Genomic DNA, 115,343 nt, shown 5'->3' with positions numbered 1-115,343 from the left:
TGGACCAACCCCGAGATCGGCGCCGGCTGCGGCACGATCCACCAGTGGGACCCGGTCACCAAGAAGCCGAAGCTGCTCACCACGCTGAAGGTGATGGGCAACCGCGGCAGTGGCGACGAGCTGGTCAAGAACGAGGAAGGCCTCCTCGGTCTCGTGCTGGACCCGAAGTTCAGCGAGAACGGCTGGATGTACGCCTACTGGATGCCGCACTCGTCGGTCGACATCGACAAGCGGATCGGCAAGCGCACGGTCTCGCGGTTCACCTACGACCTGAAGAACCAGACGCTGGACCAGGCGACCCGCAAGGACCTGCTGTCGTGGGACGTCCAGGTCCACAGCTGCTGCCACGCCGGCGGCGGGATGGACTTCGACAAGGACGGGAACCTCTACATCGGTTCCGGTGACAGCAACTCGTCGCAGGGCTCCAACGGGTACTCCGGCAACAACTGGACCCAGGACTACAAGGGCGTCTCGTTCCAGGACGCGCGCCGCACCGCCGGTAACACCAACGACCTCAACGGCAAGATCCTGCGGATCCACCCGGAGCCGGACGGTACCTACACCAACCCGGCGGGCAACCTGTTCCCCGAGGCGAACGACCCCGGGAACAAGACCAGGCCCGAGATCTACGTGATGGGCGTGCGGAACATCTCGCGTCTGCAAGTCGACAAGAAGACCAACTGGCTGACCGCCGCGTGGGTCGGCCCGGACGCGTCCTCGCCGAGCCCGGAACTCGGCCCGGCCAAATACGAGACCGCCACGGTCATCACCGAGGCCGGCAACCACGGCTGGCCGTACTGCATGGGCAACAAGCAGCCGTACCGCGACCGCAGCAGCACCGACGCCGCGGTGCTCACCGGCTGGTACGACTGCGACAACCCGGTCAACACCTCGCCGCGCAACACCGGCCTGGTGAACCTGCCGCCGATCAAGAAGAACATGATCTGGTACTCGCCCGACGGCGGCGGGCCGGTGTTCCCCAACCGTCCCAACAGCTCCGTCCCGACGTACAACGCGGCCGAGGCCACCTACACGCAGCCCTACCTCAAGGGCGGCGGCCAGGCGGTCATGACCGGGCCGACGTACCACCGCGAACTGGTCAACACCAACAGCGGTGTCGCGTGGCCCGCCTACTGGAACGACAAGTGGTTCATCGGTGACCAGAGCAACGGGCAGAACCGGATCGCGGTCACCCTCGACCCGAACGGTGTCGCGAAGCAGGATCCGCCGGTGTTCGCCGAGACGGTGCGGCAGATCATCCCGACCGGTGGTGGCGACACGAAGCTGAACCAGTGGATGGACGCCAAGTTCGGGCCGGACGGCGCGCTGTACGTGCTCGACTACGGCGGCGGCTTCTTCACCTTGACCAACAACCAGAAGCTGCTGAAGATCAGCTACATCGGCGGCGAAGCCACGCCGTCCGCGGCGGCGTCGTCGACCATGGTGCAGAACAAGCCGCTCACCGCGGCCTTCACCGGTTCGAAGTCCGGCGGCGTCTCCTACAAGTGGGAGTTCGGCGACGGCACGATCTCGACCCAGCCCGACCCGCGGCACACCTACCCGCGCACCGGGTTCTACACCGCCAAGCTGACCGTGACCTACGCGAACGGCGAGACGGTGACCACGCGGAACTCGGTGAACGTCGGCTGTCTCGTGGCGGATCCCAGCGCCACGGTGACCATCGGCGACACCGACACCGGGGTGACCAACCGGAACGCCGGTGGCGGCTGCACGGTCGACGACATGATCGACGACGAGAGCACGTGGACCTCCCACGCCGGTTTCGTCAACCACGTCACGCAGGCCGTGGACCGGCTCGGTGACCTCGGTGTGCTGAACGCGGCCGAGGCGGACAAGATCAACGCCGCGGCCGCCGCGTCGCCCATCGGCAACAAGGGCGTCACCGGCTACGACGCGATCTACGACGGCACGGCCGAATCGTTCCGCAACTGGTCGCAGGCGCCGTCCGGGCAGTTCGCCATCCAGCCGGACGGGTCACTCCGGCCGTCGGGCGGGCTCGGCATGCTGTGGTACTCGGCACGGCAGTTCGGCAACTTCTCGGTGAAGCTGCAGTTCAAGGACATCGCGCCGAACGGCAGCGCCAACAGCGGTGTGTTCGTCCGGTTCCCGGATCCGCGCACTCCGCTGGAGCAGCGTCCGCCGGGCAGCTGCGGCACGGTCGGTTCGGCGAGGACGTCGCAGGCCTGGGTCGCGATCTTCTGCGGCCACGAGGTGCAGTTGTACGACGGGGCCACCGGTGAGCCGCAGAAGACCGGGTCGATCTACAACTTCGACCCGCGGCCGCTGGACCAGGCCGGTGTGAAGCCGAAGGGGACCTGGAACGAGTACGAGATCAAGGTCGTCGGGCAGAAGTACACGATCATCCGCAACGGTGTGGTGATCAACGAGTTCGAGAACGCGCCGGGTATCCAGTCGTCGCGGGCGGGCGATCCGTCCACCGACTTCCGGCAGTTCGTCAGCGGGTTCATCGGTCTGCAGAACCACGGTGACAACGACCTGATGGAGTTCCGCAACATCCGGGTGCGGCAGCTGTAGCGCGAAAACCGGCCGGGCGCGCGGGTTTCGCGTGCCCGGCCGGGCTCCCTTGTACGGAAGGTTTCCCTGCGATGTCCCCAAGAACCCTCGTCGTGGCACTGGTGGCCGCGACACTCGCACTGGCGGGCCTGGTGTTACCCGGCTCGTCCGCTCCCGCCTCCGCCGCACCGGTCCAGACCCTGGAATGGACCGCGGGTGACAGCACCGACCACTACCTCAGCGCGCCGTCCACCGCGGTGGCCGGTGAGACCACGATCGTCTTCAAGAACACCGAAGAGCTCGGCTCGACGATGTCGCACACGCTGACGTTCGACACCTCGACCCCGGGCTACAACCACGACGTCAACCTCAACATCCTCGCCAACCCCTACGACGACAAGAGCGGCGTGCACCAGGCCACGGTGACGCTGCCCCCTGGCAAGTACCGGTACTACTGCACGATCCAGGGCCACACCAAGATGATGGGCGAGTTCGTCGTCACCGACGGCGGCGGCGCCGACACCACCCCACCGACCGTGACCGCGAACGTGACCGGCACCAAGGACACCGCCGGGAACTACGTCGGTTCCGCGACGGTGAACCTGTCCGCTTCGGACAGTCAGTCCGGGGTGGACAAGGTCGAGTATCAGCTCGACGGCGGCGCGTGGACCGCGTACACCGCACCCGTGGTCGTCTCCGCGGCCGGTTCGCACATGGTCCACTACCGCGCATCGGACAAGGCGGGCAACGTTTCGCCGGAAGGGATGTCGTCGTTCACCGTCGTCACCGGCCAGCCCGGCGACACGACACCGCCGACGGTGACCGCCGAGGTGACGGGAACCAAGGACGGTGCGGGCAACTATCTCGACACCGCGACGGTGAAGCTCACCGCCACCGACGCGGATTCGGGCGTCGACAAGGTCGAGTACAAAGTGGACGAAGGCGCGTGGACCGCGTACACCGCTCCGGTCGCGGTCACCGCGCCCGGGATGCACATGGTCTCGTACCGCGCTTCGGACAAGGCGGGCAACGTTTCGCCGGAGGGCATGGCGCATTTCACCATCGTCAGTGGTGACACCACCGCGCCGACGGTGACGTCCGAGGTGACCGGCACCAAGGACACCGCCGGGAACTACGTCGGCAAGGCGACCGTGACCCTCACGGCCACCGACGCAGGCTCCGGTGTCGGCAAGGTCGAGTACAGCCTGAACGGTGGCCCGTGGCTGACGTACTCGGCGCCGCTCGCGCTGACCGTCGTCGGCGCGCACACGGTGAAGTACCGCGCCACCGACAAGGCGGGCAACGTCTCGGCCGAAGGCACGGCGACGTTCACCATCGTCGAAGGCGACGACAGCACCGCGCCGACCGTTTCGGTGGTGGTGAGCGGTGATCTGGACGGGAACTGGTCGTACATCGAAGACGCGACCATCAACCTGACCGCCACCGACGCCGGGTCCGGCGTGGACAAGATCGAGTACAAATTGGACGGTGGGGCCTGGACGGTCTACACCGCGCCGGTGAAGGTGACCGAACTCGGCACGCACACACTGGTCTACCGCGCGTCGGACAAGGCGGGCAACGTCTCGGCGGAACAGGGCGGCGCGTTCACCATCGTCGCCGCGCCGCCGGGCCCGGACGCCTGCCCGGACTCCGACGTCCGGGACACCGTGATCCTCGGCACGGCGGACAGCCAGGTCGAGAACCGCGACACCGGTGACGGCTGCACGATCAACGACGTGATCGACGACGAGTCGGACTACTCGTCGAACGACCAGTTCGTGACCTACGTGCGGGCCGTGACGCAGGAACTCCTCGACGGCGGGATCATCTCGTCCTACGAGCGTGAACTGATCGTCACGGCGGCGATCGACTCCGGTATCGGCGGCTCGACCGCCGAGCCCGAGCCGGAACCCGGAAAGAAGAAGCCGGAGACGAAGAACCCCGGCATGAAGAAGACCGTGAAGACACCCATCCGGGACGTCTAGGGCCTCGTGAGTGGCAAGGACGGTTAGAACCGTCCTTGCCACTCACGAGCTCTTGTTACCTTTCTCGCGTCGCGTTCGTCATGTCCATGACGGGTTCGGCGCGAGAAAGGCAACGACATGACCGGTGAGGCGCTGGCCAGCGCGTTCGAGGAGCAGCGCGGCCGTCTGGTGGCCGTGGCCCAGCGCATGCTCGGCTCCCGCACGGACGCCGAGGACGCGGTCCAGGAGGCTTGGCTGCGGCTCGCCCGCCAGGACGCCGACACGATCGACAACCTGTCCGGCTGGCTGACCACCGTCGTCGGCCGCGTCTGCATCGACGTCCTGCGCTCCCGCAAGACCCGCCCCGAGGATTCCTACGACGAGCCGCCCGAGCTGCTGATGCTCGAAGACTCGCCGGAGGAAGACGCGCTGCTCGCCGAAACGGTCGGGGTGGCCCTGGTCGTGGTGCTCGACACCCTCGGCCCGGCCGAGCGGCTGGCGTTCGTGCTGCACGACCTGTTCGCGGTCTCGTTCGCCGAGATCGGCGAGATCCTCGGAAAGTCCGCGGACGCGGCCAAGATGCTCGCCAGCCGGGCCCGCCGGAAGGTGCGGGGACAGCGTCCGGCCGACGAGCCGCGGCAACGCGCCGTCGTCGACGCGTTCCTCGCGGCCGCGCGCGAAGGGGACTTCGAGGGGCTGCTGGAGATGCTCGACCCCGACGTGACCTGGCGCTCGCAGACCCGTCACGGCGAGGTCGTGCGGCTGGGCGCGGCCGAGGTCGCCACCCGGGTCCAGCGCGGCGCCCGTGCCGTGGGCACCATGCGTCCCGCGCTGATCGGCGGCAAGCCCGGCGTCGTGACCTGGGACAAGCGCGGCAGGCTTGGCGGCGTGATGAGCTGCACCGTCGTCGACGGCCGCATCGTCGCGATCGACTCCGTCAGTGACCCACGTCGCCTCGCGGCCATGGGTGTTACCTCCAGGGAGTCCTCCTCGTCGAAGTAAGTGAACACCGACGAGAAGGAGAAATCCCATGCAGGCAAGGCTCGAATTCCTCAAGACCGCTCTCGCGCCGAAGCTGGTGAAGCACTTCGTCTCGGCCGCGAAGGTGCTCGACAGCAGCGAACTTCCTTTGGCGACAAGGGAACTGGTGAACATCCGGGCCAGCCAGATCAACGGCTGCTCGGGCTGCCTCGACATGCACACCAAGGACGCGGCGCACGCGGGGGAGACCACGACCCGGCTGAACCTGGTCGCGTGCTGGCGCGAGGCGACGGTCTTCACCGAGGCCGAACGCGCCGCGCTGGAACTCACCGAGCAGGGCTGCCGTCTCGCCGACGGCAGCGGTGTCACCGACGAGGCGTGGCAAGCCGCCGCCAAGCACTACGACGAGGATCAGCTCGTCGCGCTGGTGGCCCAGATCTCGCTCATCAACGCCTTCAACCGGCTGAACGTCATCACCCGGCAGCCCGCCGGTGACTACACGCCCGGCCAGTTCGCGGCGCACTGATGGAGACCGCGCTGTGGATCGTCGCCGGTCTGCTCGCCGTCATGTACCTCGTGTCCGGCGTCGGGAAACTGTTCCTGCGCAGGGAGACGATCGCCGGAGTGGCTTCGGGTGCGGGATGGGTGCTGGATTTCGGCCCCGGCACCGTGAAGTTCATCGGGGTGGTCGAGATCCTGGGCGCGGTCGGCCTGGTCGTTCCCGCCCTGCTCGGCATCGCCCCGGCCCTGGTGCCGCTGGCGGCCCTCGGACTGGCGCTGGTCATGGCGGGGGCGCTGGTCGTGCGGCTGCGCCGCCGCGAACCCCTGATCGCGTTGCTGGACCTGGGGTACCTCGCGTTGTGCGCTTTCGTCGCCATCGGACGCGCCTGAAATACGTGAAGGCCCCCTTCACTCGAAGGGGGCCTTCACGTACTCATCGACTCAGGTGCGCTGTTTCGACCGGCCGAGGATGCGACGGCGGCCGTGGCCACCGTTGGTGCGTTCCTCGTGCAGTTCCTTCAGCGACAACATCATCGCGTCTTCCTGCTTCATCAGCGGGTCGTTGCGCAGATCCTTCCAGACCGACACGCACAACCCGACCATCACGAACACGAACGGCACCGCGATCAGGATGGTGAGGTTCTGCAACCCGGTCAGCGCCTTGTCCCCGCCGACGAGCAGCATCACCGCCGCGACGGCGCCCATCAGCACGCCCCAGAAGATGACGACACCCTTCTTCGGGTGCACGCTCCCGCGCTGGGACAAGGTGCCCATCACCACCGACGCCGCGTCCGCACCGGAGACGAAGAAGATGGACACCAGGATCATCACCAGGATCGCGATCGGGACGAACCACGGCAGGGTCTCGAGCAGTTCGAACGTCGCCGACTGGGCACTGCCCGCGCCCGCGATATCCGTCCCGGCCCGCTGCCTGCTGATCGCCGCGCCGCCGAAGATCGCGAACCAGATCAGGCTCACGATGCTCGGGATCGCGATGACACCGAAGATGAACTGCCGGATGGTGCGGCCGCGCGAGATCCGCGCGATGAACATGCCGACGAAGGGCGTCCACGAGATCCACCACGCCCAGTAGAAGACCGTCCAGCCGCCGAGCCATGTCTGCATCTCTTCGCCACCGGTCATCCCGGTGCGGCCGGACATCTCCGCCAGCTCGCGGAAGTAGTCGCCGATCGCGCCGGGCACGATGTTGAGGATGAGCACGGTCGGCCCGACCACCAGCACGAACACCGCGAGCACCGCGGCGAGCACCATGTTGATGTTGGACAGCCACTGGATTCCCTTTGCCACCCCGGACACCGCCGACGCGATGAACGCGATGGTGAGGATCGCGATGATCGCGACCAGCAGTCCCTTGCCGGGATCGTCGATCCAGCCGACGGCGCCCATCCCGCCACCGACCTGGAGCGCGCCGAGGCCGAGCGAAGCGGCCGAACCGAACAGGGTCGCGAAGATCGCCATGATGTCGATCGCCTTACCCAGCGGGCCTTCGGTGCGCCGCTTGCCGATCAGCGGCGCGAACACCGAACTGATCAGCTGGCTGCGGCCCTTCCGGAAGGTGCTGTAGGCGATCGCGAGGCCGACGACGGCGTAGATCGCCCACGGGTGCACGGTCCAGTGGAACAACGTCGTCGCCATCGCGGTGTGGACGGCTTCGTCGGAGTTCGGGGCCGCGGTGCCCGGGGGCGGGCTCGCGAGGTGGGAAACCGGTTCGTACACACCGAAGAACATCAGGCCGATGCCCATACCGGCGCTGAACATCATCGCGATCCACGACGACGTCCGGAATTCGGGGAGTTCCTTGTCACCGCCCAGCGGGATCCGGCCGTAGCGGCTTATGGCCAGACAGACCGCGAAGAGCACGAAACCGCTCGCGGTCAACACGAACGCCCAGCCGCCGTAAGGGATCACGGCGTCGTTGAGAAGGGTCGACGCGACACTCGCGAGACTCTCCGGGGAGAGGACACCCCAGACGATGATCGCGAGCGCGAGCACCGCCGCCACACCGAAAACGGTCTTGTCGGTCTCGGCGGGGCGTTCGGCGGCGAGGTCGAGCGGGACGTGCTCATCGGGCGGGTGCCCCGGACCTGTCGTGTCCGGCGCGTGGGCGAGGTCCGACGCGGTCTCCGCGACGACCTCTTCTTCCGCTTGTTTACCGTCCTGCGAACTCATGTTCAGACACGCGCCGACTACGGCGCGATCTCCTTCCGCCCGAGTTAACCCGTTTGCACCACTGCACCCTAACCAGAAAACTGGTAACCGGCAGAAAATGCGGGCGAAGAGGTTTAAACCGCTGATTGTGGGCTTGACCTCGGCGGATGCGATCTTCGTCGTCGTTCTCGGCAAGGAACGTGTCGCTCGTGACACCGGTGGTCACGAGATCTGACCGGGTTCTCTCGCGGACAACCCTGCTGAACTGGGGTTCTTGGCGAGATTTCCTCGCATTCCTCGGTTTTGCCGCTCGTCACCGCCTGCCATGGCTCGGGTACCCAGCGGTGAAGAACGCGCGGTGACGGGCTTTGGGGGAAGTTCGCGCGGGATTCAGACCGCGGCGCCTCCTCGCCAGAAGGGCCGGCCGAGCGGATCGCCGCCGGCGGCGTCCGGGCGGCCCTGCCGCGCGTGATTGCGCTCCAGCAGGTAGGTGACGAGGGCGATCAGGGCGAGGGTGACGATGATTGCGGTCATGGCGGTAAGTTTGCGCCGCTCGACATCCTGCCAGAAGTGGCAGTTCTGTCGTTGTGCGGCAAAATCCTGCCAGCTATGCTCCGGGCATGCTGAAAAGCGTCGCCGTGGTGCTGCTGGACGACTTCGCCGCCTTCGAGTTCGGCGTCGTCTGCGAGGTGTTCGGCTGCGACCGCACCGATGACGGAGTGCCACTGCTCGACTTCCGCGTGTGCGGGGAGCGGGCCGGAGAGCCGCTCAGCCTCGGCCACGGCCTCAAGATCACCCCGGAACACGGTCTCGAAGCGACCGAGGACGCGGACCTCGTCGTCGTCCCCGCCTGCGACGTGCGCGACGAATACCCGCCCGCGGTGCTCGAAGCTCTCCGTGCGGTTTCGGCGCGGGGAGCCACGCTCCTTTCGGTCTGCACCGGCGCGTTCGTGCTGGGCGCCGCGGGTCTGCTCGACGGGCGGCGGTGCACGAACCATTGGCGGCAGAGCGCGAAGTTCCGGAAGCGTTTCCCCGAGGCGCGGCTGGATCCGGACGTCCTCTTCGTCGACGACGGCGACATCATCACCAGCGCCGGAACGGCCGCCGGTATCGACGCGTGCCTGCATCTGGTCCGGCGCGAGCTCGGCTCCGCCGCGGCCACCGTGATCGCCCGGCGCATGGTGGTGCCGCCGCAACGGGAAGGTGGGCAACGCCAGTTCGTCGAGGTGCCGATCCCGGAGTGCACCGGGGACAGTCTCCAGCCGGTGCTCACCTGGATGCTCGACACCATCGACCACGAACACGCCGTCGCCGATCTGGCCCGCCGGGCCCGGATGTCCGAGCGCACCTTCGCCCGCAAGTTCGTCGCGGAGACGGGCACCACACCGCACCGATGGCTTTCGACACAACGGGTTCTGCACGCGAGGTCCCTGCTCGAGGAGACGACGATGAGCATCGACGAGGTCGCGCGCCGCTGTGGCTTCGGCTCAGGAGCCTTGCTGCGTCACCATTTCCACAAGGTCGTCGGCGTTTCCCCGCAGGACTACCGGCGCACCTTCGCGCCGCAACGCGTTTGACGCACGCCTAGTCCTTCGGCGTCTTGTTGAACAGGCCGAGGGACTGCGCGAACGCCGCACCGCCAGCCAGGAAGACGAGCGGCAGCGTCTTGGCCCAGAACGCGCCGACGTCGAGCGCGATGAGCAACGCGAGCAATCCGCCGGCCAAGGCGGCCAAGACGAGCATTCCGAGGGCGAGGCGGGGTTTCGAGACCATGTGTCCTCCGGGAAACGGGTTCGGAAGAGCAAGCTTCGCGAAGGCTCCGGCGGGGAAAGAGGTCATTTTTGCCGCATCCGGCGCTTTCAGAGTGAGCCCCAGGCTCGGGCGCGTTCCAGCAGCCTGTCGCGGATGACGGTCACGACCGGCCGCACCGTGCCGGACCGGTGCGCGAGATGGATGGTGTTCAGCGGCGGCACTTCCGGGGTGTGCACGATCGAGACCGAGCCCGCTTCGAGCGCGGCCGCGGCGATGTAGCGCGGCAGCACGCTCGCGCCGGCGCCCGCGACGACGACGGCCAGGATCGCGCGAAGATCGGGCACGACCATCGCGACACGGTTCGGCGGCCGCCGCCCGAATTCGCTGCGCCAGTAGCGGCGGATGATCGGCAGATCGGCGGCGTAGGCGATCAGCGGCAGATGGGCCAGTGCCGGTACCGGATCGGCGGCGAGCAGCGCGGGATCGACGCTCCGGGCGAGCGCGGGGGCGGCGACGAGCACGAACTCCTCGTCGATCAGCGGAATCGAGGTGATGCCGCGTTGCCGAGGCCGGACCGACGAGATGACGAGGTCGAGACGCGCGGCTTCGAGGGCGGACAGGAGCTCGTCGGCGAGCCCGAGGGTGACGTTGAGCCGCAGCCCGCGTTCGGTCAACGGGGCGAGCGCGGGCAGGAACCGCGTCGCCATGCCGTCGCTCGCGCCGCCCAGCGCCACCTGCTCGCGGTACTGGACCTCGTCGTCGCCCGCTGTCAGAGCGCCTCGCAGTTCGTCGATCCGGGTGCCGATCCTGGCGGCGAGTTCGGCGGCGCGGGCGGTCGGCGCCGCACCGAGCCGCGACCGGACGAAGAGCTGCTCACCGAGTTCCTCCTCGAGCTTGAGCAGCTGCCCGGTGACGGCGGGCTGGGTCAGGCCGAGCTCCGCGGCGGCCGCGGAGAGCGAACCGAGGCGGTAGATCGACAGAAAGGTCGCCAGCCGGTCCAAGTTGGGCATGCAAACCGCCTTCCATAAGAAATCTTATGGATCGTAGCCGTCGTCGCGGAGTACTCGCGGCAACGACCCGGTTGAAGCGGGCAGTGGGGCACAACGCTCCCGGACAACGAAAGGAACAGCCATGGCGCGCATTCTCATGATCGTCTCCGCCGCGGACCACGTGCGGCTCACGGACGGCGCCGACCACCCGACGGGCTTCTGGGCCGAAGAGGTCGCCGAGTCTCACCGGGTGCTCGCCGCGGCGGGCCACCGGGTGGAGATCGCGACCCCGTCCGGGCTCCGGCCGACCGTCGACCCGATCAGCCTCGACGAACGCGGCGGCGTCGACCCGGCCGCGGGCGCGAAGTTCGCCGAGTACCTCAAGGGACTCGAACTTTCGGCGCCGCTCAAGCTCTCCGACGTTTCGGCCGACGCCTACGACGCCTTCTACCTGCCCGGCGGACACGGCCCGATGACCGACCTGGTGGACGACGCCGACCTCGGCGTCCTGCTGAACGACGCCGATGCGCAGGGCAAGACCATCGCCGCGCTCTGCCACGGACTCGCCGCCTTGCTCAGCGCGCGCCGCGAGGACGGCTCGTTCACCTTCGCCGGCCGCTCGATGACGTCGTTCAGTGACGAGGAGGAGCGGCAGGGCGGACTGGGTGAGAAGACTCCCTTCTTCGTCGAGGCACGGCTTCGGGAACAGGGCGCGATCGTCACTCCGGCGGCCGCCTGGTCGAGCGCGGTCGTTGCCGACGGAAACCTGATCACCGGCCAGAACCCGCAGTCCAGTGTCGCGACCGCGGAACGCGTGGTGGCGCGGCTGAAAACGGCGTGAGTTTGCGTCGCGGCCGGATCCGGGCATACGATCAGGGCAGTCGTACAGGACGAACGCCCTAGGAGATGACGGTGGCAGGATCCCCGGCCGCGGCTCGCGGCAGGCTCGTTCGGCAACGGTTGCTCGAAGCGGCTGTCGCGCTCGTGCCCGAACTCGGGTGGTCCGCGGTCAGTACCCGGATCCTGGCCGAGCGCGCCGGTGTCACGCCGAGCGTCGTGCACTACCACTTCCCGTCGCTGCAGGCCTTGATGACCGAGGCCGTGCTCGGCGCGATGCGCGAAGTCGCGCTCGCTTTCGAGCCGGCGCTGGAGGCCGTCGAGACGCCCGCGGACGCGGTGGACGCGTTGCTGGCGTCGGTCGGCGAATACTCCGGCACCGACCCGATGTCGTTGCTGTTCGCGGAGGCCTACCTCGCCGCGACCCGCGACGACACCTTGCGCCAAGGCATCCGCGAGCTGCTCGCCGACCTGCGCACCAGGCTCGGCGGGTGGCTGGCTCAGCGGGGCGTGGCCGACGCCGAGGACACGGCGGCGGTGCTCTTCGCCGTGGTGGACGGGCTTCTGTTGCATCGGGCGCTCGGACCGGAGTCCGGCCGGATCGTCTCCCCGGCCGTCCTGCGCAGGCTGGTCGGCTGAACGAAAGGGAGGGACCCCATGAAGGTGGCGATCTGCGGTGCCGGGATCACCGGTCTGGCACTGGCGCACCGGCTCGCGACGCTGGACGTCGAGGTCGTGGTGCTGGAACGGGCCGCGGGACCGAGGGAACAGGGCTACATGATCGACTTCTTCGGCCCCGGCTTCGACGCCGTCGAGGAGATGGGGCTGCTGCCCCAGGTCGAAGAAACGGCGTATCAGGTGGACGAGGCGAGCTTGCTGGACGAACACGGCCGCCGCCGGGCCGCGATCGACTACGTCCAGTTCGCCAAGTCGGTGCGGGGACGGCTCCGCAGCATCATGCGGCCGGATCTGGAACGCGTGCTGCGTACCGGGCTTCCGTCCACAGTGGACGTCAGGTTCGGTGCCGGGGTCACCGGCGTCGAGGACCTCGGAGACCGGGTGCGGGTCACCCTGGCGGACGGCGAGACCCTCGAAGCCGACCTTCTGGTCGGGGCCGACGGGATCCATTCGACCGTGCGGCGGCTGGTCTTCGGTGAAGAGAGCCGGTTCTTGCGTCATCTCGGTTTCCATACGGCGGCCTTCGTTTTCGAGGACGAGGGGATTCGGGCACAGGTGGGGGAGCGGTTCTGCCTGACCGACACCGTCGGGATGCAGATGGGTTTCTACGGTCTCCGCGGCGGCAAACTCGCGGCGTTCGCCGTGCACCGGACGACGGATCCGGCCCTGCCGGCCGACGCGCGAGCGGCGCTGCGCGCGACCTACGGTTCGCTCGGCTGGGCGGTGCCGAAGGCGCTCGAACTGTGCCCGCCTCCCGGCGAGGTGTACTACGACCAGGTCGCGCAGATCGAGATGCCTTCCTGGAGCCGCGGGCGGGTCGTGCTCGTCGGCGATTCTTGTTATGCCGTCTCCCTTCTCGCCGGTCAGGGCGCTTCACTGGGTATCGCGGGCGCGTTCGTACTGGCCGAGCAGATCACCCGGGCATCCACGATCGAGACCGCGCTCGCGGAGTACGAGAGCCTGGTCCGCCCGGTGGTGACCGAAAAGCAGCAGGTCGCCCGTCGAGGCGCGCGATGGTTCCTGCCCGCCAACCGATTCCTGCTCCTGGCGCGCCGGGCGTTCCTTCACGTGGCCCGGCTTCCGGGGCTCGAACGACCACTCGCGGCCGCCGTGACGGGCAAGTCGACGGCGCTGGTCACGAACCTGAAGCACGGGGCCGAGATCCGGAGCCGGTGACTTTTGCGGCCTCGGAGCTCCGGTGGGGTCGGCGGGTTTCGCTAGGCGATCCGGACTCGCCGTCCGGCGGCGCCGGTGATCACGGCCGGGAGTTTTCTTGCGGCCGGTCGCGAGTTCGGTTTCGGTGGAGCGACGGGGTCGGCCTATGTCCGTAGGTGCATGGTGTTGCGCCTCGGTGTCCCGGTCGGGTCGAGGTAAGCGGGCGGAGTGAATTCTGGCAGGCCGTCTTGGGCGATGTGGACTGTCCATTCGCTGCGGTGGATCAACCGGTGGTGCTTCGTGCAGAGGAGTACGAGGTTGTCGATTTTGGTTTCGCCGTGGTGTCGCCAGAAAACAATGTGGTGGGCGGTGCAGCGGGGTACGGGCATGTCGCAGCCGGGGAAGGCGCAGCCGCCGTCGCGGAGGGTGAGCGCGTATTTCTGGGCGAGGGAGACGGTGCGTTTGGAGCGGCCGATGTCCAGCGGTTCGCCCGCGGTGCCGAGGACGCCGGGTCGGACGCGGGCGTCGCAGGCGAGGATCCTCGCGTCGGTGGCGCTGATCGGGCCGACGAGGTCGAGGTGGGCTTCGCCGAGATCGTTCATCAGGTCCTCGTAGGACATGGTGATGAGGATGTGGGTGGCCTCGCCCGCCTGGCCGGGCAGGTTCCGGCTGGTGGTCTTCAACCGGACGTAGTCGGTGAAGGCGTCCCCGTAGCGTTCGTCCTGGGTGCGGGAGTCCCGGACCCCGTCGATGGCTTTGTGCGGCTTCGCGAGGGGGTCGAGGTCGGATTTGAGGCGGGCGTAGGTTTCCAGGTCCAATCGTGCTTTCAGGCCGAGGGTGCCGTCGCGGTGCTTCACGAACCGCAACTCCGGGCGGGTCTCTTTCGGATCCTCGTTGCGGGGTTCCTTCCCATCAGGGTCGAGTTCGTCGAGCAGGCGGCGTCCGGCACGGGCGATCTGCCGTGGCCCCGCGTGCCGGGCCAGCTCGACCAGGATCTTCTCCCCGGCCCGCACATCCTCCTCAGGCACAGTGGACGGGATGCGGGCGAGGGTCTTGATGATCGCGTCGATCTGGCCACCGCCGATCGCACCCTCCGCGGCGGCTTCGGCGGTCAACGGCGCCAAGGGTGGTTCGGGGTCGCCGCCCAGGGACGGGCCGGGATGCAGGGCGAGGACCCGGTCGGCGCGGGCGCTGGCTTCCTTGTCCGACACCAGGAAATCCTCGTAAATCAACCCCGCCAGCGTCGAATGACCGCTGCAGCCCCGCACTCCGCGGGCGTTGATTTCGGCGAGGATCGCGTTCTGCTCCGCGTCCAGCCGGCGCTTCAATACTTCGAGTTCTTGTTTGCGGGCGTGCAGCGTCGCGGTGTCGACGCGCCACCACTGGGTGGGCGTCTTCGGGGAGGCATCGTCGCTGGACACAAGATCAACGCTACGCCGGATCGAACACCTGTGCTATAGCATATTCAGGCTATATCGAACGATGTAGGACGTTTGAAGAAAAGGGTGAGGTGGTCGCAATCAGCCGGCTAACCGTGACCACCCCACTGAAGCCGGATCACGCGGCGCGGTGAATGACGATGTCGTCCAGCCGGGCGCGGTGGCCACGCACACGGCAGCCTCCGCCTTATCCCTGGCGGATTCAGGCGGTCAGTGCATCACCCCTATTCTGGCAAGACTTCCGTGAAGGCCTCTCGGGGATTGTGCCAGCCGAGTGTCTGCCGCGGTCGACCGTTCAACTCGTTCGCGATGTTGTCCAGGCCGTCCTGACCGAAGGTCGACAGGTCGGTTCCCTTGGGGAGGTACTGACGAAGAAGGCCATTGGTATTTTCATGCTTCCGCGCTGCCGGGGAGAGCGAGGATCGCAGAGATTTACCGGCATTCCTGTGGCCATGGTGAAGGTCGGATGATGGCTCATTTCTTTGCCCGCCACGCCGAACTCGACGCTATCGCTGACGAACTGAACGACCGCCCGCGCGACAAACCCGCCGAAGTCTTCAAGAAGCACCTGTTGGGCGCTTCAGGAGCAGCTTCGGGTGAATGTCGCGATGACACCGGTGTAGTCGTACGAAACCGCGACCACTCCATCGTCGGTGAGCACCGGCCTCCCGAAGGCCCCGTCGGGGTCGGTGAGCAGCGTGTGCGTGAGTGCGCCGTTCTCCCAGACGCCGACGGCGTACTGCTTGTCGGCGGTCCGGTAGGTGCCCGAGGTGAGCGTTCCCGAATCGACCACGGACTCCTGGGCCCGTACGTCCAGCCGCCGCACGATCTGCCCGGCGGTATCCCATTCGACCGTCACGAACTTGCCGTTCTCGTAGATCGCACCGGAGATCCGTCCGCCGCGAAAGGCGTCCACGCGGTCGGTCTTCAACGACAGCTCGGTCAGCGATCCGCCGGTTTCGCGGACGAAGTAGGCGAGCCGTTGCCCTTCGGCGCGGATGAGGATCCGGCCCTGCTCGTCGATGTCGACCGGGCTCACATACGAGTAGACGGCCGGGTCGGGATTGATCACCTGCACCGAGCCGGGGGCGGAAGCGGGCCACAGCATCAGGTCGAAGGTGTCCGCGAATCTCGAAGCCATGCCGACGATGTCGCCGGCGTCGTTGATCGCCTTGGCCCGTCCGGCCCGATAACCCTGCGGCAGGGGCAGCTGTTCGTATCGCCCGTTCCGGTGGACGACGGCGCCGTTTTCGAACGAGTCGACGATCGTGGTGCCGACCGACTCTCCCGAGTCGTTGATGTCCCTCAGCATCGTCTGGTGGCCGAACGCCTGGCCAAGGATTTCGGCGGTCCCGTCGTGCCAGCGGACGCCGTCGGTGGTCGAGCCGCTGCCGACGAACCAGCCGCCGTTCGCGGCGCCGCTGACGTGGCCCGTGGTGCTCCCGGCGGGCAGTGGCAGGGTGCCCGGTGTCCACGTGCAGCCGGTGTCCGCGCTCGCGGTGCCGGCGCTCAGGCCGGTGAACACCAGGGTCACGGCCAGCAGGATCTTCGTCGTCCGCATCATGTGCGCAACGCTAGGCGCGAAGAACGCCGGCGTTCCACGTCAGATGACACAGACGCCGTGATCACCAAGTGGGATGAGCGGAGACACCGCCGTCCACGGTGAGGTTGTGCCCGGTGATCCACGACGCGAGCGGCGAGGCGAGGAACAGGCAGGCGTTCGCGATGTCGCCGGGGGTGCCGAGCCTGCCCAACGGAGCGGCCTGTCGCCAGCGGCGGACGCCCTCCGGCCAGGCGTCACCGAGGCCGGGCCGGTCGATCAGGCCGGGGGAGACGGCGTTGACGCGCAGTCCCCGTGCCCCGTATTCGAGCGCGGCGGCGCGGGCGTGCATGACCAGGGCGGCCTTCGCGCTGCTGTAATGCGCGTGTCCCGGCGCGGGCTGGGCCGCTTCGATCGAGGCGATGTGGATGACGCTGCCACCGTTCATCGCTTCGGCGGCGGCTTGGGTGCACGAGAACGCGCTGGTGAGGTTCGTGTCGAGGACGGCGCGCCAGCTTTCCGCCGACATCTCCGGCAGTGGCTCGACCGGCTGCACGCCGGCGTTGTTGACCAGGGTGTCCAGCCGCCCGTTCCAAGCCGCGGCGGCGGCCACCAGCCGCCGGCATTCGCCGTCGTCGGTGAGGTCGGCGGCGAACGTCTTCGCGGTGCCGCCCGCGTCCTGGATCCGTTCGACGACGGCGAGCGCCGAGGCCTCGTCACGGTGAAAGTGCACGGCGACGGCGCTGCCCGCCTCGGCGAAGCGCAGAGCGATCCCCCGGCCGATCCCGCCGCTGGCCCCGGTGACGAGGGTGGTGCTACCGGTCAGGTCGAGCATCGAGGTCCTTTCAGGCGAGACGGCGTTTCCGCAGGGAGAGCGCACCCGCGACGGCGAGGAAGACCAGACCCGCGAGGACGTAGCAGTTTCCCAGCCATTGCTGGGTGGTCGTCCAGGTCTGGCCCGGCCGGTCGAAGGCGGGGAAGTACCGGAAGGGTGCCGCGACGAAGATCGTGGCGACGACGCCGGTGACCGCGATCCAGGCCGCGGCCCTGCGCCGGTCCTGGCGACGCAGGACCGCGTAGGCGCCGGTGGTGAACAGCGCCGGGGCGATCCACACCCAGTGATGCGACCACGAGGTCGGCGAGATGAGCAGGGCGAACGTCGCGTTCAGCAGGAGCGCTCGCACCGGCGCCGAGCGGTACATGGTCACCGTCACCAGCACCAGCAGCAGGCCGGTGAGGACCATCCAGAGCGGCTTCGCGGCGGACTCGACGCCGAACCGGGCCAGCACGGCCTGCAGGGTCTGGTTGGTGTGGAACGAAGTCCCGCTGATCCCGGACGCTCCGGCGAGCCCGCCGAACCAGTAGCGCGCGGACGCCTCCGGCGCGACCGCGAACGCGACCGCCGAGGCGGCCACGAACGTGCCCAACGCGGTCATCGCGCCGCGGAAGTCCTTGCGTACCAAGAAGAACAGCAGGAACGCCATCGGTGTCAGCTTGATGGCCGCGGCGAGACCGACCCCGATGCCCCGGTAACGGCCCCGCGCCAGCAGGCAGTCGGCCGCGACGAGGCCCATCAGCAGCAGGTTGATCTGGCCGAAGCCGAGCGTCTGGCGGACCGGTTCGAGGAAGAGCGCCGGGGTGACCGCCAGCGACGCGACGAGCAGCGCCTTCCGCCGGTCCCCAGACGGCCACAGTGTGCGGGTGATCGCGTAGAAGGTGACGCCGAGCGCGGCCAGGCTGAGCGCGAACAGCAAGAGCACCGCGCCCGTCCACGGCACCAGCGCCAGCGGGGTGAGCACCAACGCGGCGAACGGCGGATAGATGAACAGCAGGGGGATACCGGCGTCGGAAAGCGGCAAGGCGCCGTAGAGATCACCGCCGCTCCACAGGGTGTCGACGCCGAAACGGTAGATCTCGAGGTCGCTGTGGGAGTTGCCCGCTGTCGCCAAGGCCACGGCGCACGCCAGGGCCAAGGCGGCGAACGCGCCGAGCGACCACCGGGCCCGACCGCGCGACTTGATGGGAGACATCGCGTGGTGACCCTTCGGACGTGCGTCGATGATCCCGACTGTACCGGGAGACGGAGAAGCGACTTCCGTCGGCAGTCACCGCCCCCGGTATTGGTCTAGACTTTTCATTCCCCAGTGTGGTGAAAGGGACCGGTCCATGCGCGGAACGACGGTGTTGCCGAGGACGCCTTGCCTGAAACCGAAGGCGGGGGAATTGCCACTGCATCGGCTGGAGGTCCGCGCGCCGGACGCCCTGCCGTTCACGGTCGGCACGTTCGACGCGGTCGGGCCGATGTCACGGGCGGCGTTCCCGCATCGGCACACCTTCTACGAAATCGTCCATGTCACCGGTGGCACCGGCGACCACGTCATCGATTTCACCCGCTGGGAATTGGGGCCGCCGCAACTCGCGGTCATCACACCGGGGCAGGTGCATCATTGGGATGCCCGCGATCTCAGCGGATTCGTCGTGTTGTTCACCGACGATTTCCTGCTCGAACATCCGGCGGATCGCGAAACCCTGCGAAGGCTCAGCCAGCAGCCGTGGCGGCTCGACGAACGCGCGGCCGAGGAGACGGCGCGGCTCGTCGCCGAACTCGACGAGGAATTCCGTTGTGGTGGGCAGGGTACGGATTCGGTGCTGCGGGCGCTGACGCATGTGCTGATCGTGCGGGCGGGACGGCTTCCCGGGCTGGCGGATCCGCGTCCGCCCGCGAGGGCGCAGGCGGTGGGCACGGAATTCGCGCGCTTGCTGGGACGGCCCGATCTCGGGCTCTGGTCGGTCGGCGCGCTCGCGGAACGGATCGGGGTCACACCGGGCTATCTCACCGACGCGGTGAAAACGGCGACCGGCCGGACGGCGGCACAACTGATGCGCGAGGCAAGGACAAGGGAGGCGAAACGGTTCCTGCTCGGCACAGATCTCACCGTGCGGCAGGTCGCCAGCCGGGTCGGTTTCGCGGATCCCGCCTATTTCTGCCGGTTCTTCCGGCGGGAAACGGGGTTGAGTCCCGGTGATTACCGCCGGACCGGTGACGCGCCCCCGGAGATTCACCACGACTGACCAACCCAGTCCATCGTCCACAGCTGATCTTCTCCATACCGTCGAGGGTGATTCCCGAAGCCCCCACGAGGAGCAGGTATGGACGAAGAGAACAAGCTCAGCCGAAAGACTGTGCTGAAGGCCGCGATCGCCGCGGGTGTGGCGGCTCCGGTCGCGCTGATCGGCGGACCCGCACTCGCGCGCACCACCGTCGCGAGCGGCAAGGCACCCGAGCTGACCCCGGCCTGTGACGACGGTGACGACCCGACCCCGCCGCAGACCGAAGGTCCTTATTTCAAGCCGAATTCCCCGCAGCGCACCTCGCTCGTCACGCCGGGGACGCCGGGTACGAGGCTCACCGTGTCCGGCTACGTGTTCGGGCTCGGCTGCCTGCCGATCGCGCGGGCGCTGCTGGACTTCTGGCAGGCGGACGTCAACGGCGCCTACGACAACGTGGGGTACACCTTCCGCGGTCACCAGTTCACGAACGACCAGGGCGCGTTCTCGCTGAGCACCGTCGTGCCCGGTCTGTACCCCGGTCGTACGCGGCATATCCACGTCAAGGTCCAGGCCCCCGGCAGGCCGGTGCTGACCACGCAGCTCTACTTCCCCAACGAGCCGCGCAATAACACCGACTCGATCTTCGACCCGCGGCTGCTGATGACCGTGCGGGACGTGGGAGCGGCCAAGGAGGCCGCGTTCGACTTCGTGTTGAACGTGCCGCAGACGCCGACGTCGACTTCGCGGCCGACCAGTACGACGCCGACTTCGACCTCCAACCCGCCCGGCGGGACGACCTGGGCGGCGGGAACCGGCTATTCCGCGGGCGCCCGGGTCACCTACAGCGGCCGCGGTTACGTGTGCTTGCAGGCGCACACCGCCCAGCCCGGCTGGGAGCCGCCGTCCACACCCGCGTTGTGGCGCGCGGAGTGACGGACAGCCGCTGCGGAGGGAGATAAACGCGGGTGGATTCCCGCCGCCGGGTCCCACACCCCGGCGGCGGGGTCCACCCGCTCCTGTTCGAGGTGAGGAAAACCCCACCCCAAATAGGAGCTTTACTTCAGCGCGCCGACCCCCGTCCTCGGACGATGATCGATTTCGACATCGGACGAAGGGGTGAACGGTATGACGAACGGCCGGAAGCGGTGGGCGAGACAGGCGGTGGTGGCCGCCGCCGTGGTGGTGACGGGAGCGGTGCTCGCTCCCATGGCGAGTCCCGCTCTCGCGGCGGAGACGGCAGCGGCCTGGCGGGATCCGGTGCGGTCGCTGGACCGGGTGGCGCATCCGCTGCGCTCCACCGAGCCCGGCCGGAACACCGCCGATCTACGGGCGCTGGGCGGGATGATCGGTGGTGCGAAGGTGGTCGGCCTCGGCGAGGCGACCCATGGCTCCCACGAGTTCTTCACCATGAAGGAGCGGGTGTTCCGCTACCTCGTGGAGGAAAAGGGGTTCCGGGCCTTCGCGCTGGAGCTCAGCTGGTCCGCCGGGCTGGAGATCGACGAGTACGTCCAGACCGGGCGCGGAGACGCCCGTGAGATCGCGAAGCGCACGCTGGCCGGGTCTCCGTGGGATCGCGAGGAGTTCGTCAGCCTGATCCGGTGGATGCGCGATCACAACCGCGCCCATCCCGAGCGCACGGTGCACTTCGTCGGAGACGACCTCGGCGCGCCTTCGGTGAACGACGCGTTCTTCGCGCGGATCACCGACCACATGGGCCGCCATCACCCGGAGGCGCTGCCCCGGCTCGACGAGCTGTACACGGGGCTGCGTCCGATCGACGACGCGTTCGCCTACCTGCGCAAACCCCTCGACGAACGACGGCGGCTCGCCACGCAGGCGGAGCAGGCCTTCGAGCTGGTCAAGGGCCTGACCGGGGCGGACGCCTACGGCTGGGCCGAGCAGCACGCCCGGTTCGTCGCGCAGACCGCCCGCTTCCTCGCCGTCGACCTCACGGATCCGAAGGAGCTGCCCGCGGCGCAGATCCTGCGCGACCAGGCGATGGCGCAGAACGTCGCCTGGTGGCAGCGGCGGACCGGCCACAAGATCCTGCTCTCCGCGCACAACGCCCACGTCGCGTACATCCCCGACATGCCGGCGGTCTACCCGAAGACCCAAGGCGCGTTCCTGCGCGAGACGCTTGGCCGCGATTACCTGCCGATCGGGTTCAGCTTCGACCGGGGTTCCTTCCTGTCCAAGGACACGGCGGTCGGCGGGGAGTGGAAGCCGTTCTCCGTCCCGGCCGCGCCGCCCGGGACGAACGAGGACACCCTCGATCGGGTCCGGTTCGACGACTACTACCTGGACCTTCGTACCGCGCCGCCCGCCGCCCGCGCCTGGCTGGACACCGCCCGGCCCACCCGCACCATCGGCACGCTGTTCCCCGTCGACCCGGCGGACATCTCGCTCGGGCGTTCCTACGACGTCGTCATCCACCTGCACGACGTCCGGCAGGCCGAGCTGAGAAGGTAGTGATGTCGCGCCCGTTTAGGGGTTTTCGACCCGGTTTGCCTGGCGTGCCGCGACGGATCTCGGTAGTAGTCGAACTGTTCCGGTACCCCCTGTTCCAGTACCCAGCGGAGGAAATCCCTGATGTTCAAACGGATGCTCAGCGCCTTCGGCGTCGGCGGCCCGTCCGTCGACACCGTGCTCGACTCGCCGCACGCCGTTCCCGGCGAGGTGATCACCGGCCAGGTCCGCATCCAGGGCGGTTCGAGCGACGCCCAGATCGAGGAGATCCTGCTTTCGCTGGTCACCAGGGTCGAGGTGGAGCACGGCGACCACGAGCGGGCCGGGACCGCGGAGTTCCTGCGGGTCAGCGCGGGCCGCAAGGTGAAAGTGACGGCCGGGCAGCTGACGACGATCCCGTTCCGGATCGCCCTGCCGTGGGAGACGCCGATCAGCGCGGTGGGCGGGCGTGAGCTGCCGGGCGTGGTCGTCGGCGTGCGCACCGAACTCGTCATCGCCGGCGCGCCGGACAAGGGCGACCTCGACCCGGTGCTCGTCGGGCCGCTGGAATCGCAGGACCGGGTGCTGGAGGCGTTCGGCGAGCTGGGCTTCTCCTTCCGCAGCGCGGACGTCGAGGCGGGGCGGTTGCACGGTGTCCGGCAGGAGCTCGGGTTCTTCCAGGAGATCGAGTTCTTCCCGCCGTCGCGCTACGCCGGCCGGGTCAGCCAGGTGGAGCTGACCTTCGTCGCGAGCCCGGACGACCTCGTGGTGGTGCTGGAGGCGGACAGGCGCGGCGGGATGTTCCGTTCCGGCGGTGACTCGTTCGGCCGCTTCCACGTTTCGCACGAGGAGGCGCTGCGCACCGACTGGGCGGCCGCCATCGACGGCTGGCTGGCCAAGGTCGCGGAATCCGGCGGCGGGCACGCCATGTTCGGCGGGCACCAGGAGCACTACGGCCACGAATACGACCACCACGGTCACCACGGCAGGCGTGGTCCGGGGATGGGCGGCGTGGTCGCCGGTGCCGCGGCCGGTGTGGTCGGCGGCATGATCCTCGGCGAGGTCATGGAGGACGTCTTCGACGGCGGTGACGAGGGCTTCGAGGAGTGATCCGGCTTCTGGGCACACCGGCTCCGGTGTGCCCAGGGGTCACTTCGCGGTCAAGGGCGCCAATGCGGCGTCGACCGCGTCGGTGAGCCGGCGGGGATCGGCCTCCGCCCTGGCCACCACGTGCAGGCCCTGCATGACGACGAGCAGGAGCCGCGCCTGTGCCCCGCAGTCGACGTCGGCGCGGACCTCTCTGGAGCGTTGGGCGGCTTCGAGTCCTTGCGCGATACCGGTTTCGAGGGCTTCGAATCCACTGTGGACCAGCTTCTCGGCGGCTTCGTCGGCGGGCAGCAGTTCGGTGGCGGTGTTGCCCAGCAGGCAGCCGCGTCCCGGGTGCTCCCGCGCCGCTTCCAAAACGCTGAGCAGAAGTTCGCGCAGATGCGCGAGAACGGGACCTTCGGCGAGCACGGCCCCCTGGCTTCGGGCGCCGCTCGCGTAGAGTTCCAGCGCTCGCAGGAAAAGCGCGTGCTTGTCGCCGTACGCGGCGTAGAGGCTTCCCGGCAGGATGCCGAGCTCGTCTTTCAGATCCCGCATCGACGTGGCCGCGTAGCCCCGCCGCCAGAAGACGTCGAGCGCTCCTCCGATCACTTGATCGTCGTCGAAGGATCGCGGCCTTCCCGTGCGTGGCATGGTCGCATCGTATGACTTCTTGACAGTGCGTTCAAGAAGTGTACGTTGACTTCTTGTTCGAGTGTTCAAGAAGTCGAGGAGTTCACATGGGGCGTCTCTTCCTGCACATCAACGTTTCACTGGACGGCTACATCGCCGATGCCGCGGGCGATATCGACTGGCAGTTCGCCGACGGCGAGTTCCAAGCGCACCTCGACGAACTGCTTGACTCGATCGACGGGATGGTCTTCGGCCGCAAGGCCTATGAGGAGCTCGCCGGCTATTGGCCGACCGCCGGTGACGAGGTCTCGGTCACCCAGCGGCGGCGGATGCACGAGCTGCCGAAGTACGTCCTGTCGCGCACGCTCCGGACCACCGCCTGGCACAACTCGCATCTGGTCGAAGACGCCTCCAGGCTCGCCGATCTCGAAGGCGACATCGCCCTCTTCGCCGGGGGAGAGGCCGCGACTTCCGCCGTCCGGCTCGGGTTGCTCGACGAAGTGCGGCTCGTGGTGAACCCGGTGCTCCTCGGCGGCGGGACGCGGCTCTTCGATGGCGAGTACGCGAAGACGGCGTTCACGCTCGTCGGCGACCGCCGGTTCGCTTCGGGTGCCCTGCTGCTCACCTATGCCGTGGCGGCCTAGCGGGCTCAGGGGGCCGGGGTAACCTCCGGTCGTGCCGGATCACGTTGATCACATCCTTCGCCAGTGGGCCGAAGCCCGTCCCGACCTGGACGTCTCCCCGATGGGCGTCATCGGGCGGCTGACCAGGCTGACCCGGGTGCTGGAGGGTGAGCTGCGCAAGACGTTCGCGCGCCACGACCTCGACCGGTCGTCGTTCGACGTCCTGGCGACCCTTCGCCGGGCGGGCACGCTGACCCCCGCCGACCTGATGCGCTCGGCGATGATCACCTCCGGCGCGGTCACCCAGCGGCTCGACCGCCTCGAACAACGTGGCCTCGTCGTCCGCTTGCCCGACGAGACGAACGGCCGCCGTGTGCTGGTCGACCTCACCGGGGCGGGGCGCGAACTCATCGACCGCGCCCTGCCCGATCACGTCGACACCGAGCATCGGCTCCTGAGCGCGGTCAGTGCCGAGGAACGGGACGAGCTGGCCGCCTTGCTGCGAAACCTGTTGCGGTCACTGGGAGATGTCGCCCTCGACGACTGACGTACCGGCTCTCTCGAGTACTCGTTTGACTTAGCGCTAAGCATCGAATAGCTTAGCGCTAAGACGTTCGCGGGATGGTCCCGCGCGCCGTCGATCCTCGCTGGAACGAAGCACCCCAGGGTCGGAATCGCCGTGCCCGCAGGGGTTTCTTCGTCATGCTCGTGAATCGAGAGAGAAGAAATGGTCACCCGAACCGAAAACGCGCACTCGACCCGGAAGGGCTGGGCGGGGGTCGCCGCCATCACCGCCAGCCTGTTCGTCTTCCTCACCACCGAACTGATGCCCGTCGGCCTGCTCACCCCGGTGAGTTCCAGCCTGGACATCTCGGTGGGCGCCGCCGGTCTGATGGTCACGCTCTACGGCGTCTCGGCCGGGCTCGGCGTGCCGTTCGTGGTCGCGTGGACGCGGCGGATCAACCGGCGCGTCCTGCTCTCCACGCTGCTCGCGATCCTGACCGCCGGCAACCTGATCACCGCTCTCGCGCCCGGATATCCGCTGGTACTGGCGACCCGGCTCGTCATGGGCTTCGCCAACGGCGCGTTCTGGGCGATCGGCGTGGGGATGGCGATGCGGATCGTCCCCGGCCACCACGCGAACCGGGCGGCGGCGGTCGTGATGTCCGGTATCTCCGTCGCCACCGTGCTGGGGATGCCGCTGGGCACCGTCCTGGAACGCCTCGTCGGCTGGCAGGGCACGTTCCTGATCTGGAGCGGGCTCAGCGTCCTGGTCTTCCTCGCCGTGCTCGTCCTGGTCCCGTCCCTGCCGTCGGCGAACGCGGTCCCGGTCCGCGAGGTGTTCGGCCTGCCACGGGTGAACGCGCGCCTGCGGTCGGTCCTGATCACCGTCGTCCTCTTCGTGCTCGGGCACTTCGGCGTGTACACCTTCATCCGTCCCTTCCTGGAAGGCACTTCGTCGGCGTCGCCCGCCTTCGTCACGGTGTGCCTGATCGTCTTCGGCGCCGGTGGAGCGGTGGGGAACTTCGTCGCGGGGCATTTCGTGGCGAAGAACGTGCTCGTCAGCTTCGCGGTCGGAGCGGCCGGACTCGTGACGTCCCTGTTGCTGCTGCTCGTGATCGGCCACGGGCAGGCGGGAGCGTTGATCGCGCTCGTGCTCTGGGGACTGTCCTACGGCGTGGTGCAGCTGAGCCAGCTCACCATGACGCAGCGGTCCGCGCCCGACACGTTCGAGGCCGCCATGTCGCTCAACACCTTGGCGTACAACACTTCCATCGCGCTGGGCGCGTTGTTCGCGGGATTGCTCGCGGACCACGCCGGGATCACCAGCGTGGTGTGGTTCGGCGTGGTGCTGACCGCGGCGTCGCTGCTGTTCACGGTCGGCACCCGCCGGACCTGATCAGAACCAGTGCAGGCAGTGCGGCGAACGCTCGGTACCGAAGAGCGCGTCGGCGAGCGCGGCCGCTTCCGGGCGATGGGCTCGGACGCGCCCGGCCCGGACGAGCAGGCTCGGCGCGGTGCCGCCGAGGTAGATCGAGCCCAGGTCGCTCACGTCCAGGGAGAGGTCGGGTTCGTCGCCGGTCGGGACGCAGTCCGCTTCGCCGCCCTGGACGGCCAGCCGGTACCGGCCGCGTTCGCCGAGCGCCGGGTCGTCGACGTCGAGGACGAGCTCGCCGTCGGTGGACCAGCCACGGGCGGTGAGCGCGCGGGGCACGTCCAGCAGCCGGACCCAGAGCCAGTCCGTGTCGCCGCCGACCTCGCCGGCCCGGAAGTCTTCGAGCTGCCACCGCAGCGGATGGTCGGGCGCGCAATGCTTGAACACGACTTCGGTGACGAGGTCGTGCCCGAGCAGGAACCTGGCCAACGCGGTGGCCACCTCGTCGTCGGCGGCGATGGTTTCGTCGACGGTCAAGGTGCTCGGTTCGGTGAGGGAGTAGGAGGCGTATCCGTCCGGGACGCCGTCGGCGTCGCGGTGAACGGCGATATGGCGCGCTGCCTGGGAGATCGGCGGCTGCCCCGCGCCTGAGGCCCACCAGTGGTGCGGTCGCGACAGCGCGCCGGGCCGGGTGCGGCGGTACCGGTCGTAGATCTCCTCCAGGAGTTCGCCGCACTCGGCGCGGCGCAGCACCTCGATCGAGCCACCGGCCACCCCGGCGGCGAAGGCGGCCCGGTGGCGTTGCACCGTCAGGCGCCGGGTGTAGGTCGCCGGTCCGTAGCCGAACCGGCGGTAGATCAGCGCCTCCGACGCCAGCAGGACGGAGAGGAATTCGCCCCTGGCCCGGAAATCGGCGAGCTGGTGCCGCATCATCGCGCTGAGCACGCCTTGCCGACGGTGCGAGGGCAGGACGCCGACGGCGGTCACCCCGGCGGCCGGGACGACGACCTCACCGGGCAGGGTCAGCTCGAAGGAGTACGCGGCGGCCGTGCCGACGGGCCGCCCGTCTTCGGACACCGCGAGCAGGCCGCGGTCCATTTCCAGCGCGGACCAGGTCTCGCCCGCGGTGTCCGGGAACCGGGCGAACGCGGTGAACATGGTGTCGACGAAGACGGCGCGGTCGTCGGCGGTCGTGGAACGGATCTTCATGGGCTCAGTGCATTGCCGTTCCCCGGCGGCGTCAAGCGATTTGCGGTTCGAGGAATCCCGCGTACCGGCCGCCGAGCCGGGCAAGTTCGCCGTGGCTCCCTTCTTCCGCGATCCGGCCGCCGTCCAGGAAGACCACGTGGTCCGCGCGTTCGACGGTGCGCAGCCGGTGCGCCACCATCACCACGGTCCGGCCTGCCATGAGCCGTTCGATCCCCTCGTGGACGGCCGCTTCGTTGACCGGATCCAGCGCGGAGGTCACCTCGTCGAGCAGCACGATGGGCGCGTCCTTCAGCAGTGCGCGCGCGATCGACACCCGCTGGCGTTCCCCGCCGGACAGCAGCGCGCCGCCCTCGCCGACGTTCGCGGACCAGCCGCCGGGCAGCCGTTCGATCACCTCGTCGAGGCGGGCCGCCGTCGCGGCGGCCCGCACTTCGGCGTCGACGGCGTCCGGACGGCCCAGCCGGATGTTCTCCTCGATGGTGCCGTCGAAGAGGTAGACGTCCTGGAACACGATCGCGATCCGGGACATCAGGTCGTCGGTGCTCATCGCGCGGACGTCCACCCCGCCGACGCGCACCGCGCCCGAATCCACGTCGTGGAACCGGGCGAGCAACTGCAGCACCGTGCTCTTCCCGGCGCCCGAAGGCCCGACGAGGGCGAGCTTCTGTCCTTCGCGGACGGTCAGGGAAAGGCCGTCGAGCACCGCGCGGCCGCCGCGAGCGAAGGCCGCCGAGTCGAACTCCAGATCGTGCCGCTCCGGCCGGACCGGTTCCGGCGGTTCCGGCAGCGGTTCGGTGCGCAGCAACGCGTCGAGCCGCGCCAGCACCGACCGCGCGCCGCGGAGTTTGCCCGCGATGTCGGTCAGTGAGAGCAGCGGATCGGCGCAGCGCGCGGCCAGGACGAGGATCGCCACGACCTCGGCCGCCCCGATTTCCCCGCCGAGCGCGAGGAAGGCGCCCAGCGTCAGCAGGACGGTGAACATCGCCTGCACGGTGAACGTCAGCCCCACGACACCGGGCAGCGCCGACAGGGTGGACCGGCGGTTCGCCCGCTGGAGGTCTTGCAGCGAGTCGTCGAGCAGCCGGAATCGTTCCGCGGCCCGCCCTCCGGCCCGCAGCACCGGCTGGGCCTGCAGATACTCGATGACCCGGCCGGTCGCCTCGGTGCCGCGTGCGGCGGCCTCCTCGTCGGCCGCGGCCATCGAACGGCCCGTCCGGAGCTGGATCGCCGCCACGACCGGGACGGCGATCAGCGCGGCCAGTCCCAGCCGCCAGTCGAAGGCGAAGATCACGAACACGATCGTCAGCGGGGTGACGCAAGCGGCGACGAACGGGGCCAGCAGATGCGCGATCACCCCCATCGCCTGCAGGACACCGGGTCCGGCCAGTGCCGACACCTCACCGACGCGGTTCCCGCCGTACCAGCCCATCGGCAGCCGGGCGAGATGGTCGCCGAGCCGGTGGTACATCCCGCGCAGCAACGTCGTCCCGGCGCGGAAGCCGGAGAGATCGGCGCGGTAGCGCAAAATCGCGAACACCGAGAAGGCCGCGCCGAACGCGATCAGCCACGGGACGGCGTCGCCGGGAGTGCTCCCGAGCAGCGCCCGCAGCAAGGGGACGAGCAACGCGTAGGACAGCCCTTCGACGACCCCGGTCACCGTCATCAGTGCCACGGTCCGCCGCACCGGCGGGGCGTGTTCGGGGCCGAGGACGCTCAGCAACATCCGGATCATCGAGGTTCCCCCTGTGGTTCGGCGGCGTGCTGGGAACGCCAGAAGGCGGCGAATTTCCCGTTCCGGGTAAGCAGATCCGCGGGCTTGCCGCGTTCGGCGATGGTGCCGTTCTCCAGCAGTACGACGGTGTCGGCGTCGACGACCGTTTCCAGGCGATGCGCGATGACCAGGATCGTCCGGTCGGCCCTTGACGTCGCCAGCGCCCGGCGAACGGCGAGTTCGGTCTGCGGGTCGGCGAACGCGGTGGCCTCGTCGAGCACCAGCACGGGCGTGTCGGAGAGCAACGCGCGGGCGAGTGAGATCCGCTGGGCTTCCCCGCCCGACAGGCCGGTTTCCTCGTGCAGCACCGTTTCGTAGCCGCGCGGCAGTTCGAGGATCCGGTCGTGGATGTTCGCCAGCCGGGCGGCGCGCACGATGTCGTCGAGGTCGGCGTGTGGCACCGCCAGCGCGATGTTGTCCGCGACCGACGCGCGCAGCAGGCGGACGTCCTGGAACACGAAGGAGACCTTGCGGTACAGCTCCTGGCTGCCGATTTCGCGCAGATCGACGCCGCCCAGCAGGATCTTCCCCTCCGCCGGGTCGAAGAACCGCGGCAGCAAAGTGACCAAAGTGGACTTACCACTGCCGGAGGGGCCGACGAGGGCGGTGACGGTGCCGGGTTCGAGTACCAGGTCGATTCCGTGCAGGACTTCACGGTCGGCCTCGTAGCCGAACCGGACGTCGCGCAGCTCCACCCGATGTCCCCGCGGCACAAGGGGTTTCTCCGGTTCCGGCAGCGGCGGCACGCCGAGCACGTCGCGGATCCGCCCGGTCGCGCGCCGGGCGGCCTGCAGTTCGTCGAAGCCGTGGCCGAGTGCGGCGACGGGTGCGGTCAAACCCAGGCCCAGCACCAGGAACGGCAGGAGATCGACCGGGGCGAGGCCGCCGCCGATGATCAGGAACGTGCCCCCGATCAGGACCACCAGCAGGACGAACGGCGGCGACAGCGCCAGCTGCATCCCCGCCGCCGGCCCGGCCATCCCTCGCACCCATCGGACGAAGGTGGCGACGAACTCGTCCGCGGCCGTGCGGAACCGGCGATGGGCGCGGCCCGCTCCGCCGAACGCCTTGACCACGGCGATGCCCTGGACGAATTCGACGACCGAATCCGAGATCCCCGCCATACCCCGGTCGAACTCCTCCTGCTCGCGCAGCCGGGCGGGCGTCATCATCAACGGGACCACCGCCACCGCCAGTACGACCGGGATCAGCGTGATCAGGGTGAGCCGCCAGTCGATGGTGAGCAGATAGCCGAGCGACACCAGCGGGACGACGAAGGCGGAGACGAGTTCGCCGGGAGTGTGGGCGATGAACGGGTGCACGGCACCGACGTCTTCGCCGACGACCTTGGCCAGCTCACCGGTGCGACGCCCGGAGAACCAGCCGATCGGCACGCGGCCGAGGCGTTCGGCGAGCAGGCGGCGGAAGGTGAGCTGGACCCGGCCGTCGAGCAGATGCCCGATCCCCGACGACGCGGCCGTGAACACCAGCCGGACGAACAGCCCGGCCGCGCCAACGATCACCGCGGTCCAGACCCGGCCTTCGTCGGCCGGGCCGGGCGCGAGCAGCGCCCGGCCCAGCTCGACGACCGCGAGCAGCGGCGCCAACCCCGAGACGGCGCCGACGATCTGCAGGACGACGACGGCGGCGAAACCACCGGCGAACGGGCGCAGCAGCCCGGTTGTCGTGGGTGCGGTCATGACTCGGCCAGCGCGCGGCGCAGGACGCCGCCCAGTTCGTCGATCTGACGGCGGGACACTTCGGCGGACAGGATCGCCTGCGACCCGTGGAAGGTGCCCGGCCACTGGTGCAGCTCGACCGAAACCCCCGCCTGCAGCAGCCGGAGCGCGTACTCGATGTTCTCGTCGCGGTTGGGGCAGAACTCGGCGGAGGCCACGTACGCGGGCGGCAGCCCCGAAAGATCGGTGGCCCGCGAAGGGGCCGCATACGGCGAAGCCGCGGGCTTTCCGGCCAGGTAGTGCCCCCACGCGGCGGTGATCTTGGCGCGGTTCATCCACGGCGTGTCGGTGAAGTTCCGCGCCGACCACGACTCCTGCCGGTCGTCGAGCCCGGGCTGGTTGAGCAGCTGGAAGCAGATCCGCGGGCCGCCTTCGTCGCGCACCCGCAGCGCCGTCGCCGCCGCGAGCCCGCCGCCCGCGCTGTGCCCGCCGACCGCGATCCGGTCGGGGGAGACGCCGAGTTCGGCCGCGTGGTCCGCGGTCCAGTTCAGCACGGCGTAGACGTCGTCGAACGCGGCGGGGAAGGGGTTCTCCGGTGCCAGCCGGTATTCGACCGAGACGACCACCGCGCCGGAGGCCTCGGCGAGCCGCGCCGCCCAAGGATGTTCGGTCTCCAGGTTGCCCATGACCCAGCCGCCGCCGTGCAGCCAGATGATCGCGCCCTGTGCCTCCCGTGGCCGGTAGATCCGGATCGGGACGCCGGGGTCGCCGGGTACCGTCCGGTCTTCGACCTCCATCGCCGAGGTGTCGGGGCGCGGCACCGACGTGGCCAGTTTCGCGAGCTTCTCGCGGTCCGCGATCGGGTCTTCGAGGTTCGCCGCGGGGAACAGGGCGACGAAGGCTTCGAGTTCGGGGTCCATGACGACGATCCTTCCGGCTTCCGGCCCGGAGGGCGGCCGCCATCCGTCGCGTGTGATCGCCCCTTCGCGCGACGATCGCCGCGTAGGCTCGCGGACATGGAGGCATTGGCCGCGCGGTTGTCGCATCTGGATCCCGACGTCGAGGGCGTGATCCGGGTCGTGATGTTCTACGACACCTTGATGCGGCGCCGGGTCGACCTCCCCGCGCTCGCCCGCGCCACCGCGGGGCTGTCGGAATGCGCGGCGGGTATCCGGCTCCACAGCACGGGCCGCACCATCCGCATGGCACCCGACGGCCGCGAAGCCGCTCCGACCTCCGTGCCGGCGTCCATCACGACGGCGGTCACCCTCGACGACGAAGAGATCGGCACGGTCTGGCTGGAACGCGAGGGCGAGCGCGGTGCCCTCGACGAAGCGGTGCTGGACCGGCTCGCGATCGCCGTGGCGACGGTCGTCGAGCGATACGGGCCTGCCCGCACCACCATGGCCGATCCGGCACTGGTGGAACTCGTGATCAGCTCCGCCAGTGACGACGCCGCCAGGAACCGGGCGTTGCGGCTGCTGGGGTTCCCCGGCGACGCGCCGATCCGTGTGGTCGCGGTCCGGTCCGAACTCCCGCTCGAGAAGATCGGCGGCCGGATCTGCCACGGGCGCCCGGTCAAGGCCGCGTCACTCGGCGACGTCGGCATCATCCTGGCCGCGACCGTGGATCCGGCCCGGTTCCCCGAAGACGTCCGGGCGGGGATCGGCGACGCCGAATGCCCGCACCGGTCCTGGCAGGACGCGAGGACAGCGCTGCGGTTCACGACCGCGCGCCGTCCGGTGATCCACTATCGCGACCTCGGCGCGCTGGCGCTGCTCGCGCGGATCCCGGAGGAGGACACGCGGGCCAACGCCGACGTCGTCGCGATCACGAAGCTGGCCGCGGATCCGGAAGACCTCCGGACGCTGGACGCCTACTGCGCCACGGGTTCCGTGCGGCAGGCCGCCGATTCCCTGCACCTGCACCACAGCAGCGTGGCGCGACGGCTGACCCAGATCGGCAAAGGCCTGGACATCGACCTGACCGACCCGCTAGGCCTGACCCGGGTGAGGCTCGCCCTCACCGCTTGGCGCCTGCTCGGCGAGTGAGTGGTAGCACCGATCCGCCGCACCCTATTTGTCAATTGACACTCAACTCCGGGCCGATCGACGCGATAATGTGGCGGTCGGCGCCGGAGGGCCGGCGCCGTGGACCTTGGGAGGGGGCCAGTGGCGCGACCGACGCGGGCTCTCGACCGCACGATCGTCGTTGTGGACGTCGTGGGGTTCACCGCGCCGGACCGCAATCGTCTCGACCGGCTCGCCGTGCATCAGGGCATGTACGAGGTTTTGAAGATCGCGTTCGCCGAAAGCGGCGTCGATTTCGATTCGTGCGCGCATGAGGACCGCGGCGACGGCGCCTTGATCCTGCTTCCGCCGGGAACGACCAAAAGCCTGGTCGCCGACCTGCTGCCGGAACGGCTCGCGGTCGCCCTCCGCCGGTACAACCACACGCGGACACCGCAGGCGCAGATGCGGCTGAGGGTGAGCCTCAACTCCGGCGAGGTGATCGGCGACGACAACGGCTGGGTCGGGGACGCGGTCGATATCGCTTTCCGCATTCTCGACGCGCAACCGGTGAAGGAGGCCTTCGCCGAATCCGATCGGACGATCGCGTTCATCTCTTCGGAGCGTTTTTTCGCGGACGTCATCGAGAAGGATCCGGGCCTGTTGCCCGAGCTGTACCATCCGCTACCTGTTTCGGTGAAGACCTTCACCGGAACGGCTTATCTGCGACTGCACGGGGATGTCATCCCGGACGCGGTGGTGGTGCGCGCCGAGGATCTCTTCCCGGCCGATCTGGAAGGTCCCGTCCTGGAGTTGATCCCCCGCAAGGATCTGGTGGGCCTGCGTCGTCACCTGACCGGAATGAGAGTCCCGAATCAGGCGGTCATGGTGAGCCGCGCGCTCGGCCCCGCGGTCCCGCCGCCCCGGCTGGACGGCGTCACCGACGCGTGGGAGGTCTTTCAGCTGCTCACCGATTTCAACGCGGGACCGGATGGGATCCCGCCCGCGTTGACCTTTCTCTGCCTGCTGGCCGAAAACGCGGGCGGAGGCAAACCGGACGCGATGATCGAGGGCTGGCTGGCGAACCAGGCCCGGTCGCTGCGGCTGACCCCGGCGTTCGGGCATCAGCGGCTGACCAGGACGCCGATTCCGGACCGTCCCCATCTGCATTTGCTGATCATGCTCGAACCGGTTTCCGCGGATCCGACGCGGTGCACGCTCGCGTTCTGGCGACAGGACGATCCGGAGATCTGGCCGCCGCCGCTCGGCGACGTGCGGGAAATCGGGATCGAAGAGGTCGAGCTCAGGGTCGACGACGTCATACTGGAGACCGAGGGGATCTGGTCCGGCCAGAGCATGTCCGCGTCGGTGGAATTCCTCCTGCCGAGAACGTTGATCAATTTGCCGGTGCAGCGGTGGGCGAAGGAGCATGAGACCGGTCAGCCCCAGCCGTTGCGCTACGGGTACCGTCTCGGAATACGGTCATTGGAGAGGATGCGGGCGAGGCATTGGCATCGCGCATGGCATGTTCGCTGGGATTCGATGGTGAAGGACCCCGCGCCCGACCGGTTGCACTATTCCGGTTGCCCGGAGGTCGGGGATCACCCGATCGACGCCATACTGAGCGACGAGCACTGGGTCGGCCTGGTATTGGCGAAACCCCCTTCGCCCCAGGCGAAACCGGGTGGCGCGCCGGACGAACTGACGACCGCGCTCCGCAGTGGCCTCCCGGTCGTGCTGTGGCATCCGGACGCCGAGCCGGAGACCCTGCGCGAGTTGCTCGACTGGGTATTGGCCGCGGAGAGCGGTTTCAACGAACTTCCGGATCGCCGGAAACTGGCGAATTCCGGTATGGCGGTACCGTTCCGGAATTCTCTGGCACACGATCTGGTGGTAATGTGGGACGACCCCAAACGTGTGATCGTTCTGGACCAGCCGTTGATCCCGACTCGACTGTAAGGGGATGCCGCGGATGAGCGGGAACGATCAGGACGCGGCCGTGGACGGCCGGACTCCTCGGCTGGACGCACCCGATTGGTGGATTTACCGGGGCACCGGTATTCCCATGCACGACATCGACCTGGCGCAACTGCTGCCCGCGCCGCCGCCGTGGCGTTCATATCGCGGCGACCCGCCACCGGAGAACGACGTACCGCCGCCGGACGACGGCGAGGCGGAACGCCGTCTCGGCACCGCTTTCACGCTTTCGGAGCAGGACGCGGACGCCGGCGAACTGAACATGGTCAACGCCGCCCTGTATTTACGGCGCCCGTTGCTGGTCACGGGGAACCCGGGAACGGGGAAGTCGAGTCTCGCGTACCGGATCGCCAGGGAACTGGGGCTGGGCCGGGTGCTGCGCTGGGCGATCACCAGTCACACCGCGCTGAGTTCCGGGCTGTACGGCTACGACGCGATCGGCCGCGTCCAGGCGGCGGCGACCAGCCAGGCCCAGCGTGGCGGTGAGGCCGAAGAACCCCCGATCGGCGATTTCGTCCGGCTCGGCCCGCTGGGCACCGCCTTCCTCCCCAGCAGGCTGCCGCGTGTCCTGCTGATCGACGAACTCGACAAATCCGAGGCGGATCTGCCCAACGATCTGCTGTCGATCTTCGAGGACGGCGAATTCTCCATCGAGGAATTGACGCGTGTGCGCAACCGGCATCCCGAGGTCACCGTGCACACCGCGGATCCGGGGCGCACCGCCGTGGTCCGCGACGGCCGGATCGCCTGCCACGCCTTCCCGATCGTCGTCATGACCAGCAACGGGGAGCGGGAGTTCCCGCCCGCGTTCTTGCGCCGCTGTCTGCAGTTGCGGATCGAGAATCCGGACGAGGAGCAGCTCGCTGCTATCGTGGCCGGTCATCTGGTCGGCGAGAACGGTGAACATCGGGACAGGCTCGTCCGGGAATTCGCCGAACGGAGCAAGGCGGAAGGCGGGCTCCCCACCGACAGGCTGCTCGACGCCGTCTATCTCGCGACGTCGGGCGCGTACCAGCCGGATCAGGAGGCATGGCCGCGGCTGGTGGACGCTCTGTGGCAACGACTGACGGTGCGGTGACATGGCAGGGCCGGGCGGTGTGTCCGACTCGCGTTCCGCCCCGGCGGCGGACCGGCGGGACACCGGTTTTCCGCAAGCGGGCAAACGGTTCGGATTCGAGGACCTGAACTGGGTCGACGTCGCGGACATCGTGTGGCTGGCCGCGGCCATCTCGCCACGGCGGGCCGATGGAGAGCCGGCCCCGGACGAGCAGCCGGAGCCGCCGCCCGAGAAAGTACGGATCCGCAACGCGCTCGCCGAACGCGGAGAGATCCCGGAACTTCCCGAGCCGGGGCCCTCTCGGCTGGTGAACGCCCCGCCGGAGGCGGACGACGACGGCGAGGTCGTCGCGATCGAGGCCGTACCCGGTGAGCTGCCGGAACCCGCGGTGGACGGCGCCGGGCCCGGGGGAGCGGTACTCCTCGAATCGCTGGAGTACTTCCGCGCGCTGAGAACATTGAAACGGGAGATGGCTTCGCGGCGACACAACAATGTGGTCCTGGACGAAGTGGCGACCGCCGTCCGGGTCGCGGAGACCGGACGGTGGTGGCCGGTCACCCGATCGAGAAAAGAGCGCTGGCTGGACCTGACGCTCGTCCTCGACAACGGTCCGTCGATGGCCTTGTGGCGCCCCAGGGTGTCCGCGTTCGTCGAATTGCTCCGGCAAGTGGGTGCTTTCCGGACCATTCAGGTCCGCCTGCTGGAAACCGCGAAGGACACCGAAGAGGATCTCGTTCTCCGCGGTGGCACGCCCGGCGCGCCCGCCCGGAACCCGGACGAAATCGTGGATTCTTCGGGACGTCGCGTGGTCCTGCTGCTGACCGACGGTGTGGGTGACGCTTGGCAGAACAAGGACGCGCTGTACCCGATGCTGGCGCGGTGGGGCAGGAAGATGCCGGTGAGCATCGTGCACCTGCTCCCGCGATGGCTGTGGGGCCGGTGCGGTATGAGCCCGCACAAGGCCCGGTTGAGGGTGCCGAACGCGGTGGCGCCCAACGGCCGATGGAAATGCGATCTCGCGGACGCCTGGCTCGAACCCGGCTCGGAAGTGCCCGCCCATCTCGTCCCGGTTCCGGTCCTCGAACTGCGGCCGAGGTCGCTGGGCTGGTGGGCCGTACTGATGACCGGCGAAAACGACGAGGCCGTGGAAGGAACCGTCGTACTCGCCACGGAACGGATTTCCCAGTCCGATTTCGCCGACCCGCCGGTAACTTTGTCACCCGCCGAACGAGTGCAGCGATTCCGAAGTGTTGCGTCGCCGCCAGCGCTACGCTTGGCGCAGTTGCTCGCGGCGGTACCGGTCCGTCTCGACGTGGCGAAGCTGGTGGGACAGGAATTCGTACCGGAAGCGGGGCCGGAACACCTCCTCGAACTTTTGCTTTCGGGGATGATGTACGCTCCCGCACTCAGGGAGGGCGAGTCCACTTGGGACACAGACGGGGTCTTCGCTTTTCCCGAGGCAGTCCGGGAATTGCTGCTCAGCGGCGCGCGGCGGTCGGAAACGGCCAATGTCGTCCGAGTGGCCGCCACCCATTTCGGTGACCGGATCCGGTTGATCGGCCACCTCCGAGACGCCATCGCCGACCCGAACAACACACCGGACCCAGATCTCACCCGCGAGTCCCCGGCCGATGTGGAACTGGAAACCGCGCTCATGCGCGCCCTTTCCGGGCCGTACCTGTCCCGGGCGGACAGGTTGCGGAACGCGGCGGCGAACCAAGCCCTCCAAGTACACCTAGCTGAAACGAAGACTGAGAGCTCAATGATGCCTGAGACGGCCGAACGTCAACCTGCCTCGACACCTGCGACACAGGGACGCTCGTCTTATCTCAATGAGCCCGAAGCGAACGAGCCGACGACCCGGATCGCGCACCCTTCGGCGTCGGAAACCACCAGGCATTTCCCCACCCGCCAGCCCGACGACCCGCCACTGGTCTTCGGCAACGTCCCCCCGCGGAACCCCAACTTCACCGGCCGGGACGAATTGCTCGACCAGCTCACGAAACGGTTGAGCAGCGGTACCACCGCCGTGCTTCCTTCGGCGCTGCACGGTCTCGGCGGTATCGGCAAGACCCAGATGGCCGCCGAGTACATCTACCGGCATCTCCAGGACTACGACCTCGTCTGGTGGATCGACGCCGCGCACACCACCCAGATCCGCGCCGGGCTCACCGAACTCGCCGGTGTCCTCGGCCTGCAAGGCGCGTCCGAGGCCAGTGTCGCGGTCCCGGCGGTGATCGAGGCGCTCCGGACCGGGCGGCCGTTCCGCCGCTGGCTCCTGGTGTTCGACGCCGCGGAGAGCCCGGACACCGTGCTGCCGTTCTTCCCGCGCAACGGTCCCGGTGAAATCCTGATCACCTCGCGGAACTCCGACTGGGCGGGGATCGCGCGCCCGCTGGAACTCGCGGTGTTCAAACGCGAGGAAAGCGTCGAACTGCTCGGCAGACGGGGCCCGGAGATCGACCCGGCCGACGCCGACGAACTCGCCGAGAAACTCGGCGATCTCCCGTTGGCCGTGGAACAGGCGGCGGCCTGGCGCGCGGTGACCGGGATGCCGGTGCAGGAGTATCTGCGTCTGTTCGACGAGTCGGTCGAGGAAATCCTCGACACCGCTTCGGCGCCCGACAACGAGGTTTCCGTCGCCGCCGCGTGGAACGTTTCGTTCGAGGAACTGAAGACCCGGAACCCGGCGGCCCACCAGATCCTGCACATCTGTGCCTTCTTCTCCCCGGAACCGATTTCGCGTGACCTGCTCACGGGGGTCAACCGGGTGTCGATCTCACCGGAACTCGACGCCGCGCTCCGTGACCCGATCAAACTGGCGCGCGCCATCCGCGACATCAACCGCTACGGCCTGGCCAAGATCGACCACGGGAACAACACCCTCCAGCTGCACCGGCTGGTGCAGCTGGTGCTGCGCAACCGGGTGATGGCCAGGCAGGTGCACGCGCGGATGCAGCACGGTGCCCACCAGCTGCTCGCCGCTCTGGACCCCAACGACCCCGAGTCCAGCAGGCACTGGTCGCGCTACCGCGAACTGCTGCCGCACGCCTACGCGGCGAACGTCCTGGACTGTGACAACGACTGGCCGCGTCAGCTCTACATCAATCTGATGCGCTACCTGTTCGAGTACGGAGATCACGAAGAGGCGGCGCGGCTCGGCCTCGAAGCACGCAAGCGCTTCACCGAGGTCCTCGGCCCCACCCATCCGCAGACACTCGAAGTCTCGTCGCGGCTCGGGCTCTACCTGTGGGCGATCGGCCGGTACGCCGAAGCCGCGGAACTCAACCAGCGCACTCTCGCGCTGCGCCTGCAGATATCCAGTGAAGAGAACGAAGAGACCTTCGCGCTTCAGCGGAACATCACGATCGATCTGCGGGCTCAGGGCGATTTCGCGGGAGCGACCAAGCTGAGCGAAGAGATCTATCACAAGGCCAAGCGGATGTTCGGCGACGACGATCCGGAGACGCTCTACGCCGCGTATCAGCACGCGATCAGCCTGCGGTTGGCCGGTGCCTACCGGGAGGCCTTGGAACTGGATCAGGACACCCTCCGGCGGCGGATCGAGGTCCTCGGCCGCGATCACGTCCGCACCTTCAGTGTCAACAGCTCGCGGAACGTGGACCTGCGTGAGGCGGGCGAATACGGCCAGGCCCGGATTCAGCAGGAGAGGCTCACGGAGAACTTCATCGCCCGCTTCGGCGTGGACCAGCTGGACTCGGCGGGCAACTCGTTCCTGCTCGCGGTGGCCAGGAGGAAGGACGGTGACCACCCGGGGGCGCTCAGCTTGTCCATGGAGGTCCTCAAGAGGTTCCGGCTCGCTTACGGCGACGCCCATGGCACGACGATGGCCGCCGCGCTGGCTCATTCGATCGATCTTCGTCACTCGGGTGATCTGGCCGCGGCGAAGAAACTCGGTGAGGAGACCTTCGAGCGGTACCGGAGCGGTCTCGGCGAGCATCATCCGCATACCCTCGCGGCCAACGTCAACCTGGCGGTGACCTTGCGGCTGATGGGTGACCCCGCGGCCGCCCGCGTCCTCGACGAGCGCGCCCTCGAGCAGTTCCGTGCCACCATCGGCCCGGACCATCCTTATGCCATCATCGCCACGATCAACCTGGCGAGTGACCTGGCGGCGGTGGGTGAGCTCGACCGGGTGGTCGAGCTGGGGCGAGACGCGATCGAGCGTGGCATCCAGGTACTCGGCGAGGATCACCCCACGGTCCTGGCGGCGTCCTTCAATCTCGGACTGGATCTGGCCGCGCTCGGCCGGGCGGAGGAGGCCGCACCGTTCCGCGACCCGGTCCTGGCGCGGTACCGCCGGATCTTGGGCGAGGCGCACCCGGGAACGCAGGCGGCCGGCCGAGGCGCCCGTGCCAACTGCGACATCGACCCGATCCTGATGTGACTCAGTCCGGTACGAGTTGCCCGATCCAGGAGGCGATCTCCTCCACGGTCGGCGGCCGCGCGCCGGATCGCAAGGGCCGATGTACCGCGCGGACCAGTTCGGGACAGTGCAGCAGGGCGCGAGCGGCAGGGTGAAGGCCTCGGGCGGAGAGCGCGAGGCCCAGTCCGGCCAGGGAGTTCGGCCGGTCCGGATCCGCGGCGAGTTCCTGCCGGTAGCCCTCGACGGCTTCGAGGTGTTCGCCCGCGGTGTAGGCGAAATCAGCCGCGGTGGCGCCGGGTACCGCCGGCGGTCGCGCTGAACCGCCGAGGGTGAGCCGGATGAGGTCCGTTCTGGCCTGGGACCAGGCTCCGTCCGGTACCGGCGTCGGGGGAAGGCTTGTCGCGTCGAGATTCGCGGGGGGCCTCGGTCTTCCGCTGAGCCACGCCGCCGCCAGTTCGGCGACGACGGACGGGTCCGGACGCAGATGCCGGGCGCGCCATCCCGCCAGGTGATCGCGGCGGGCGGCCGTGGCCAGCTCGCTCGCCTCCGCCGATACGGGCTCGCTCCGCCACTGCCCGAGACGTTCGGCGATGCCGTCGAGAAAGCGTCGTCCGGCATCGGTCAGCATCGGGTCCGCGCGCAGCGCTTGCAGCGTGTGCCACGTCTGCTCGCGCCAATAGGCGAATTCGAAGGAGGAGCGCCGGGGACTCGTCCCGGCCCTGGCCAATGCGCGCCAGAAGGCGGTGACGCCGAAGAAGGCGTAGACGCCTTGGAAGGCGCCGCTGAGGGGGCGCGGATCGTCCCGCCAGGCCACGTAGATCCGTTCCCGTGGATCCGGCTCGTACAACTCGACGAGGTGCAGCAGGCCCCCGAGCACGATGTGCTGGAACTCGTGGATCAGCGTTTCGGCGAGCGACGCGCCGTCGGTGGGGAGCCCGACGACCGCGCTGCCGAAAGCTTCTCCGGTCGACGCGCTCGGATTGCGGAAGAGCACCCTGGGTTTCGGCACCAAGGACGCCAAGCCCACCGGCATGATGCGGGCCAGCCCGGGCAGATGGGTGGCGACCAGACGGCAGGCCTCGTCGATCAGCCGTTGCCAATCCGCCAGATCCTTGCCCGGCAGCCGTTCCGGCGGGATCGGTTCGTAGAGCCCCCGGTAGGGATCGAGATCGTCGAGCCACAACGAGAACCGGTGCGAGCCGACCTGGCTTCGCACCCGCCGGATTCCCCACCAGCCCGGGGCGTCGGAGTCGGGTGCCTCCGGCACGAAGACCGTCACACCGGCTTTCGACAGCGAGTACCGGCCGTCGGCACCTCGTACGACAACCGAGGAAAACGTTTCGGTGTCCGGAAATCCGGCCATCCCGAGGGAAGGGAGGATGGCGCTGCCATGCCACGCCGGGATGGCGGTCTCGAAGTCGAGCCCCGCCCGGATCGCCGCGGCCACCGCGATCGCGTGCGCGTGCCCCAGATGCATCCACAAAGGACCGACGCCGTCGATTCCGTTGCGGAGCAGGCGAGTCGTATAGCCTGCCCAGCTGCCGGTGTACGGATTGGTGAGCACCCTGTTCACCGAGCGGGGTGCTCGTGCCTCGGCACGTGCGAGGAGCTCCCAAGCGGAATCCAGTGGCGGCAATGGGCCCGAATGATCCGGTGCCTTCGCGGCTTCGGTCAGCAAGGCGTGGATCAACAGTTTGCGACGGCTTCGCTCGGCTCGTCGCAGCCTTCGAGCCATGTCCTCGTCGCCATCGAGGCGCGCGAGCGCGTCGAAGTCCCGCCACGACAACCGGTGGAACGTGGCGCGAGACCCGGCTGATGGCGGCATCAGTCGATGCGCTCACCGGCCGAGGTGGAGGAGCTTCTGTAGCGTGCGCGGACGAGGGTGGTGCGTTCGACGACATGGTGCGCCGACCGGCGGAAGGCTTCGCCGTCCAGCTCTCGTAACGCGGTGAAGGAGACCGCGTCGAGATCGAGCAACGCCGATTCGATGTCCGGTTCCGTGTCTGCCGAGAAAGAACTCATCGTGCCGATTCCCTCCACCCCGTGAAACGGTTGCGAGAGTTGAACCTCGACAAGGATAGCCGAGATTTCGCGCCGGATCAGGCCTCGACGGCCGGTGGTGGCCGTCCGGCGGCCAATTCCCGTAATGCGCGGGGGCTGGTGATGGTGACGCGCTGGCGTGCGGTGCGCACCACGCCCAGCCGCCGGAGTTCGTCGAGACCGCGGATCAGGGTGCTGCGCGAGACGCGCGCGAAGCCAGCCAACTCGCCTTGGTTGAAGCGGAGGTCGATCTGTTTCCCGGCCGTCCAGTCGACGGAGTGCTGCAAGGCCAGTTCCAGGAGAACGGCGGCGAGGCGTTGCGGGAAATCGGGTCCGCCGGATTCGAGACGCAGCCGGTCGGATTGCTGCAGCCGGATCGCCGCGGTACGGAAGATCTCCTCGGCGATACGCGGTTGGTCGCGTAATACACCGAGGAATTTCTCCCTCGGCACGACGAGGGTGTGCACCTCGTCGATCGCCGACATCGTGGCGGAACGGGGGAGTCCGCTGATCGGGGCCAGTTCGCCCACGATTTCCGCGGGACCGCGGGCGGCGAGCGGGGCGTCCTCGCCGCGATAGTTGGTGGCGCTGATCTTCACCCAGCCGTGCAGGACGACGAACATACTGGTGGGCGGACTGCCCTGGAGGGCGAGGATCTGGCCGGGCCGCCACACTTTCAGGTGGCCCGCGCGCCGGAGGGCGGACTGCTCCGCCGGTGTCAGCCGCCGCCAGGTCCCCAGGCTCCCGTTTTCAGCCGCGGGGGAACCGGTCATCGTGGCCCTCCGGTTCCCGGGGAACCGGATCGGTGCTGTGTTCCATTTGACGCATCAGCCACTCCCCCGACTCGTCAGCATGGTCAGTGGGCAGAACGACCCGGAAGTTTCGAACCGCGACCGGTAATTGTGCCAGGCACGGGGAGAGTTCACCAGGCCTCGGGCCGGCGACGGGGGAGGGTGTCATGCGCAGCGCGGAAAGTGTCATGGGACGGCCGAAGGATCACCGCCACGTGCCGGTGGAGCAGAACCCGCGGACGCCGAAGGCGTTCGGCCGAAGACCGGCGTTCTTCGCGCCGCATCCGCCGCTGATGTCCGGTGGGTGGTATCAGGGCGACGACCACGAGGTCGTCGGCCCTGGGCGGTATCCGGTTCCCCGTCCGCCGGCCAAATCGGCGAAGGCCGCGTTGTCGTGGGCTCTCTTCCTTGGTCCGTTGGGCCTTTGTTACGTGTCACCCGTCGGTGGGCTGATCGCGACGGCGGTCTCGGTCACGGCGATCACCTTCGGCGGCGCCGCGCTGGTGGCCGTGATCTGGCCGGTCGTCATGGTGCTTTCCCTGGCGGCCTTGTCCGGGCGGCCGGACGACGACCGGAGATGACATCCGGCCGGTTCCGGCCGGATGAACCGGGTGGGGGACGCTCAAGGGGGGCGGCCCCCACCACGGTTTGCGCCTCGTGAGTGGCGAGGACGGTTAGAACCGTCCTCGCCACTCACGAGGGCCGTGACCATCCGAAAGTCGCGTCATCTTGCTCCGATCATGCGGCTCCTGGGCGGAACCCTTGAACCGATCAGGCACCTATGTTTCTATCTGCTCGATAGTCGCATCAAAGGTGCAGTTTCGAACATGGATCGAACGGGTTCAACGCAATTCCTGGAGGGCTCCGTGCGCCGTCGTACCCTGCTGAAGGCCGCTGGTGCGGCTTCCGCCTTCACCTTGCTCCCGGCGAGCGTCCGGCAGGCGCTCGCCGCCGAAGCGCCGACGGGCGGACTCGACGTCATCGAGCACGTCGTGGTGTTCATGCAGGAGAACCGGTCGTTCGACCATTATCTCGGGACCTTGCGCGGGGTACGGGGTTTCAACGATCCGGCCGCGATCAAGCTACCGTCGGGGGCGTCGGTATTCCAGCAACCCGACGGCGCGGGCACTCTGCTCCCGTACGCGATCGACGACCAGTTCATGGCCGACGTCGACCACAGCTGGTCCGGCGGGCACCGGGCGTGGAACAAGGGGCGTCACGACGCCTGGCGCGCGGCCAAGGGCGTCCGGTCGCTGACCTATCACACCCGCTCGGCGCTGCGGTTCTACCACGAACTTGCCGACGCGTTCACCGTCTGCGATGCCTACCACTGCTCGGAAATGGGGCCAACCAACCCGAATCGGCTGTACCTGTTCACCGGGAAACTCGGCTACGAGCCGGACGGGACCACCCGGGCGATCGGCAACGACGCCTGGCAGAACCCCGGGCACACCGGCTACACGTGGAAGACCTACGCCGAACGCCTCCAGGCCGCGGGCCGCAGTTGGCGCGTCTATCAGGAATGGGACAATTACGGCGACAACTCGCTGGACTATTTCAGCAGTTTCCTCGCCGTCGGCAACAAGGCTCTGTCGAAAGTGAAGGACTCCTCGGGCAAAGCCTTCCCGAAGCTGGAGTACTTCTACTACGCCCTGGATTCGGCTTTGGCCGCCGAGCGCACCCGGCTGCTCGACGGGCTGGCGGCCGGCGTGGCGACCCTGACCGCGGCCGAACGCGCGTTGTACGACCGCGGGCTGGCCCGGGTCGCGCCGAAGCAATTGCTGAGCGCCTTCAAGGGCGACGTCGACGCGGGCAGGCTGCCGTCGGTGTCGTGGATCGTCGCGCCGGAATCCCAGACCGAACATCCCGCGTGGGGCCCGAACACCGGGGCCGATCTGGTGAAGTCGATCCTCGACACGATCGCGTCGAAACCCGAGGTGTGGAACAAGACGTTGTTCCTGCTGACCTACGACGAGGACGGCGGTTTCTTCGACCACATGCCGCCGCCCGCGCCGCCGGCTTCGGACAACGAGGGCAAGAGTTCCGTCGCCACGAACGACGAATTCGTCTCCGGTGAGCCGATCGGGCTGGGCATCCGGGTGCCCATGTTCGTGATCTCGCCGTGGAGCCGGGGCGGGAAGGTGTGTTCGGAGGTCTTCGACCACACTTCCGTTCTGCGCTTCCTCGAACGATGGAGTGGCGTCGCCGAGCCGAACATCTCGCCGTGGCGGCGCACCGTCTGCGGTGATCTGACTTCGGCGTTGGACACCACGTCGCCGAGCGCGACCTATCCGGTGCTGACCAAACCGGTGCCGACGAGCGGGCCGTGGAACACCCAGCCGCAGCCGCCGTCCGTGCAGAAGCTTCCCGTTTCGGAGACCGGCGTGCGGGCCGCGCGTCCCTTGCCCTATCAGCTGACGGTTTCAGGGCGGGTGACCGCCGAACGATTCTGGATCGACTTCGCCAATACCGGGACGGCGGGCGCTCATTTCTACGTGTACGCCAACGCGTATCGGACCGACGGGCCGTGGCGCTACACCCTCGGCGGGAACGCGACCCTTTCCGACTATTGGCAGGCCGGTTCCCCGGACGGCGCGTACGACCTCACCACCCACGGCCCCAACGGTTTCCTGCGCCGGTTCGCGGGCAACCGGATCACCGCGACCACCGGCGGCAAGCCGAATCCGGAAGTCGTGCTGCGGCCGGGTTCCGGCGTCGTGTACCTGAAGATGACCAACGCCGGCGCCGCTTGCGAGCTGACCGTGCGGACCGGCAACCGGGGCGGTGGGCCTTGGACGTACACGGTCGCGCAGGGCGCGACGGTCGAGGATTGGTTCAGCACCGAAGGCGGCATGGGCGGCTGGTACGACCTGACCGTTCAGGGGCCGGATGGTTTCCTGCGCCGCTTCGCGGGCCATGTCGAGACGGGCGCCGAGACCATCAGCGACCCGGTCATGGGCTCCGGGCCGCTCGCCGCGACCGTCCGCTCGGCCGACAGCCAGGAGACGGTGGGGGAGAACGGCGCGGCCGCGAACGCCGTCGACGGGAATCCCGCCACCCATTGGCACACCAAGTGGTCCGGCGGGGAAGACCCGCTGCCCCACGAACTGCAGCTCGATCTGGGTGCTGTCCGTACCGTCACCGGTCTGGCCTACTTGCCGCGGCAGGACGGTTCCGACCACGGGCGCGTCGGTGGCTACGAGGTCTACCTGAGCACGGACGGATCGGCATGGGGAAATCCCGTCGCCACAGGTACTTTCGCCGACGACGCCGCGCGGAAGACCCTGCGGTTCTGGCCTGCCCGGGCGCGCTATGTGCGGTTCCGCGCGCTTACCGAGGCGGGCGGACGCGGCCCGTGGACGTCGGCGGCGGAGGTCACCCCGCTCGGCTGGATCTGACCCGGACGGGCGGAAGCATCTTTCCCGCCCGGGGGTCACGCGCGAAGGCGGGGTTGCGACGGTCTTGTATCATGTGCTTGATACAAGACCGAGGAGGCTGATCGTGCCGTTCGACAACGTCGTGGCCGTGGCCCTGATCATGGGCCTGTTCGGCCTGGCGATCCTGGTTCTGCTGTGGCCGGGCGAAAAGCAGGGCAAGAAGGTGCTGCGACGCTGGGGCGTCGAAGACCCTTCGCCGTCCGACGTCGCCGAGGCCGTGCGCTACCTGCGCCGCCGCCGGTTCTGGTATCCGTGGCTGTTCCTCGGGTTGCCGCTGCTGGCCGATCTCGCCGGGATCGGCAACGACGGCGTCTCGCTCTTCCTGGCCACCCTGCTCATCGGCGCGCTGATCGCGGAGGTGCTGGCCCAGCGGCCGCCGAAAGGCGCTCGCCGCGAGGCCGGGCTGGAGCGGCGGGCGGTGCGCGGGCTCGTCCCGGACTGGGGCCTGATCCTCTACGCGGTGATCGTCGCGGCCGCGGCGGTCTGGCTCGTGGTCCATCGCTGGTGGGCCTTGCTGGGGGTGGCCGCGGCCGTTTCGGCGGTCACGTGGCTGGTCATCCTGCTCGCCGTGCGCCGACCGTCCACAGGGGACAGTGCGGCCGACGGCGCGTTGCGCGTCCGCAGCGCGCGGGTCGCCGCGGGGCTGGGGCTCGCCGCCACCGTGACGCTGGCGATCCCGGAGGTCACGAACCCGGGCTCGTGGCTGGTGGTCGTCGCCGGGCTCGCCGCCTGGTACCACCTCGCCCACCGCTCGCGCGTCGAAGCCGCCTGATGCCGGTGAAAGTCGTCGTCGACACGGATCTCGGGATCGCGCCGTGGCGGCAGGTGCGGGATCAGCTGATCCGGTTGATCACCACCGGCGCGCTGGCACCGGGCACCCGGTTGCCGCCCATCCGGCAGCTCGCCAGGGATCTGGCGCTGGCTTCGGGCACGGTGGCCCGGGTCTACCGGGAGCTGGAAGAGAACGGCTGGGTGTACACCGCTCGCGCCAAGGGCACGGTCGTCGCCGACATCGCCGACCGGCCGGGCAAGGCGGCACTCCTGCGGGCGGCGGCGGACGAATACGCCCGTGCCGCCAGGGAGCTCGGCGTCGATCCCGGTGCCGCGCTGGACGCCGCGGCCGCCGCGCTGGAGTCACTCCAGTGACGTGTCGCCGAAGTGTTCGAGCAGCAGCCGCAGGCCGCCGATCAGTTCGGCCCACTGAGCCGGTTTCAGGTCGGGCAGGAGGCCGGCCTCGTTCTCCAGGTGGAGGACGAAGACCTCGTCCACGACCTGGCGTCCCTTGCCGGTCAGCCGGATCTTGACCGAGCGGCGGTCGTCGCTGTCGCGCACCCGCTCGACCAGGCCCTTGGTCTCCATGCGGTCGATGCGGTTCGTGATCGCCCCGGACGTGACCATCGCGGCCTTGAGCAGCGCGCCGGGCGTCAGGCCGTCGGCCTGACCGGAGCGGCGGAGCGTGGTGAGCACGTCGAACTCCCACGATTCCAGGTCGTGCTTGGCGTTGAACTCCTTGAGCTTCCGGTCGAGGATCCGGGAGAGCCGCTGAACGCGCCCGATCACCTCGGCCGGCCAGAGCTTGTCTTCGAGGTCCGGCCGCTCGTGCCGCCAAAGCGCGATCACCGCGTCCACCGCGTCGGCCATGACGCCCTCCAATCATCTCAACATTAAGAGACTTGACATTGACAGAAGTCGCTGGTGTTATCTCAACGTTGAGATTATCAGTGAGGAGACATCATGGCGATCATCGCCGAGCGGCCCGTCGTCCCGGCGGGACCGGCGGCCGCGAAACCGACGCTCCGTGACGCCGGGCTCGCCGCGCTGGCCCCGGCCAGCTGGGGCACCGTGTACGTAGTCACCGCGACCCTGTTGCCCCCGGACCGGCCGTTCCTCGCCGCCGCGCTGCGGGCGCTCCCGGCGGGCCTGCTCCTGCTGGCACTGACCCGGCGGCTCCCGCACGGGTCGTGGTGGTGGAAGACGACGGTGCTCGGAATGCTCAACTTCGGCGCCTTCCTGCCGTTGATCTTCTTCGCCGCGTACCGCCTCCCCGGCGGGGTCGCCGCGACCCTCGGTGCCCTGCAACCCCTGCTGGTGGCGCTGCTGGCGCTCCCGATGCTCCGCGTCCGGACCCCGGCGCCGATCCTGCTCGCCGCGATCGTCGGCGCCGGTGGGGTCGCGCTGCTGACCCTGACGTCCGAAGCCCGGCTCGATCCGCTCGGGCTGGCCGCCATGCTCGTCGCCGTCGGGCTCATGGCCGTTTCCCTGATCCTGACCAAGAAATGGGGGCGCCCCGGGCATCCGCTGGCGATGACCGGCTGGCAGCTGACCCTCGGCGGCGTCGTCCTCGCTCCGGCGACGCTCCTGTTCGAAGGCCTCCCGGGCTCGCTGACGACGGCGAACCTGATCGGCTACGGCTACATCGGCATCGTCACCACCGCGCTGGCCTATCCGCTGTGGTTCCGCGGCATCGACCGGCTCGCCCCGGCGTCGGTCTCCCTGCTGACGCTGACCAACCCGCTGGTCGCCACCGCCGCGGGTTTCCTGGTGCTCGGCCAGACCCTCACCGGCTGGCAGCTCACCGGATTCGCCGTCGCGCTCACCGCGTTGACGCTCAGCCAGACCCTCGCCCGCCCCAAGAACTGACGGAGGAACCGACATGTCCGAACTGAAGATCCTCGCGATTTCCGGCAGCCTGCGCGACGGCTCGCACAACACCGCCCTGCTGCACGCGGCCAGGAAGACGAATCCCGGCGGGATGGACATCGAGCTGTACGCGGGGCTCGGCGAGCTGCCGCTCTACCGCCAGGACCTCGACACCGACTCGCCACCGGAGCCGGTGGCGGAGCTCCGGCGCCGCGTCGCCGAGGCCGACGGCCTCCTGATCGCGACCCCCGAACACAACGCGTCCGTGCCGGCGGCGCTGAAGAACGCGATCGACTGGGCGAGCACGCCACCCGCCGGGTCACTGCTCCCCGGCAAACCGATCGCGATCGCCGGTGCCTCGCCGGGCGCCTTCGGTTCGGTCCGCGCCCAGCAGTCGCTCCGGCAGATCCTCGCCTCGATCGGCTCCGATGTCGTCGTCAAACCCGAGGTGACCGTCTTCCGCAGCCACGAACGCTTCGACAGCGAAGGCACGCTGACCGACGACTTCACCGCGTCGCTGCTCGCCGAGCTGCTCACCGCGCTCAGCGCGACCATTCGAGCAGGTGCCCGGTGAGTTCGGTGACGGTCGGATGGTCGAAGAGGACGCGGGCGGGGAGTTCGACGCCGGTCAGCTCCCGGAGCCGTGTACGCAGGTCGATGACGGCCAGTGAATCGAGACCGAGCTCGGTGAACGGCTTGTCCGCGGGGATCGTCCCCGGATCGTGGTGGCCGAGGACCTCGGCGAGTTCCACCCGCAGCAGATCGCGCAGTTCCCGCTCGGTGGGCTGATCCGGCCAGCGCCGGCCGGGTGACGGCGGCGCGGGTCTCGCCGCGGGACGGCCGAGTCCGTCGGCGATCGGGGGCAGCCCGGCCGCGGTGGGGTCGAGCCGGGCGGCGATCAGGACCGGTTCGGCGTGCCCGAGCGCGGCGTCGAACAGGGCCATTCCCTGCTCCAGGGTCAGCGCGGCCACGCCGGAGGTCTGGATGCGGTGCCGCGCCGCTTCGGGGATCTGCGCGCCGAGACCGATTTCCAGATCCCAAAGGCCCCAGGCGATCGACGTCGCGGGAAGGCCTTCGGCCCGCCGCCGCACGGCCAACGCGTCGAGGAAGCGGTTCGCCGCCGCGTAGTTCGCCTGTCCCGCGTTGCCGAAAGTGCCCGCCAGCGAGGAAAAGAGCACGAAAGCCGACAGGGGGAGATGACGGGTGGCCTCGTGCAGGATCGTCGCGGCGTCGGCCTTGGGGCGGAAGACGGTGTCGATCCCTGCGGTCGTCTGCGCGGTGAAGGCGGCGTCGGCGACGACGGCGGCGGCGTGCACCACGGCGGTCAGCGGCGGATCGCAGGAATCGACCAGCCGCCGGACGAAGGCGGGATCGGCGATGTCGCCGCCGGCGATCCGCACGTCGGCGGGCAGCCCGCGGAGCTCGTCCGCGCCGGGTGCGGCCTGGCCGCGGCGGCTGACCAGCAGCAGATGCCGGATCCCGTGCGCGGACACGAGATGCCGGGCCAGCGCGCCGCCGAGCGCGCCGGTGCCGCCGGTGATCAGCACCGTCCCGGCCGGATCGAGCGGGCGGCCGGACGCGGGCGCGGTCCGGGCGATCCGCAGCGCGTGCGGTACGCCGTCCCGGATCGACAGCTGGGGTTCGGGGTTGCCGCCGACGAGTTCGCGCACCTTCTCCGCCGGGAGCGCGGTGTCGACCACGGTGACCAGGCCGCGGTACTCACTCGACGCGGCGGCCCCGAGCCCGAAGACGGCGGCCGACGCCGGATCGGCCGCGTCACGGGTGACGACGACGGTGCGTTCCCCGCGCGGGAGGGTGTCCTGCAGCGCGGTGAGCACGCTCCGGACGTCTTCGGCCTCGATGATCCGGACGTCGTCGGCGCTCGCGGCCGGGACGGGGAGCCATCGCGGCGCGTAGAGCATCGTGCTCCCGGCGGGCAGCGGCCGGGTGAGCAGGGATTCGACGACCGCGACAGGAGGGCCGGCTGGATCGAAGAGTTCGACCCGGACTTCGCCGGGGCCGGACCGTACACAGTGGACTCGTGCCCGGCGCGCGGTGGGGGAGAACACGTGGACGCCGCTCCAGAAGAACGGCACGCGCGCTTCGTCGCCGGGCGCTCCGGCCAGCGCGAGGGTGTGCACCGCCGCGTCGAGCAACACGGGGTGCAGGGCAAAGCGGCCGTCGACCTCTTCGGGGAGCGCGATGTCGGCGAACAGTTCGTCGCCGTCCGCCCACAGTCCCGTCACCGCGCGGAAGGCGGGACCGTAGTCGAGGGCCGCGTACGCCCGGTCCAGGTCGACCGGTTCGGTGGCGGGAGGCGGCCACTCGCCCTTCCACGGCTGGGCGAAGACCTCCGAGGTTCCGAGGCGACCCGTGGCATGCCGAGTCCAGGTATCGGAATCCTTGGCGTAGATGTCGATCCGGGGTCCGTCCACGACCACCTGGAGCGCGACGTCCTCGGACCGGCCGAGCCGCAGCGGTGCCTCGATCGTCAGCTCGGCCACGTCCGGTCCGCCCGCGTGCACGGCGAGTTCGACGAAAGCACTGGCCGGGAACAAGGTCGAGCCGCCGACGACGTGGTCGGCGAGCCAGCCGTGCGTGCGGACTCCCGCCGATCCGCCGTGCACGACCCTGGACGAGTCGGGGGCGACGAGTGCCGGACCGAGCATCGCATGGCCGTCGTGGCTCCGGCGCGGTTGCGGATCGAGCCAGAAACGCTCGCGCTGGAAGGGATACGTCGGCAGTGTGACCCGGCGGGCGCCGCTGCCGTCGAAAACCGATCGCCACGACACGGGCACGCCCGCGGTGTGCAGCTCGCCCACCGCTTCGAGGACACTTCGGCTCGTGTCCATAGTGGACACTGTGGGCAGGATGGCTCCCGCGGCCCTGCTCAGCACGGCGGACGGGCCGATCTCCAGGCAGATGGCGGTTTCCGCGGCGACGACGGTGTCCAGCGCGTCGGCGAACCGGACCGTGTCCCTGGCGTGCCGTACCCAGTACTCCGCGTCGATGCCGGTGATCGCGCGGCCGGTCAGGCCGGAGATCAGGGTGATCTCCGGTGCGCGGTAGGTCAGCCCGGCGGCGACCTCGCGGAACTCGGCGAGCATCGGATCGATCAGCGGTGAATGGAACGCGTGACTGACGCGCAGCCGCGTGGAACCCGGCCACTGCGCCGCGATCGCTTCGGTCACGCTCCCGGCTCCGGACAGCACAAGGGATCGAGGGCCGTTGACCGCGGCGATCGCCACTTGGTCGGCGAATTCCCCGACCAGTGGGGCGACCTCGGCCTCGGCCGCCCGGACCGCCACCATGACACCGCCCGGCGGCAGAGCGGCCATCAGACGGCCGCGCGCGGCCACCAGGACACCGGCGTCCTCAAGGGAAAGGACACCGGCGACGTGCGCGGCGGCGATCTCGCCGATCGAGTGCCCGGCGACGGCAGCCGGCCTGAGCCCCCAGGATTCCAGCAGCCGGTACAGGGCGACTTCATAGGCGAACAAAGCGGATTGCGCGTGATCCGTCCGGTCGAGCAGCTCCCCGCCCTCGAACGCGACTTCGCGGACCCGGCCGCCGAGCGCCTCGCACGCCGCGTCGAACGCCGTGCGGAACACCGGGAACCGGTCCGACAGTTCCTTGCCCATTCCCGCGCGCTGCGCGCCTTGCCCGCTGAACAGGAACGCCGCGGCCGCCGGCCCGCGTACGGTCCGGCCGCGGCGTTCGCCGGTGGCGAGTGCGCGCAGCGCGGCGAGATCACCGGACGGGACCAGCGCGCGATGCTCCAGCGCGGAGCGGGTGGCGAGGGTGAACGCGACGTCGTCCTCGTCCTGGCCGCCCACGGCCGCCAGCAACCGGGAGGCGGCGGCTCGCAACGCGCCCTCACCGGCGGCGCTCAACGGCCACGGCGCTCCGAGAGACGCAGGAGCGCCATTTTCGGCCGAGGGCGGCGCTCCGGAGACGAGAACGTGCGCGTTGGTGCCGCCGATCCCGAACGCGGACACCCCGGCGTGCCGGGGTTTCGCACCGGCACGCCACTCCCGGCCTTCGGCGAGCAGGCGCACGTCGCCCGCGGACCAATCGACGCGTGGGCTCGGATCGTCGGCGTACGGCGACGGCGGCAAATGACCGTGCCGCAAGGCTTCCACCATCTTGATCACCCCGGCGACGCCCGCCGCGGCCTGCGTGTGCCCGATGTTGGCCTTCACGGAGCCGAGCCACAGCGGCCGGTCGCGCCCGCCTCCGTAGGCGGCGATGAGGGCCTCCGCCTCGATCGGATCGCCGATCGGGGTGGCCGTTCCGTGCCCTTCCACCGCGTCGACGTCGGCCGCGGACAATCCGGCGTCGGCGAGCGCGGAAGCGACCACCGCGCGCTGGGCCCGTCCGCTCGGCGCGGTCAGCCCGTTCGACGCCCCGTCGGAGTTGACGGCCGAACCACTGAGCAGTGCCAGCACCGGATGCCCGTTCCGGCGGGCGTCCGACAAGCGCTCCAGGAGCACGACGCCCGCCCCCTCGGCCCAGGCCGTGCCGTCGGCGCCCGCCGCGTAGGAACGGCATCGGCCGTCCGGGGAAAGGCCGCGCTGGCGGCTGAATTCGAGGAACGTGCGTGGGGACGACATCACCGTGGCGCCACCGGCCACGGCGAGCGAACACTCCCCGGAACGCAGTGCGCGCACGGCCCAGTGCAGCGCCACCAGTGAAGAGGAGCAGGCGGTGTCGACCGTGACCGCCGGACCGTTCAGCCCGTAGGTGTAGGAGATCCGGCCGGACGCGAGCGCGTGTGAGGACCCGATGCCCAGCCGCCCTTCCATCCGGTGCCCTTCGAACCGGCTGGCGTAGTCCTCGTTCATCACCCCGACGAACACCCCGGTGTCGCTTCCGCGCAGGGTGGCGGTGTCGAGACCGGCGCGTTCGAACAGCTCCCACGACGTCTCCAGCAGCAGCCGCTGCTGAGGGTCGGTCGACAGGGCCTCGCGCGGCGACATACCGAACGGGGCGGGGTCGAAATCCATGGCGTCGTACACGAATCCACCGCGGCGGGTGGTGGATCCGCCGATCCGGCCGGGGTCCGGGTCGTAGCGGACGGAATGCTCCCAGCCCCGGTCGGTGGGGAAGTCGCCGGTCGCGTCGACGCCGCTCGCCACGAGATTCCAGAGGTCTTCGGGCGACGTCACGCCGCCGGGGAACCGGCACGCCGTCGCGACGATCGCGATCGGTTCGTCGCCGCGCACCGGAACGGTTCTCGTCGCGGCCGGTCTGTTTTCCCCGGCCAGCAACCGATCGAGCTCGCCGATGACCGCGGCCGGGGTCGGGAAGTCGTAGACGAGCGCTTGGGGGAGGGCCAAACCGGTCGCCTCGGCCAGCCGGTGCCGCAACTGCACCCCGCCCACCGACGTCAGGCCCAGTTCGGCGAACGGCCGGTCGCGCCACCGCTCGTCGACGTCGCCCAGTTCGGCGATCGCCTCGCGCACCAGCGTTTCCACCTCGGGCGACGGTACGCGCAGTTCCTTCCGCAGCGCTTTCCCCGACGGCGTCCGGGGAAGGCGTTCGACGAGGTGGAAAGCGACCGGAACCTTGTACGCGGAGAGCCGGTCGCGGCACAGGCGGCGCACCTCGTCGAGATCCGGTTCGCCGGAGACGAGGAACGCCACCGGGACCGCGCCGAGGATTCCGTCGGGTCTTCCCGTCACCAGAACGTCTTCGACACCGGGGACTTCGGCGATGACCGCCTCGATCTCCGTCGGGTGCACGTTCTGGCCGCCGCAGACGATGACGTCGTCGGCGCGGCCTTCGAGGATGAGCCGCCCCTCGGCGAGACGGCCCACGTCACCGGTCCGGTACCAGCCGTCCGGCCCCGCGGCGCTCGGGGCGACGCCGGGGCCGCGTACCTCGATCTGCTCGCCGACGACGCGGATCTCCATCCCCGGCACCGGTGTCAGGTGCTCCTCACCGGGCAGCTGGACGGCGATCTTGCCGCCGGTTTCCGTACTGCCGTACCCGTCGAGGACCTCGACGCCGAACAGTTCCCGTACCGCGGCACGGGTCGGCGCGGTGCACGGCGAGCCGCCGGACAGGCACAGCCGTGGCGCGGGGAGAACGCCGCGAACCTCCTGGCGCAGGTTCAGAAAGGTCGCCGGGACACCGGCGAGGACGCCACCGGGGAACGCGGTGAGCGCCCCGCGCAGATCGCGATCGACGATCCTCGTGTGCGCGCCCAACGCGATCGTCCCGGCGAAGGCCAGCGACAACGCGTACGCGTGATGCAACGGAAGCGGCCACAGAACCGTGTCGTCGCCGGAGATCCCGTACATCGGGCCGTAGCACGCCGCCGACGACCAGAGGATCGCGCGCTGTGTCGTCAGCACACCTTTGGGGCGGCCGGTCGTGCCGGAGGTGTAGAGCAGCCACGCGGGATCGTCGAGACCGAGATCGTCACGAGGTTCGCCCTGCGGGGGCGACGGCTCGTCCTCGACGAACACCACTCGCGGCCGGAGCTCACGCACCAGCGCCGCGTGCCTGGCTTCCGTGATCAGCAGACCGGCGCCGGAATCCTCCACGACGCGGGCGAGTTCGGCCGCCGTCGCCCGCGTGCTCACCGGGACCCCGACCCCGCCCGCCCGCAGGACGGCGAGGCTGTACTCGGCGAATTCGACGCGACCGCCGACGTGCACCAGCACCCGTTCGCCGCGGGCGATCCCGAGCCCCGCCGCCAATCGGCCGCTCGACTCCAGCAATTCCCCGAAGGTCAAAGTCCGGTGCGCGTCGGTGAACGCCGGCCGATCGGACGGCTGTTCGCGTAACAAGGTCACCAACGGGCGCAGAAGTCCGCCGCGGATCTCGGTCATCACCCGAAGGTATCGCCGAGCCGCTCCCCGCGGTGACGGCGTTGTTGCCCGATCGTGCACTTTCCGCCGCCGGATCGCGCATCGGCTCGTGAGTGGCAAGGACGGTTCTAACCGTCCTTGCCACTCACGAGACTTGACCCACTACGCCACCGCCGCTCTCCTCCGCCGCAGTACGGGAAGGCCCCCTCCATTGCGTCTAGCGCTGTGAAGGGGGCCTTCATGTATTGAAGGCCGAGTTTCCTCGGCTGGGCCCCGGTGCAGAGTGTCCACAAGAGACACATCACGCCGATTGTGTGCCCGATTGGTTCCGTAATGTCCGGTACTGGTGGAGGTTGTGAGCGGTAAAGAGGGTTAGAACGACCATTGCCACTCACGACCCCCGTGCGAAGTACTCAAATCGGGCACGTGGGGAGCTCTGGTGCCACTGGTGGACGGTTGAGGTCGTGACCAGCCCGATTGGCCGGTCCCCGGCACGCAACACGCCACATTTGCCTTTCCCGCCACTCACAAAGGCTATTTCGTCCAGGTGACCGGAAGTTCGTGGACGCCGTAGATGTTCATGTCGGTCTTGAGTTTGACCTCGCCGGCGGGCACGGCGAGCGCGAGATCCGGGAATCGGCGCAGCAATCCCTCGAAACCCGCGCGCATCTCGATCCGCGCCAGCTGCTGGCCCAGGCACTGGTGGATGCCGTGCCCGAAGGACAGCAGGCCGCGGGCGTTGCGGTGCAGATCCAAGTCGTCGGGGTTCTCGAACCGTCGCGGATCGCGGTTCGCGGCCAGCAGGGAGATGACGACCGTCGACCCCGCGGGGATCGTTTCGCCGCCGAGCTCCAGATCCTCCGTGGCGTAGCGGTAGAAGATGTCGGCGACGGACAGGTAGCGAAGCAGCTCTTCGACGGCACCGGGCAGAAGCTCCGCGTCGGCACGCAGTTCGGCCAGCTGCTCGGGGTGCTCCAGGAGCGCGAAGGTGCCCAGCGACAGCATGTTCGCGGTGGTCTCGTGGCCGGCGAACAGCAGCAGGAACGCGGCACCGGCCAGTTCCTCGATGGTGAGGTCTTCGTGGCGGCCGAGGTCGGACAGGATGTCGTCGTCCGGCGTCTCGCGTTTGCGGGTGACCAGTTCGGTGAGGAACGTGTTCATCCCGATGAACGCGGCCATCTTCTCCTCCATGGTCTGGTCCCTGACCATGAGCTGCGCGGAATTGGCCTGGAAACTCTCGCGGTCCTCGTACGGGACGCCGAGCAGTTCGCAGATCACCAGCGAAGGCACCGGCAGCGCGAACTCCTTGACCAGGTCGATCGGCGGGACCAGATCCGCAATCGCGTCCAGCTGCCGCTCGGTGACCTCGACGATGTGCTCTTCGAGCTGCTTCATCCGCTTGACGGTGAAGGCGCCGGTGAGCCTCTTCCGCAACCGGCCGTGGTCCGGCGGGTCCATGGCGACGAACATCCCCGGCATCGGCGGGGAGGGCTCGGTCTGCACGGGCATCCCCGGCGTTTCGAACGGCATGTGCAGGATTCCGATGTCCTGGCGTGAGCTGAACCGGGTGTCGGCCATCAGCTGCCGGACCTCGTCGTAGCCGGTGACGAGCCAGCCTTCGTGACCGTCGGGGAAGTGCATGGGACTCACCGGGCGGGCCTCGCGCAGCCGGGTGATCTCGCTGGGCGGGTCGAAGGGGCCCGCGTCGCGGTCCATCGGGAGGCCCTGCGGGACGGGAACCGTCTGAGTCATCGCTTCGCCTTTCGTGGTGGTTGTGACGACCACTCTTCCGGCGGGCCCTGACATCCGGCTGACACGGCGCTGACACCACCCGTGTCAGCGGCGTGGCGGGGGCGTGTCAGCGCGGCCTTCCAGAGTGGTGCCCATGAACGACACAGCGATCGCGGTCTCCGGACTGCGGAAGACCTTCGGCGACAAAGTCGTGCTCGACGGCATAGACCTCGAAGTCCGGGCGGGCACCATCTTCTCCCTGCTCGGCCCGAACGGGGCCGGGAAGACCACGACGGTGAACCTGCTGACCACCCTGATGAAGGCCGACGGCGGAACCGCGAAGGTCGCGGGCCACGACCTCGTGACCGAGGCCAAGGCGGTACGTGCCGCGATCGGCGTCACCGGCCAGTTCGCGGCGGTCGACGAACTGCTGACCGGCCAGGAGAACCTCCAGCTGATGGTGGACCTGAGCCGCGGCGCCGCACGCGAGGGCGTCGTTTGCGAGCTGCTGGAACGCTTCGACCTGGTGGAATCGGCGCGCAAGCAGGCGTCGACCTACTCCGGCGGGATGCGCCGGAAGCTGGATCTGGCGATGACGCTCGTCGGCGATCCGCGGATCATCTTCCTCGACGAGCCCACCACGGGCCTGGACCCGCGCAGCCGCCGCACGATGTGGTCGATCATCCGCGAACTGGTGGCGGGCGGCGTGACCGTCTTCCTCACCACCCAGTACCTCGAAGAAGCCGACCAGCTCGCCGATCGGATCGCGGTCCTCGACCAGGGCCGCCTTGTCGCACAGGGCACGCCCGGCGAGCTCAAGCGCCGGATGCCCGGCACGCACGTCCGGCTCCGCTTCACCACTGTCGCCGAACTCGACGCGGCGGCGCGGATCTTCCCCGGAGCCGCCCGCGACGACGAGGAGCTCGCCCTGCGCGTCCCCAGCGACGCCGGGACGAAATCCCTGCGCTCGCTGCTGGACCGGCTCGACGAGTACTCGATCGCCGCCGAAGAGTTCTCCGTCCACACCCCCGATCTCGATGACGTTTTCCTCGCCCTGACGGGCCACGACACGGAGGCAGCGAAATGAATTCCCCCTCGACGGTGATGTTGCGCCGTAACTTCAAACACCTCGTCCGCAACCCGACTTCGGTGTTCAACGCGATCCTGATGCCGGTCGTGATGATGCTGATGTTCGTGTACGTCTTCGGGGACGCGTTCAGCGTCGGCGTCGACTACATCGATTACGCGACACCGGGTTTGATGCTGCTGGCCGTCTGCTACGGCCTCGGGGCCACCGCGACCGCGGTGAACTCCGACATGACCAAGGGCATCATCAACCGGTTCAAGGTCATGGACGTCTCCCGCGGCGCGGTGCTGACCGGGCACGTCATCGCCAGCGTGCTGACCAACCTGGTCGCCATCGCGGCGCTCACCGGGGTGGCCTTCCTGCTGGGCTTCTCCCCGGCGGCCGGTTTCCTCGACTGGCTCGGCGTGGTCGGCATCGTCGTCCTGCTCGGTTTCGCGGCGGCCTGGCTCACGGTCGCGCTGGGGCTGGCGGCGAAATCCCCGGAAACCGCGGGGATGGCCTCGGTGCCGCTGGTCATGCTGCCGTTCTTCAGCAGCGCGATCGTGCCCGCCGAGAAGATGGGGCCGGGGCTGCGGGAGTTCGCGCAGTACCAGCCGTTCACGCCGATCATCGAGACCCTGCGCGGCCTGCTCGACGGGGCGCCCGCCGCGGGCGACGTGTTCCCCGCCCTCGGCTGGTGCGCCGGGATCGCGCTCGCCGGATACCTGTGGGCGTCCTCGACGTTCAAGAAGCGAGCGTGACCTCGGCCAGCCGCTTCCAGTCCGCTTCGGTGCCTTCTCGCGCCGCCTCCGCGAATTTCGCTTCGCCGAGGCGGCGCAGCACTGTCTCCTCGATCCGGGTCACGTCCGGACGGGACCGATCGGGCAGGCCGCGCAGTCCGTCGGCCGCCCCGAGCAGCCGCGCGGCCTGCTCGGGAGCGTCCTGGCGCAGGGCCAGATCCGCGATCCCGACGAGCACGTGGGCGATCAAGGGCTGGTACTGCACCTCACGTGCCGCCTGATAGGCCGATTCCCGATGTGCACGAGACCGGTCGAGATCGTCCGTGAAGTAGCCGAGAAGGTCGTGGGTGATGGCGCGGACGTGTCCCAGCCCCGCTTCGTCGCCCATCACGGTCGTCGCGAAATCGAGCTGCTTCGCCGCTTCCTCGGTTTCGCCGCGCCAGTGGAGGAGTTCCGCCTGCGAAAGGGCGAACATGCCCAGCGCGCCCGGCCAGGTGACCCGTTCGGCGCGTCGCTCCGCGTCGGCCGCGGCGGCCGCGCTGGCCTCCTCGTCGCCCATCAGCCAGAACAGCTGTGCCTGCCGCGACCGCAGCCGGATCAGGTCCTCGACGGACCCGACCTCGGTCACCACCGTGACCGCCTGTTCGTAGTACTCGCACGCGGTGGCGAACTCGCCGCGGGTGGCGAGCCGGTCCGCCAGTTCGGTCAGGGCGAACGAGATCCCGAACCGTTCGCCGATGGCCCGGAACTCGTCGAGCGCCTGTTCGAGATATTCGTCGGCCTCCCGGCCGGGGTGGCCGAGCGAGATCCGCGTCTTGCCGAGGTGCAGCCTCCCCAGCGCGCGGACCCAAGCGTTTCCGTCCGCCAGCACCGGCTCCCACGCCGACAGCGCCTCGTCGCCGGCCAGCATGCGTTCGAGCGGGACGACGAGCCCCAGCAGCGGATGCTTCTTCTCGATGCGCGTGCTCAGCCGGTACGACTCGTGGATCCACTTCGCCGCGGTGCGTTCGTCGGCGAAACCGGAACTCACGAAGAGCGAGACGAGCCCGTACACGACGGCCGCGACCTCTTCGGGCACCTCGCCAGGCGTCGCCACGGCCGCGCTGACCAGCTCCATGCCTTCCGTGCGGTGCCCGCTGAGCCACCAGTACCAGCCACAGGCCGCCGCGAGCCGCATCGCTTCCGGTGCTTCGCCCGCCGTGAGGGCACCGCGCATCGCGGCGGTGATGTTGTCGTGTTCGGCGTTGAGCTTGGCGAGCCATTCCAGCTGCTCGGCGCGGCGCAGCATCGGCTCCGCGGCCTCGGCGAGATCGGTGAAATACGCGAGATGCGCGTGGCGCGCCAGCAGCGTTCCGTCCGCTTCGGCGAGCCGTTGCGCGGCGTACTCCTTGATCGTGCCGAGCATCCGGTAGCGCGGCGCTTCGTCGCCCGCGGAGACCAGCAGCGACTTCTCGGTCAGCGTGGTGAGCAGTTCGAGGACTTCGTATTCCTCGACGGCCTCGCTCACGCAGACGCGCTCGGCCGCTTCCAGGCTCGCCCCGCCGGAGAACACCGAGAGACGGCACAGGACCGTCCGCTCGGCCTCGGACAGCAGCTCCCAGCTCCAGTCGACCATGGCGCGCAACGTCCGGTGCCGGGGCAGCGCGGTCCGGCTGCCGCCGGTGAGCAGGCGGAACCGGTCGTCGAGCCGGTTCGCGAGCTGCTCGATGGACATCGTGCGCAGCCTGGCCGCGGCCAGTTCGATCGCCAGTGGCATCCCGTCCAGGATCCGGCACACGCGCGCCATCGTGGCCAGCGTGGTCTTGTCGGCCACGAAATCCTTGCGCACCGCGCTCGCCCGGTCCCTCAGCAGCCGGACGGCGGGGGAGGATTCGATCTCGCCGGGGGCGGCGTGCCGGTCCGGGACGGCCAGCGGCACGACGTGCCACAACGTCTCGCCGGTGATGCCGAGCGGCTCCCGGCTCGTCGCCAGGATCCGGAGACGGCGGCATTCCCCGAGCACCCGATGGGCGAAGGCCGCGGCCGCCTCGATCACGTGCTCGCAGTTGTCCAGGATCAGCAGGACTTCCCGGTCGCGGATCGCGGCGACGACCCGCTCGGCGGGTTCGGCGTTCGACGAGTCGCCGAGCAGCGCGTCCCGCAGGCCGAGCGCGGCGAGGGTCGCTTGCGCGACATCCCCATCCGGTCCGATGGCCGCGAGCTCCACCAGCCACGCCCCGTCCGGCAGGTCGCCGAGCACGGTGCGCGCGGTTTCCGTGGCCAGCCTGGTCTTTCCCGAACCGCCGGGCCCGATCAGGGTGGTGAGCCGGTGGCCGGCGACGAGCTCGCGGACCTTGGCGACGTCGTCGTCCTTGCCGACGAAGCTGGTCAGCTCGGCGCGCACGTTGGTCTTGCGGTTCTCTTCGCGCCGCCCCAGCTCACCCCGCAGCAGCTGGACGTGCACCGCGGACAGCTCGGGCGAGGGGTCGACGCCGAGCGCGTCGGCCAGTGCCTCCCTCGTGCGCTGGTACACGAGCAGCGCTTCCGTGTCACGGCCGGTCGCCGCGAGGGCGCGTATCAGCGCGGCGACGAGCCGCTCGCGCAGCGGGTGCGCGGCCACCAGGTCGGTCAGCTCGGTGACCAGCTTCGCGCCGTGGCCGAGGTCGAGTTCCGCGTCGAACCGGTCTTCCAACGCCGTCAGGCGAAGCCCTTCGAGCCGGGTGACCGCGGCGTCGAAGGCGCCGCTGTCCTGCAGGCCGACGTCCTGCATGGCCGCCCCGCGCCACAGCCCGAGAGCTTCGCGCAGCCGCCGTGGCTCCTCTTCGCCGCGGGACTGGCCGACGAGCCGCTCGAAGCGCACGGCGTCGACGTCTTCGGGCGCCACCTTCAGCCGGTAGCCGTCGGTCTGTCCCTCGACCACGCCGTCGGGAAGCACCTTCCGCAGCCGGGAAACCAAGCGCTGCAAGGCGTTCGTCGCGTCGGCGGGCGGCTGCTCGCCCCAGATCCAGTCGACGAGCGTCGCTTTCGGGACCACACGGCCCGGCTCGAGCGCGAGGGCGATCAACAGCCCGCGCAGCCGTGCGCCCGGCACGTCGGCGAGCCCGCCGTCGTCCGTGTGCACCTCGAAGGGCCCCAGCATCCCGATCCGCATTGGGCCGATTTTGCCACGGATGACCAGGGGACTTACGACTCGCCGGTGATCCTCGCCGAACCGATCGAAGCCGCGGTGATCGCCCTGGCGGCGGCTTGGGTCGACGAACCGGAGTTCAGGCCGGTGAGCGACGCCCGGTCGAGGGCGTGCACGACGAACTCGTAGGTGTTCACCGTCGAGGGCGAGCACGGGCCCTGGTAGCCGTAGAGGCTGGCGCTCCCCCGGTAGTAGACCTGCCTGGAGCCGGCGGGCACCGGGGGCCGGTAGACGTGCTGGACGTTCTGGGGGAGCGAAGCCGTGGACGCCGGGATGTCGTAGATGACCCAATGGATGAGGCCGGCGTTGTCGAGGTCGCGCATGACGATCGCGTAGCTCTTCGCCACGGCGGGCGCGCCCGACCAGGCCAGCGGTGGCGACTCGTTCTTCTTGGCCGGATCCTGCCCGCCGCCGCTGGTGCACTCGTGCACCTTGGGCATGAGACCGCCGTCGGCGAAAGCGGTGCTGGACAGGGCGAACGCGTTCCCCGCCGCCGAGGCCGCCGGGGAAAGGCAGGCTGCGCCGAGGGCGAACAGGGCGCAGAACACGATTCTCGTTGCTCTCACTGGAGTCTCCCGAGGACTTTGTGGTTCTCGTGCGCGGAATTCAGCGTAGGGAGCCCGGAATGCTGGGGCAGCGCACTTTCCCGGCCGATCGAGGTGTTTTCACCGGCTCAGGCGCGCACGAGCACCGAGAAGTAGATCGGCCTGCTGGCCGGGAAGAGTTCCCGGTTCTCTTCGTCGACCATCTTCCAGAAGACCTTGCAGTCGGCGGGTGCGGTGGGCGGGGCGCTCACGGTGACCGTCACCTGCACGTTCCCCTGCGGGGCGGTGTCGTTGACCGGGATCCGGTCCGGGGTGCGGCAGGCGCCGGGCGCGACCGGGAGGTCGGTGCGGCGCAGATACCGTTTCCGCCATTCGACGGTGCCGGTGTTCTTGAGTTCCCACACCTTCACGAACTGGCTGCCCGGTTTGACCACGGTGTCGTCGGGGATGGTGACGTCGGCGACGAATTTGCTCGCGTCGCCGGGATGGGGCGGCGCGGACGGGTCCCGCGCGTCCGGCAGCAGGACGAGCACGACGGCGGCGATCGTGACGACGGCGACGAGGGCGAGCGTCACCAGGAGGAGTTTGGAGCGCGACCGCGGCGCGGGATCCGGTTCGCGGTCGGCGGAGAGCACGAGTTGGACGCCCTGCCATCGGGCGTGCCATTCCTCTTCGTCACCGTCGCAGGCTCGGACGAACTCCCGGACCGTCTCCCACGGCTGCAATCGCTTGCCGGTGACGGTGAGGTGCAGGGTCGCGTGGGACACCGCGCCGGACTTCGCGGCCATTTTCCGAAAGGACGGCTCCCCGGCTCGCGTCCGGAGCTTCCGTAGCTCGTCCATGAACGCTTCGAGCTCCGGCGCCCGTTCTCCTGTTCGCGGTTCCGGCACGCTCCCCCTCGCGATCGTGTCCAACGTGACAACGCTTTTCGTCACTCTTCGCGGCTTGGTGACTATATCGCGAAGAGTGTCCGGATCGCCGCGCTGACCAGCGGGATCGGGCCGCTCCAGCTGCTGTCAAACGCTGTCAACCTGCGGTTTTTGACGTCAGACGTTCCGTACAGGCGGTTCCCGCTGACACCGCTTCCGGGCCAGTGTCGGTCACGAGCTGCTCACGGGGAGCAGCCATCGAGTGAAGGAGCAGTCATGCGCAAGGTGGCAACCGCCGCGATGTTCGCCGCTCTGTCCGGGGCCACGCTGGGGATGACGGCGGCACAGCCCGCGGTGGCCGCACCCTCGGTCAACATGGAGGCCGTGGTCAAGGCGGCCATGTGGGATCCGTACAAGGCCGACCAGTCGATCACGCCGGGCTCCGGTGAGAGCGTCAAGGTGGTCGAGCAGGCGCTGGCCGCGAAGAACCTGCTCGACAAGAAGCAGGTCGACGGGCACTTCGGCACGTCGACGGTGACCGCGTACCAGAAGTACCAGAAGTCGCTCGGGCACAGCGGCCTCGCCGCGAGCGGTCTGCCCGGCAAGGGCTCGCTGACCGAGCTGGGCAAGGGCCGCTACACCGTGACCGCGCCGATCAGCGTCGGCTCGAAGACCAGCCTGGACGGCAAGACGGTCAACAAGCGCACCGCCGACATGATCGCGGCCGCGGAGAAGAAGGCCGGGGTCAAGTTCACCATCACGCAGGGCTCGTACAACGCCGGCGGTGTCGGCGCTTCGGGCGGGACGCACGACGGTGGCGGCGCCGTCGACATCTCGGTGAACAACATCTCGAACAAGACCGCCGCGGTGAAGGCACTGCGCGAGGTCGGGTTCGCCGCGTGGCACCGCACGCCGAGCCAGGGCGACTGGGTGGAGCACATCCACGGCATCGCGATCAGCGACACCGACATGTCGCCGCAGGCGCAGGCCCAGGCCGGTGACTACTTCAAGGGTCTCAACGGGCTGGCGAGCCACGCCAAGGACGACGGCCCCAAGGTGAAGAAGGTGACCTGGGAGGAATTCAAGCGTGGGTGACGCCACGGCGTTCCGGACGGGGCGGGCGGCTTTCCTCGCCCGCCCCGTCAGCGCGGGCTCGTCCGCCGCCGGTGTTCGGCCGCCTCGCTCATGTCCTCGCGCAGATGCCGGAAGAACCGGCTGGTGGCGTCCAGCCGCGCCCCGGCCGGGCCGTCGAGCAGGGCGGCACCTCGCCGGGTGACCTCCGCCCATTGGGTCATCGCTTCGAGACTCGTCTGCCAGGCGCGGTAGCCGAAGTCTTCGTCGATGACGTATCGCTGCCGCCGGCCCTCACGCTCGCGAGTGATCAGGCCGCGTTGTTCGAGCCAGCCGACGGCCTTGGACACCGACGCGGGGCTGACCTCCAGCCTGGCGACCAGTTCGGCGGCGGTGCCGCCGCCGGTGTCCGCGGTGAACAGACAGGCCAGGACCCTGGCCATCATCGCCGGGACGCCGGTCGCGGTCATCGTCTCGGCGAATTCGGTTTCGAAGTCGCGCAGCGTTTCCGGGGGTTGCGGGACGCTGGTCGGCGGGACGGGTTTGCGGCGGCGCGCCCGCCATCGCGTCGCCTGCTGCGCCTGATCCGGCCGGTAGCCGTGGGCGCCGCCGTTGCGCGCCACTTCCCGGATCACGGTCGATTTGGGGCGTTCCATCCGACGGGCGATTTCGGCGTAGGAGAGCCCCGCCGACAGCCCCGACGCGATCTGCCCGCGCTCGTCGCGGGTCAGGCGGTTTCCCGGCACGCGTCCTCCGGTGCATTCAGTGTCATGGTCATTGCATCGATTCTAGGTTTTGTGTTGCAGGAAAGGGAAAAACGAGCCTACGGTTTCGAAGTAGCCGAAAGATCAGGAGGTGCACCCGCGATGACGGCCAAGGTCTGCCTGGTCACCGGTGCTTCGTCGGGGATCGGCCACGCCACCGCGCTGGAACTCCTGCGCGCCGGGCACATCGTCTACGGCGCCGCGCGGCGCGTGGAGAAGATGGACGACCTCCGCGAGGCGGGCGGCCGGGTGCTGAAGATGGACGCCCGGAGCGAGGACGATCTCCGCCAGGCGGTCGGTACCGTTCTCGAAGAGCGGCAACGGATCGACGTCCTGGTCAACAACGCGGGCACCGTGCTGCACGGCGCCGTCGAAGACGTGCCGCTCGCCAGCGCGCGCGACCAGCTCGAAGTCAATCTCCTGGCGCCCGCCAGGCTCGTTCAGCTCGTCTTGCCCGCCATGCGGGGCGCGCGATCCGGCACGATCGTCAACGTCTCGTCGATCGGCGGTGAGATCGCCTTGCCGTTCGGCGCTTGGTACTACGCGTCGAAGCACGCGCTCGAAGCCTTCTCCGACACGCTCCGGATGGAGGTCGAGCCCTTCGGCATCGACGTCGTCATCATCCAGCCGGGGATCGTCAAGACCGAGTTCGAGGACCAGACTTCCGCGCAGCTGCGGGAAAACTCCGGCCACGGGGCGTACCGGGAGATGGCGGAAGCCATGGCGCGGCACGGTGAAACCGGGCTCAGCGACGGCTCCGACCCTTCGGTGGTCGTGGACGCCATCCGCCGCGCCATCGAAGCCGAGAAACCCGACACGCGGTACGCCGTCGGCCATCTCGCCGAGCAGCTCCTGGAACTCAACAGGACCCTGCCGGATCGCGAATTCGACCAGCTGGCCACGCGCGCGTTGAAGTAGCTCAACCGCTCGGCTGTTTCTCGGCGCCCCTCCGGCGGCGGGTGCGCGCGACACCGATCCACAGCAGCACGGAGACGACGGCGCCCGGCGCCGCGGTCAGGTACACCGGCCACGCGCGGAAGCCGGACAACCACAGCATCGTGACCAGGCCGAAGGTGATCAAGGTCCAGATCAGCGCGAGTGCGCCGCCTCGCCGCCGCCATCGGGCGGTGAGGCCGCGCAGGCTGTCCCCAAGTCGGCTCACACCGGTGAATACCCGGTCATCGCCTGGTCAACCCCCGGAAATCAGGTAGCCGGTGATCATCGCGACGAGCTCGTTCTCGAGCCGCGTGACGTCGATGGAGCCGGGCGCGGCGATGAGCTGGTGCACGGTCAGCTCCACGGTCGACGCGACGAGCCGGGCGGCGGTGTCCTTGTCCCGCACGCGGACTTCGGGATGGCCGTGGAGCAGCTCCCGCAGATCACCGATCATCTCCCATTCCAGCCGGGTGACCCGGTCCAGCAGTTCACCGGAGCGGGGCGCCCGCTCGATCATGATCTGCAGCAGCCGCGGATCGTCGAGATGGTTTTCGATCACCGTGTGCACGAACTCCCGGATGACGGTCACGAGCGGCTCCGTCGAATCCTTGTACCGGTGCAGCGTCGCGGCGGCGCGGTCACCGTCGAGATGGCGGGTCAGCAACTCGGCCAGGATCGCGTCCTTGTTCGGGTAGTACTGATACAGCGAGCCGATCGAGATCCGGGCCCGTTCGGCGATCCGGTTCGTGGTCCCCGCGGCGTACCCGTACTCGGCGAAAATGTGAGCAGCCGCGGTGAGGATGCGCTGCCTGGTGAGCTCGGCACGGACCTGGCGCGGCTGTTTACGTGGCTGGATCCGTCGTTGCTCCGACGACATGGCACCCCCGGTGAAGCGGCGTGAAAGCGAGTAGCGAGCGGGCTGAACAATTGCTCATAATTGTGCCATGACCAGCACAGAGACGCGTCCGCGCCGGCTTTCGCCCGAGGAGGTCCGTGCCCGGCTGGGGGAGCCGGAGGCCATGATCAAGGCCAAGGTCCACGACCGGATCGACCGGCTCGGCCACCTGTTCATCGCCCATGCCCCGTTCCTGGCGATGGCGACGTCGGACGCGACGGGCCTGCCCGACTGCTCGCCGCGCGGCGACTACCCCGGCTTCGTGAAGGTGCTCGACGAGCGCACCTTGGCGATCCCCGACCGGCCGGGCAACAAACTCGCCGACTCCTTCCGCAACCTCGCGGAGAACGACGGGATCGGCCTGATGTTCGTGATCCCGGGCATGCGGGAGGTGTTCCGCGTCAACGGTCGTGCCTATCCGACCGACGAGCCGGACGTGCTCGCCAGGATGCGCACCGAAGGCAAACCCGCGGTCTTGGCGATCATCGTCGACGTGGTGGAGACCTTCTTCCACTGCGGCCGCGCGCTGATCCGGTCCCGGCTCTGGGATCCCGCCAGCCAGGCACTGGCGGACGAATTGCCGTCCGTCGGCGAGATCGCCGCCGAGCAGATGGGGCTCGACGCCGATCCCGCGGTGGTGGAGAACATGCTCGAAACCGGCTACCGGCAGTTGTACTGAGGTGATCCCGTTGACGCAGAAGACCGTTCTCGACCGCGTGGAGCCGGTCGCCGAAGGTGTCGTCTCGCTGGTGCTGCGCGGCGCAGAGGGACCTTTGGCGCCCTGGGAGCCGGGAGCGCATGTCGATCTGTCCCTGCCGAACTGGCTGACCCGGCAGTATTCCCTGTGCGGTGACCCGGCCGATCGCGGCAGCTACCGGGTCGCCGTCCGGTGGGACCGGCTGAGCCGGGGCGGTTCGGAGTACGTCCACCTGTTCCTGCGCGCGGGCCGGACCCTCGATGTCTCGTTGCCGCGCAACAACTTCCCGTTGCTGCCTGCCCCGGAGTACCTGTTCGTCGCGGGCGGGATCGGCATCACGCCCATCCTGCCGATGCTCGCGGCGGCGGGCCCCTCGGCCAGGTTGGTGTACGTGGGCAGGTCCGAAGCGACCATGCCGTTCGCCGCGGGGCTCAAGGCGGCGTACGGCGACAGGGTGAGTCTGCACGCGGGCGAAAGGCCCGATTTCGCCGCGTTGGCGGCCGGACTCGGCCCGGACACGCTGGTCTACTGCTGCGGCCCCGCTTCGATGCTCGACGCGGCCGAGGCGGCGTTCCCCGCGCACCGCCTGCACCTCGAACGTTTCCGGCCGGTGGCAAGGGAATTCGCCCCCGCCGTGCCGTTCGAGGTGAACTGCGTCCGCTCCGGTCGGACGGTGCCGGTCGCCGCGGAGGAATCCCTGCTGGACGCCTTGAACCACGCGGGGTTCCGGATCCCGTCCGGCTGCCGTGAAGGTGTTTGCGGCAGTTGCGAGATCCGCGTCGCCGGCGGGGAGCCGGAGCACCGCGACGACATCGGCGCGGCGGCGGGGCGGATGTACTGCTGCGTCTCGCGTGCGTCTTCCCGGCTCGACTTGGATCTCTGACCCGGCGTATACGGATCGTCTGCGCCCGCTGGCTAGGCTCGCGCGGATGGTGGAACCCGCATACGATCCCGAACTCGCCGCCGTACTGCCCGCGCTGAAGGGAAAGGTGCCGGTCGGCATGACGGCGGATCAATTGGAGCGGTACCGGGCATTGCCGTTCCCGACGATCGAAGAACAGATCGGCGACCGCCCGGTCACCTGGACCGATCACGCGATCCCCGGATACGGCGGCGCGGAAATCGTCGTTTCGGTCATCGCGCGCCGGGATCGTCGAGGCGGCGGCCCGGGGATCTATCACGTGCACGGCGGCGGAATGGTGATGGGCGACCGGTTCGCGTCGGTGGGTCCGCTCGTCGAATGGGCGATGGAATACGACGCCGTCGCGGTCACCGTCGAATTCCGCCGCGCGCCCGAACATCCGCATCCGGTGCCGGTGGAGGACTGCTACGCCGGTCTGGAATGGATGGCCGCGCACGCGGACGAGCTGGGTTTCGACCCGGGCAAGCTGGTCATCTTCGGCGGCAGCGGCGGAGGCGGTCTCGCGGCCGGTGTCACGCTGCTGGCGCGTGACCGCGGCGGGCCGTCGCTGTGCGGCCAGCTGCTCCAGTGCCCGATGATCGACGACCGGAACGACACCGTGTCCGCGCGGCGGTACGACGGCGTCGGCGTCTGGGACCGGACCAGCAACCTGACCGCGTGGACGATGGTCCTCGGCGACCGGCGAGGCGGTCCCGATGTGTCGCAGTATGCCGCCCCGGCCCGCGCGACGGATCTCGGCGGGTTGCCACCGACGTTCATCGACGTCGCCGCCGCCGAGGTGTTCCGCGACGAGGCCGTGGCGTACGCGAATGCGATCTGGGCCGCCGGGGGAGAGGCGGAATTGCACGTCTGGGGCGGCGCGTTCCACGGCTTTTACGATCTCGCACCGGAAACGGCCGTCGCCCGATCGTGTCTCGCCGCCCGGGACTCCTGGCTGGACCGGTTGCTCGCCGGACGTGAATGAATTTTCCCGAATTGCCGCCGGAACGGGCCGGTGCGACCCTGGTCACACCGAACGACACCACCACCACGAAGTACAGGAGTCGTTATGACCACCACCGAAATGCCCGCCGTCCACGAATGCACGGTCAGCGGATGTTCGTACAACCACGACGGCTGTCACGCTTTCGCCATCACGGTGGGCGGCGGTAATGGTTCGGCCGATTGCGGAACGTTCGTCCCGCTCAATACCAAGGGCGGGCTCGATCGGGTGACGGCGCAGGTGGGAGCCTGCTCCCGGGCCGACTGCCGCCACAATTCCGCGCTGGAATGCACCGCGTCGAGTGTCCGCGTCGGACCGGGCGAGGGTGACCATGCCGCCAACTGCCTGACCTACGCGCCTTAGTCGTATCGCGCGTGAAGGCCCCCTTCCCTCGGCTCAGCCGGGGGAAGGGGGCCTTCACGCGCTGGGGGATCAGGTCTGAGGGTGGTGAGGGCCTCGTTCACTACCCTCAGGGTAGGTAAGGGGGCCTTCACGGACTTGCTCGTCGTCGGGGTGGGCTTTCGCAACGCCGCGGAGTGGCGGCGACGTTGTGAAGGCTCCCTTCGGGGGCCCGGGCGCTCATGTCGCGAAAGCCACTTTCGGGACATCAGACGTCGCGAAAGTGGCTTTCGCGACCTGGCGGAGCGGAGCCGGGCGAAACCGGCGTCAGCTCCCGGTCTGGTCGCAGCTGGCGGCGTCGGTGCCCAGCACCGGGTCGGTCACCGGACGGCTCGTGATCGGGATGGTCTTCCGGGTGGTCAGCGCGCCGTCGCGAAGGGTGTAGACGGTGCGCGTGCCCGAGTAGGTGAGCGGGTCGGCGCCGACGTCGTCGGCTTCGGCCGCGACGGTTTCGAAGGTGCGGCCGCCTTCGAACGGGGTGCACTGGTAACCCAGGTGGGCGGCGACGCCACCGCCTTCGGCGACCGACAGCGGCTTGCCGTCGTTGCCGACGACCTGGGCGAGGTTGCGGCCGTCGTAGTGCAGGGCGGTGAAGAACGTGGTGTTCGCGCCGACGGACTGGGTGACGATCAGTTCGGCGCGGCCGTCGCCGTTGAGGTCGGTGACGCGCGGCGCCTCGAGCGGGACGGAGCTGTCGGCGCCGAGGTGGATCGAGGTGAAGGTGCCGTGCACGGTGGCCGAGATGACCTGGTCGTCGGGGCCGGTGAGCTGGGCGCTGACGGTCTCGATCTCCCCGTCACCGTCGAGGTCGGCCACGGTGGTGACCGGGTCGCCGTAAGACGGGCTGGCCAGCGCCGGGACGATGGCGGCCAGGCTCAGCGCCGCGACGACGCCGGTGATGGTGGTGGTGCGGACGATGCCGATGTGTTTCATGGTGCTCTCCCTCCCACGCTTCCGGTGAACTTTTCACCGAAAGTGCTCTCATGAAGGGAGACGGTCGCGGATCATGGACGTGCAGTGAAAGTGTGATGTGCCACACGGACGCAACCCGCGTGGCCCGCCCCGTCAGGAGCGGGCCACGCCGGGTCAGCCGATGGCCCACGCTTGCAACGCGGAGCCCGTGTCGGCCCGCTGCGTCACGGCCGCACCGTCCGAAGTGGACGCCGTGGTCAGGAGGAGGCCCGAACGGACACTGGCGATCTTGTAGGTGCCGTCGGGCTGTTTCATCGCGTTCCAGCGCTGGTTGGCTCCGCCGGTGCACGTCCATTGGATGACCCGCGCGCCCGCGGTGGTGGCTCCGCCCTCGACGTCGGCGCACAGGTTCGAATGCGTGTTGGTCAGCGTGTAGGAACCGTCGGACTGCCTCGAGAACAGCCACTTCTGGTTGGCTCCCTGGTTCGGTGTCCAGGTGACCAGGGGGGTTCCGGCGGTCGTGGACGAATCCGGGTCGTCGAGGTTCTTGCCGGACGCGGCCAGGGTGTGGACGCCGTCGAGAGTGCCCGCGCCGGCGTCGGTGAACTTCAGCGTCTGCTCGGCCGCCGTCCGGCCGCCGCCGACGGTATTGCCGGTGGTGTCGGTCCACGAGCGGAGCGGGGTGGTCTCCGCCAGGCGCGAGGTCTTGCCGGACAGGCCGAGCACGAGGCCGCTGTACCGGTTCACCAGCCGGAAGGTCCCCTTGTCCACTGTGGACGGGATGACGAACCACTGCTGCCCGACCGTCGAAGCCGACGTCACGGTCGGTTTCGCACCCCACGCCCGGCCCGCCTGCACGGCGTCGACGCCCAGGAACTGTCCGGTGGCGGCGTTGGCGACGCGGTACGAGCCGTCGCCGTTGGAAGAGAACTGCCACGCCTCGCGGTCCGAGCCGGTCGTGCCCGCGACCGACGTCGTCGCGGTTCCGGTGCCCTGCGCCAGAACCCGGCCGTCACCGAGGCCGATCCGGTATTTGCGGGAAGTGTCCACAGGGGACGGTGCGGGTGCGGACGAGGTGATGGTCTGGGTGGTGTACTCGCCGCCCGCGTTGTTCGAACAGGCCACCGCGCAGTACGACCGGAACTGCTTGCCGATGATGGTCGAATTGGTCTTGTTCGCCGCGTCGACGAACCAGCGGTACCACGACTGGTTGGTGTAGCTCCCGGTGTCGCCGATGAGACGCCATTTCTGTGTGGTCAGATCGTCGGTCACGTAATAACGCTGGGGGACGACGCTGTCCACGGCCTCCGGCGCGCCGATGTAGAGCCCGAGATGCGCGTTGTAGGCGATGTTCATGATGAACAGATCCGATTTCTTCGGCAGCTGTCCCGCGGCGATCTGCTGGGTGACGTTGCCGGTGTTGGCCGGGTCGTAGTCGTCCGCGACGGGGGTGTAGCCGGTGTCGCCCGCGGCGGACACGGGGACCATGTTGCTCTCGCGGCCGCCGACGCCGGGCTGGCTCCAGCCGCCGTCGAACCATTTCCGCCACGAGCCGGACGCCATCTTGGCCGAGATGGGCGAGCGGGCGACATGCGCCAGCCCGGTCATCGGGCCGCCCGCGCCGGCCTTCGGCACGATGCGCGAGCCGTAGTAGACGTAGAAGTAGCCGGAGGCGGTGTCGACGAACAGGCGCGGGTCGCCGTCGCCGTAGTCGAACGTCTGATGCGGGAACGCCGCCGTGTCACCGCGTTTCGTGCTGTACGGCGAGGTGATCGCGTGATCCTTGATGGTCCAGGTCCTGCCCTGGTCCTTCGAGACGGCCATGTCGATCGCGTCGTAATGGGAGAACGAGTACGCGCCGAACGGCTCGGGGGTGAACTCGTTGTGGATCAGGCCGTACCAGTCGCCGGTGTCCGGATCGACCCAGGTGCCGACGAGGTCGCAGAAATTGCGCTGCGAATAGCCCGAACCGGCGGGCGGATCGGTGGATTCCTTGCCGGTGGGGCTGTTGTTGCAGCGCCAGGTGGTGTCGTCGTTGCGGTCGGCCGGATTCGCCGGGTTCACCGCCGAGCTGATCGGGTTCTTGGTGAAACTGTCGAAATCGCGTCCGCTGTAGAAATCCCATTCCCGCGGCTGATCCGCGCCGTAGAGCGCGGCCGCCTGCTGGAAGTAGAACGTGCCGTCCTTGTCGACATAGGTACTCGCCGGGGTGTCGGTGGTCGGGCTGAACGACTTCTTGGCATCGACCGTGATGGTGTACGTCGCGTCCGGCGGCGCGGCGTCGGACGACACCGGTACCACCGTGGTCGCCGCCACGGCCAACGCCGCGGCGCCGAGAAGAGGCAGGGTCCGCATTGACTCTCTCCCAAGGGTGACCCGCACCACAGTTGGCGGGGCGGTCGCCGATGTTATGAACGTTATTGCGCGTAAGTCAACGCTTTCAGTCATCTTCAAGCGTTGGCCGTGCACTTATCGCGCGGAAAGTCCAAGCGGTGCGGTACGGAAGTCCAAGGGGTCAGTCGGGTACCAACGGCGGGTCGTCGGCCGGGGGAACACGTGAACTCCAGCCGCCGGGGACGGCCTGGACGCGCGACCCGCGGAAACGCGCGGGAGAGATGCCGACCCGGCGGGTGAAGAGCCTGCTGAAGTAGGCGGCGTCCTCGTAGCCGATCGCCTGCGCCACTTCCTGCACCGGCGTCCGGGTGGTGGCGAGGAGTTCCTTGGCGCGGTTGAGGCGGAGGGTCAGCAGATGGTCCTTCAGCCCGGTCTCGGTGCTCCGGCGCACGGCGGCGCGCAGTTCGGGCAGTGTCATGCCGCGGCGGGCCGCGATCTCCGCGACACTGATCGGCAGCAGGGCGTCCCGCGCCAGCGCCTCCAGCAGCGATCCGTCGTCGGGGGTGCTGTCGGCGGCCCGTCGCAACGCCACCAGCAGATGATGCACCGCCGCCGAGGCCTCGACCTGGGCCAGCGGACTGCCGCCTCGCGCGCAGCGCACGATCCGGCTCACGATGTCGCGCACGGCTTCGACGTCGCCCAGCGGCACCACCGGCGTCCCGGGCGTGACGTAACCGAGTTCGACGTAGGCGTCCACGGCGCCGCCGTCGAAGTCGACGAAACATTCTTCCCAGCCGTGCGCGGGATCGGGCGCGTAATGGTGCCCCACCCCGGGGACGAGCCACAGCAGCGCGGGCGCGACGACCTCCTGCCGTTCCCCGCCGGTCACGGCGAACCAGCCGCGCCCCTTGGACACCACCACGGCCACGTAATGGTCGAGTACGCGCGGCCCCACGGCGGGCAGGACGCCGTGCTGCAGCCCGACCCCGAGGCACACCAGGCCCAGCCGTCGGTGCACGGCGGACGGTGTGAAGTACCGCATCCAGGTCCGGTAACCCATCCAAGCATCTTCGCGCAACCACTTCGGGGCGGTTTCGAGGGTGGCCGATCACGGCTCCGGAAAAGGATTTCGTTCGATTCCGTTCTTGATCACCGCGAATTCCTCGGCGGGCCGTCGCGGCTGCACGATCACCGGAAGTTCCGGTATACGTGGAAGGGAGGGCGCCGCCGGGGAGGACGGCATGGCGCTTCAAGCAAGGGGGAAATACCGATGTTCGACGCGCGTCTCGTCGCTGATCAAGTCAGCCCGCTCGCCAAGCCGAAGATCAGAATTCTGTTCTACACCGATGTCGTCGGTTTCTCGGGGAACGGCGGCTTCTCTTTGGGAATCGTCCGCGATCTGCTCTTGGGGAACCAGCCTTTCTTCGCCGAGTTCGAGATCGATTTGATCAACCGGCACGAAGGCGGGCACGCCGCCAACAAACTCACGTCTGAAGTGCTCGGCCGATACGAGCAGGTGTGGTTCTTCGGCATCCTGCAGTCCAATATGCCGGGAGAGCCGGAAAACGAGCTCGTGGACGCGGAGGTCGCCGCGCTGCGGACGTGGATGGACGCCGGTGGTGGCGTGCTCATCTGCGGCGACCACTCGAATCCGCGTCCGCCGGGAGCGGATCCGTCGCTGCCCGACTACCTGAACCTGGGCCGGGCGCTGGGGCACCGGGTCCCGCGCGCGGGTGAGCTGCGGGTGTGGAACGACCGGCCGGACGCGAGTATCGAGTTCAGCCACAACACCCACCAGCCGGATCCGTGGGGCAGTGACATCGACAATCCGATCCCGAACGACCTCGACCCGTATCCGCAGGAGCTGATCCTGCGGAAGCGGTTCGGCAGACCGCACGCGTTGTTCCAGGGCAGGCGGGGGCCGATCACCGTTTTCCCGGACCACATGCACGAGGGACAGCTGGTCATTCCGGCGCAATTCCCGGCGGATGTCTGGCCGTCCGGGCGATCGGGGCAGCCGAAGCCCGAAATCGTCGCGCAGGGCACCGACAAGCGCAACGGTCAGGTCTACGGCGTGTCCTGTGTGTACGACGGTGCGGCCGCCGGGGTCGGGCGAATCGTCGCCGATGCCACTTGGCACCACTATTTCGACATCAATCTGTGGGGTTTCGAAAAGGGCGGCGAGGTGCTCGATCGCCTCACCGAGTACTACGTGAACCTCACGCTGTGGCTGACGCCGAAGCCGGTCAAGCTGGAAGTGAACGCGCAGCTGCTGTACTGGCTTTCGCACAACCTGAGCGTCCGCGCGGTGCTGCCGGAGGGTTTCCGGGTGCCGGGGATCACCGCGGCGGGCCTGGTCCGCGAAGTCGGCGGGCAAAGTGTGCTCGACGATCTCGTCTGGCCGCTGGAAGGGGTGCCGGGGGTTCCCGAAGAACTGCTGCTCGGCGCCCTCGTCAAGGAATCCGTCGCCGCGCTGAGCGGTGGGGACGTCGAGACGTTCGACGCCGTGGACGTCGTCGAGCGGGGCCTGCGGGCCGGAGCCGAAGAGTACGCCGCCGAGCTGCGAGCAGCGCTCGGCGACGTCGAAGGCCTCGGCGAACGCATCGCGCAGGGCATTCGCTGACGCTCCGTCCTCGTGAGTGGCAAGGACGGTTCTAACCGTCCTTGCCACTCACGAGGCGGGCTTGAGCCCGAGCGCGAGGTGGAGCTGGCGCGCCCACCAGCGCACCTGCGCGGACGAATCCTCCGCGGCGGCGCCGGTGAGCCCGGCGCTGCGCCGGAAATCGCTCCCGTACAGGGCCTCCGTGGCCATCGCCTGATGCAGGGCCGCGACGGCGAGCCGCGTGTCGTCGAGTGAAGCGGCGGGTGGCCGGAGCCGGTGGAGGGCGTCGACGACCGGGTCGAGCATCCCACTGCCCGGGTCGCGCCAGCCCGCCGCGTGCAGCGCCACCGCGAGCTCGCCGTAGCCGTCCCGGTACAGCGTGTGGAGGGCCTCGACGAGCCCGAGCAGGTCGGCGTCGTGGTCCAGCCAGGTGGTGAGAAGGCCCCGGAGCGCGTCCCGGAGACGGCGGCCGCCGTGCCGGAGGAGTTCGGCGAGCAGTTTCTCGCGGTTGCCGAAGTGATGGGCGACGCCGGCGTCGGTCATGCCGACCCGCGCGGCCACGGCGCGCATCTGGACGGCGGCGACACCGGACTCGCCGAGCAGGGCGGCGGCAGCGTCGAGGATCAGCCGCCTGGCCTCTTCGGGGGTCCGTCGGGCCCGGGAGGTGGTCACGACCGGATCGTACCTTGATGGCTCAAGGTATCCGCGCTACCTTGACAGTTCAAGGTAAGGGGGAGGCCATGAGCACCGAAATCAGCCTCGACCTGGGCGAAGTCATCCTGCGGGGCACGGTGACCGGTGACGGCCCGACGGTCCTGTTGCTTCACGCGGGCGGGGAGCGTCGCGAGGTCTGGGCGCCGGTCGCCGCGGTGCTGGCCCGGCACGGCTTCCGGTCGGTGGCCTTCGACCTGCGCGGACACGGGGACAGCTCCGGCCGGGCGACCACGCTCCGGGCACTGGCCGACGACGTGGGCGGGATGATCGCGAGCCTGCCCGCGCCGGTCGTCCTCGTCGGCGCCTCGGTCGGCGGCCTGGCCGCCATCGCGGCGCTCGCGGATCCCGCCGTCGCGGCGCGCGCGTCCGGGCTCGTGCTCGTCGACGTCGTACCCGACCTCGAACCGGGCAGGGCGCGCTCGTGGCTCGACTTCCACGGCCTCGGCGGCCGCTACACCCGCCTGGTGGACGACGTCCTCGGCTCGGGCCCCGCCCTGTTCGCCACGGCCGGGGCCGTGGACCTGCCCATCCTGGTGGTGCACGGTGGCCGGGGATCGCCGCTCCGCGACGCCGATGTGGGCCGTCTGCGCGCGGCCAACCGCCGGGTCGCCGTCGTCCGCGTCCCGGCGGCGGGTCATCTCGTGGCCAGGGACGCTCCGGAACACCTCGCGGACCTCGTGTCCGGATGGCTTTGTGGCATCGGTCACGGTGCGGTTTCGACCCCGGGGGGCGGCGGGCAAGATCTACGATAGAGCCGTGCGGCGCAGGTGAGCGTCAACGACATGCACTCGGCGCTACCAGTTGGTAACTTATTGTCGGGGCATCGAAAACCCCATAAGAAGCGGCAACAACGCGCTGCCTACAATGTCGGGCATGACCAACAGCGAACCAGCGCGATCAGCTGCCCTCCGCACCGGATCGCCGGCGTCCGCGTCCTCCTCGGCCGTCTTGGCGAGGGGAATCACGATTTATGGTTGCGGATCGGACGAGGCCGCCTTGTTCCGGGAGATGGCACCTCGTTTCGGCATCATGCCGACCATTGTGGACGAGCCGGTATCCGAGGCCAATATCGGGCTGGTCTCCGGAAACCGCTGCATCAGTATCGGCCACAAGACCAAGGTCACGAATTCCATTCTTCGCGCGCTCGGAAAAGCGGGCGTCGAATACATCTCCACCCGGAGCATCGGCTTCAACCACATCGATGTGGAATACGCGGCGAGCGTCGGTATCACCGTGGGCAATGTCGCCTACTCGCCCGACAGCGTCGCCGACTTCACGCTGATGCTGATGCTGATGGCGGTGCGCGACGCCAAGTCCATCATCCGCCGCACCGAGGTCCACGACTACCGGCTGAACGAGGTGCGCGGGAAAGAGCTGCGCGATCTGACCGTCGGAGTGGTCGGAACAGGGCGGATCGGCGTCGCGGTGCTGGACCGGCTGCGTGGTTTCGGCTGCCGGGTGCTCGCTTACGACACGCTGCTGACCGCCTCGGCCGATTACGTCACGCTCGACGAATTGCTCGAGCAGAGCGACATCGTGACGCTCCATGTGCCGCTCAATACGGATACCTATCATCTTCTCGACCGGAAGAACATCGAGCGGATGAAGGACGGCGCGTACATCATCAACACCGGACGTGGCCCGCTCATCGAAACCGAAGCCCTCATTTCGGCGCTGGAGGACGGCAAACTGGGCGGAGCGGCATTGGACGTCGTCGAAGGAGAGGAAGGGATCTTCTACGCCGACTGCCGGAACAAGCCGCTCGAGAGCGAAACGTTGCTGCGGCTGGAAAAGCTGCCGAACGTGCTCATCAGTCCGCATACCGCCTATTACACGGACCACGCACTGAGTGACACTGTTGAAAACTCCATCATCAATTGTCTCCAATTCGAAAGCGGGAAGTAGTATGGGTAGGCTGAAAATCGGAATTCTGTTCGGCGGGCTTTCCGAAGAACATCCTATCTCCATCAAATCTGCGCGCGAGGTCCAGAAGAACCTCGACCTCGAGAAGTACGAGCCGTACTACATCGGGATCACCCAGAGCGGTTCCTGGATGCTCTGCGACGGGCCCGCCGAGGATTGGGAGAACGGCGACGTCCGCCCGGCCGTCCTGTCGCCGGACCGCGGCGTGCACGGTCTGCTCGTCCTCGACGAGGGCAAGTACGAGACGATCGCCCTCGACGTGGTGCTGCCGGTGCTGCACGGCAAGTTCGGCGAAGACGGCGCGATGCAGGGCCTGCTGGAGATCTCCGGCGTCCCCTACGTCGGCTGCGACGTCCCGAGCTCGGTCATGTGCATCGACAAGTCCCTCACCTATTCCGTCGTCCGCGGCGCGGGGATCGCGACGCCGACCTTCCACGTCGTCACGCCGGACAACGACGTCGACCCGGACCAGCTGAACTACCCGGTCTTCGTGAAGCCCGCCCGCTCCGGCTCGTCGTTCGGCGTCAGCAAGGTCTCCTCGAAGGAAGAGCTGCCCGCCGCGCTGGCCGAGGCGCGCCAGTACGACGCGAAGATCCTGATCGAAGAGGCCGTCATCGGCAGCGAGATCGGCTGCTCGATCCTCGGCGACGACGAGGACCTGTTCGCGGGCGAGGTCGACCGGGTCGCGCTGACCCACGGCTTCTTCAAGATCCACCAGGAGAAGAGCCCCGAGACCGGCTCCGAGAACTCGAGCTTCATCGTCCCGGCCGACATCCCGGACGCCTCGCGCGACCTCGTCCAGGAGACGGCCAAGGTCATCTACCGCGCGCTGGGCTGCCGCGGGCTCGCGCGGGTGGACCTGTTCCTCAAGGAGGACGGCAGTGTCGTGCTCAACGAGGTCAACACCCTGCCCGGCCTGACCTCGTACAGCCGCTACCCGCGGATGATGAACGCCGCCGGCCTCTCGCTCGGCGACGTGATCGACCGGCTGGTGAACCTGACGCTGGCGGGCCGTGACGAATGAAGGATGATTTCGTCTTCGTAGACGAGGTCGTCCCCGGAATCCGCTGGGACGCAAAGTACGCCACGTGGGACAACTTCACCGGCAAGCCGGTGGACGGCTACCTGGTGAACCGTATCGTCGGCACGCGCGCGTTCTGCGCGGCGCTGGAGAAGGCACGGGACAAGGCGGCGGAGCTCGGTTTCGGTCTGCTCCTTTGGGACGGGTACCGCCCGCAGCGCGCCGTGGACCGCTTCATGCGCTGGGCGGAAGAGCCCGAAGACGGCCGGAAGAAGTCGAGGCACTACCCGAACATCGAGCGGCCCCAGATGTTCGAACAGGGCTATGTGGCCACCAAGTCCGGGCACAGCCGGGGCAGCACGGTGGATCTGACGCTCTACCACCTCGACACCGGTGAGCTCGCCGACATGGGCGGTGACCACGACCTGATGGACGTCGTCTCGCATCACGGTGCGGAGGGCGTGCCGGAAGAGGCCGCGAAGAACCGCGCGCACCTCTGCGCGGTGATGGAGGGCTCGGGCTTCAGCTCGTACGAGTGCGAGTGGTGGCATTACAGCCTGAAGGACGAGCCTTACCCGGACACCTATTTCGATTTCCCCATCGAGTAGCGACGGGTGAAGAGACCGGTGTCCGCCCGGTCGGACGACGGAGATGCCGCGGGTGCCACTGAGGGCACCCGCGGCATTTCTGTCATCTGACAGGTTCGCGCTCGGGGAACGGGTGCGCCCACCTTGGCACCCGCCGCTTTGCTCCCGGCGGCTTCGCCGGAGTGATCCCGAACCCGTGCCGCCCGGTCGCGCAATTCCGCGCGCGAACCGCCGCGATGGCGCGAACCGGAATGGGCCGTGTGGTCCGGGATCGGCAGCCGGGTGAGCCCGGCTCGACCGTTCGTGTGAATAAGTGCCGGAGGACGGCACACCGGCGGGTGGGGGCGGTGATCATCCAACGTCGGAATGCAAGATCACGCGAATGGGCTAACCGGTCTCGGGAAGGGTTCGACCCGCAGGTCTGTGACCAGCGTGTGCGCGGTAGCGCTACGCGCACTCGGCGAGCGAGTCAATACCGCGGCCGAAGTTTCGAATAGTGATCTTGAGCGTTCTCTTCACTGCGGATTACGCTGTTCGTCAATTGCCGACAGTGTTTTGCCGTGCCATGCTGAAGTGGTGTGAGGCCCGCTGGGGTCGACAGGGCCGCGCACTTGCTGGGGACCGAGGGGGGGCGACCGAGTCTTGCGATGCAGTCAAAGATTCCGGCCGATGAACCACTGACCCGAATCGCTTCCCGGAACAAGGGATGAAATTTCCGAGATCCTCGCTTCGCGTCGGATACCGGCCTCTTCGGGCTGACCGGGTGCGGCCCTTGCCGGACTGAAGTCGCTGGGCGAAGGTCGAGGAAGGCTTTGTTCGGGGCGAAAGCAGGATACGTCCTGCCGCCCCGATGGTTCGTCGAAGTGCACGCTGCCACCGGTCATCCGGGAAAACACGGAGACCGCCCGCCCAGGCGGGTCCGCAGGCGGCGTTCCAGTAGTCCTCACCGTCGAGGACGCCCTCCGCGCGGCCAGACCCGTGCCGGACGGGATCGTGGTGTCCAACCACCGAAGCCAAGCAGTTGGACGGTGGATTCCATGTCATGTACCAAAGTTGACGAATAACAGATTCAATGGGGGCTAGGTGGATCCGACGAGAGTTGACCTGTCCGCTCTCCCGGTCGTCGAAGTCGAGCTGTCGAGACTGTCGTCCGTGTGCTCGCCGCGAACTTCGGGCGAGGATCCGGACCACGTCGAGACATTGCTGTCGGCAGAATGGGAGCTACCGCCCATTCTCGTGCACAGACCGACGATGCGGGTGGTCGACGGCCTGCACAGGCTCAGGGCGGCGCAAGTCAGAGGCGACACCAGAATTCAGGCGAGGTTCATCGACGGTACCGAATCGGACGCCTTCGTGCTGGCCGTGGAGGCCAACATCCGGCACGGGCTGCCGCTTTCGCTGGCCGATCGCAAACGAGCGGCGGTCCAGATCATCGGGACGCATCCGCAATGGTCCGACCGGCGGGTGGCTTCGGCGACCGGCATCTCCGCCGGCACGGTGGCGGACCTTCGCAAACGTGGTGGGGAGAACGGGAACGAGGCCAGGATCGGCCGGGACGGGCGGATCCGCCCGGTGGACAGTTCGGAGCGTCGGCGGCAAGCCGCCGACCTCATCCGCAACGACCCCGGTCTCTCGCTCCGGCAGGTCGCCAAACAGGTCGGGATCTCCCCGGAGACGGTCCGGGACGTACGGGGCAGGCTGGAGCGCGGCGAGAGCCCGACCCCGAACGGAAGCAGGAGGCTCCGCACCAAACAGCATCCGCTGAACCTGACCGAGCCGGACCTCGGCCACTCGCTGGACCGGGAACGTCTCGCCGTATTGGAAAAGCTCAAGGCGGATCCCACCCTGCGGTTGAGCGAGGTGGGCCGGATCCTGTTGCGCATGCTCACCATGCATTCCATCGACGGGCAGGAGTGGGAGCGGATCCTGCACGGCGTGCCACCGCATCTGTACGGCGTGGTCGCCGGGTTCGCCAGGGATCACGCCCGGGTCTGGGCGGGATTCGCGGATCATCTGGAGAACCGCGCCACCGATCTCGCCGCGGGAGTGATCGCGTAACGCGGTGACTTGGCACGAAGGGGACTTTCCCGTGCGGTGCGCGGGAAAGTCCCCTTCGTGCTGTCCGGCCACGCCGGTGTCCATTCCCGCGCTTGGACACCCCGTGTCCTCAGTGGACGGTCGCGGCCGCGGTGCCCAGGTCCAGGGCTCGACATCGGCAGGTGTGCGGCATAAGAAAAGAAGGTGACCATCGAAAGAGCGCTCGTCGTCGGCACGGGCCTGATCGGCACCTCTGTCGCGCTGGCCCTGCGGGAGACGGACGTGGAGGTCCACCTTTCGGACGTCGACGCGGAGGCCGCCCGGCTGGCGCGGGAACTCGGCGCCGGCCGGGAATGGACCGGCGGGGAGGTCGACCTCGCGGTGATCGCCGTCCCGCCGCATCTGGTGGGGGAACGGCTGGCGGAACTGCAGAAACAGGAAGTCGCGCGGGCGTACACCGATGTCGCCAGCGTCAAGGCCGGGCCGATCGCCGACGCCGAGCGGCTCGGCTGCGACCAGGTCTCCTACGTGCCGGGTCACCCGCTCGCCGGGCGCGAGCGATCCGGTCCCGCCGCGGCCCGCGCCGATCTGTTCTCGGGCCGCCCGTGGGCGCTCTGCCCCGGCCCCGGAACGGGCGCGGACGCCGTCCGGCTGGTGCGGGAACTGGTGTCGTTGTGCGGGGCGAAAGCGGTCACCGTCGCCGCGGACGAGCACGACTCGGCGGTGGCGCTGGTGTCGCACGCTCCCCACGTGGTGGCGTCCGCCGTGGCGGCGAGCCTGGCGGCGGGCGGCGACGTCGCACTGAGCCTCTCCGGGCAGGGCCTGCGGGACGTGACCCGGATCGCCGCCGGGAACCCCGTGCTGTGGCAACGGATTCTCGCCGGGAACGCCGTCGCGGTCGCCGAGCTGCTCGACCGGATCTCGGACGAGCTCGCGGTGGCGGCCTCGGCGTTGCGCTCCGGCGACCTCGCCGAGGTGACGGATCTGCTGTGGCGCGGCGTCGAAGGCCACGCCCGGATTCCCGCGAATCGTCAGGCCCCGGGGTAAAACGCGTCCAAGTGCGGAAAACGATCGCTTGGCCGACTCGTGGACATCGACTCGATTCAGCACGATTGGGCTCGCCGACTTGGTTCATGAGAGAGGTGACCGAATGGACGTGGTGTTGCGATTCGGGGGGGTGGACAAGAGCGATGACGATCCCGATCCCTGGGTCACCAAGGTCCACAAGGGAACGTTGCGGCGGGTGTTCACCTATTTCCGCCCGCATATCGGCAAGGTGGCGCTCTTCGTTCTGGTCGCGGCCTTGGAGGCGGCGATCGTCGTCGCGACTCCCTTGCTGCTGAGGGAACTCATCGACGAGGGCATCGTCAAGAACGATTCCGGGGTCGTGATCCTGATGGCCTGCCTCACCGCCGCGCTGGCCGTGGTGGCCGCGGGGCTGGCGCTGGTGTCGGGCTACATCTCCGGGAAGATCGGCGAGGGGATCACCTACGACCTCCGGGTCGAGGCGCTGGCCCATGTCCGGCAGCTGCCGATCGCGTTCTTCACCCGCACCCAGACCGGGATCCTGGTCGGGCGGCTGCATTCGGAACTGATCATGGCCCAGCAGCATTTCACCGGTTTGCTGATGGCGGCCACCGGTGTGGTCATGGTCGTGGTGGTGCTGGTCGAGCTGATCTACCTTTCGTGGCTCGTCGCCCTCATCACGCTGGTGCTGATCCCGATCTTCCTCGTGCCCTGGATCCGCGTGGGCCGGGTGATCCAGAAGCGCAGTGTGGCGCAGATGGACGCGAACACCGGCCTCGGCGGGCTGCTGCAGGAGCGGTTCAACGTGCAGGGCGCCATGCTTTCCAAGCTTTTCGGCCGCCCGGCCGACGAGATGGCCGAATTCAAGGAGCGTTCCGGCCGGATCCGCGAGATCGGCGTGAGCCTTTCCGTCTGGGGCCGGATGGCCTTCGTGATGATGGCGCTGATGGCCTCGCTCGCCACGGCGCTCGTCTACGGGATCGGTGGCGAACTCGTGCTCGCCGGCGCGTTCCAGCTCGGCACGCTGGTCGCGATCGCCACCCTGCTTTCGCGGCTGTTCGGGCCGATCACGCAGCTGTCCGGTATGCAGGAGCTCGCGCAGACCGTGGTGGTGAGCTTCTCCCGCGTCTTCGAGCTGCTCGACCTGAAGCCGCTGATCCAGGAACGTCCCGACGCCGTCGAGCTCGAAAAGGGCGTGGCGCCGGACATCCGGTTCGAGAACGTGCGGTTCCGCTATCCCACCGCGGACGAGGTCTCGCTGGCGTCGCTGGAACACCTGCGGACCGAACGCGAACGCGGCGAAGTGTCGCCGGACGTCCTGCGCGACGTGAGCTTCCAGGTCCCGGCCGGAACCCTCACCGCGCTCGTCGGCCCGTCCGGCGCGGGGAAGAGCACCATCACCCACCTGGTGTCCCGGCTGTACGACCCGAACTCCGGGACCGTTCGGGTCGGCGGACACGATCTGCGGGACCTCACCTTCGACTCGCTCCGCGACACGGTCGGGGTGGTCAGCCAGGACGCGTATCTCTTCCACGACACCATCCGGGAGAACCTGCTCTACGCCCGTCCGACCGCCACCGAGGAAGAACTGATCGAAGCCTGCAAGGGCGCCCAGATCTGGGATCTGATCGAATCCCTTCCCCTCGGGTTGGACACCGTCTCCGGTGACCGCGGCTACCGCATGTCGGGCGGGGAGAAGCAGCGGCTGTCCATCGCCAGGCTGCTGCTGAAGGCGCCGTCGATCGTCGTGCTCGACGAAGCCACCGCTCATCTGGACTCCGAATCGGAGGCCGCCGTCCAGCGGGCGCTCAAGACCGCGCTGAGCAACCGGACCTCGATCGTGATCGCGCACCGGCTGTCCACGATCCGTGAGGCCGACCAGATCCTCGTGATCGACGGCGGCGGGGTCCGTGAGCGCGGGACGCACGACGAACTGCTGGCCGGGAACGGTCTCTACGCGGAGCTCTACCGCACGCAGTTCGCCAACCCGGACCGCGACGCGCCCAAACCGGAAATCGAAGAAGCCGAAGAGGAAGAGCCCGAGCCGGCGATCCAATACATGGGTTTCGGAGGATGACGATGAATTCCACCCCGACGGTGCTGGACCTCTTCACCGCGCACGCGAGCCGGGCGCCCGGAGCGGTGGCCGTGGTCGACGGTGACCGGGTCCTGACGTACCGGGAACTCGACGCCGCCGTCGGCCGGTTGGCCGGGCGGCTCGCCGGGCGGGGGATCCGCCGTGGCGACCGGGTCGCGGTGATGATGGGCCGGTCGGCGGATCTGGTGGTGGCGTTGCTCGCCGTGTGGCGGGCCGGGGCGACCTACGTCCCGGTGGACGCCGCCTATCCCGCGCCGCGGGTGGAATTCATGGTTTCGGACTCGGCGGCCGCGCTGGTGGTGTGCTCGGCCGCGACGCGCGACGCCGTGCCCGAAGGCGTCGGGTACCTCGAAGCGGACGCCACGGACGAGGACGCGTCCGGCGCGGCGGTGGCCGCGGCGCTCGCGGAAGACCTGGCGTTCGTCATGTACACGTCCGGTTCGACGGGCAAACCGAAGGGGGTGGCGATCGCGCATCGCCGCGTCGCGGAGCTGGTGCGGGATCCCGGCTGGGAGATGGAGCCGGGCGAAGCGGTGCTCATGCACTCGCCGCACGCCTTCGACGCTTCCCTGTTCGAGATCTGGACGCCGCTGGCGTCGGGTGCCCGGGTGGTGATCGCCGAACCGGGCGTGATGGACGCCCGGCGCCTGCGGGAAGCGGCCGCCGCGGGAGTGACGCGGGCGTACCTGACCGCGGGGAGTTTCCGTGCGGTGGCGGAGGAATCGCCGGAATCGTTCGCGGGTTTCCGCGAGGTGCTGACCGGTGGCGACGTGGTACCCGTGCACGCGGTGGAGCGGGTGCGGGAAGCCTGTCCTCGCGCGCGGGTGCGGCATATGTACGGCCCGACCGAAGCGACGATGTGCGCGACGTGGTTCCTGCTGGAGCCGGGTGACGTGCTGGGGCCGGTGCTGCCGATCGGACGTCCGCTGGCCGGCCGCGCGGTCCAGGTGCTCGACGAGTCGCTGCGGCCCGTCGGGCCGGGTGTGGTCGGCGACCTGTATCTCTCCGGAAGCCTGGCGGAGGGTTACTTCGGCAGGGCCGGGCTGACGGCGGAACGGTTCGTGGCCGATCCGTCCGCGCCGGGACGGCGGATGTACTGGACGGGTGACCTCGCCCGGTGGACCGCCGAGGGCGAGCTGCTGTTCGCGGGCCGGGCCGACAACCAGGTGAAGGTGCGCGGGTTCCGGATCGAACCCGGCGAGATCGAGGCCGCGCTCATCGCCCAGCCGGACGTCCAGGACGCCGTGGTGGCGGCGATCGACGGACGGCTCATCGGCTATGTGGTGGCGGGCGGGGACGTGGATCCCGCTCTCGTCCGCGAACGGCTCCGCGCGGTGCTGCCGGAGTACCTGGTCCCGGTCGCCGTGCTCGTACTGGACGCGTTGCCGCTGACCGGCAACGGCAAGGTGGACAGGGCGGCGCTGCCCGCACCCGAGTTCACGGCGAGCGCCACGGGACGGGAGCCCGCCACCGAGGCCGAGCGTGTCCTTTGTGGACTTTTCGCCGAGGTGCTGCGGATCGACCGCGCCGGTGTCGACGACGGATTCTTCGAACTGGGCGGGGATTCGATCCTCGCGATGCGCCTGGCGGCCCGCGCGGCCAAGGCGGGCCTGCTGCTGACGCCGGTCCAGATCTTCGAGGAGACGACTCCCGCCCGGCTCGCCGCCGTGGCGCGGGACCTGCCCGCCGGCCGGTCCGGCGACGACGCCCTGATCAGCCTGACCGAGGCGGAAGAGGCGGAGCTGGCGCTCGCCGCTCCGGGCGCCGACGAGATCTGGCCGCTGGCCCCGCTGCAGGAGGGGCTGCTCTTCGAATCGATCCTCGACGACCAGGGCCCCGACATCTACCAGGTGCAGGTGATCCTGGAGCTGACCGGCGAACTGGACGAGACCCGGCTGCGGGCCGCGTGGGACACCGTCGTCCGGCGGCACGCGGAACTCCGGCTGACCTTCCACCGGCTCGAATCGGGCAAGACGGTGCAGGCCGTCCACGGGGACGTCACGGTGCCGTGGCGGACGGTGGACCTGACCGGCGCCGACGACGTCGACGCCGCCTTCGAAGCCCTGGCGACGCAGGAGCAGGCGGATCGGTTCGACCTCGCCACCGCGCCGCTGATCCGGCTGGTGCTCGTGCGGGTCGGCGAGGACCGGCACCGGCTGCTGGTCGTCATCCACCACATCCTGGTCGACGGCTGGTCGGTGGCGGTCATCCTCAACGAGGCCTTCGAGGCGTACGAGCCCGGCGGGCGGCTGCCGGAACGGCGGGACGGCGCCGGCTACCGCGACTACCTGGCCTGGCTGGACCGGCAGGACAAGGACGCGGCACGCGAGGCCTGGCGGACGGAGCTGTCCGGCCTCGAAGAGCCCGCGCTGATCGCGTCGGCGTCGGCCGCGACGGACTACGACTACCGCGTCACCCACCTGCCGCCCGCCTTGCACGCCGATCTGCTGGCGTTCACCCGCGAGCACGGGCTGACCCCGAGCACGGTGGTGCACGCCGCGTGGGCGATGGTGCTGTCGCGGCTCACGCGGCGGACCGACGTGGTGTTCGGCACCATGGTCGCGACCCGCCCCGCGGAACTCCAGGGCATCGAGTCGATGCCGGGCCTGCTGATGAGCGCGATGCCGGTCCGCGTGACCCTGGACGGCGGGCAACCGGTCATGGACATGCTCACCGGGCTGTACGGCCGTCAGATGGCCCTCATGCCGCATCAGCACCTCGGCCTGCCGGAGATCCAGAAGGCGGCCGGACCCGGCGCGACCTTCGACACGCTGCTGGTGATCGAGAACTATCCGCGGGAGTACGCCGGCCGGTACAAGTATCTGCGCACGATCGAAGGCACCCACTATCCGCTGACCATCGGCATCACCCCCGGTGACGGATTCAAGATCCAGCTCGGCTACTGGCAGGGCCAGGTCCCGGACGTCGTCGCCGACTCGCTGCTGGAGTGGTTCGTCGGTGCCATCGGCGCCGTGGTCGCCGATCCCGCCGGCCTGGTGGGGCGGATCGGGATCGGCACGGCCGAAGCACGCGGCTGGCGGCCGCCGCTGGTGGCGGGGGAACCGCTGCACACGCTGGTGGGACGGATGGCCGCCCGGCGGCCCGACGGCGTGGCGCTGGTGGACGGCGACGGTGAACTGACCTACGCGCGGTTGTGGGACCGGTCGGTGCGCTTCGCCGCCGTGTTGCGCGCCAACGGCGTCGGCTCCGAGTCCCGGGTCGGCCTGGTGGTGGGACGGTCGTCGTGGTGGACCGTCGGCATGCTGGGCGTCCTGCTCGCGGGTGGCACGTTCGTGCCGGTGGACCCGGCGTATCCGGAAGAGCGCAAGGAAACGATCTTCCGCAGCGCGGATCCGATGCTGGTGGTGTGCGCGGCGTCGACCCGGGGTGCCGTGCCCGCCGCGTACGAAGACCGGCTGCTGGTGATCGACGAGACCGGGCTGCCGGCGGCGTCGGAGGAAGAACTGCCGAAGGTGGATCCGCGCAGTGCCGCGTACGTGATCTACACGTCGGGATCGACGGGCACTCCGAAGGGTGTCGTCGTCACCCATACCGGGCTGGGGAACCTGGCACTGGCGCATATCGAACGGTTCGCCGTGACCCCGTCGTCACGGGTACTGCAGTTCGCGGCGCTCGGCTTCGACACCATCGTGTCCGAGGTGATGATGGCGCTGCTGTCGGGAGCCACCCTGGTGGTGCCGCCGGAGCGGGAGCTGCCGCCGCGGATGGCGATGTCCGAAACGCTGGCCCGGTGGGACATCACGCAGGTGAAGGCGCCGCCGTCGGTGCTGGGCACGGTCGACGTGCTGCCGGACCGGGTGGACACCGTGGTCGCGGCGGGGGAGCTCTGCCCGCCGGGACTGGTGGACCGGATGTCCGCGAACCACCGGATGATCAACGCCTACGGCCCGACCGAGACCACGATCTGCGCGACCATGAGCATGCCGTTGTCGCCGGGCCAGCACCCGATCCCGTTCGGCGGGCCGGTCCCGGGAGTGCGCGGCTATCTGCTGGACTCGTTCCTGCGGCCGTTGCCGCCCGGTATCACCGGTGAGCTGTATCTGGCGGGTATCGGGGTGGCGCGCGGATATCTGGGCCGCCCGGCGCTGACGGCCGAGCGGTTCGTCGCCGATCCGTTCACCCCCGGGGAGCGGATGTACCGGACCGGCGACCTGGCGTACTGGACCGACCAGGGCGAACTGGTGTCCGCCGGACGTGCCGACGACCAGGTCAAGATCCGCGGCTTCCGGGTCGAACCGCGCGAGATCGAGTTCGCGTTGTCCGCGTACCCGGGCATCACCCAGGCCACCGTGACCGTCCGCGAAGACCGGCTGATCGCCTATGTGACGCCGGGCGACATCGACACACAGGCGGTGCGGGCGCATCTCGCGTCCCGGATGCCCCAGTACATGGTGCCCGCGGCGGTGGTGGCGCTGGACGTCCTGCCGCTGACGGCGCACGGGAAGATCGACCGGCGCGCGCTGCCCGACCCCGATTTCGCCACCGGGACGCCCGCCAGGGAGCCCGCCACCGAGACCGAACGGGTGCTGTGCGAGCTGTTCGCCGGCGTGCTCGGGCTGGACCATGCCGGGGTTGACGACAGCTTCTTCGACCTCGGCGGCGACTCCATCCTCTCGATGCAGCTCGCGGCGCGGGCGCGGCGTTCGGGATTGACGTTCACCGCGGCGGACGTCTTCGACGGGAAGACACCGGAGCGCATCGCGCAACTGGCGGAGGTGTCTTCGCCGCCGGAACAGGCTCCGTCCCCGAAGCCCGACGGTGCCGGCGACGTCGCCTGGACGCCGGTGATGTCGCTGCTGGGCGACGGTGTCACCGGCCCCGGATTCGCGCAGTGGATGGTGGTCGGGACACCTCCGGGCCTGACGGAGAAGGCTGTGGCGGCGGGATTCTCGGCCGTGGTGGGCACGCACGACATGCTGCGGGCCCGTGTCGTCGAAGACGCGCGCGGACGGCGGCTGGTGGTCGGCGAGCGCGGGGCGGTGGACGCGGCCGGATGGGTCACCCGGGCCGGGCTCGACGGCCGTTCGCCGGAGGAGGCCGCCGAGGACGCGGCACGCGAGGCCGTCGGCAGGCTGGACCCGGCGGCGGGGGTGATGGCGCAGGTCGTATGGCTCGACGCCGGACCGGATCGGGTGGGCAGGCTGGTGGTGGTCGTCCATCACCTTTCGGTCGACGGCGTGTCCTGGCGGATCCTGCTGTCGGATCTGCAGTCCGCCTGCGAGGCGGCGGCCGCGGGGCGGACGCCGTCGCTGGAGCCGGTGGGCCTTTCGTTCAAACGGTGGGCGAGCCTGCTGAAGGAGCAGGCGGTCTCCGCGGAACGGGTCGCGGAACTGGACGCGTGGAAAGCGATCCTCGGTCCGGCGGAGCGCGGGTCGTCCGCGAGCCGGGCTCCGGCGGGCGAAGTGCGCTCGCGGTCGTGGGTGGTGCCGAAACCGGACACACAGCTCCTGGTCGGCCGGGCTCCGCAGGTCTTCTACTGCGGGGTGAACGACGTCCTGCTCGCGGGACTGGCCGGCGCGGTGACCCGCCGTCGCGGTGGCGACGCGGTACTGGTGGACGTGGAAGGCCACGGCCGTCACCCGGCCGCCGGGACCGATCTGTCCCGGACGGTCGGCTGGTTCACCAGCGCGCATCCGGTACGGCTTTCCGTGGCGGACACCGATCTGGCCGACGTGCTCGCCGGTGGCCCGGCGGCCGGACAGTTGCTGAAACTGGTCAAGGAGCAGTCGCGGGCGGTGCCCGGCGACGGGCTCGGATACGGCTTGTTGCGCTATCTCAACGACGTGACGGGTCCGGTACTGGCGGAATTGCCGTCGCCGGAGATCGGGTTCAACTACCTGGGCAGGTTCGCCGCCGCCGAGAAGAACGACGTGCGGGCCTGGCAGCCGGTCGGCGACCTCGGCAGTGCGCAGGAACCAGGAATGGGCCTGCCGCACGCGCTCGAAGTCAACGCGATCGTCCAGGATTCGCCGGACGGTCCCGAATTGACGCTCCTGCTGGAATGGCGGGAAGACCTGCTTGACGAAGCCGAGGTCGAACGACTGGCCGGGGACTGGCTGGACATGCTGGCCGGGCTGGCCCGTCAGGCGGACGATCCCGCCGCGGGCGGGCACACCGCGTCCGACTTCGCCCTCGTCGCCTTGGACCAGGCCGAGATCGAGGCGCTCGAAGCCGAATACGCGGACGCCGGCGGGGTGGCCGACGTGCTGCCGCTTTCACCGCTGCAACACGGGCTCGCGTTCCACGCCGGGTACGGCGGTGACGGGGTCGACGTCTACACCGCGCAGGCGGTGCTGGACCTGAGCGGTCCGCTGGACATGCTGCTGCTGCGGAAATCGGTGCGCGCGCTGGTGGACCGGCATCCGAACCTGCGCGCCGGATTCCGGCACGCCGCCACCGGGCCCGCCTACCAGGTGATCCCGGGTTCCGTGGAGGTCCCGGTGTCCTTTGTGGACGCGACGGGGTCGGCGGATCCGGCGGCCGAGGCGACGGCGGTGGCCGCGGCCGAGCGGGCACGGCCGTTCGAGCTGGCCAAGCCTCCGCTGATGCGGATCACGGTGGTGGCCCTGGGGCAGGACAGCCATCGGCTGGTGCTGACCAACCATCACATCCTGCTCGACGGCTGGTCGACGCCACTGCTGGTGGACGAACTGCTCACGCTCTACCGCGACGGCGCGGTCCCGTCCGCGCTGGCGCCGGTCACCCCGTACCGGGATTACCTGGCCTGGGTCGGCGAAACCGACCGGGACGCTTCGCTCGCCGCGTGGCGTGAGGCGCTGGCGGGCCTGCCGGAACCGACCCTGGTCGCGGACGACCGGCCGGTGCCGGTACAGGTGCCCGGGCAGATGTGGGCCGAACTGGACGAGGAGTTCGCCGCCGCGCTGGCCGCGCGGGCCCGCGAATGCGGTGTCACGGTCAGCACGATGCTGCAGACGGTGTGGGGCCTGGTGCTGGGGGCGACCACCGGACGCGACGACGTGGTGTTCGGGGCGGTGGTGTCCGGGCGACCGGCCGAGCTGCCCGGGATCGAGACCATGGTCGGCCTGTTCATCAACACCGTCCCGGTCCGGGTCCGCACGCGGCCGGAGCAGACCTTCGCCGAACTGGTGCGGCAGATCCAGGACGAGCAGATCGCGTTGCTGGACCATCACCACGTCGGGCTCGCCGACATCCAGCAGACCGCCGGGCTGGGCCGGTTGTTCGACACGCTCGTCGTCTACGAGAACTACCCCAGGCCCGACGAGACCGGTGCCACGGAGCCGGATCGGTTGCGGGTGCGGGGAATGACCGCCGCCGATGCCACCCACTATCCGCTGGCGCTGGCGGTCGTCCCCGGCGACGTCCTGCGGCTGCGGCTGGAGCACCAGCCCGCGCTGTTCACCACCGAGCAGGCCGTCGCCGTGCTGGATCGCTTCACGCGGGTGCTCGAAGCCGTGGTCGCCGAGCCGGGGACGCCGCTCCCGGCGGTGCCGATCCTGTCCGCCGCCGAACAGCGAGACCTGCTGGCGCGCAACGACACCGCGGTGGAGGTGCCGGACCGGACGCTCCCGGAGTCGTTCGCCGCGCAGGTCGCCGCCACCCCGGACGCGACCGCGGTGATCTTCGAGGACCAGTCGCTGTCCTACGCCGAACTCGACGCGCGTGCCGATCAGCTGGCGCGCCGGCTCATCGAGCGGGGCGCCGCGCCCGAAGGCCTGGTCGCGGTGATGCTGCCCCGGTCGCTGGAACTGGTGGTCACGGTGCTGGCGATCACCAAGACCGGTGCCGCCTGGCTGCCGATCGATCCGGTCTACCCGGCCGAGCGGGTCTCGTACATGCTCGACGACGCCCGGCCGGCGCTGGTGATCACCTCCGCGGCGCTGTCGGGGTCGCCCGCCGGTGAGGTGCTGGCCGGCAGGCGGGAGACGATGGTGATCGACGATCCCGTGGCCGTGGCCGTGGATCGCGCGCCGCTCACCGACGCGGACCGGATCCGGCCGCTGGATCCGCGTCATCCGGCGTATCTGATCTACACCTCGGGCTCCACCGGCAGGCCGAAGGCGGTCGTCGTCACCCACCGGAACCTGGCGAACTACCTGTTCCACTGCGCGCGGAAATACCCGGGCCTGCGGGGACGATCGCTGATGCATTCGTCGATCGCCTTCGATCTGACGGTGACCGCGCTGCTCACTCCGCTCACCGTGGGCGGAACGGTCCAGGTCGGCGCGCTGGAAGACCTGATCGGCACGGTGGAAAGTGCCCCGGCGCTGTTCCTCAAGGCCACGCCGAGCCATGTGAAGACGCTGGACACCGGCTCACGGGAGATCGCGGTCGCGGGCGACCTTCTGCTCGGTGGCGAGCAATTGTCCGTCGACACGATCGCCCACTGGCGCCGGACCTACCCGAACACCGTCGTGGTCAACGAATACGGCCCGACCGAGGCCACCGTCGGCTGTGTCGAATTCCGGCTCGAACCCGGGCAGGCGGCACCGTCCGGCGAGGTGGTGCCGATCGGCACTCCGATGACGAACGCGCGGGCGTTCGTGCTCGATTCGTGGCTGCGGCCGGTGCCGCCGGGCACGGTGGGCGAGCTGTACGTCGCGGGCGCGGGGGTGGCACGCGGATATCTGGGGCGGGCCGGGCTGACCGCGACGCGGTTCGTGGCGGACCCGTCCGGGTCGGGCGGGCTGATGTACCGGACCGGCGACCTGGTGCGGTGGAACCCGGACGGGGAACTGGTGTTCGCCGGCCGCGTCGACGACCAGGTGAAGGTGCGGGGATACCGGATCGAGCCCGGCGAGATCGAAGCGGCCCTGGTGGCACAGGAGTCGGTGGGACAGGCCGTGGTGCTGGCCAAGGACGGCGCCTCCGGGAAGCGGCTGATCGGTTACGTGACCGCAGCCGGGGAGTCCGGAGTGGACGAAGCCGCGGTGCTCGAGAGTGTGGCCACCCGGTTGCCGCGGTACATGGTGCCGGCGGCGGTGGTGGTACTCGACGCGCTGCCGTTGACGGCGAACGGGAAGGTCGACCGGGAAGCGTTGCCGGATCCCGATTTCAACGAGCGCGTCACGGGCAGGGAACCGGTCACGGAGGCCGAGCGGCTGCTGTGTGCGCTCTTCGCCGAAGTGCTCGGACTGGACCGGGCGGGCGCGGACGACAGTTTCTTCGAACTGGGTGGCGATTCGATCCTTTCGATGCAACTGGCGGCGCGTGCCCACCGCGCGGGAATGGCCTTCGGGGCGCGTGAGGTGTTCGAACAGCGGACGCCCGCGGCGATCGCGGCGATCGTGGAACGGGCGGCTCCGGCCGCGAGCGAATACGCCACCTCCGATGTCGCGCTTCTCGAACTGAACCAAGACGAGATCGACGAATTCGAAGCAGAGTTCGAAACCGGTCGCTGATTCGCGGTGCCGGTGAGGTGCGGCTCCGGTTCGGATGATGCGAAAGCCACTTTCGCAACCTTGAAGGTTGTGAAAGTGGCTTTCGCAACGCCGGGCGAGGCCGTTTGCCTTGCGACTCAAGGAGAACGACCCGGCTGGACATGTTGTCCGGCAAGGCCGGGCCGGGAGATGATCCCTTCACTGGGGTTATTCCGCACAAAGAAGCCGAGCTCGACGAACTTCGCACCCTTCGCTGATTGAGGGAGACATCGATGAACCAGTCGCGGATTGAGGAAATCTGGCCGCTGTCGCCATTGCAGGCCGGATTGCTCTTCCACGCGGTTTACGACGGCGAGGGGCCCGACGTCTACGTAGGTCATTGGATCCTGGAGCTCGACGGGCCGGTGGACGCGGCCAGGCTGCGCGCGGCTTGGGAAGCGTTGCTGTCCCGGCATGCCCCGCTCCGCGCTTGTTTCCGGCAGCGCAAATCGGGCGAGACGGTGCAGATCATCGCCAAGCAGGTGGACCTTCCGTGGCGTGAGGTCGATCTCTCGCATCTCGACGATCCCGCCGAAGCCGTGCGGGAACTGGCCGAGCGGGACCGGACGACGAGGTTCGACCTCACGCGCGCGCCGTTGATCCGGCTGACCTTGATCCGGCTCGGGGACGACACGCACCGCCTGGTGGTGACCTGCCATCACACGATCATGGACGGCTGGTCGCTGCCCATCGTGCTGGCCGAGATGTCGAAGCTGTACGCGGCGGACGGCGGCCCGGCGGACCTGCCGGAGGTGACGTCCTACCGGGAGTACCTGGCCTGGCTGAGCCGCCAGGACAAGGAGAAATCGCTCGCGGCGTGGACGGAACGGCTGGCGGGCGCCGACGAGCCGACGCTGGTGGTGCCCGCGGATCCGGGCCGGGCGCCCGCCGAGCCGGAGAGCGTCGAGGCCTGGCTGCCGGAGAACGTCACGCGGGCGCTGGGCGAACTGGCCCGTGCCAAGGGACTGACGCTGAACACGGTGGTGCAGGGCGCGTGGGCGCTGGTGCTGGCGCAGCTGACCGGGCGGACGGACGTGGTGTTCGGGGCGGCGGTGTCGGCGCGCCCGCCGGACCTTCCCGGTGTGGAGGGGATGGTGGGGCTGTTCCTCAACACCGTTCCCGTACGCGTGCGCTTGCACGCTTCGGCGCCGGTCGCCGGACTGCTGGCGGATCTGCAGAAGCGGCAGTCCGCGCTGATCCCCGATCAGTACGTGGGGCTGGCGGACATCCAGCAGGCGGCGGGCCCCGGCGCCGTTTTCGACACGTTGATCGTCTTCGAGAAGTTCCACCACGATTCCGGTGAACTGGGCTCCGCCGGGACCTTCGGCATCAAGGTGCATCAGGGCAGGGTGGCCGCCCACTATCCGCTGACGCTGGTCGCGGTGCCCGGCGAATCGATGTACTTCAAGCTGGACTATCTGACCGGCCTGTTCGACCGGGACGCCGCGCTCGCGATCATCGAGCGGTTCACGGGAGTGCTGCGCCTGCTGACGGACGCGGGCGACCGCACGGTGGCCGACGTCGAGGTGACGAACCCGGCCGAGCGCGCCCTGGTGGTCGACGCCTGGGGCACGTCTTCCCAGGCGCCGCCGGGCCGGACGGCGCCGGAACTGTTCGACGGCCAGGTGGACCGCCGCCGCGACGAGACGGCGGTCGTCGACGGCGACCGGGCGCTGTCGTACGGAGAACTCACCGAGCACGCGGAGCGGCTCGCCGGTCTCCTGCAGGGCAAGGGAGTCCGGCGCGGCGACCGGGTGGCCGTGGTGCTGGACCGGTCGCCCGAGCTGATCGCGACGTTGCTCGCGGTGTGGAAGGCGGGCGCGGCGTACGTGCCGGTGGATCCCGCCTATCCGGTGGAACGCGTGCGGTTCATGCTGACGGATTCCGCGCCCGCGGCGGTGGTGTGCGCGAAAACGTACCGGGACACCGTGCTGGACGTCGGTCCCGAACCGATCGTCCTCGACGATCCCCGGACGCGGCAGGCGGTCCGGGAGAGCGAGCGCCGGTCGGTGGCCACGAGCGCCCATGACGTCGCCTACGTGATGTACACGTCCGGGTCGACGGGGACGCCGAAGGGTGTCGCGGTGTCGCACGGCGAGGTCGCGGCGCTGGTCGGCGAGCCGGGCTGGCGGGTCGGCCCCGGCGACGCCGTGCTGATGCACGCCTCGCACGCCTTCGACATCTCGCTGTTCGAGCTGTGGGTGCCGCTGGTGTCGGGCGCGCGCGTGGTGCTGGCCGGACCGGGCGCGGTGGACGGCGAGGTGCTGGCGCGGCACGTGGCCGAAGGCGTCACGGCCGCCCATCTGACCGCGGGCGCATTCCGGGTGCTGGCCGAGGAATCGCCGGAGTCCGTCGCCGGTCTGCGCGAGGTGCTGACCGGCGGCGACGCGGTACCGCTGACGGCGGTGGAGCGGGTGCGGCGGGTGTGCCCGGACGTGCGGGTGCGGCATCTCTACGGCCCGACCGAGGCCACGCTGTGCGCGACGTGGTGGCTGCTCGAACCCGGCGACGAGACGGGTTCGGTGCTGCCGATCGGACGGCCGCTCGCCGGTCGGCGGGTCTACGTGCTCGACGCGTTCCTGCGGCCCGTGCCCGCCGGGGTGGCGGGCGAGCTGTACGTCGCCGGAGCCGGTGTGGCGCAAGGCTATCTGGACCGTCCGGCGCTGACGGCCGAGCGATTCGTCGCCGATCCCTTCGCCGGCGGGCGGATGTACCGCACCGGGGACCTGGCGTACTGGACGGACCAGGGCACGCTGGCGTTCGCCGGGCGCGCCGACGACCAGGTGAAGATCCGCGGCTATCGCGTGGAACCGGGCGAGATCGAGGTGGTCCTCGGCGGTCTGCCGGGGGTGGCCCAGGCCGTGGTGCTCCCGAGGGGCGAGCAGCTGATCGGTTACGTGGTCGCCGAAGCGGGGCACGACGCCGACCCGGTGCGCCTGCGCGGGCAGCTCGCCGAGACGCTGCCCGAATTCATGGTCCCGGCCGTGGTGCTGGTATTGGACGCCTTGCCGTTGACGGTCAACGGGAAGGTGGACCGGCGGGCACTGCCCGAACCGGATTTCGCGTCGAAGTCGGCCGGCCGGGAGCCGGTCACGGACGCCGAACGAGTCCTTTGTGGAGTGTTCGCCGAAGTACTCGGCCTCGACCGGGTCGGGATCGACGACAGCTTCTTCGAACTGGGCGGCGACTCGATCTCGTCGATGCAGGTCGCCGCACGCGCGCGGCGCGAAGGCATCCCGCTGACCCCGCGGCAGGTGTTCGAGCACCGGACTCCCGAGCGCCTCGCGCTCTTGGCGCGGGAGACCGCCGCGGCGCCCCGCGCCGAGACCGTCACCGGCGTGGGGGAGATCCCGCGGACACCGGTGATGCTGGCCCTCGGGGACGACGCGCTGCGCCCCGGTTTCGCGCAGGTGCGCGTCGTCGTCACGCCGGCGGGCCTGAACCGGGACACGCTGGTGGGCGCGGTGCGGGCGGTGCTGGACACGCACGATCTGCTGCGGGCGCGGGTGGCGCCGGACGGACGGCTGGTCGTGCCCGAACGCGGCACGGTGGACGCGGCCGGGCTGGTCAAGCGGGTGACCGCCGGGACGGCGGAACTCGACGAGGTCGCCGAGCGCGAGGTCCGGGCGGCGACGGGCACATTGGACCCGTCGGCGGGGATCATGGCGCGGGTCGTCTGGGTCGACGCCGGGGACGCCGAGCCTGGCCGGCTGGCCTTCGTGGCGCACCACCTCGCCGTCGACGCGGTCTCGTGGGGGATCCTGCTGCCGGATCTGCGGACCGCTTACGACGAGCTGAACTCCGGCCGGACCCCGGCCCTCGAAGCCCCGGCGACGTCGTATCGGCAGTGGGCGCTGCGGCAGGTCGAGCAGGCGCACAGCGAGCGCACCGTGGCCGAACTCGAAGACTGGGCCGCCCTGCTGGACGGCGCGGACCCGGGCGCGGACACCGGACAGCACACCGGGCGGTCGCATTCGTGGTCCACGCGGCTGTCCGGCACCGAGGCGCGCGACCTGGTGACGCTCCTGCCGTCGGCCTTCCACTGCGGGATACAGGACGTCCTGCTGGCGGGTCTCGCCGGTGCGGTCGCGCGGATACGCGGTACCGGCGCCGGGCTGCTGGTGGACGTGGAAGGCCATGGGCGCGAAGCCGCCGACGGCGAGGATCTGCTGCGCACCGTCGGCTGGTTCACCAGTGTCCACCCGGTCCGCTTCGATCTGTCCGATGTGGACCTCGCGGTCGCCGGGTCGTTGCTGAAGACGGTGAAGGACCAGATCCGCGCCGTGCCAGGCGACGGTTCCGGCTACGGGTTGCTGCGCCATCTCAACCCCGCCACCGCGGCGACACTGGCAGGCCTGCCGTCCTCGCGGATCGGCTTCAACTATCTCGGCCGGACCGTCCTCGCCCCGAAGGACACCGCGTGGGAGCCGGGCGGCGAAGGTCCGCTCGGCGGCGGGCCGGACATGGTCCTCGCGCACACCGTGGAGGTCAGCGCGGAGGTACAGGACACGCCGTCCGGGCCCCGCCTGGGGCTGGCCATCGACACCCGGGACGCCGACTTCACCGCGGTGGAACGGCTCGGCGAGGCGTGGACGGAGACGCTGACCGCCCTCGCGGCGCTCGCCGGGGATCCCGGCGCGGGCGGGCACACGCCGTCCGACTTCGCCCTCGTCGCCCTGACGCGGCGGGACGTGACGGAACTGGAGGCCGCGGCGCCGGGGCTGACCGACATCTGGCCGCTGTCGCCGTTGCAGGAGGGCATGCTCTTCGAGCGGGCCTTCGACGCCGAAGGTGTCGACGTCTACCAGAGCCAGCGGATCCTGGACCTCGACGGGCCCCTCGACGCGGAACGGCTGCGCGCGGCCTGGACGCGGGTACTCGCCCGGCACGAATCGCTCCGGACCGGTTTCCATCAGCTGGGGTCCGGTGAGACGGTGCAGGTCGTCGTGAGGGAGGCCGAACTCCCTTGGCGGGTGGTGGATCTGTCGCAGCTCGACGAGGCGTCCGCGGCCGAGGAGGTCGAACGACTCCTCGCGGAGGATCAGGGCGAGCGGTTCGACGTGACCGAGCCGCCGCTGCTGCGGCTGTCGCTGATCCGGCTCGGTGCCGACCGGCACCGGCTCGTGCTGACGTCCCACCATGTCGTGCTGGACGGCTGGTCGACACCGCTCGTCGTGGGTGAGGTGTCGGCCGCTTACGCCGGCGGGCAACTCCCTGCGAAGGCACCGTCCTTCAAGGACTATCTGGCGTGGTCGGGCGACCAGGACGGCGACGCGACCAGGGCGGCGTGGCGGGCCGAGCTCGACGGCGCGGACGAACCGTCCCTTGTGGACCCGGACGCGGACAAGACGATGGTGATGCCAGGGGAGCACGCCGAACTGCTGTCCGAGGAGACGACGCGCGCGCTCACCGAATTGGCCCGGGGCAACGGGTTGACGACGAGCACGATCCTGCAGGCCGCCTGGGCGCTGGTGCTGGCGCGGCTCGCGGGCCGGACGGACGTGGTGTTCGGATCGGTGGTGGCCGGCCGTCCGGCGGAGGTGCCGGACGTCGAACGCATGGTGGGGATGTTCATCAACACCGTCCCGGTCCGGGTGCGGCTCGACGGCGGGCAGCCGGTGCTGGAGCTGATCCAGGACCTGCAGGGCCGCCTGTCGGCGTTGACCGAACACCAGTACCTGGGGCTGCCGGAGATCCAGAAGGCGGTGGGCACGGGCGCGGTCTTCGACACCATCGTCATGATCGAGAACTACCCGCACACCGCCGACGGGCTCGGCGGCGACGGCGGGGTCGCGATCAGTTCGGTCGTCACCCGCACCGGCACCGGATATCCGCTGACCATGAACGTCAGCCTCGGGAGCCGCCTGCGGATCAACGTGTCCTACCGGCCCGACCGGATCGCCGCCGGAACGGCCGCCGAGATCGCCCGGCAGGTCGTCCGTGTCCTGGAACAGGTGGTGGCCCGGCCTTCGCTGCCGGTGGGCCGCCTCGGCGTGACGAGCGGACCGGCGCGCGAGTCGGTGGTGGAACGCTGGAATTCGACGGGTGACGCCGACGGCACGACGCCGGTGCCGGAGCTGTTCCGGCGGCGGGCGAACGCCTCGCCGGACGCGGTGGCGGTCGTGGACGGGGAACGCGCCCTGACCTACACCGGCCTCGACCGCGAATCCGACCGGCTGGCCGGACGGCTGGCCGCCGCCGGCGTTCGGCGCGGTGACCGCGTCGGCGTGGTGATGGAACGCGGCGCGGACCTCCTCGTCGCCCTGCTCGCGGTCTGGAAGGCGGGCGCCGCGCAGGTACCGGTGAACGTCGGCTACCCCGCGGACCGGATCGAGCGGATGCTGGCCGACGCCGGGGTGTCGGTCGCGGTCTGTCTCGAAGCGAGCCGCAAGGCGGTGCCGGACGGCGTCGAGCCGGTGGTCGCGGACCTGCCGTCGATCGACGGGGCGCGGCACGAGGCGCCGCCGGTCACGGTCGGCGCGCACGACGTCGCCTACGTCATGTACACGTCGGGATCGACCGGGGTGCCGAAGGGTGTCGCGGTGCCACACGGAAGCGTGGCGGCGCTGGCGAGCGACCCCGGCTGGTCACAGGGCCCCGGCGATCACGTACTGCTGCACGCGTCGCACGCTTTCGACGCGTCGCTGGTAGAGATCTGGGTGCCGCTGGTCAGCGGAGCCCGCGTGGTGGTCGCGGAAGCGGGCACGGTCGACGCGGAGCGGCTCCGCGCGGCGATCGCCCGCGGCGTGACCACCGTCCACCTGACGGCGGGTGCCTTCCGGGCGGTGGCCGAGGAAGCGCCGGAGTCCTTCCGCGGGCTGCGGGAGATCCTGACCGGTGGGGACGCGGTCCCGCTCGCCTCCGTCGAACGGATGCGCCGGGCGTGCCCCGAGGTCCGCTTCCGGCAGCTCTACGGTCCGACCGAGATCACCCTCTGCGCCACGTGGCTCGTCCTCGAACCGGGGGCCGCGACGGGCGACAAGCTGCCGATCGGTGGCCCGCTGGCCGGGCGGCGGGCCTACGTGCTCGACGCGTTCCTGCAGCCGGTGGCCCCGGACGTGACCGGTGAGCTCTACCTCGCCGGAGCGGGGCTGGCGCACGGATATCTCGGCAACCCGGTGTCCACTTCGGAGCGGTTCGTCGCCAATCCCTTCGCCCCCGGCGAGCGGATGTACCGGACCGGTGACCTGGCACGCTGGACGGAACAGGGTGAACTGCTGTTCGGCGGGCGGGCCGACGCCCAGGTGAAGATCCGGGGCTACCGGGTCGAACCCGGCGAGGTCGAGGCGGCGCTGACCGAGGTCCCCGGCGTCGCGCAGGCGATCGTGGTGGCCAGGGAGGAACGCCCCGGCGAGAAGCGGTTGATCGCCTACGTGACCGCGGAACCGGGACAGGGACTGGGATCCGACGCGGTCCGCGCGCGACTGGCGGCCCGGCTGCCGGAGTTCATGGTGCCTTCGGTGGTGCTGGTGCTGGACGGTTTCCCGTTGACCGTCAACGGGAAGATCGACCGCGCGGCCCTGCCCGCCCCCGAATTCGGCCCGGCGGAGGCCGGTCGCGAACCGCGTACCGAGACCGAACGGGTGCTGTGCGACCTGTTCGCCGAGATCCTCGGGCTGGACCGGGTCGGCGCCGACGACGGCTTCTTCGAACTGGGCGGGGACTCGATCCTCTCGATGCGGCTGGCCGCCCGCGCCCGCCGCGAGAACCTGGTCTTCGGGGCGAAACAGGTCTTCGACCACAAGACGCCCGCGGGGATCGCGGCGGTCGCCGGGCACGGCGGACGGACACGGGCCGAGGACGGCGAGGGGGTCGGCGAGGTCCCGTTGACGCCGGTGGTGCGGGCACTGCTCGAACGCGACCCCCGCGGGCTGACCCGCGGCGGTATGGCGCAGTGGGTGATCGTGGACGTGCCCGACGACCTTTCCGTGACCGCGCTGGCGGCCGGGCTGGGCGCCGTGCTCGACACCCACGACCTGCTGCGGAGCCGGATCGTCGAGACCGAGGGCGAGGAGCCCCGGCTGGTCGTGGCCGACCGGGGAACGGTCGACGCGGCGGCGCTGGTCGAATGGGCCGGCACCGCCGAGGGCGGTATCGACGGGATCGCGAGTGACGCGGCGGCACGTCTCGATCCCCTCGGGGGCGTGATGGTGCGGGCGGTCCTCGTGGACGCCGGACGGCTCGTGGTGGCCGCGCACCACCTCGTGGTCGACGTGGTGTCGTGGCGAACCCTGCTGCCGGATCTGCGGGCGGCCTGCGAGGCCGCGGCCGCGGGCCTGCGGCCGTCGCTCGAGGCACCGGACGTCTCCTTCCGGCGCTGGTCGCGGACGCTGACCGAAGCGGCGGCGAACCGGACCGCCGAGCTGGCGACGTGGACGGAGATCCTCGACGGGGCACCGCGACGGCTCGGCGAGCTCGATCCCCGGCGCGACACCGTGTCGACCGCGGGCCGCCGGACCTGGACCCGGCGGGCGGGCACGCTCGCGGACAAGGCCACCGCGGCCTTCCATTGCGGTGTCCACGAGGTGCTGCTGGCCACCCTGGCGAGCGCCGTGACGGGCTGGCGCGGCGGTACCGCCGTCGTGGTGGACGTCGAAGGCCACGGGCGTCAGCCCCTCGGGGAGATGGACCTGTCGCGGACGCTCGGCTGGTTCACCGATGTCCACCCGCTCCGGTTGGACACCACCGGGGCCGACCCGGCCGAAGTCGTCGCGGGCGGCGACGCGGCGGGCCATCTGCTGAAGCAGGTCAAGGAGAACGTGCGGGCGGTGCCCGACGGCGGGCTCGGCTACGGGATGCTGCGTCATCTCAACCCGGAGACGGCCCCGGTGCTCGCGGCGCTGCCGAAGGCGGAGATCGGATTCAACTACCTCGGGCGCTTCTCCGCACGGTCCGGCGGTGACGGCGAGCCTTGGGGGATAACGGGAATCGTCGGTGAAGCGGCGGACGAGGCCACGCCGTTGCGGCACGTCCTGGAGATCGACGCCGTCGTGGCGGACGGCGCGGACGGACCCGAGTTCAGCCTGACCGTGACGTGGGCCCGGCGGCTCCTCGGCGACGCCGAAGCCGAGGCGTTCGCCGACGCGTGGCTGGCCGCGCTGGCCGGTCTCGCCGCGCACGTCGACGGCGGCGGCGCCGGCGGGCACACGCCGTCCGACTTCCCGCTCACGGCGCTGACGCGGCGAGAGGTGGCGGAACTCGAGGCCACCGTGACGGATCTGCTCGACATCTGGCCGCTTTCCCCGCTGCAGGAAGGGTTGCTGTTCCACGCCGCCGACGAGGACGGCCCGGACGTCTACGCGAGCATGCGGACCCTCGCCCTCGACGGCCCGCTTGACGCCGCCCGGTTCCGCGCGTCCTGGCAGGCCGTGCTCGACCGGCACGCCGCCCTGCGGACGAGTTTCCACCGGCTCGCGTCCGGGACGGTCGTGCAGACGATCTCCCGCGAGGCGACGCTGCCCTGGCGGGAGACCGACCTGTCCCGGCTGCCGGAGGACGAGGCGCTGGCGGAATTCGACCGCCTCGCCGCGGCACAGCACGCCGAACGGTTCGACCTGGCCAAGGGACCGATGCTGCGCCTGCACCTGGTGCGCCTCGGCGAACGCAGGCACCGGCTGATCTTCACGTCGCATCACATCGTGGTCGACGGCTGGTCCCTGCCGTTGCTGGCCACCGGCGTGCTGACCGCGTACGAAGCGGGCGGTGACGGCCGGGCGCTGCCCGCGTCGGCGTCGTACCGCGACTACCTCGCCTGGATCGCCCGCCAGGACAAGACGGCCGCGCTCCAGGCGTGGCGGACCGAACTCGCGGGGCTCGACGAGGCGACGCAGATCGTGCCGCCGGAGTCGATCCGCACCCCGCTCGAACCCGAACGCGTCAGGTTCGAGCTCGGCGACGGGCAGAGCAGGCGCGTGGCGGAGTTCAGCCGCCGCCACGGTGTCACGCCGAACACGCTCTTCCAGGGGATCTGGGCCCTGCACCTGGCGCGGCTGACCGGACGCCGGGACGTGGTGTTCGGCGCCGCGGTGGCCGGGCGGCCCGCCGAGATCCCCGGTGTGGAGGCCGCGATCGGCCTGTTCATGAACATGCTGCCGGTCCGGGCGCGCCTCGTCGGCACCGAACCGGTCGTCGACATGCTGAAGAACCTGCAGGAGCGGCAAGCCGATCTGCTGCCGCATCAGCACGTCGGGCAGGGCGAGATCATCAAGGCCGCCGGCCGGGGCGCGGCGTTCGACACGATCGTGGTGTTCGAGAACTACCCGCCCCCGCCGCCCCGGCTCGATGGCCCCGACACGCTCGTCATGGGCCCCGCGGGGAACTCGGACGACGACGGGCACTATCCGCTGTCCCTGCGGGCGTCGGTGGCGGGAGGTCCCGTCCGCGGTGAAGTGATCTACCGGCCGGACGTACTCGACCGGGCCGAGGCCGAGGAGACGGTCGCGACCCTCCTCCGCGCCCTCGACCAGGTGCTGGCCGAACCGCGGACGCCGGTGGGGCGGATCGGCCTGATCGGCCCGGAACAGCGCCGTCTGGTGGTGGACGAGTGGAACCGGACCGCTGCGCCGCTCACGGAGAAGACGCTGCCGGTGCTGCTGCGCGAACAGGCGGAGCGGACGCCGGACGCGATCGCCGTCGAGGACGCGACGCGAAGCCTGTCGTACCGGGGATTGCTCGGCGAAGTGGAGTCGCTGGCGCGGCTGCTCTCCGACGCGGGCGTGCGGCGCGAAGCCAGGGTGGGGGTGCTGGTCGAGCGTTCGGCCGACCTCGCGGTTTCCCTCCTGGGGGTCATGTTCGCCGGCGGGGCTTTCGTGCCGGTCGATCCGGGCTATCCGCGCGACCGCGTCGAATTCATGCTGGCGAACTCGGCGCCCGGGGTGCTGGTGTGCACGAAGGCGACCCTGTCGTTCGTGCCTGCGGGGTTCGCGGGCACGGTGCTGGTGCTGGAGGAGCTGCCCGCCGGTCCGGACGTCGCGTTGCCCGACGTGGCGCCGGAAGACGCGGCGTACGTGATCTACACGTCCGGCTCGACGGGGGTGCCGAAGGGCGTCCTGGTCACCCATTCCGGACTCGTCAACCTCGGCTACGCGCATATCGAGCGGATGGCCGTCACGTCGTCTTCGCGGATCCTGCAGTTGTCCGCGATCGGCTTCGACGCCATGGTTTCCGAGCTCTACATGTCCCTGCTGGCGGGGGCGACCCTGGTCCTGCCGGACGCGGCGAGCATGCCGCCGAAGGTGACCCTCGGCGACGCGATCCGGCAGGCGGACATCACGCATCTGACCGTGTCGCCGAGTGTGCTGGCGAGCGAGGACGATCTGCCGGACACCCTGCGGACCGTGCTGACGGGCGGCGAAGCACTCCCGGCCGCGCTGGTGGACCGCTGGTCGCCGGGCCGCCGGGTGATCCAGGCCTACGGGCCGACCGAGACGACCATCTGCTCGACGATGAGCGCCCCGTTGTCCCCGGGACACGACCAGGTGCCGCTCGGCGGGCCGATCCACAACGTGGGGCACTACGTGCTAGACGCGTTCCTGCGGCCGGTGCCGCCCGGGGTGGTCGGCGAGCTCTACATCACCGGTGTCGGACTGGCCCGCGGCTACCTCGGCCGCCCCGGCCTGACCGCGGAACGGTTCGTCGCCAGCCCGTTCGCCCCCGGCGAGCGGATGTACCGCTCCGGCGACCTGTTCCGCTGGACCAGGGAAGGCCAGCTGCTCTTCGCCGGCCGGGTCGACGCGCAGGTGAAGGTGCGCGGCTACCGGGTCGAGCCCGCCGAGATCGAGGCCGTGCTCGCGGAGCATCCGTGGGTCGGCCAGGTGGCGGTCTCCGTCCGCCGGGACGGGCCTGGCGACAAGCGGCTGGTGGCCTACGTCGTGCCGTCGGCGGCGGCCGCCGACGGGAACGGCACGCTGGCCGCCGCGCTGCGGGAGCTGGCCGCCGAACGCCTGCCGGACTACATGATGCCCGCGGCGTTCGTGCCGATGGAGAAGATGCCGCTCACCCCGAACGGCAAACTCGATCACCGGGCGCTGCAAGCCCCCGACTTCACCGGGACGTCCTCGAAACGGGATCCGCGCACGGCCGAGGAGGCGAGGATGTGCGCGCTCTTCGAAGAGGTGCTCGGACTCGAACAGGTGGCTCCCGACGACAGCTTCTTCGAACTCGGCGGCGACTCGATCACGTCGATGCAGTTGTCGGCGAGGGCCCGCAGCCAAGGGCTGGAACTGACCCCGCGGCAGGTGTTCGACGAAAAGACACCGGAACGGCTGGCGTTGCTGGCCAAGGAAATCCCGGCCGAGGACGCGCCCGCCGCGGTGCCGGAACCCGCCGACGGCACGCTACTCGCCCTTTCCCCTGACCAGATGGACCTACTCGAGGCCGGGCTGGCCGGCGAATGACCCGCCTTAAGGAGCAGATCGTGACCGTAGACGACACTCGCGCGAAGCCTCGCTCAAGCGTGGAGGACGTCTGGCCTCTTTCACCGCTGCAAGAGGGAATGCTTTTCCACACCGCCCTCGACAAGGACGGGCCGGACACCTACACGGTGCAGACCGTCTACGCGATCGACGGGCCACTGGACGCGGGACGGCTGAAGGCGTCGTGGCAGGCGCTCGTGGACCGGCACGCCGCGTTGCGGGCCTGTTTCCGCTACGTCAGCGGCGCGCAGATGGTTCAGGTCATCGCGCGGGACGCCCGGATCCCTTGGCGGGAGACCGATCTTTCGGGACTGGCCGCCGACGGCGTCGACGGCGAAGTCGACCGGCTGGCCGCGGCGGAGGTGGCCGAGCGGTTGAGCGTCGAGACGGCGCCGCTGATGAAACTGCACCTGATCCGGCTGGGCGAGGAGAGCCACCGGCTCGTGCACACGCTGCACCACGTGCTGACCGACGGCTGGTCCATGCCGATCATCCACCGCGAGCTCGCCGAGATCTACGCCGCGGGAGGCGACGCGTCCGGGCTGCCGCCCACCGTGTCCTACCGGGACTATCTCGCCTGGCTGGGACGGCAGGACAAGGAGGCGGCCAAGGCGGCGTGGCGCGACGAACTCGCCGGGCTCGACACCCCCACCCTGGTCGTCCCCGCCGATCCCGCGCGGGTGCCGGATATCCACACCACGGTCGCCGAGCTGTCGCCGGAGCTGACCGACGGTCTCGCCCGGCTGGCGCGCGGCAACGGTCTCACCCTGAACTCCGTCGTGCAGGGCGCGTGGGCCGTCGTGCTGTCGCAGCTGGCAGGCCGCACCGACGTGGTGTTCGGCGCGACCGCGTCGGGGCGGCCCGCCGACCTCCCGGGGGTGGAGTCGATGGTCGGCCAGTTGCTCAACACCCTGCCGGTCCGTGTCCGGCTCGACGGCGCGAAGCGGGCCGTCGACCTGTTCGCCGAGGTGCAGCGCGGCCAGGCGGCCCTCATGGCGCACCAGTATCTCGGTCTCCAGGACGTGCGGACCGCCGCCGGGCCCGGGGCGGTCTTCGACACGCTCGTCATCTACGAGAACTTCCCCCGCAAGGGACTCGGCAAGCCGTCGGGGGACGGCCTGAACCTGCGCCCGGTCAAGCGGGGGAGCAACTCCTCGCATTACCCGTTCACCCTCGTCACCGGCCCGGGCGAACAGATGCCGCTCATCCTCGATTACGACCGGGGCCTGTTCGACCCCGCGGCCGCCGAATCGGTCGTCGGCGCGATGGCGCGGGTGCTGGAACGGCTGGTCGCCGAGCCCGACGTCCTCGTCGGACGGCTGACCCTGGCCAGCGAAGCCGAACGCAGCCTGGTGGTGGACGGCTTCAACGCGACCGCGGGCCCGGTGCCGGGCGATTCCGTCGTCGAACTGTTCGCGCGGCGGGTGGCCTCGGCGCCGGACGCGGTGGCGATCGTCGACGCCGACGGCGCGAACCTGACCTACGCCGAGGTCGACCGGGCGTCGGACCGGCTGGCGGGGTACCTCGCCAGCCGCGGTGTCGGCCGCGGCGACCGGGTCGGCGTGGCCTTGGAAAGGTCGCCGGAGCTGATCGTCGCCTTCCTGGCGATCTGGAAGGCGGGCGCCGCCTACGTCCCGGTGGACATCGACTACCCGGCCGAGCGCATCGCGTTCATCCTCGCCGACTCCGGCGTCTCGGCCGTCTTGTGCGCCGAGGCCACCAAGGCGGTCGCTCCGGAGAACGCGATCGTGCTCGACGCGCCCGCGACGCGCGCCGCGGTGGACGAATGCGCCGCACCGGGAAACCGGCCGCACGCGGACGATCTGGCGTACGTCATGTACACCTCGGGATCCACCGGACTGCCGAAAGGCGTGGGGATCCCGCACGGGGCCGTCGCCGGGCTCGCCGGTGACGCGGGCTGGCGGATCGGCGAGGACGACGGCGTCCTGATGCACGCGACGCACGTCTTCGACCCGTCGCTCTACGCGATGTGGGTGCCGCTCGTCTCCGGCGCCAGGGTCCTGCTCACCGAGCCGGGCGTGCTGGACGCGGCCGGGGTGCGGCAGGCCGTGCGCCGCGGCGCGACCTACGTCCACCTCACCGCGGGCACTTTCCGCGCGCTGGCGGAAACCTCGCCGGAGTGTTTCGAAGGCCTGATCGAGATCGGGACTGGCGGCGACGTGGTTCCCTTGCAGTCGGTGGAGAACCTGCGGCGGGCGCAGCCCGGCCTGCGCGTGCGCAACACCTACGGGCCGACCGAGACCACCCTGTGCGCGACCTGGCTGCCGATCGAACCCGGTGACGTGCTCGGCCCCGAGCTGCCGATCGGCCATCCGATGACCAACCGCCGGATCTACGTCCTCGACGCCTTCCTGCGCCCGGTCGCGCCGGGGGTGGCGGGCGAGCTGTACATCGCGGGCACGGGGCTGGCCCGCGGCTACCTGAACAACCCCGGCCTGACCGCCGACCGGTTCGTGGCTTGCCCGTTCCTCCCCGGTGAGCGCATGTACCGCACCGGGGACCTGGCCCGCTGGACCCGCGACGGCGAGATCGTGTTCCTCGGCCGCGCCGACGACCAGGTGAAGATCCGCGGCTACCGGGTCGAGCTCGGCGAGGTGGAGGCCGTGCTGGCCGCCCAGCCGGGAGTGGTCGAGGCGGTCCTGCTGGCGCGTGAGGACCAGCCGGGCGAGAAGCGGCTCGTCGGCTACTTCGTGTCCGACGGCACCGACCCCGGGCCGGAGGAGATCAGGCGGCGGATGGGCCTCGTCCTGCCCGACTACATGGTCCCGATCGCCGTCGTGGCGCTGCCCGGCCTGCCGGTCACCCCCAACGGCAAGGTGGATCGCCGGGCGCTGCCCGCCCCGGACCTCGCGGGCCGCTCCTCGGAGAAGGCGCCGGAGAGCGAGACCGAAAAGGTGCTGTGCGCGCTGTTCGCGGAGATCCTCAGCGTCGAGCAGGTGGGGGTCGACGACGCCTTCAACGATCTCGGCGGCAGTTCGGCGCTGGCCATGCGGCTCGTCGCGCGGATCCGCGAGGAACTCGGCGAGGACCTGCCCATCCGGCAACTGTTCTCGTCGCCGACGCCCGCGGGCCTGGCCAGGGCACTGGCCGCGAAGTCCCGTCCCGTACTGGAGGCCGCCAAGCGACCGGACCGGTTGCCGCTGACCGCCCGGCAGCTGCGGGCCTGGCTGCTGGCCGATCCCGGCGCGGAGACGGCGGGCCTGACCACCTCGGTCGCGCTGCGCCTGAAGGGCAAGCTGAACGTGCCCGCGCTGGTGACGGCGCTCGGCGACGTCGCCGAGCGGCACGAACTCCTCCGCACGACGTTCCCCGGTGACGCGCAGAGTGTGCACCAGCTCGTCCACGACACCCCGGCGGCCGGGCCGGTCCCGATCCCGGCGACCGAGGAAACCCTTCCCGGGTTGCTCGCCGAGCGGCGCGAGGCCGCCTTCGACCTCACGAGTGAAGTGCCGTGGCGGTGCGATCTCTTCGCACTCTCGGAAAAGGAGCACGTGCTGCACCTCCAGGTGCACCGGATCCTGGCGGACGACGACTCGCTGGACGTGTTCTTCCGCGACCTGGCGGCCGCCTACGGCGCGCGGCGCGAGGGCCGGGTCCCGCAGCGCGCGCCGCTGGCCCTGCAGTTCGCCGACTACGCGCTCTGGGAGCGGCGGCTGCTCGAAGACGAGAACGAACCGGGCAGCCTGATCAACGAGCAGTTCGCCTTCTGGCGGGACAACCTGGCCGGGATCGACGGGGAGACGGTGCTCCCGTTCGACCGGCCGCGGCCCGCCGTCCCGTCACGGCGGGCGGGCACCGTCGCGCTGCGGCTGGACGCCGGTCCGCACGCCAGGCTGACGGCGGCCGCGGAATCGGCGGGCGCGGAGACGTCGCGGCTGGTGCACGCGGCGCTCGCCATGCTGCTGGCCAAATCCGGCGCGGGCGAAGACGTGGTGATCGGCTCGGCGCTGCCCCGTGACGAGGAACTCTTCGACCTCGAACCGATGGTCGGACCGTTCACCCGGCCGCTCGCCGTGCGCACGGATCTCTCGGGTGATCCGACCTGCCTGGAGGTCGTCAACCGGGTGCAGGAGGCCTTCCAGGCGACCGAACAGCATCTGGACGTGCCCTTCGAACGCATCGTCGAGCTGCTCGATCTGCCCGCGTCGCTCTCCCGTCATCCCGTGTTCCAGGTGGGTTTGCGGGTGGACGAGGAGGACATCGACGGCTGGACGGCGGCGGAGCTGCCCGCCCTGCGCACCAGTGTCGAACCCGGCGGGACCGAGGCCATGGAGCTGGATCTCTCGGTCGAACTCACCGAGCGTTTCGACGACGACGACGAACCGGGCGGCTTCGACGGCGTGCTGCGCTACGCCACCGATCTGTTCGACGAGGCCACCGCCGAGTCGGTGGCCCGGCGGCTGGTCCGCGTCCTCGAGCAGGTGGCGGAGGATCCCGGGCGGCGGATCAGCGACCTGGACCTCTTCCTTGACGACTTCGAACGCGGCCGTCCGCCCATCGCGCCGGCGCGCTGGGCCGGGCCCGTGCCCCAGGTGGTCGCCGACGTGGCCGGGGACGGTCCGCTCGGCGCGCTGGTGCTGGACGCGGGGTTGCGCCCCGTCGCTCCGGGCACCGTCGGCGAGCTCTACGTCACCGGCCCCGCGGTGGACGAGGGACCGGCCGATCTCCCGACAGTGCCCTGTCCGTTCGGGGAGGACGGGCACCGGATGCTGCGCACCGGCCTGCTCGCCAGGAAGACACCCGCCAAGACCCTGGTCGTCGTCGGCGAGCGGCGGACGAGCTCTTCGGTGAAGACGGGCGATTTCGAGATCCTGCTGCCGCTGCGGCCCGGCGGGGACCGCCCGCCGCTCTTCTGTGTCCACGCGAGCGGCGGCTTGAGCTGGAACTACGAGCCGCTGTTGCGTCACCTCCCGCCGAACCAGCCGGTGTACGGCGTCCAGGCCCGCGGTCTCGCCCGGACCGAGCCGCTGCCGGGCAGCGTCGAGGAGATGGCCGCCGACTACCTCGCGCAGATCCGCGCCGTGCAGCCGGAAGGGCCGTACCACCTGCTCGGCTGGTCGCTCGGCGGCCGTATCGCGCAGGCGATGGCCAAACTCCTGGAGGAGGAAGGGGAAAAGGCCGGTCTGCTCGCCTTGCTCGACGCCTATCCCGTCTACATGGGACGCAAGACGACCGGGGCGGCGGACGAGGAAGCCGCCCTGTCGAAGCGGAATCAGGCGGATCTGGACCTCGCGGGCCAGCTGGTCAAGGGGGAGGCCGCCCGAGCCCGCCTGGAGGCGGTCATGCGCAACCTCTGGGACATCGGGCCACGCCACGTCTCTTCCCCCTTCGAAGGCGACATCCTGCTCTTCGTGGCCACTGTGGACCGTCCCGGGCATTTGCCGGTCTCGGTGGCGAAAGCCAGCTGGAAGGAGTTCACCAGCGGGGCCATCGAGACCCACGACATCCCGTCCAACCACTACGACATGGTGCAAACCGCGGCGCTGGGCCAGATTGGAGCCATCGTCGCCGAGAAACTCCGGCAGCGTCCGGAAGGTGAAAGGACACAACGATGACCAACCCCTTCGACAACGAAGACGGTTCCTTTTTCGTTCTGGTCAACGACGAGGGACAGCACTCGCTGTGGCCCGCCTTCGCCGAGGTGCCCGCGGGCTGGACCACGGTGCACGGCGAGGCAGGCCGCGAGGAATGCCTCGCCTACGTCGAGGAGAACTGGACGGACCTCCGGCCGAAGAGCCTCGTCCGGGAAGCGGGCGCCTGAGGGGCGGGTGTCCAGCCGCTCAACGCGGACGGTTGGACGAGCCCGGTCTTCGACCAACGGCCGGCTGAGGCGAAAGGACCTTGTGCAGTGTTCGAGGAGAAGAACGCCCTCCGGGGCACGGAAATCCACCGGAGAGAGCGCTTCGATCCGGGACCGGAACTGCGCTCCCTGATGGCCGAGGGCCGCATGTCCGTGCTGGAGGCCGAAGAGGGGCCCGGCGGGCGGACCGGGTGGCTCGCCACCGGGTACGAGGAGACCCGCCAGGTGCTCGGCTCGGACAAGTTCAGCGCCAAGCTGCTCTTCGGCGGCACCGCGGCGGGCCGTATCTGGCCCGGTTTCCTCAACCAGTACGACCCGCCGGAACACACCCGGCTGCGCCGGATGGTGGCTTCGGCGTTCACCTTCCGGCGGATGCAGGACTTCCGGCCGAAGATCGAGGCGATCGTCGAGGCCACGCTGGACGACATCGAAGCCACCGGCGGGCCGGTGGACTTCGTGCCGCGGTTCGCGTGGCCCGTGGCGACGACGGTGATCTGCGACTTCCTCGGCATCCCGCGTGACGACCAAGCCGAGCTGTCGCGCGCCCTGCACGCCAGCCGGGCCGAACGGTCGGGTAAACGGCGCGTGGCGGCGGGGAACAAGTACTGGACGTACATGGGCCAGATCGCGGCCAAGACGCGCCGCGACCCCGGTGACGACATGTTCGGCGCCGTGGTGCGTGAGCACGGTGACGACATCACCGACGCGGAACTGCTGGGGGTCGCCGCGTTCGTCATGGGCGCGAGCGGGGACCAGGTGGCCAGGTTCCTCGCGGCGGGGGCGTGGCTGATGGTCGAGCACCCGGAGCAGTTCGCCGTGCTCCGGGACGAACCGGAAACCGTCCCGGACTGGCTGAACGAGGTGGCCCGGTACCTCACCAGCGACGAGAAGACCACCCCGCGAATCGCGCGGGAGGACGTCTACATCGGTGACCGGCTGGTGAAGGCGGGTGACGCCGTCACCTGCTCGCTGCTGGCTTCGAACCGCCGGAAGTTCCCCGACCCGGAGGACCGGTTCGACATCACCCGGGAGAAGCCGGCACACGTCACCTTCGGGCACGGCATCCATCACTGCCTCGGCAGGCCGCTGGCCGAAATGGTGTTCCGGGCGGCGATCCCCGGCCTGGCGCACCGCTTTCCCACGCTCCGCCTGGCCGAACCGGACCGCGAGATCAAACTGGGCCCGCCGCCGTTCGACGTGGAAGCCCTGTTGCTCGACTGGTAACCCGGTCGTGCGGTGCGCTGTCGCGTGACTGGACGGACGACACCTGTGATCCGACGGACGACACTCGTGTTCGGACGGACGACACTCGTGTTCGGACGGACGACACTCGTGTTCGGACGGACGGCTCGGACGGGATCGGCCGCGCACGTGTGTCGTCCCTCCCGACACGCGTGTCGTCCGTCGGATCACAGGTGTCGTCCGTCCAGTCACGCGAAATCACCGTCTCGGTGGACGACCGGTCCGCGACACGTCACCTTTCGCTTTTCCTCTCGGGAACGGGGAGGCCGGGGGATGTCGCGAAAGCCACTTTCGCGACGTTCGATTTAGCGAAAATGGGGTTGGCGACACCCACGCGGGCGCGGG

At 69.6% G+C, this 115,343-nt stretch carries 76 protein-coding genes and 1 pseudogene (1 of these 77 running past the window's edge); 47 read left to right on the top strand and 30 right to left on the bottom strand.

Annotation, left to right across the window (positions count from 1 at the left end; translation table 11 throughout):
• The 5 genes from ACFWIW_RS15355 to ACFWIW_RS15335 all read left to right on the top strand — a co-directional run.
• On the top strand, positions 1–2,556 hold the 3' portion of the coding sequence (locus ACFWIW_RS15355; RefSeq protein ID WP_378369024.1) for a ThuA domain-containing protein. Its footprint begins 1,410 nt before the window's first position; only the last 2,556 of its 3,966 coding nucleotides appear in the window; its start codon lies off the left edge, out of view; its stop codon occupies positions 2,554–2,556.
• Between the two features lie 71 nt (positions 2,557–2,627).
• Positions 2,628–4,520 carry an OmpL47-type beta-barrel domain-containing protein gene (locus tag ACFWIW_RS15350; protein ID WP_378369023.1) on the top strand — a complete coding sequence of 631 codons (1,893 nt, stop codon included), beginning with the start codon at positions 2,628–2,630 and terminating at the stop codon, positions 4,518–4,520.
• A 117-nt stretch (positions 4,521–4,637) separates the two neighbouring features.
• A complete protein-coding gene (locus ACFWIW_RS15345) occupies positions 4,638–5,501 on the top strand; it encodes a sigma-70 family RNA polymerase sigma factor (RefSeq protein ID WP_378369022.1) in 864 nt (287 codons plus the stop codon).
• Between the two features lie 28 nt (positions 5,502–5,529).
• On the top strand, positions 5,530–6,006 hold the full coding sequence (locus tag ACFWIW_RS15340; RefSeq protein ID WP_378369021.1) for a carboxymuconolactone decarboxylase family protein: 477 nt from the start codon (positions 5,530–5,532) through the stop codon (positions 6,004–6,006).
• The gene (locus ACFWIW_RS15335; protein ID WP_378369020.1) at positions 6,006–6,371 is read left to right on the top strand and encodes a DoxX family protein; all 366 of its coding nucleotides are present in this window, start codon (positions 6,006–6,008) and stop codon (positions 6,369–6,371) included. Before ACFWIW_RS15340 ends, ACFWIW_RS15335 begins: the two co-directional genes overlap by 1 nt.
• Positions 6,372–6,422: 51 nt before the next feature.
• Here ACFWIW_RS15335 and ACFWIW_RS15330 read toward each other — a convergent pair whose 3' ends face one another.
• Positions 6,423–8,171 (bottom strand): BCCT family transporter, encoded by a 1,749-nt coding sequence (locus ACFWIW_RS15330; RefSeq protein WP_378369019.1) that lies wholly within the window; start codon positions 8,169–8,171, stop codon positions 6,423–6,425.
• 369 nt (positions 8,172–8,540) lie between these two features.
• Positions 8,541–8,684 carry a hypothetical protein gene (locus ACFWIW_RS15325; RefSeq protein WP_378369018.1) on the bottom strand — a complete coding sequence of 48 codons (144 nt, stop codon included), beginning with the start codon at positions 8,682–8,684 and terminating at the stop codon, positions 8,541–8,543.
• An 86-nt stretch (positions 8,685–8,770) separates the two neighbouring features.
• Here ACFWIW_RS15325 and ACFWIW_RS15320 point away from each other — a divergent pair, with 86 nt between their 5' ends.
• Positions 8,771–9,727 carry a GlxA family transcriptional regulator gene (locus ACFWIW_RS15320; RefSeq protein ID WP_378369017.1) on the top strand — a complete coding sequence of 319 codons (957 nt, stop codon included), beginning with the start codon at positions 8,771–8,773 and terminating at the stop codon, positions 9,725–9,727.
• Between the two features lie 7 nt (positions 9,728–9,734).
• Here the strand turns inward: ACFWIW_RS15320 and ACFWIW_RS15315 are convergent, their stop codons facing one another.
• Both ACFWIW_RS15315 and ACFWIW_RS15310 read right to left on the bottom strand, forming a co-directional pair.
• The gene (locus tag ACFWIW_RS15315; RefSeq protein WP_378369016.1) at positions 9,735–9,923 is read right to left on the bottom strand and encodes a hypothetical protein; all 189 of its coding nucleotides are present in this window, start codon (positions 9,921–9,923) and stop codon (positions 9,735–9,737) included.
• Positions 9,924–10,009: 86 nt separating this feature from the next.
• On the bottom strand, positions 10,010–10,912 hold the full coding sequence (locus tag ACFWIW_RS15310) for a LysR family transcriptional regulator (protein ID WP_378369015.1): 903 nt from the start codon (positions 10,910–10,912) through the stop codon (positions 10,010–10,012).
• 121 nt (positions 10,913–11,033) lie between these two features.
• Here ACFWIW_RS15310 and ACFWIW_RS15305 point away from each other — a divergent pair, with 121 nt between their 5' ends.
• From ACFWIW_RS15305 to ACFWIW_RS15295, 3 genes are all read left to right on the top strand, one after another.
• Positions 11,034–11,732: a type 1 glutamine amidotransferase domain-containing protein gene (locus ACFWIW_RS15305; protein WP_378369014.1), complete on the top strand. Its 699-nt coding sequence runs from the start codon at positions 11,034–11,036 to the stop codon at positions 11,730–11,732.
• A 65-nt stretch (positions 11,733–11,797) separates the two neighbouring features.
• Positions 11,798–12,367, top strand: a complete 570-nt coding sequence (locus ACFWIW_RS15300) for a TetR/AcrR family transcriptional regulator (protein ID WP_378369013.1) — start codon at positions 11,798–11,800, stop codon at positions 12,365–12,367.
• A gap of 18 nt (positions 12,368–12,385) precedes the next feature.
• Entirely contained in the window at positions 12,386–13,582 is a 1,197-nt protein-coding gene (locus ACFWIW_RS15295; RefSeq protein WP_378369012.1) for an FAD-dependent monooxygenase, read from the top strand.
• A gap of 143 nt (positions 13,583–13,725) precedes the next feature.
• On the opposite strand, the gene ACFWIW_RS15290 is transcribed toward ACFWIW_RS15295, so the two are convergent.
• The 5 genes and pseudogenes from ACFWIW_RS15290 to ACFWIW_RS15270 all read right to left on the bottom strand — a co-directional run bounded on the left by ACFWIW_RS15290 (position 13,726) and on the right by ACFWIW_RS15270 (position 18,570).
• Positions 13,726–14,982, bottom strand: coding sequence for a DUF222 domain-containing protein (locus tag ACFWIW_RS15290; RefSeq protein ID WP_378369011.1), 1,257 nt, complete (start codon positions 14,980–14,982; stop codon positions 13,726–13,728).
• Positions 14,983–15,224: 242 nt separating this feature from the next.
• Positions 15,225–15,487 (bottom strand): annotated as a pseudogene (locus tag ACFWIW_RS15285) (IS30 family transposase); the annotation flags it as partial.
• A gap of 93 nt (positions 15,488–15,580) precedes the next feature.
• On the bottom strand, positions 15,581–16,564 hold the full coding sequence (locus ACFWIW_RS15280; RefSeq protein WP_378369010.1) for a hypothetical protein: 984 nt from the start codon (positions 16,562–16,564) through the stop codon (positions 15,581–15,583).
• 61 nt (positions 16,565–16,625) lie between these two features.
• A complete protein-coding gene (locus tag ACFWIW_RS15275) occupies positions 16,626–17,375 on the bottom strand; it encodes an SDR family NAD(P)-dependent oxidoreductase (RefSeq protein ID WP_378369009.1) in 750 nt (249 codons plus the stop codon).
• 10 nt (positions 17,376–17,385) lie between these two features.
• Positions 17,386–18,570, bottom strand: a complete 1,185-nt coding sequence (locus ACFWIW_RS15270) for a glycosyltransferase 87 family protein (RefSeq protein WP_378369008.1) — start codon at positions 18,568–18,570, stop codon at positions 17,386–17,388.
• Between the two features lie 136 nt (positions 18,571–18,706).
• On the opposite strand from ACFWIW_RS15270, the gene ACFWIW_RS15265 reads away from it, so the two are divergent.
• The 4 genes from ACFWIW_RS15265 to ACFWIW_RS15250 all read left to right on the top strand — a co-directional run bounded on the left by ACFWIW_RS15265 (position 18,707) and on the right by ACFWIW_RS15250 (position 23,146).
• Positions 18,707–19,612 carry an AraC family transcriptional regulator gene (locus ACFWIW_RS15265; protein ID WP_378369007.1) on the top strand — a complete coding sequence of 302 codons (906 nt, stop codon included), beginning with the start codon at positions 18,707–18,709 and terminating at the stop codon, positions 19,610–19,612.
• 78 nt (positions 19,613–19,690) lie between these two features.
• Complete coding sequence (locus ACFWIW_RS15260) at positions 19,691–20,524, top strand: carbohydrate-binding protein (protein WP_378369006.1); 834 nt, start codon at positions 19,691–19,693, stop codon at positions 20,522–20,524.
• A 192-nt stretch (positions 20,525–20,716) separates the two neighbouring features.
• Positions 20,717–22,060, top strand: coding sequence for an erythromycin esterase family protein (locus ACFWIW_RS15255; protein ID WP_378369005.1), 1,344 nt, complete (start codon positions 20,717–20,719; stop codon positions 22,058–22,060).
• Positions 22,061–22,180: 120 nt separating this feature from the next.
• Positions 22,181–23,146: a sporulation protein gene (locus ACFWIW_RS15250; protein WP_378369004.1), complete on the top strand. Its 966-nt coding sequence runs from the start codon at positions 22,181–22,183 to the stop codon at positions 23,144–23,146.
• A gap of 39 nt (positions 23,147–23,185) precedes the next feature.
• Here the strand turns inward: ACFWIW_RS15250 and ACFWIW_RS15245 are convergent, their stop codons facing one another.
• Positions 23,186–23,773: a TetR/AcrR family transcriptional regulator gene (locus ACFWIW_RS15245; protein WP_378369003.1), complete on the bottom strand. Its 588-nt coding sequence runs from the start codon at positions 23,771–23,773 to the stop codon at positions 23,186–23,188.
• 86 nt (positions 23,774–23,859) lie between these two features.
• On the opposite strand from ACFWIW_RS15245, the gene ACFWIW_RS15240 reads away from it, so the two are divergent.
• The 3 genes from ACFWIW_RS15240 to ACFWIW_RS15230 all read left to right on the top strand — a co-directional run bounded on the left by ACFWIW_RS15240 (position 23,860) and on the right by ACFWIW_RS15230 (position 26,275).
• Positions 23,860–24,396 (top strand): dihydrofolate reductase family protein, encoded by a 537-nt coding sequence (locus ACFWIW_RS15240; protein ID WP_378369002.1) that lies wholly within the window; start codon positions 23,860–23,862, stop codon positions 24,394–24,396.
• 31 nt (positions 24,397–24,427) lie between these two features.
• Positions 24,428–24,922, top strand: coding sequence for a MarR family winged helix-turn-helix transcriptional regulator (locus ACFWIW_RS15235; RefSeq protein WP_378369001.1), 495 nt, complete (start codon positions 24,428–24,430; stop codon positions 24,920–24,922).
• Between the two features lie 180 nt (positions 24,923–25,102).
• Positions 25,103–26,275, top strand: a complete 1,173-nt coding sequence (locus ACFWIW_RS15230; protein WP_378369000.1) for an MFS transporter — start codon at positions 25,103–25,105, stop codon at positions 26,273–26,275.
• Here the strand turns inward: ACFWIW_RS15230 and ACFWIW_RS15225 are convergent, their stop codons facing one another.
• From ACFWIW_RS15225 to ACFWIW_RS15210, 4 genes are read right to left on the bottom strand one after another with little or no spacing between them, the layout of a single operon-like run.
• Positions 26,276–27,460: a GNAT family N-acetyltransferase gene (locus tag ACFWIW_RS15225; RefSeq protein WP_378368999.1), complete on the bottom strand. Its 1,185-nt coding sequence runs from the start codon at positions 27,458–27,460 to the stop codon at positions 26,276–26,278.
• Positions 27,461–27,491: 31 nt separating this feature from the next.
• Positions 27,492–29,192, bottom strand: coding sequence for an ABC transporter ATP-binding protein (locus ACFWIW_RS15220; RefSeq protein ID WP_378368998.1), 1,701 nt, complete (start codon positions 29,190–29,192; stop codon positions 27,492–27,494).
• Positions 29,189–30,931: an ABC transporter ATP-binding protein gene (locus tag ACFWIW_RS15215; protein ID WP_378368997.1), complete on the bottom strand. Its 1,743-nt coding sequence runs from the start codon at positions 30,929–30,931 to the stop codon at positions 29,189–29,191. The genes ACFWIW_RS15220 and ACFWIW_RS15215 overlap by 4 nt, the downstream gene beginning before the upstream one ends.
• Positions 30,928–31,830, bottom strand: coding sequence for an alpha/beta hydrolase (locus ACFWIW_RS15210; protein WP_378368996.1), 903 nt, complete (start codon positions 31,828–31,830; stop codon positions 30,928–30,930). Before ACFWIW_RS15210 ends, ACFWIW_RS15215 begins: the two co-directional genes overlap by 4 nt.
• Positions 31,831–31,926: 96 nt before the next feature.
• Here ACFWIW_RS15210 and ACFWIW_RS15205 point away from each other — a divergent pair, with 96 nt between their 5' ends.
• The 4 genes from ACFWIW_RS15205 to fxsT all read left to right on the top strand — a co-directional run bounded on the left by ACFWIW_RS15205 (position 31,927) and on the right by fxsT (position 40,361).
• On the top strand, positions 31,927–32,961 hold the full coding sequence (locus tag ACFWIW_RS15205) for a PucR family transcriptional regulator (RefSeq protein ID WP_378368995.1): 1,035 nt from the start codon (positions 31,927–31,929) through the stop codon (positions 32,959–32,961).
• A gap of 120 nt (positions 32,962–33,081) precedes the next feature.
• Positions 33,082–34,878 (top strand): hypothetical protein, encoded by a 1,797-nt coding sequence (locus ACFWIW_RS15200; protein ID WP_378368994.1) that lies wholly within the window; start codon positions 33,082–33,084, stop codon positions 34,876–34,878.
• 13 nt (positions 34,879–34,891) lie between these two features.
• Complete coding sequence (locus tag ACFWIW_RS15195) at positions 34,892–35,974, top strand: AAA family ATPase (protein WP_378368993.1); 1,083 nt, start codon at positions 34,892–34,894, stop codon at positions 35,972–35,974.
• 1 nt (position 35,975) lies between these two features.
• Positions 35,976–40,361, top strand: coding sequence for an FxSxx-COOH system tetratricopeptide repeat protein (fxsT, locus tag ACFWIW_RS15190; RefSeq protein ID WP_378368992.1), 4,386 nt, complete (start codon positions 35,976–35,978; stop codon positions 40,359–40,361).
• A 1-nt stretch (position 40,362) separates the two neighbouring features.
• Here fxsT and ACFWIW_RS15185 read toward each other — a convergent pair whose 3' ends face one another.
• From ACFWIW_RS15185 to ACFWIW_RS15175, 3 genes are all read right to left on the bottom strand, one after another.
• Positions 40,363–42,165, bottom strand: a complete 1,803-nt coding sequence (locus ACFWIW_RS15185) for an aKG-HExxH-type peptide beta-hydroxylase (protein ID WP_378368991.1) — start codon at positions 42,163–42,165, stop codon at positions 40,363–40,365.
• Positions 42,165–42,362 (bottom strand): hypothetical protein, encoded by a 198-nt coding sequence (locus tag ACFWIW_RS15180; protein WP_378368990.1) that lies wholly within the window; start codon positions 42,360–42,362, stop codon positions 42,165–42,167. Before ACFWIW_RS15180 ends, ACFWIW_RS15185 begins: the two co-directional genes overlap by 1 nt.
• A 77-nt stretch (positions 42,363–42,439) precedes the next feature.
• Positions 42,440–43,153, bottom strand: a complete 714-nt coding sequence (locus ACFWIW_RS15175) for a Crp/Fnr family transcriptional regulator (RefSeq protein ID WP_378368989.1) — start codon at positions 43,151–43,153, stop codon at positions 42,440–42,442.
• Between the two features lie 185 nt (positions 43,154–43,338).
• On the opposite strand from ACFWIW_RS15175, the gene ACFWIW_RS15170 reads away from it, so the two are divergent.
• The 4 genes from ACFWIW_RS15170 (at position 43,339) to ACFWIW_RS15155 (ending at position 47,754) form a co-directional block, all read left to right on the top strand.
• Complete coding sequence (locus ACFWIW_RS15170) at positions 43,339–43,752, top strand: hypothetical protein (protein ID WP_378368988.1); 414 nt, start codon at positions 43,339–43,341, stop codon at positions 43,750–43,752.
• Between the two features lie 285 nt (positions 43,753–44,037).
• Positions 44,038–46,569 (top strand): phosphocholine-specific phospholipase C, encoded by a 2,532-nt coding sequence (locus ACFWIW_RS15165; protein ID WP_378368987.1) that lies wholly within the window; start codon positions 44,038–44,040, stop codon positions 46,567–46,569.
• Positions 46,570–46,672: 103 nt separating this feature from the next.
• Entirely contained in the window at positions 46,673–47,380 is a 708-nt protein-coding gene (locus ACFWIW_RS15160) for a hypothetical protein (RefSeq protein WP_378368986.1), read from the top strand.
• On the top strand, positions 47,380–47,754 hold the full coding sequence (locus ACFWIW_RS15155) for a GntR family transcriptional regulator (RefSeq protein WP_378368985.1): 375 nt from the start codon (positions 47,380–47,382) through the stop codon (positions 47,752–47,754). Before ACFWIW_RS15160 ends, ACFWIW_RS15155 begins: the two co-directional genes overlap by 1 nt.
• On the opposite strand, the gene ACFWIW_RS15150 is transcribed toward ACFWIW_RS15155, so the two are convergent.
• On the bottom strand, positions 47,743–48,249 hold the full coding sequence (locus tag ACFWIW_RS15150; RefSeq protein ID WP_378368984.1) for a MarR family winged helix-turn-helix transcriptional regulator: 507 nt from the start codon (positions 48,247–48,249) through the stop codon (positions 47,743–47,745). The two genes, ACFWIW_RS15155 and ACFWIW_RS15150, sit on opposite strands and share 12 nt — an antisense overlap.
• Before the next feature lie 93 nt (positions 48,250–48,342).
• Between ACFWIW_RS15150 and ACFWIW_RS15145 the strand changes: the two genes are divergently transcribed.
• The gene (locus ACFWIW_RS15145; protein WP_378368983.1) at positions 48,343–49,248 is read left to right on the top strand and encodes an EamA family transporter; all 906 of its coding nucleotides are present in this window, start codon (positions 48,343–48,345) and stop codon (positions 49,246–49,248) included.
• A gap of 13 nt (positions 49,249–49,261) precedes the next feature.
• Entirely contained in the window at positions 49,262–49,822 is a 561-nt protein-coding gene (locus ACFWIW_RS15140; protein WP_378368982.1) for an NADPH-dependent FMN reductase, read from the top strand.
• On the opposite strand, the gene ACFWIW_RS15135 is transcribed toward ACFWIW_RS15140, so the two are convergent.
• A complete protein-coding gene (locus ACFWIW_RS15135; RefSeq protein WP_378368981.1) occupies positions 49,791–56,087 on the bottom strand; it encodes an SDR family NAD(P)-dependent oxidoreductase in 6,297 nt (2,098 codons plus the stop codon). The two genes, ACFWIW_RS15140 and ACFWIW_RS15135, sit on opposite strands and share 32 nt — an antisense overlap.
• Positions 56,088–56,600: 513 nt before the next feature.
• Positions 56,601–57,818: a cytochrome P450 gene (locus ACFWIW_RS15130; protein WP_378368980.1), complete on the bottom strand. Its 1,218-nt coding sequence runs from the start codon at positions 57,816–57,818 to the stop codon at positions 56,601–56,603.
• Between the two features lie 133 nt (positions 57,819–57,951).
• Between ACFWIW_RS15130 and ACFWIW_RS15125 the strand changes: the two genes are divergently transcribed.
• A complete protein-coding gene (locus ACFWIW_RS15125) occupies positions 57,952–58,884 on the top strand; it encodes an ATP-binding cassette domain-containing protein (RefSeq protein ID WP_378368979.1) in 933 nt (310 codons plus the stop codon).
• Positions 58,881–59,624, top strand: a complete 744-nt coding sequence (locus ACFWIW_RS15120; protein WP_378368978.1) for an ABC transporter permease — start codon at positions 58,881–58,883, stop codon at positions 59,622–59,624. The genes ACFWIW_RS15125 and ACFWIW_RS15120 overlap by 4 nt, the downstream gene beginning before the upstream one ends.
• Here ACFWIW_RS15120 and ACFWIW_RS15115 read toward each other — a convergent pair.
• From ACFWIW_RS15115 to ACFWIW_RS15105, 3 genes are all read right to left on the bottom strand, one after another.
• The gene (locus ACFWIW_RS15115) at positions 59,608–62,733 is read right to left on the bottom strand and encodes a BTAD domain-containing putative transcriptional regulator (protein WP_378368977.1); all 3,126 of its coding nucleotides are present in this window, start codon (positions 62,731–62,733) and stop codon (positions 59,608–59,610) included. The genes ACFWIW_RS15120 and ACFWIW_RS15115 overlap by 17 nt on opposite strands.
• A 32-nt stretch (positions 62,734–62,765) precedes the next feature.
• Positions 62,766–63,317: a YbhB/YbcL family Raf kinase inhibitor-like protein gene (locus tag ACFWIW_RS15110; RefSeq protein ID WP_378369053.1), complete on the bottom strand. Its 552-nt coding sequence runs from the start codon at positions 63,315–63,317 to the stop codon at positions 62,766–62,768.
• Between the two features lie 125 nt (positions 63,318–63,442).
• Positions 63,443–64,204 carry an NBR1-Ig-like domain-containing protein gene (locus ACFWIW_RS15105; RefSeq protein ID WP_378368976.1) on the bottom strand — a complete coding sequence of 254 codons (762 nt, stop codon included), beginning with the start codon at positions 64,202–64,204 and terminating at the stop codon, positions 63,443–63,445.
• 255 nt (positions 64,205–64,459) lie between these two features.
• On the opposite strand from ACFWIW_RS15105, the gene ACFWIW_RS15100 reads away from it, so the two are divergent.
• Complete coding sequence (locus ACFWIW_RS15100) at positions 64,460–65,278, top strand: peptidoglycan-binding protein (protein ID WP_378368975.1); 819 nt, start codon at positions 64,460–64,462, stop codon at positions 65,276–65,278.
• A 47-nt stretch (positions 65,279–65,325) separates the two neighbouring features.
• Here the strand turns inward: ACFWIW_RS15100 and ACFWIW_RS15095 are convergent, their stop codons facing one another.
• Positions 65,326–66,000, bottom strand: a complete 675-nt coding sequence (locus ACFWIW_RS15095; protein WP_378368974.1) for a helix-turn-helix domain-containing protein — start codon at positions 65,998–66,000, stop codon at positions 65,326–65,328.
• 120 nt (positions 66,001–66,120) lie between these two features.
• On the opposite strand from ACFWIW_RS15095, the gene ACFWIW_RS15090 reads away from it, so the two are divergent.
• A complete protein-coding gene (locus ACFWIW_RS15090) occupies positions 66,121–66,936 on the top strand; it encodes an oxidoreductase (RefSeq protein ID WP_378368973.1) in 816 nt (271 codons plus the stop codon).
• Position 66,937: 1 nt separating this feature from the next.
• On the opposite strand, the gene ACFWIW_RS15085 is transcribed toward ACFWIW_RS15090, so the two are convergent.
• Both ACFWIW_RS15085 and ACFWIW_RS15080 read right to left on the bottom strand, forming a co-directional pair.
• On the bottom strand, positions 66,938–67,180 hold the full coding sequence (locus ACFWIW_RS15085) for a hypothetical protein (RefSeq protein ID WP_378368972.1): 243 nt from the start codon (positions 67,178–67,180) through the stop codon (positions 66,938–66,940).
• 27 nt (positions 67,181–67,207) lie between these two features.
• Complete coding sequence (locus tag ACFWIW_RS15080; RefSeq protein ID WP_378368971.1) at positions 67,208–67,831, bottom strand: TetR/AcrR family transcriptional regulator; 624 nt, start codon at positions 67,829–67,831, stop codon at positions 67,208–67,210.
• A gap of 67 nt (positions 67,832–67,898) precedes the next feature.
• On the opposite strand from ACFWIW_RS15080, the gene ACFWIW_RS15075 reads away from it, so the two are divergent.
• The 4 genes from ACFWIW_RS15075 to ACFWIW_RS15060 all read left to right on the top strand — a co-directional run bounded on the left by ACFWIW_RS15075 (position 67,899) and on the right by ACFWIW_RS15060 (position 70,813).
• The gene (locus ACFWIW_RS15075) at positions 67,899–68,528 is read left to right on the top strand and encodes an MSMEG_1061 family FMN-dependent PPOX-type flavoprotein (protein ID WP_378368970.1); all 630 of its coding nucleotides are present in this window, start codon (positions 67,899–67,901) and stop codon (positions 68,526–68,528) included.
• Between the two features lie 4 nt (positions 68,529–68,532).
• Entirely contained in the window at positions 68,533–69,429 is an 897-nt protein-coding gene (locus tag ACFWIW_RS15070; RefSeq protein WP_378369052.1) for a PDR/VanB family oxidoreductase, read from the top strand.
• Positions 69,430–69,475: 46 nt separating this feature from the next.
• Positions 69,476–70,432, top strand: a complete 957-nt coding sequence (locus tag ACFWIW_RS15065; RefSeq protein ID WP_378368969.1) for an alpha/beta hydrolase — start codon at positions 69,476–69,478, stop codon at positions 70,430–70,432.
• A gap of 84 nt (positions 70,433–70,516) precedes the next feature.
• Positions 70,517–70,813, top strand: coding sequence for a DUF1540 domain-containing protein (locus ACFWIW_RS15060; protein WP_219145567.1), 297 nt, complete (start codon positions 70,517–70,519; stop codon positions 70,811–70,813).
• A gap of 303 nt (positions 70,814–71,116) precedes the next feature.
• Here ACFWIW_RS15060 and ACFWIW_RS15055 read toward each other — a convergent pair whose 3' ends face one another.
• The 3 genes from ACFWIW_RS15055 to ACFWIW_RS15045 all read right to left on the bottom strand — a co-directional run bounded on the left by ACFWIW_RS15055 (position 71,117) and on the right by ACFWIW_RS15045 (position 75,155).
• Entirely contained in the window at positions 71,117–71,782 is a 666-nt protein-coding gene (locus ACFWIW_RS15055; protein WP_378368968.1) for a VCBS repeat-containing protein, read from the bottom strand.
• Between the two features lie 153 nt (positions 71,783–71,935).
• The gene (locus ACFWIW_RS15050; RefSeq protein WP_378368967.1) at positions 71,936–74,116 is read right to left on the bottom strand and encodes an RICIN domain-containing protein; all 2,181 of its coding nucleotides are present in this window, start codon (positions 74,114–74,116) and stop codon (positions 71,936–71,938) included.
• Positions 74,117–74,276: 160 nt separating this feature from the next.
• Complete coding sequence (locus ACFWIW_RS15045; RefSeq protein ID WP_378368966.1) at positions 74,277–75,155, bottom strand: helix-turn-helix domain-containing protein; 879 nt, start codon at positions 75,153–75,155, stop codon at positions 74,277–74,279.
• A gap of 210 nt (positions 75,156–75,365) precedes the next feature.
• Between ACFWIW_RS15045 and ACFWIW_RS15040 the strand changes: the two genes are divergently transcribed.
• Positions 75,366–76,718 (top strand): hypothetical protein, encoded by a 1,353-nt coding sequence (locus ACFWIW_RS15040; RefSeq protein WP_378368965.1) that lies wholly within the window; start codon positions 75,366–75,368, stop codon positions 76,716–76,718.
• A 48-nt stretch (positions 76,719–76,766) separates the two neighbouring features.
• On the opposite strand, the gene ACFWIW_RS15035 is transcribed toward ACFWIW_RS15040, so the two are convergent.
• Positions 76,767–77,369: a TetR family transcriptional regulator gene (locus ACFWIW_RS15035; RefSeq protein ID WP_378368964.1), complete on the bottom strand. Its 603-nt coding sequence runs from the start codon at positions 77,367–77,369 to the stop codon at positions 76,767–76,769.
• A 68-nt stretch (positions 77,370–77,437) separates the two neighbouring features.
• On the opposite strand from ACFWIW_RS15035, the gene ACFWIW_RS15030 reads away from it, so the two are divergent.
• The 12 genes from ACFWIW_RS15030 (at position 77,438) to ACFWIW_RS14975 (ending at position 114,980) form a co-directional block, all read left to right on the top strand.
• Positions 77,438–78,163, top strand: a complete 726-nt coding sequence (locus ACFWIW_RS15030; protein WP_378368963.1) for an alpha/beta fold hydrolase — start codon at positions 77,438–77,440, stop codon at positions 78,161–78,163.
• Between the two features lie 121 nt (positions 78,164–78,284).
• Positions 78,285–79,316 carry a VanH-AOV family D-lactate dehydrogenase gene (gene vanH / locus ACFWIW_RS15025; RefSeq protein ID WP_378368962.1) on the top strand — a complete coding sequence of 344 codons (1,032 nt, stop codon included), beginning with the start codon at positions 78,285–78,287 and terminating at the stop codon, positions 79,314–79,316.
• A 1-nt stretch (position 79,317) separates the two neighbouring features.
• Positions 79,318–80,358, top strand: coding sequence for a D-alanine--(R)-lactate ligase VanA-Ao2 (gene vanA-Ao2, locus ACFWIW_RS15020; protein WP_378368961.1), 1,041 nt, complete (start codon positions 79,318–79,320; stop codon positions 80,356–80,358).
• Positions 80,355–80,963, top strand: a complete 609-nt coding sequence (gene vanX / locus ACFWIW_RS15015; RefSeq protein WP_378368960.1) for a D-Ala-D-Ala dipeptidase VanX — start codon at positions 80,355–80,357, stop codon at positions 80,961–80,963. The genes vanA-Ao2 and vanX overlap by 4 nt, the downstream gene beginning before the upstream one ends.
• A gap of 1,062 nt (positions 80,964–82,025) precedes the next feature.
• On the top strand, positions 82,026–83,000 hold the full coding sequence (locus ACFWIW_RS15010; protein ID WP_378368959.1) for a helix-turn-helix domain-containing protein: 975 nt from the start codon (positions 82,026–82,028) through the stop codon (positions 82,998–83,000).
• Between the two features lie 183 nt (positions 83,001–83,183).
• On the top strand, positions 83,184–84,026 hold the full coding sequence (locus ACFWIW_RS15005) for a prephenate dehydrogenase (RefSeq protein ID WP_378368958.1): 843 nt from the start codon (positions 83,184–83,186) through the stop codon (positions 84,024–84,026).
• 103 nt (positions 84,027–84,129) lie between these two features.
• Complete coding sequence (locus tag ACFWIW_RS15000; protein ID WP_378368957.1) at positions 84,130–86,082, top strand: ABC transporter ATP-binding protein; 1,953 nt, start codon at positions 84,130–84,132, stop codon at positions 86,080–86,082.
• Positions 86,079–95,504 carry an amino acid adenylation domain-containing protein gene (locus ACFWIW_RS14995; RefSeq protein ID WP_378368956.1) on the top strand — a complete coding sequence of 3,142 codons (9,426 nt, stop codon included), beginning with the start codon at positions 86,079–86,081 and terminating at the stop codon, positions 95,502–95,504. Before ACFWIW_RS15000 ends, ACFWIW_RS14995 begins: the two co-directional genes overlap by 4 nt.
• Before the next feature lie 251 nt (positions 95,505–95,755).
• Positions 95,756–107,917, top strand: a complete 12,162-nt coding sequence (locus ACFWIW_RS14990) for an amino acid adenylation domain-containing protein (protein ID WP_378368955.1) — start codon at positions 95,756–95,758, stop codon at positions 107,915–107,917.
• The gene (locus tag ACFWIW_RS14985) at positions 107,914–113,511 is read left to right on the top strand and encodes an amino acid adenylation domain-containing protein (RefSeq protein ID WP_378368954.1); all 5,598 of its coding nucleotides are present in this window, start codon (positions 107,914–107,916) and stop codon (positions 113,509–113,511) included. The genes ACFWIW_RS14990 and ACFWIW_RS14985 overlap by 4 nt, the downstream gene beginning before the upstream one ends.
• Positions 113,508–113,717 carry an MbtH family protein gene (locus ACFWIW_RS14980; protein ID WP_378368953.1) on the top strand — a complete coding sequence of 70 codons (210 nt, stop codon included), beginning with the start codon at positions 113,508–113,510 and terminating at the stop codon, positions 113,715–113,717. Before ACFWIW_RS14985 ends, ACFWIW_RS14980 begins: the two co-directional genes overlap by 4 nt.
• An 87-nt stretch (positions 113,718–113,804) precedes the next feature.
• The gene (locus ACFWIW_RS14975) at positions 113,805–114,980 is read left to right on the top strand and encodes a cytochrome P450 (RefSeq protein ID WP_378368952.1); all 1,176 of its coding nucleotides are present in this window, start codon (positions 113,805–113,807) and stop codon (positions 114,978–114,980) included.
• Positions 114,981–115,343 lie beyond the last annotated feature (363 nt).

It is taken from the genome of Amycolatopsis sp. NPDC058340 (assembly GCF_042723975.1).
GTDB lineage: Bacteria > Actinomycetota > Actinomycetes > Mycobacteriales > Pseudonocardiaceae > Amycolatopsis.
Note: the sequence above shows the minus strand (reverse complement) of the source record. Positions and strands in the feature narration are given on the sequence as shown.

Coding starts and splice junctions, on each gene's coding strand:
- ACFWIW_RS15350 (WP_378369023.1), top strand. CDS start 2,628: ATGTCCCCAAGAACCCTCGTCGTGGCACTGGTGGCCGCGACACTCGCA.
- ACFWIW_RS15345 (WP_378369022.1), top strand. CDS start 4,638: ATGACCGGTGAGGCGCTGGCCAGCGCGTTCGAGGAGCAGCGCGGCCGT.
- ACFWIW_RS15340 (WP_378369021.1), top strand. CDS start 5,530: ATGCAGGCAAGGCTCGAATTCCTCAAGACCGCTCTCGCGCCGAAGCTG.
- ACFWIW_RS15335 (WP_378369020.1), top strand. CDS start 6,006: ATGGAGACCGCGCTGTGGATCGTCGCCGGTCTGCTCGCCGTCATGTAC.
- ACFWIW_RS15330 (WP_378369019.1), bottom strand. CDS start 8,171: ATGAGTTCGCAGGACGGTAAACAAGCGGAAGAAGAGGTCGTCGCGGAG.
- ACFWIW_RS15325 (WP_378369018.1), bottom strand. CDS start 8,684: ATGACCGCAATCATCGTCACCCTCGCCCTGATCGCCCTCGTCACCTAC.
- ACFWIW_RS15320 (WP_378369017.1), top strand. CDS start 8,771: ATGCTGAAAAGCGTCGCCGTGGTGCTGCTGGACGACTTCGCCGCCTTC.
- ACFWIW_RS15315 (WP_378369016.1), bottom strand. CDS start 9,923: ATGGTCTCGAAACCCCGCCTCGCCCTCGGAATGCTCGTCTTGGCCGCC.
- ACFWIW_RS15310 (WP_378369015.1), bottom strand. CDS start 10,912: ATGCCCAACTTGGACCGGCTGGCGACCTTTCTGTCGATCTACCGCCTC.
- ACFWIW_RS15305 (WP_378369014.1), top strand. CDS start 11,034: ATGGCGCGCATTCTCATGATCGTCTCCGCCGCGGACCACGTGCGGCTC.
- ACFWIW_RS15300 (WP_378369013.1), top strand. CDS start 11,798: ATGACGGTGGCAGGATCCCCGGCCGCGGCTCGCGGCAGGCTCGTTCGG.
- ACFWIW_RS15295 (WP_378369012.1), top strand. CDS start 12,386: ATGAAGGTGGCGATCTGCGGTGCCGGGATCACCGGTCTGGCACTGGCG.
- ACFWIW_RS15280 (WP_378369010.1), bottom strand. CDS start 16,564: ATGATGCGGACGACGAAGATCCTGCTGGCCGTGACCCTGGTGTTCACC.
- ACFWIW_RS15275 (WP_378369009.1), bottom strand. CDS start 17,375: ATGCTCGACCTGACCGGTAGCACCACCCTCGTCACCGGGGCCAGCGGC.
- ACFWIW_RS15270 (WP_378369008.1), bottom strand. CDS start 18,570: ATGTCTCCCATCAAGTCGCGCGGTCGGGCCCGGTGGTCGCTCGGCGCG.
- ACFWIW_RS15265 (WP_378369007.1), top strand. CDS start 18,707: ATGCGCGGAACGACGGTGTTGCCGAGGACGCCTTGCCTGAAACCGAAG.
- ACFWIW_RS15260 (WP_378369006.1), top strand. CDS start 19,691: ATGGACGAAGAGAACAAGCTCAGCCGAAAGACTGTGCTGAAGGCCGCG.
- ACFWIW_RS15255 (WP_378369005.1), top strand. CDS start 20,717: ATGACGAACGGCCGGAAGCGGTGGGCGAGACAGGCGGTGGTGGCCGCC.
- ACFWIW_RS15250 (WP_378369004.1), top strand. CDS start 22,181: ATGTTCAAACGGATGCTCAGCGCCTTCGGCGTCGGCGGCCCGTCCGTC.
- ACFWIW_RS15245 (WP_378369003.1), bottom strand. CDS start 23,773: ATGCCACGCACGGGAAGGCCGCGATCCTTCGACGACGATCAAGTGATC.
- ACFWIW_RS15240 (WP_378369002.1), top strand. CDS start 23,860: ATGGGGCGTCTCTTCCTGCACATCAACGTTTCACTGGACGGCTACATC.
- ACFWIW_RS15230 (WP_378369000.1), top strand. CDS start 25,103: ATGGTCACCCGAACCGAAAACGCGCACTCGACCCGGAAGGGCTGGGCG.
- ACFWIW_RS15225 (WP_378368999.1), bottom strand. CDS start 27,460: ATGAAGATCCGTTCCACGACCGCCGACGACCGCGCCGTCTTCGTCGAC.
- ACFWIW_RS15220 (WP_378368998.1), bottom strand. CDS start 29,192: ATGATCCGGATGTTGCTGAGCGTCCTCGGCCCCGAACACGCCCCGCCG.
- ACFWIW_RS15215 (WP_378368997.1), bottom strand. CDS start 30,931: ATGACCGCACCCACGACAACCGGGCTGCTGCGCCCGTTCGCCGGTGGT.
- ACFWIW_RS15210 (WP_378368996.1), bottom strand. CDS start 31,830: ATGGACCCCGAACTCGAAGCCTTCGTCGCCCTGTTCCCCGCGGCGAAC.
- ACFWIW_RS15205 (WP_378368995.1), top strand. CDS start 31,927: ATGGAGGCATTGGCCGCGCGGTTGTCGCATCTGGATCCCGACGTCGAG.
- ACFWIW_RS15195 (WP_378368993.1), top strand. CDS start 34,892: ATGAGCGGGAACGATCAGGACGCGGCCGTGGACGGCCGGACTCCTCGG.
- fxsT (WP_378368992.1), top strand. CDS start 35,976: ATGGCAGGGCCGGGCGGTGTGTCCGACTCGCGTTCCGCCCCGGCGGCG.
- ACFWIW_RS15185 (WP_378368991.1), bottom strand. CDS start 42,165: ATGCCGCCATCAGCCGGGTCTCGCGCCACGTTCCACCGGTTGTCGTGG.
- ACFWIW_RS15180 (WP_378368990.1), bottom strand. CDS start 42,362: ATGAGTTCTTTCTCGGCAGACACGGAACCGGACATCGAATCGGCGTTG.
- ACFWIW_RS15175 (WP_378368989.1), bottom strand. CDS start 43,153: ATGACCGGTTCCCCCGCGGCTGAAAACGGGAGCCTGGGGACCTGGCGG.
- ACFWIW_RS15170 (WP_378368988.1), top strand. CDS start 43,339: ATGCGCAGCGCGGAAAGTGTCATGGGACGGCCGAAGGATCACCGCCAC.
- ACFWIW_RS15155 (WP_378368985.1), top strand. CDS start 47,380: ATGCCGGTGAAAGTCGTCGTCGACACGGATCTCGGGATCGCGCCGTGG.
- ACFWIW_RS15150 (WP_378368984.1), bottom strand. CDS start 48,249: ATGGCCGACGCGGTGGACGCGGTGATCGCGCTTTGGCGGCACGAGCGG.
- ACFWIW_RS15145 (WP_378368983.1), top strand. CDS start 48,343: ATGGCGATCATCGCCGAGCGGCCCGTCGTCCCGGCGGGACCGGCGGCC.
- ACFWIW_RS15140 (WP_378368982.1), top strand. CDS start 49,262: ATGTCCGAACTGAAGATCCTCGCGATTTCCGGCAGCCTGCGCGACGGC.
- ACFWIW_RS15135 (WP_378368981.1), bottom strand. CDS start 56,087: ATGACCGAGATCCGCGGCGGACTTCTGCGCCCGTTGGTGACCTTGTTA.
- ACFWIW_RS15130 (WP_378368980.1), bottom strand. CDS start 57,818: ATGACTCAGACGGTTCCCGTCCCGCAGGGCCTCCCGATGGACCGCGAC.
- ACFWIW_RS15125 (WP_378368979.1), top strand. CDS start 57,952: ATGAACGACACAGCGATCGCGGTCTCCGGACTGCGGAAGACCTTCGGC.
- ACFWIW_RS15120 (WP_378368978.1), top strand. CDS start 58,881: ATGAATTCCCCCTCGACGGTGATGTTGCGCCGTAACTTCAAACACCTC.
- ACFWIW_RS15115 (WP_378368977.1), bottom strand. CDS start 62,733: ATGCGGATCGGGATGCTGGGGCCCTTCGAGGTGCACACGGACGACGGC.
- ACFWIW_RS15100 (WP_378368975.1), top strand. CDS start 64,460: ATGCGCAAGGTGGCAACCGCCGCGATGTTCGCCGCTCTGTCCGGGGCC.
- ACFWIW_RS15090 (WP_378368973.1), top strand. CDS start 66,121: ATGACGGCCAAGGTCTGCCTGGTCACCGGTGCTTCGTCGGGGATCGGC.
- ACFWIW_RS15080 (WP_378368971.1), bottom strand. CDS start 67,831: ATGTCGTCGGAGCAACGACGGATCCAGCCACGTAAACAGCCGCGCCAG.
- ACFWIW_RS15075 (WP_378368970.1), top strand. CDS start 67,899: ATGACCAGCACAGAGACGCGTCCGCGCCGGCTTTCGCCCGAGGAGGTC.
- ACFWIW_RS15065 (WP_378368969.1), top strand. CDS start 69,476: ATGGTGGAACCCGCATACGATCCCGAACTCGCCGCCGTACTGCCCGCG.
- ACFWIW_RS15060 (WP_219145567.1), top strand. CDS start 70,517: ATGACCACCACCGAAATGCCCGCCGTCCACGAATGCACGGTCAGCGGA.
- ACFWIW_RS15055 (WP_378368968.1), bottom strand. CDS start 71,782: ATGAAACACATCGGCATCGTCCGCACCACCACCATCACCGGCGTCGTC.
- ACFWIW_RS15050 (WP_378368967.1), bottom strand. CDS start 74,116: ATGCGGACCCTGCCTCTTCTCGGCGCCGCGGCGTTGGCCGTGGCGGCG.
- ACFWIW_RS15045 (WP_378368966.1), bottom strand. CDS start 75,155: ATGGGTTACCGGACCTGGATGCGGTACTTCACACCGTCCGCCGTGCAC.
- ACFWIW_RS15040 (WP_378368965.1), top strand. CDS start 75,366: ATGTTCGACGCGCGTCTCGTCGCTGATCAAGTCAGCCCGCTCGCCAAG.
- ACFWIW_RS15030 (WP_378368963.1), top strand. CDS start 77,438: ATGAGCACCGAAATCAGCCTCGACCTGGGCGAAGTCATCCTGCGGGGC.
- vanH (WP_378368962.1), top strand. CDS start 78,285: ATGACCAACAGCGAACCAGCGCGATCAGCTGCCCTCCGCACCGGATCG.
- vanA-Ao2 (WP_378368961.1), top strand. CDS start 79,318: ATGGGTAGGCTGAAAATCGGAATTCTGTTCGGCGGGCTTTCCGAAGAA.
- vanX (WP_378368960.1), top strand. CDS start 80,355: ATGAAGGATGATTTCGTCTTCGTAGACGAGGTCGTCCCCGGAATCCGC.
- ACFWIW_RS15000 (WP_378368957.1), top strand. CDS start 84,130: ATGGACGTGGTGTTGCGATTCGGGGGGGTGGACAAGAGCGATGACGAT.
- ACFWIW_RS14995 (WP_378368956.1), top strand. CDS start 86,079: ATGACGATGAATTCCACCCCGACGGTGCTGGACCTCTTCACCGCGCAC.
- ACFWIW_RS14990 (WP_378368955.1), top strand. CDS start 95,756: ATGAACCAGTCGCGGATTGAGGAAATCTGGCCGCTGTCGCCATTGCAG.
- ACFWIW_RS14985 (WP_378368954.1), top strand. CDS start 107,914: ATGACCCGCCTTAAGGAGCAGATCGTGACCGTAGACGACACTCGCGCG.
- ACFWIW_RS14980 (WP_378368953.1), top strand. CDS start 113,508: ATGACCAACCCCTTCGACAACGAAGACGGTTCCTTTTTCGTTCTGGTC.